102 protein-coding genes and 1 pseudogene (2 of these 103 cut by a window edge) are annotated in these 113597 nt (G+C 61.8%); 46 read left to right on the top strand and 57 right to left on the bottom strand.

Annotation, left to right across the window (positions count from 1 at the left end):
- Together ACIQUF_RS02525 and ACIQUF_RS02520 are read left to right on the top strand one after the other, a co-directional pair.
- Positions 1–156, top strand: the 3' end of a protein-coding gene (locus ACIQUF_RS02525) for a hemerythrin domain-containing protein (protein WP_403127970.1). The gene continues 309 nt to the left of window position 1, outside the view; only the last 156 of its 465 coding nucleotides appear in the window; its start codon lies beyond the left edge, outside the window; its stop codon occupies positions 154–156.
- A gap of 77 nt (positions 157–233) precedes the next feature.
- The gene (locus ACIQUF_RS02520) at positions 234–479 is read left to right on the top strand and encodes a hypothetical protein (RefSeq protein ID WP_400801676.1); all 246 of its coding nucleotides are present in this window, start codon (positions 234–236) and stop codon (positions 477–479) included.
- Between the two features lie 13 nt (positions 480–492).
- Here ACIQUF_RS02520 and ACIQUF_RS02515 read toward each other — a convergent pair whose 3' ends face one another.
- Both ACIQUF_RS02515 and ACIQUF_RS02510 read right to left on the bottom strand, forming a co-directional pair.
- Entirely contained in the window at positions 493–867 is a 375-nt protein-coding gene (locus ACIQUF_RS02515) for a termination factor Rho (RefSeq protein WP_403127967.1), read from the bottom strand.
- Positions 868–902: 35 nt separating this feature from the next.
- Positions 903–1097 carry a metallothionein gene (locus tag ACIQUF_RS02510; RefSeq protein ID WP_403127965.1) on the bottom strand — a complete coding sequence of 65 codons (195 nt, stop codon included), beginning with the start codon at positions 1095–1097 and terminating at the stop codon, positions 903–905.
- A 253-nt stretch (positions 1098–1350) separates the two neighbouring features.
- Between ACIQUF_RS02510 and ACIQUF_RS02505 the strand changes: the two genes are divergently transcribed.
- The 3 genes from ACIQUF_RS02505 (at position 1351) to ACIQUF_RS02495 (ending at position 5951) form a co-directional block, all read left to right on the top strand.
- Complete coding sequence (locus ACIQUF_RS02505) at positions 1351–2577, top strand: MFS transporter (protein ID WP_403127962.1); 1227 nt, start codon at positions 1351–1353, stop codon at positions 2575–2577.
- Positions 2578–2689: 112 nt separating this feature from the next.
- Entirely contained in the window at positions 2690–4018 is a 1329-nt protein-coding gene (locus ACIQUF_RS02500) for a UDP-glucose dehydrogenase family protein (RefSeq protein WP_403127959.1), read from the top strand.
- Between the two features lie 79 nt (positions 4019–4097).
- On the top strand, positions 4098–5951 hold the full coding sequence (locus ACIQUF_RS02495; protein ID WP_403127956.1) for an ABC transporter ATP-binding protein: 1854 nt from the start codon (positions 4098–4100) through the stop codon (positions 5949–5951).
- Positions 5952–5957: 6 nt separating this feature from the next.
- On the opposite strand, the pseudogene ACIQUF_RS02490 reads toward ACIQUF_RS02495, so the two are convergent.
- The 6 genes and pseudogenes from ACIQUF_RS02490 to ACIQUF_RS02465 form a co-directional block, all read right to left on the bottom strand.
- Positions 5958–6080: pseudogene (locus tag ACIQUF_RS02490) on the bottom strand (DUF6021 family protein); the annotation flags it as partial.
- A gap of 229 nt (positions 6081–6309) precedes the next feature.
- Positions 6310–7005 (bottom strand): GntR family transcriptional regulator, encoded by a 696-nt coding sequence (locus ACIQUF_RS02485; RefSeq protein WP_403127952.1) that lies wholly within the window; start codon positions 7003–7005, stop codon positions 6310–6312.
- A 100-nt stretch (positions 7006–7105) separates the two neighbouring features.
- Complete coding sequence (locus ACIQUF_RS02480) at positions 7106–9130, bottom strand: alkyl/aryl-sulfatase (protein WP_403127947.1); 2025 nt, start codon at positions 9128–9130, stop codon at positions 7106–7108.
- A gap of 201 nt (positions 9131–9331) precedes the next feature.
- Complete coding sequence (locus tag ACIQUF_RS02475) at positions 9332–10555, bottom strand: amidohydrolase family protein (RefSeq protein ID WP_403127943.1); 1224 nt, start codon at positions 10553–10555, stop codon at positions 9332–9334.
- A gap of 57 nt (positions 10556–10612) precedes the next feature.
- The gene (cynS, locus tag ACIQUF_RS02470; protein WP_400801661.1) at positions 10613–11083 is read right to left on the bottom strand and encodes a cyanase; all 471 of its coding nucleotides are present in this window, start codon (positions 11081–11083) and stop codon (positions 10613–10615) included.
- A 30-nt stretch (positions 11084–11113) separates the two neighbouring features.
- Positions 11114–11773 (bottom strand): carbonic anhydrase, encoded by a 660-nt coding sequence (locus tag ACIQUF_RS02465; RefSeq protein WP_403127939.1) that lies wholly within the window; start codon positions 11771–11773, stop codon positions 11114–11116.
- A gap of 110 nt (positions 11774–11883) precedes the next feature.
- Here ACIQUF_RS02465 and cynR point away from each other — a divergent pair, with 110 nt between their 5' ends.
- Both cynR and ACIQUF_RS02455 read left to right on the top strand, forming a co-directional pair.
- Positions 11884–12771, top strand: a complete 888-nt coding sequence (gene cynR, locus ACIQUF_RS02460) for a transcriptional regulator CynR (RefSeq protein ID WP_403127936.1) — start codon at positions 11884–11886, stop codon at positions 12769–12771.
- A 166-nt stretch (positions 12772–12937) separates the two neighbouring features.
- Entirely contained in the window at positions 12938–13222 is a 285-nt protein-coding gene (locus ACIQUF_RS02455) for a hypothetical protein (protein ID WP_403127933.1), read from the top strand.
- A 101-nt stretch (positions 13223–13323) separates the two neighbouring features.
- On the opposite strand, the gene ACIQUF_RS02450 is transcribed toward ACIQUF_RS02455, so the two are convergent.
- The 12 genes from ACIQUF_RS02450 to ACIQUF_RS02395 form a co-directional block, all read right to left on the bottom strand.
- The gene (locus ACIQUF_RS02450) at positions 13324–13893 is read right to left on the bottom strand and encodes a cysteine hydrolase family protein (protein ID WP_403127930.1); all 570 of its coding nucleotides are present in this window, start codon (positions 13891–13893) and stop codon (positions 13324–13326) included.
- Between the two features lie 58 nt (positions 13894–13951).
- Positions 13952–15640 (bottom strand): aspartate-alanine antiporter, encoded by a 1689-nt coding sequence (aspT, locus tag ACIQUF_RS02445; RefSeq protein ID WP_403127927.1) that lies wholly within the window; start codon positions 15638–15640, stop codon positions 13952–13954.
- Complete coding sequence (locus ACIQUF_RS02440; protein WP_403127924.1) at positions 15637–18165, bottom strand: fused MFS/spermidine synthase; 2529 nt, start codon at positions 18163–18165, stop codon at positions 15637–15639. The genes aspT and ACIQUF_RS02440 overlap by 4 nt, the downstream gene beginning before the upstream one ends.
- Before the next feature lie 81 nt (positions 18166–18246).
- Positions 18247–19815, bottom strand: a complete 1569-nt coding sequence (locus ACIQUF_RS02435) for an arylsulfatase (RefSeq protein WP_400801635.1) — start codon at positions 19813–19815, stop codon at positions 18247–18249.
- A 100-nt stretch (positions 19816–19915) separates the two neighbouring features.
- Positions 19916–20917, bottom strand: coding sequence for an HAD family hydrolase (locus ACIQUF_RS02430; RefSeq protein ID WP_403127920.1), 1002 nt, complete (start codon positions 20915–20917; stop codon positions 19916–19918).
- A 42-nt stretch (positions 20918–20959) separates the two neighbouring features.
- A complete protein-coding gene (locus ACIQUF_RS02425) occupies positions 20960–22255 on the bottom strand; it encodes a hypothetical protein (protein WP_403127917.1) in 1296 nt (431 codons plus the stop codon).
- Entirely contained in the window at positions 22252–23850 is a 1599-nt protein-coding gene (locus ACIQUF_RS02420; protein ID WP_403127914.1) for a VWA domain-containing protein, read from the bottom strand. Before ACIQUF_RS02420 ends, ACIQUF_RS02425 begins: the two co-directional genes overlap by 4 nt.
- A gap of 1 nt (position 23851) precedes the next feature.
- On the bottom strand, positions 23852–24844 hold the full coding sequence (locus ACIQUF_RS02415; protein ID WP_403127912.1) for a vWA domain-containing protein: 993 nt from the start codon (positions 24842–24844) through the stop codon (positions 23852–23854).
- Positions 24831–25340, bottom strand: a complete 510-nt coding sequence (locus ACIQUF_RS02410) for a DUF4381 domain-containing protein (protein ID WP_403127910.1) — start codon at positions 25338–25340, stop codon at positions 24831–24833. The genes ACIQUF_RS02415 and ACIQUF_RS02410 overlap by 14 nt, the downstream gene beginning before the upstream one ends.
- Positions 25337–26278, bottom strand: a complete 942-nt coding sequence (locus ACIQUF_RS02405) for a DUF58 domain-containing protein (RefSeq protein ID WP_403127907.1) — start codon at positions 26276–26278, stop codon at positions 25337–25339. The genes ACIQUF_RS02410 and ACIQUF_RS02405 overlap by 4 nt, the downstream gene beginning before the upstream one ends.
- A gap of 13 nt (positions 26279–26291) precedes the next feature.
- A complete protein-coding gene (locus ACIQUF_RS02400) occupies positions 26292–27266 on the bottom strand; it encodes an AAA family ATPase (RefSeq protein ID WP_403127904.1) in 975 nt (324 codons plus the stop codon).
- 104 nt (positions 27267–27370) lie between these two features.
- Entirely contained in the window at positions 27371–29698 is a 2328-nt protein-coding gene (locus tag ACIQUF_RS02395; RefSeq protein WP_403127901.1) for a tetratricopeptide repeat protein, read from the bottom strand.
- 189 nt (positions 29699–29887) lie between these two features.
- On the opposite strand from ACIQUF_RS02395, the gene ACIQUF_RS02390 reads away from it, so the two are divergent.
- The gene (locus tag ACIQUF_RS02390) at positions 29888–30691 is read left to right on the top strand and encodes a transporter (RefSeq protein WP_403127898.1); all 804 of its coding nucleotides are present in this window, start codon (positions 29888–29890) and stop codon (positions 30689–30691) included.
- Positions 30692–30869: 178 nt separating this feature from the next.
- Here the strand turns inward: ACIQUF_RS02390 and ACIQUF_RS02385 are convergent, their stop codons facing one another.
- On the bottom strand, positions 30870–31763 hold the full coding sequence (locus tag ACIQUF_RS02385; protein WP_403127895.1) for a LysR family transcriptional regulator: 894 nt from the start codon (positions 31761–31763) through the stop codon (positions 30870–30872).
- Positions 31764–31927: 164 nt separating this feature from the next.
- Between ACIQUF_RS02385 and ACIQUF_RS02380 the strand changes: the two genes are divergently transcribed.
- On the top strand, positions 31928–33139 hold the full coding sequence (locus tag ACIQUF_RS02380; protein WP_403127892.1) for an MFS transporter: 1212 nt from the start codon (positions 31928–31930) through the stop codon (positions 33137–33139).
- 293 nt (positions 33140–33432) lie between these two features.
- Here ACIQUF_RS02380 and ACIQUF_RS02375 read toward each other — a convergent pair whose 3' ends face one another.
- The gene (locus tag ACIQUF_RS02375) at positions 33433–34455 is read right to left on the bottom strand and encodes an alpha/beta hydrolase (RefSeq protein WP_403128868.1); all 1023 of its coding nucleotides are present in this window, start codon (positions 34453–34455) and stop codon (positions 33433–33435) included.
- A gap of 403 nt (positions 34456–34858) precedes the next feature.
- Between ACIQUF_RS02375 and ACIQUF_RS02370 the strand changes: the two genes are divergently transcribed.
- Positions 34859–35152 carry a hypothetical protein gene (locus tag ACIQUF_RS02370; RefSeq protein ID WP_403127891.1) on the top strand — a complete coding sequence of 98 codons (294 nt, stop codon included), beginning with the start codon at positions 34859–34861 and terminating at the stop codon, positions 35150–35152.
- Positions 35149–35430, top strand: a complete 282-nt coding sequence (locus tag ACIQUF_RS02365; RefSeq protein WP_403127888.1) for a hypothetical protein — start codon at positions 35149–35151, stop codon at positions 35428–35430. The genes ACIQUF_RS02370 and ACIQUF_RS02365 overlap by 4 nt, the downstream gene beginning before the upstream one ends.
- A gap of 550 nt (positions 35431–35980) precedes the next feature.
- Here the strand turns inward: ACIQUF_RS02365 and ACIQUF_RS02360 are convergent.
- The 3 genes from ACIQUF_RS02360 to ACIQUF_RS02350 form a co-directional block, all read right to left on the bottom strand.
- On the bottom strand, positions 35981–36877 hold the full coding sequence (locus ACIQUF_RS02360; RefSeq protein ID WP_403127885.1) for an alpha/beta fold hydrolase: 897 nt from the start codon (positions 36875–36877) through the stop codon (positions 35981–35983).
- Between the two features lie 216 nt (positions 36878–37093).
- Positions 37094–37264: a hypothetical protein gene (locus tag ACIQUF_RS02355; RefSeq protein ID WP_403127882.1), complete on the bottom strand. Its 171-nt coding sequence runs from the start codon at positions 37262–37264 to the stop codon at positions 37094–37096.
- Between the two features lie 174 nt (positions 37265–37438).
- Positions 37439–38176, bottom strand: coding sequence for a tellurite resistance TerB family protein (locus tag ACIQUF_RS02350; RefSeq protein WP_403127879.1), 738 nt, complete (start codon positions 38174–38176; stop codon positions 37439–37441).
- 200 nt (positions 38177–38376) lie between these two features.
- Between ACIQUF_RS02350 and ACIQUF_RS02345 the strand changes: the two genes are divergently transcribed.
- The gene (locus tag ACIQUF_RS02345) at positions 38377–38886 is read left to right on the top strand and encodes a ProQ/FinO family protein (RefSeq protein ID WP_403127876.1); all 510 of its coding nucleotides are present in this window, start codon (positions 38377–38379) and stop codon (positions 38884–38886) included.
- Between the two features lie 158 nt (positions 38887–39044).
- On the opposite strand, the gene ACIQUF_RS02340 is transcribed toward ACIQUF_RS02345, so the two are convergent.
- The 4 genes from ACIQUF_RS02340 to ACIQUF_RS02325 all read right to left on the bottom strand — a co-directional run bounded on the left by ACIQUF_RS02340 (position 39045) and on the right by ACIQUF_RS02325 (position 44950).
- Complete coding sequence (locus ACIQUF_RS02340) at positions 39045–40946, bottom strand: potassium transporter Kup (protein ID WP_403127872.1); 1902 nt, start codon at positions 40944–40946, stop codon at positions 39045–39047.
- A 147-nt stretch (positions 40947–41093) separates the two neighbouring features.
- On the bottom strand, positions 41094–42413 hold the full coding sequence (locus tag ACIQUF_RS02335) for a c-type cytochrome (RefSeq protein WP_403127869.1): 1320 nt from the start codon (positions 42411–42413) through the stop codon (positions 41094–41096).
- 11 nt (positions 42414–42424) lie between these two features.
- Positions 42425–44194 carry a GMC family oxidoreductase gene (locus tag ACIQUF_RS02330; RefSeq protein ID WP_403127866.1) on the bottom strand — a complete coding sequence of 590 codons (1770 nt, stop codon included), beginning with the start codon at positions 44192–44194 and terminating at the stop codon, positions 42425–42427.
- A gap of 36 nt (positions 44195–44230) precedes the next feature.
- Positions 44231–44950 carry a gluconate 2-dehydrogenase subunit 3 family protein gene (locus ACIQUF_RS02325; protein WP_403127863.1) on the bottom strand — a complete coding sequence of 240 codons (720 nt, stop codon included), beginning with the start codon at positions 44948–44950 and terminating at the stop codon, positions 44231–44233.
- A 379-nt stretch (positions 44951–45329) separates the two neighbouring features.
- On the opposite strand from ACIQUF_RS02325, the gene nikA reads away from it, so the two are divergent.
- From nikA to nikE, 5 genes are read left to right on the top strand one after another with little or no spacing between them, the layout of a single operon-like run.
- Positions 45330–46892: a nickel ABC transporter substrate-binding protein gene (gene nikA / locus ACIQUF_RS02320; RefSeq protein ID WP_403127860.1), complete on the top strand. Its 1563-nt coding sequence runs from the start codon at positions 45330–45332 to the stop codon at positions 46890–46892.
- A gap of 1 nt (position 46893) precedes the next feature.
- On the top strand, positions 46894–47835 hold the full coding sequence (gene nikB, locus ACIQUF_RS02315) for a nickel ABC transporter permease subunit NikB (RefSeq protein WP_403127857.1): 942 nt from the start codon (positions 46894–46896) through the stop codon (positions 47833–47835).
- The gene (gene nikC, locus ACIQUF_RS02310; protein ID WP_403127854.1) at positions 47832–48677 is read left to right on the top strand and encodes a nickel ABC transporter permease subunit NikC; all 846 of its coding nucleotides are present in this window, start codon (positions 47832–47834) and stop codon (positions 48675–48677) included. Before nikB ends, nikC begins: the two co-directional genes overlap by 4 nt.
- Positions 48678–49448, top strand: coding sequence for a nickel import ATP-binding protein NikD (gene nikD / locus ACIQUF_RS02305; RefSeq protein ID WP_403127851.1), 771 nt, complete (start codon positions 48678–48680; stop codon positions 49446–49448).
- Positions 49445–50248 carry a nickel import ATP-binding protein NikE gene (gene nikE / locus ACIQUF_RS02300; RefSeq protein WP_403127848.1) on the top strand — a complete coding sequence of 268 codons (804 nt, stop codon included), beginning with the start codon at positions 49445–49447 and terminating at the stop codon, positions 50246–50248. Before nikD ends, nikE begins: the two co-directional genes overlap by 4 nt.
- 411 nt (positions 50249–50659) lie before the next feature.
- Here the strand turns inward: nikE and ACIQUF_RS02295 are convergent, their stop codons facing one another.
- The 3 genes from ACIQUF_RS02295 to ACIQUF_RS02285 are packed head-to-tail and all read right to left on the bottom strand — an operon-like array spanning position 50660 to position 53056.
- Positions 50660–51436 carry an MFS transporter gene (locus ACIQUF_RS02295; RefSeq protein ID WP_403127845.1) on the bottom strand — a complete coding sequence of 259 codons (777 nt, stop codon included), beginning with the start codon at positions 51434–51436 and terminating at the stop codon, positions 50660–50662.
- A complete protein-coding gene (locus ACIQUF_RS02290; protein WP_403127843.1) occupies positions 51433–52365 on the bottom strand; it encodes a diiron oxygenase in 933 nt (310 codons plus the stop codon). Before ACIQUF_RS02290 ends, ACIQUF_RS02295 begins: the two co-directional genes overlap by 4 nt.
- A gap of 25 nt (positions 52366–52390) precedes the next feature.
- Positions 52391–53056, bottom strand: coding sequence for a SagB family peptide dehydrogenase (locus ACIQUF_RS02285; protein ID WP_403127840.1), 666 nt, complete (start codon positions 53054–53056; stop codon positions 52391–52393).
- A 437-nt stretch (positions 53057–53493) separates the two neighbouring features.
- Between ACIQUF_RS02285 and ACIQUF_RS02280 the strand changes: the two genes are divergently transcribed.
- The 4 genes from ACIQUF_RS02280 (at position 53494) to ACIQUF_RS02265 (ending at position 57850) form a co-directional block, all read left to right on the top strand.
- The gene (locus tag ACIQUF_RS02280) at positions 53494–54903 is read left to right on the top strand and encodes an amino acid permease (RefSeq protein WP_403127837.1); all 1410 of its coding nucleotides are present in this window, start codon (positions 53494–53496) and stop codon (positions 54901–54903) included.
- A gap of 122 nt (positions 54904–55025) precedes the next feature.
- On the top strand, positions 55026–55562 hold the full coding sequence (locus ACIQUF_RS02275; RefSeq protein ID WP_403127835.1) for a 2,4'-dihydroxyacetophenone dioxygenase family protein: 537 nt from the start codon (positions 55026–55028) through the stop codon (positions 55560–55562).
- Positions 55563–55640: 78 nt separating this feature from the next.
- On the top strand, positions 55641–56546 hold the full coding sequence (locus ACIQUF_RS02270) for a LysR family transcriptional regulator (protein WP_403127832.1): 906 nt from the start codon (positions 55641–55643) through the stop codon (positions 56544–56546).
- Positions 56547–56578: 32 nt separating this feature from the next.
- Complete coding sequence (locus ACIQUF_RS02265; protein WP_403127830.1) at positions 56579–57850, top strand: aspartate aminotransferase family protein; 1272 nt, start codon at positions 56579–56581, stop codon at positions 57848–57850.
- Here ACIQUF_RS02265 and ACIQUF_RS02260 read toward each other — a convergent pair.
- The 3 genes from ACIQUF_RS02260 to ACIQUF_RS02250 all read right to left on the bottom strand — a co-directional run bounded on the left by ACIQUF_RS02260 (position 57829) and on the right by ACIQUF_RS02250 (position 59984).
- Positions 57829–58347 carry a hypothetical protein gene (locus ACIQUF_RS02260; RefSeq protein ID WP_403127827.1) on the bottom strand — a complete coding sequence of 173 codons (519 nt, stop codon included), beginning with the start codon at positions 58345–58347 and terminating at the stop codon, positions 57829–57831. The two genes, ACIQUF_RS02265 and ACIQUF_RS02260, sit on opposite strands and share 22 nt — an antisense overlap.
- A 375-nt stretch (positions 58348–58722) precedes the next feature.
- Entirely contained in the window at positions 58723–59424 is a 702-nt protein-coding gene (locus tag ACIQUF_RS02255) for an MOSC domain-containing protein (RefSeq protein ID WP_403127824.1), read from the bottom strand.
- Entirely contained in the window at positions 59421–59984 is a 564-nt protein-coding gene (locus ACIQUF_RS02250; RefSeq protein ID WP_403127821.1) for a MarR family winged helix-turn-helix transcriptional regulator, read from the bottom strand. The genes ACIQUF_RS02255 and ACIQUF_RS02250 overlap by 4 nt, the downstream gene beginning before the upstream one ends.
- Before the next feature lie 113 nt (positions 59985–60097).
- On the opposite strand from ACIQUF_RS02250, the gene ACIQUF_RS02245 reads away from it, so the two are divergent.
- From ACIQUF_RS02245 to ACIQUF_RS02235, 3 genes are read left to right on the top strand one after another with little or no spacing between them, the layout of a single operon-like run.
- A complete protein-coding gene (locus ACIQUF_RS02245) occupies positions 60098–60328 on the top strand; it encodes a thioredoxin family protein (protein WP_403127818.1) in 231 nt (76 codons plus the stop codon).
- A 10-nt stretch (positions 60329–60338) separates the two neighbouring features.
- Positions 60339–60593: a DUF2024 family protein gene (locus ACIQUF_RS02240; RefSeq protein ID WP_403127815.1), complete on the top strand. Its 255-nt coding sequence runs from the start codon at positions 60339–60341 to the stop codon at positions 60591–60593.
- Between the two features lie 11 nt (positions 60594–60604).
- Positions 60605–60871: a Rho-binding antiterminator gene (locus ACIQUF_RS02235; RefSeq protein WP_403127812.1), complete on the top strand. Its 267-nt coding sequence runs from the start codon at positions 60605–60607 to the stop codon at positions 60869–60871.
- 176 nt (positions 60872–61047) lie between these two features.
- Here ACIQUF_RS02235 and ACIQUF_RS02230 read toward each other — a convergent pair whose 3' ends face one another.
- The 4 genes from ACIQUF_RS02230 to ACIQUF_RS02215 all read right to left on the bottom strand — a co-directional run bounded on the left by ACIQUF_RS02230 (position 61048) and on the right by ACIQUF_RS02215 (position 64430).
- A complete protein-coding gene (locus ACIQUF_RS02230; protein ID WP_403127808.1) occupies positions 61048–62286 on the bottom strand; it encodes a hypothetical protein in 1239 nt (412 codons plus the stop codon).
- A gap of 658 nt (positions 62287–62944) precedes the next feature.
- Positions 62945–63262: a MafI family immunity protein gene (locus tag ACIQUF_RS02225; protein WP_403127805.1), complete on the bottom strand. Its 318-nt coding sequence runs from the start codon at positions 63260–63262 to the stop codon at positions 62945–62947.
- 116 nt (positions 63263–63378) lie between these two features.
- Positions 63379–63861 (bottom strand): hypothetical protein, encoded by a 483-nt coding sequence (locus ACIQUF_RS02220; RefSeq protein ID WP_403127802.1) that lies wholly within the window; start codon positions 63859–63861, stop codon positions 63379–63381.
- A gap of 101 nt (positions 63862–63962) precedes the next feature.
- On the bottom strand, positions 63963–64430 hold the full coding sequence (locus tag ACIQUF_RS02215; RefSeq protein WP_403127799.1) for a hypothetical protein: 468 nt from the start codon (positions 64428–64430) through the stop codon (positions 63963–63965).
- A 167-nt stretch (positions 64431–64597) separates the two neighbouring features.
- Between ACIQUF_RS02215 and ACIQUF_RS02210 the strand changes: the two genes are divergently transcribed.
- On the top strand, positions 64598–65218 hold the full coding sequence (locus ACIQUF_RS02210; protein ID WP_403127796.1) for a tyrosine-type recombinase/integrase: 621 nt from the start codon (positions 64598–64600) through the stop codon (positions 65216–65218).
- Positions 65219–65662: 444 nt separating this feature from the next.
- Here ACIQUF_RS02210 and ACIQUF_RS02205 read toward each other — a convergent pair whose 3' ends face one another.
- The 4 genes from ACIQUF_RS02205 to ACIQUF_RS02190 all read right to left on the bottom strand — a co-directional run bounded on the left by ACIQUF_RS02205 (position 65663) and on the right by ACIQUF_RS02190 (position 69630).
- Positions 65663–66223 carry a hypothetical protein gene (locus ACIQUF_RS02205; RefSeq protein ID WP_403127793.1) on the bottom strand — a complete coding sequence of 187 codons (561 nt, stop codon included), beginning with the start codon at positions 66221–66223 and terminating at the stop codon, positions 65663–65665.
- Between the two features lie 250 nt (positions 66224–66473).
- Positions 66474–67607, bottom strand: coding sequence for an aminotransferase class V-fold PLP-dependent enzyme (locus ACIQUF_RS02200; RefSeq protein ID WP_403127790.1), 1134 nt, complete (start codon positions 67605–67607; stop codon positions 66474–66476).
- A gap of 107 nt (positions 67608–67714) precedes the next feature.
- A complete protein-coding gene (locus ACIQUF_RS02195; RefSeq protein ID WP_403127781.1) occupies positions 67715–68665 on the bottom strand; it encodes a LysR family transcriptional regulator in 951 nt (316 codons plus the stop codon).
- An 83-nt stretch (positions 68666–68748) separates the two neighbouring features.
- On the bottom strand, positions 68749–69630 hold the full coding sequence (locus tag ACIQUF_RS02190; protein ID WP_403127778.1) for a dihydrodipicolinate synthase family protein: 882 nt from the start codon (positions 69628–69630) through the stop codon (positions 68749–68751).
- 216 nt (positions 69631–69846) lie between these two features.
- On the opposite strand from ACIQUF_RS02190, the gene ACIQUF_RS02185 reads away from it, so the two are divergent.
- From ACIQUF_RS02185 to ACIQUF_RS02160, 6 genes are read left to right on the top strand one after another with little or no spacing between them, the layout of a single operon-like run.
- Complete coding sequence (locus ACIQUF_RS02185; protein WP_403127767.1) at positions 69847–70269, top strand: nuclear transport factor 2 family protein; 423 nt, start codon at positions 69847–69849, stop codon at positions 70267–70269.
- Entirely contained in the window at positions 70266–71018 is a 753-nt protein-coding gene (locus ACIQUF_RS02180) for an SDR family NAD(P)-dependent oxidoreductase (RefSeq protein ID WP_403127764.1), read from the top strand. Before ACIQUF_RS02185 ends, ACIQUF_RS02180 begins: the two co-directional genes overlap by 4 nt.
- A 6-nt stretch (positions 71019–71024) precedes the next feature.
- Positions 71025–72272, top strand: coding sequence for an NAD(P)/FAD-dependent oxidoreductase (locus ACIQUF_RS02175; RefSeq protein ID WP_403127761.1), 1248 nt, complete (start codon positions 71025–71027; stop codon positions 72270–72272).
- Positions 72269–73081 carry a DUF1365 domain-containing protein gene (locus ACIQUF_RS02170; protein WP_403127758.1) on the top strand — a complete coding sequence of 271 codons (813 nt, stop codon included), beginning with the start codon at positions 72269–72271 and terminating at the stop codon, positions 73079–73081. The genes ACIQUF_RS02175 and ACIQUF_RS02170 overlap by 4 nt, the downstream gene beginning before the upstream one ends.
- Complete coding sequence (locus tag ACIQUF_RS02165; protein WP_403127754.1) at positions 73056–74315, top strand: class I SAM-dependent methyltransferase; 1260 nt, start codon at positions 73056–73058, stop codon at positions 74313–74315. Before ACIQUF_RS02170 ends, ACIQUF_RS02165 begins: the two co-directional genes overlap by 26 nt.
- A gap of 3 nt (positions 74316–74318) precedes the next feature.
- On the top strand, positions 74319–74807 hold the full coding sequence (locus tag ACIQUF_RS02160; protein ID WP_403127751.1) for a DUF2878 domain-containing protein: 489 nt from the start codon (positions 74319–74321) through the stop codon (positions 74805–74807).
- A 22-nt stretch (positions 74808–74829) separates the two neighbouring features.
- Here ACIQUF_RS02160 and ACIQUF_RS02155 read toward each other — a convergent pair whose 3' ends face one another.
- Together ACIQUF_RS02155 and ACIQUF_RS02150 are read right to left on the bottom strand one after the other, a co-directional pair.
- On the bottom strand, positions 74830–75426 hold the full coding sequence (locus ACIQUF_RS02155) for a DUF3833 domain-containing protein (protein WP_403127749.1): 597 nt from the start codon (positions 75424–75426) through the stop codon (positions 74830–74832).
- Positions 75427–75428: 2 nt separating this feature from the next.
- On the bottom strand, positions 75429–75950 hold the full coding sequence (locus tag ACIQUF_RS02150; protein WP_403127746.1) for a chalcone isomerase family protein: 522 nt from the start codon (positions 75948–75950) through the stop codon (positions 75429–75431).
- Between the two features lie 284 nt (positions 75951–76234).
- Here ACIQUF_RS02150 and ACIQUF_RS02145 point away from each other — a divergent pair, with 284 nt between their 5' ends.
- From ACIQUF_RS02145 to ACIQUF_RS02135, 3 genes are all read left to right on the top strand, one after another.
- On the top strand, positions 76235–77533 hold the full coding sequence (locus ACIQUF_RS02145) for an MFS transporter (RefSeq protein ID WP_403127743.1): 1299 nt from the start codon (positions 76235–76237) through the stop codon (positions 77531–77533).
- 317 nt (positions 77534–77850) lie between these two features.
- On the top strand, positions 77851–79209 hold the full coding sequence (locus ACIQUF_RS02140; RefSeq protein WP_403127741.1) for an 8-oxoguanine deaminase: 1359 nt from the start codon (positions 77851–77853) through the stop codon (positions 79207–79209).
- A gap of 118 nt (positions 79210–79327) precedes the next feature.
- Positions 79328–80842: a nucleobase:cation symporter-2 family protein gene (locus ACIQUF_RS02135; protein WP_403127738.1), complete on the top strand. Its 1515-nt coding sequence runs from the start codon at positions 79328–79330 to the stop codon at positions 80840–80842.
- Between the two features lie 29 nt (positions 80843–80871).
- On the opposite strand, the gene ACIQUF_RS02130 is transcribed toward ACIQUF_RS02135, so the two are convergent.
- From ACIQUF_RS02130 to ACIQUF_RS02105, 6 genes are all read right to left on the bottom strand, one after another.
- The gene (locus tag ACIQUF_RS02130) at positions 80872–81570 is read right to left on the bottom strand and encodes an anti-sigma factor domain-containing protein (protein WP_403127736.1); all 699 of its coding nucleotides are present in this window, start codon (positions 81568–81570) and stop codon (positions 80872–80874) included.
- The gene (locus ACIQUF_RS02125) at positions 81567–82100 is read right to left on the bottom strand and encodes a sigma-70 family RNA polymerase sigma factor (RefSeq protein ID WP_403127733.1); all 534 of its coding nucleotides are present in this window, start codon (positions 82098–82100) and stop codon (positions 81567–81569) included. Before ACIQUF_RS02125 ends, ACIQUF_RS02130 begins: the two co-directional genes overlap by 4 nt.
- Before the next feature lie 90 nt (positions 82101–82190).
- Positions 82191–82700 (bottom strand): DUF3455 domain-containing protein, encoded by a 510-nt coding sequence (locus ACIQUF_RS02120; protein WP_403128866.1) that lies wholly within the window; start codon positions 82698–82700, stop codon positions 82191–82193.
- Positions 82701–82844: 144 nt separating this feature from the next.
- The gene (gene nhaA / locus ACIQUF_RS02115; protein WP_403127729.1) at positions 82845–84203 is read right to left on the bottom strand and encodes a Na+/H+ antiporter NhaA; all 1359 of its coding nucleotides are present in this window, start codon (positions 84201–84203) and stop codon (positions 82845–82847) included.
- 123 nt (positions 84204–84326) lie between these two features.
- Positions 84327–84968 (bottom strand): DUF1109 domain-containing protein, encoded by a 642-nt coding sequence (locus tag ACIQUF_RS02110; protein ID WP_403127726.1) that lies wholly within the window; start codon positions 84966–84968, stop codon positions 84327–84329.
- Positions 84955–85542, bottom strand: coding sequence for a sigma-70 family RNA polymerase sigma factor (locus ACIQUF_RS02105; RefSeq protein ID WP_403127723.1), 588 nt, complete (start codon positions 85540–85542; stop codon positions 84955–84957). Before ACIQUF_RS02105 ends, ACIQUF_RS02110 begins: the two co-directional genes overlap by 14 nt.
- Positions 85543–85708: 166 nt before the next feature.
- On the opposite strand from ACIQUF_RS02105, the gene ACIQUF_RS02100 reads away from it, so the two are divergent.
- From ACIQUF_RS02100 to ACIQUF_RS02085, 4 genes are read left to right on the top strand one after another with little or no spacing between them, the layout of a single operon-like run.
- Entirely contained in the window at positions 85709–85987 is a 279-nt protein-coding gene (locus ACIQUF_RS02100) for a DUF2282 domain-containing protein (protein ID WP_403127720.1), read from the top strand.
- 16 nt (positions 85988–86003) lie between these two features.
- Positions 86004–86837: a DUF692 domain-containing protein gene (locus tag ACIQUF_RS02095; RefSeq protein ID WP_403127717.1), complete on the top strand. Its 834-nt coding sequence runs from the start codon at positions 86004–86006 to the stop codon at positions 86835–86837.
- Positions 86834–87589, top strand: a complete 756-nt coding sequence (locus tag ACIQUF_RS02090; protein WP_403127715.1) for a DNA-binding domain-containing protein — start codon at positions 86834–86836, stop codon at positions 87587–87589. The genes ACIQUF_RS02095 and ACIQUF_RS02090 overlap by 4 nt, the downstream gene beginning before the upstream one ends.
- A gap of 10 nt (positions 87590–87599) precedes the next feature.
- Positions 87600–88067 carry a DoxX family protein gene (locus ACIQUF_RS02085; RefSeq protein ID WP_403127712.1) on the top strand — a complete coding sequence of 156 codons (468 nt, stop codon included), beginning with the start codon at positions 87600–87602 and terminating at the stop codon, positions 88065–88067.
- 10 nt (positions 88068–88077) lie between these two features.
- Here ACIQUF_RS02085 and ACIQUF_RS02080 read toward each other — a convergent pair whose 3' ends face one another.
- The 4 genes from ACIQUF_RS02080 to ACIQUF_RS02065 are packed head-to-tail and all read right to left on the bottom strand — an operon-like array spanning position 88078 to position 91494.
- Positions 88078–88608 (bottom strand): membrane integrity-associated transporter subunit PqiC, encoded by a 531-nt coding sequence (locus tag ACIQUF_RS02080; RefSeq protein WP_403127709.1) that lies wholly within the window; start codon positions 88606–88608, stop codon positions 88078–88080.
- A 24-nt stretch (positions 88609–88632) separates the two neighbouring features.
- Positions 88633–90273: an intermembrane transport protein PqiB gene (locus tag ACIQUF_RS02075; protein ID WP_403127706.1), complete on the bottom strand. Its 1641-nt coding sequence runs from the start codon at positions 90271–90273 to the stop codon at positions 88633–88635.
- Entirely contained in the window at positions 90257–90901 is a 645-nt protein-coding gene (locus ACIQUF_RS02070) for a paraquat-inducible protein A (RefSeq protein WP_403127703.1), read from the bottom strand. The genes ACIQUF_RS02075 and ACIQUF_RS02070 overlap by 17 nt, the downstream gene beginning before the upstream one ends.
- Positions 90898–91494 (bottom strand): paraquat-inducible protein A, encoded by a 597-nt coding sequence (locus tag ACIQUF_RS02065; RefSeq protein WP_403127700.1) that lies wholly within the window; start codon positions 91492–91494, stop codon positions 90898–90900. The genes ACIQUF_RS02070 and ACIQUF_RS02065 overlap by 4 nt, the downstream gene beginning before the upstream one ends.
- A gap of 185 nt (positions 91495–91679) precedes the next feature.
- Between ACIQUF_RS02065 and ACIQUF_RS02060 the strand changes: the two genes are divergently transcribed.
- Positions 91680–92975, top strand: a complete 1296-nt coding sequence (locus tag ACIQUF_RS02060) for an OmpP1/FadL family transporter (RefSeq protein ID WP_403127698.1) — start codon at positions 91680–91682, stop codon at positions 92973–92975.
- Between the two features lie 44 nt (positions 92976–93019).
- The gene (locus ACIQUF_RS02055; protein ID WP_400794914.1) at positions 93020–93688 is read left to right on the top strand and encodes a DUF3313 domain-containing protein; all 669 of its coding nucleotides are present in this window, start codon (positions 93020–93022) and stop codon (positions 93686–93688) included.
- A 39-nt stretch (positions 93689–93727) separates the two neighbouring features.
- Here ACIQUF_RS02055 and ACIQUF_RS02050 read toward each other — a convergent pair whose 3' ends face one another.
- Together ACIQUF_RS02050 and ACIQUF_RS02045 are read right to left on the bottom strand one after the other, a co-directional pair.
- Positions 93728–95344 (bottom strand): mechanosensitive ion channel family protein, encoded by a 1617-nt coding sequence (locus ACIQUF_RS02050; RefSeq protein ID WP_403127693.1) that lies wholly within the window; start codon positions 95342–95344, stop codon positions 93728–93730.
- Between the two features lie 2 nt (positions 95345–95346).
- The gene (locus tag ACIQUF_RS02045) at positions 95347–96447 is read right to left on the bottom strand and encodes an AI-2E family transporter (RefSeq protein WP_403127688.1); all 1101 of its coding nucleotides are present in this window, start codon (positions 96445–96447) and stop codon (positions 95347–95349) included.
- A gap of 146 nt (positions 96448–96593) precedes the next feature.
- On the opposite strand from ACIQUF_RS02045, the gene ACIQUF_RS02040 reads away from it, so the two are divergent.
- From ACIQUF_RS02040 to mrdA, 6 genes are all read left to right on the top strand, one after another.
- The gene (locus tag ACIQUF_RS02040; protein WP_403127682.1) at positions 96594–97355 is read left to right on the top strand and encodes an efflux RND transporter periplasmic adaptor subunit; all 762 of its coding nucleotides are present in this window, start codon (positions 96594–96596) and stop codon (positions 97353–97355) included.
- On the top strand, positions 97342–98688 hold the full coding sequence (locus ACIQUF_RS02035; RefSeq protein WP_403127680.1) for an efflux RND transporter periplasmic adaptor subunit: 1347 nt from the start codon (positions 97342–97344) through the stop codon (positions 98686–98688). Before ACIQUF_RS02040 ends, ACIQUF_RS02035 begins: the two co-directional genes overlap by 14 nt.
- Positions 98688–100778 (top strand): HlyD family efflux transporter periplasmic adaptor subunit, encoded by a 2091-nt coding sequence (locus ACIQUF_RS02030; protein WP_403127677.1) that lies wholly within the window; start codon positions 98688–98690, stop codon positions 100776–100778. The genes ACIQUF_RS02035 and ACIQUF_RS02030 overlap by 1 nt, the downstream gene beginning before the upstream one ends.
- 98 nt (positions 100779–100876) lie before the next feature.
- The gene (locus ACIQUF_RS02025) at positions 100877–111418 is read left to right on the top strand and encodes a VCBS domain-containing protein (RefSeq protein WP_403127674.1); all 10542 of its coding nucleotides are present in this window, start codon (positions 100877–100879) and stop codon (positions 111416–111418) included.
- Positions 111419–111453: 35 nt separating this feature from the next.
- Entirely contained in the window at positions 111454–112962 is a 1509-nt protein-coding gene (locus ACIQUF_RS02020) for a TolC family protein (RefSeq protein ID WP_403127672.1), read from the top strand.
- 297 nt (positions 112963–113259) lie between these two features.
- On the top strand, positions 113260–113597 hold the start of the coding sequence (gene mrdA / locus ACIQUF_RS02015) for a penicillin-binding protein 2 (protein WP_403127670.1). The gene runs 1555 nt beyond the window's last position; the window shows 338 of its 1893 coding nt (coding positions 1–338); it begins with the start codon at positions 113260–113262; its stop codon lies beyond the right edge, outside the window.

Below are 113597 nucleotides of genomic sequence, written 5' to 3'. Positions count from 1 at the left end.
GTGATGAAGGAGCTGCTGGAGCATCACATCGAGGAAGAAGAAAGCGAACTGTTCCCGACTGCAAGGAAGCTCTTGGGTAAACAGGAACTCGAAGAGATGGGGATGGCCATGGAAGCACAGAAAAAGCTGCTCAAAGGCGAACAGCACGCCGCCTGAAAAAAAACCTGCGCGCCCACGCAGGCGCGCAGGCATAGGTTCATTTAGCAATCAGAACGCGGTAAAGGAACAGAGTAATGGAATTCTGGATCGACCTCCTTGATTGGCCCGCCATGGTGCTGACCGTGCTTGCAGCCTGGTTCATAGGGTCAAAACGTGCGGGCCGACGCAAAGTGGGCTTCTGCTGCTTTATGGCCAGCAATCTGCTGTGGGCCGTCTGGGGCTGGCACGCACAGGCCTGGGCGCTGATCATCCTGCAGCTGTGCCTGTGCACCATGAACGTTCGCGGCTGGAAGAAGAATACGGCAATGCAGGCAGGCTGAATGACACCCTGCCCTATTTACGTAATGCTTCAATCAACTGTGCTTTGCTCATGCTGGAACGCCCCTTGATATCGCGGCTGCGTGCCTCTTTCATCAAGCTTTCCTTGGTTTGAGTTTCCAGCGAAGAAGTGGATGTTCGTGAATGGCCTTGACGCGTTTTCGCAGCGCGTTTGGCCGAATCCGAGCGCGCTGACTTCTTCAGGCTCGATGACGTCTTCTTGCCAGACCCACCCGACTTTTCCCCGCCGCCTGACTGCTTGTTGACGGTGGCCCAAGCGCGCGATTCTGCCTCGGACTTGGAAACCCCCTTCTGCTCGTAGCTCTCTTCGATGTGCTCGGCCTTGCGTTTTTGTTTTTCCGTATACTTGTCTTTCTCTCCACGGGGCATGGTGTGCACTCCTCTAGATCAACGCAATGACCAGGCTACACAGGCTGCGCCTTGTTACTGGGTACAGAATCTGCCGCCTCGCCGCACTTACACCCGGCCATGCGGCAGGGCTCACCGTGGGGGTGTCCTGACGCACAGGCTTCACAGCAATAGGCTTCACCACCTTGCACATGGGCATTTGCATCCACGGTGCATGAACATTCTTTGCAGGCACAACGTTGCTCGCTCATCTTCCTATCTCCCGTTTCGATTGAGGGCAGGTCTTGCTCAATCGACCCGGCAATGGGAGGAATGATTCAGAGATTCTTGCCAAACGGCGGATGAGGGGGCGCAAGCGCTCTGCGTCATGGGTTTCATCGACCAGGTTGATGATTACTATCAAGACGCCTGTTTGTCCGCTGGCCGAATCCGACTTTTATAATCGCCTTCAATTTTCTCGCTTTCGTCTGTTTCAGGCGATCCTCTCCTTTGGAATCCCCCCGCATGTCAATGACAAGCCAGGCCTCACCCGGCCTTCCCGAACACGATCAACAGAGCGTCAAGCAACAGTGGCTGGCCATTCTCTCAGTTGCTGTGGGCGCCTTCGCCCTGGTCACCAGTGAGTTCCTGCCCGTGGGCGTGCTCAACGACGTCGCCAGCGACCTGGGCATCAGCGCCGGCCAGGCCGGCCTGATGGTGACCCTGCCCGGCATCATGGCCGCCCTCGCCGCCCCGCTGCTGCCGGTGGGGATCGGCGCCCTGGACCGACGCTACCTGCTGATCGGCCTCACGCTGATCATGATCATCGCCAACGCGGTCGTGGCCTATGCCAGTGACTTCAACCTGCTGCTGTTCGGCCGTGTACTGCTCGGCGTCAGTATCGGTGGCTTCTGGGCGACCGCCATCGCCCTCAGCGGACGCTTGGCGCCCAAGGGCGTCGGGGTCGCCCAGGCCACTTCGATCATCATGGTCGGTGTAACTCTGGCCACTGTGTTCGGCGTGCCTGTGGGCACCTGGCTGAGTGGCCTGATGGGCTGGCGCATGACTTTTCTGATCACCGCGCTGGTAGGTGTGCCGGTGCTGCTGGCACAGGTTCTGTTGCTGCCACGGCTCAATCCCGATAAAGCCATTCGCATCAGCGATCTGCCGGCCCTGTTCATCAATCCGCAAGCGCGGGTTGGCTTGATAGCGGTATTGCTGATTGGTCTGGCGCATTTTGCCGCCTACACCTATGTCGCCCCATTCTTTAAACAAAGTGCCGGTTTCGATGGCCCGACCATTGGTTCGCTGTTGCTGCTGTATGGCGTGGCCGGGGTCATGGGCAATATCTTCGCCGGCTTCGCCGCCAACCGCAGCGTGCGTCACACCTTGCTGCTGGTGGCGCTGATGATCGCCGTCAGCACCGCGCTGTTCCCGCACTTCGCCACCGGCATGACCGGCGCCGCCATGCTGATCGCGCTGTGGGGCTTCGCTTTCGGCGCCTTCCCGGCCTGCGCGAGCATCTGGATGTTCGTCGTGGCGCCCAAGGATGTCGAACGCGGCATGCCGCTGTTCGTTGCCATGTTCCAGGTGATCATCGCGCTGGGCTCGTTCTTCGGCGGGCGGATCGTCGACCAGCTGGGCAGCTCGGTACTGCTGAGCCTGGCCACGGCGCTGGTCGGCTGCGGGTTCGTCACCGTCCTGGTGCTGGGGCGCAACGTCAGTAACAGCCTGGCGGCGCAGCCTTCCTGAGCTGTGATTCGAGGCCTTAACCAAACTTAAACACAAACGTGACATTTGTCTTTTCAGCCTGTTCGCAAGGATCGGTGCACCGCCGGCCCGGATTCGACAAGGGAGCTGCAAGATGAAGGTCACGGTTTTCGGTACAGGGTATGTAGGCCTCACCCAAGCGATCTGCCTGGCTCAGGTCGGGCATTCGGTGCTATGCATGGATGTCGATGTAGCTCGGATAGCCGCCTTGCAAGAAGGGCACTGTCCGCTTTTCGAACCGGGCATGGCGCCGCTGTTGAGCAAGAACCTGGCCTGTGGCCGCCTGCGGTTCACCACCGACCCGAAGCAGGCGATCGAGCACGCCAGGTTGCTGTTCATCGCCGTCGGCACCCCGCCGCAGAACGATGGAAGCGCAGACCTGAGCCAGGTCTTCGCAGTGGTCGGCAGCATCCTGGAGCATGCCGACGGCCCCAAAGTGATCGTCAACAAATCCACCTCACCGGTCGGCACGGTCGATCGCATCACGGCATTGATCGATGCCAACGCCGACGCCCAGAAGTTCAGGGTCGTCAGCAATCCAGAGTTTCTCAAGGAAGGCTCGGCCATCGACGACTGCATGCGCCCGGATCGCATCATCATTGGTGGTGCCGGCCCAGCAGAAGTGGAGCTGCTGCGCGAGCTGTATCTGCCCTTCAACCGCAACCGGGAAAAGTTCATGGTCATGGACGCGCGCAGCGCCGAGATGACCAAATACGCCGCCAACTGCATGCTGGCGACGAAAATCTCCTTCATCAACGAGATGGCCAACCTCGCCGAGCACCTGGGCGCCGATATCGAAATGGTGCGCCGGGGCATCGGCTCCGACCCGCGCATCGGTTACGACTTCATCTACGCCGGCTGTGGTTTTGGCGGCTCGTGCTTCCCCAAGGACCTCCAGGCCCTGCGCAGAAGCGCCGAAGCCGAAGGCTTCGAGCCGCAGTTGCTGCAGGCGGTGGAGGCCATCAACCAGCGGCAGAAAAGCCGGCTGTTCAGCAAGATCCAGCGACATTATCCCGAAGGTCTGGGTGGCAAGGTCTTTGCGTTCTGGGGGTTGTCGTTCAAACCCAACACCAACGACATTCGCGAAGCGTGCAGCCGCGTGCTGCTTGAAGCATTGTGGGCCGCCGGCGCGCGGGTGCAGGCGCACGACCCGCAGGCCATGGAGGAAATCCAGCGCCATTACGGCACACGCCCCGACCTGACCCTGGTGCCGTGCAAGGATGACGCGCTCGAAGGCGCCGATGCCCTGGTGATCGTCACCGAATGGCACGACTACCGGGTGCTGAACCTGGACCAGGTGCCGCGTCAGCTGGCCGACCGCGTGGTGTTCGACGGCCGTAACCTGTTCGAGCCCGAGCACATGGCCGCCGCCGGCCTGACCTACTACGGCATTGGCCGCGGCCAGGTTCCACCGCCCGCATAAGTTGGAATGCCTGGGAACGGCGGGTACCCTGCTGTGGCCTAAGATGAGGCTTGCGATCCTTTGCCTTGCGGAGACCACCATGCTGGGTGCTTTTGAACGACGGCTCGACCCCTTCCCGCCTGATGAGGCGCCACCGCCTCCCATCGGCCTGCTGCGCTTTCTGTGGGCCTGTACGCGGGGTGCCCGCGGCTACATCCTGGCGCTGGCGTTGTTCAGCGCCAGCGTGTCGATCTACGAGGCCTGGTTGTTTTCCTTTCTCGGGCAGGTCGTGGACTTGCTGCCGACCTGGCAAGCTGGCGGCGCCGCAGGCGAGCAGGAACGCTCCATCTTGTGGGGCATCGGCATCGTCCTGCTGACCAGCATCGGGCTGGTGGCCATGCGCACGATGCTGCAGCACCAGGTGCTGGCGATCAACCTGCCGCTACGCCTGCGCTGGGACTTCCACCGGCTGATGCTGCGGCAAAGCCTGTCGTTCTTTTCCGACGAGTTCTCCGGACGCGTTACCACCAAGGTGATGCAGACCGCGCTGGCCGTGCGTGAAGTGCTGTTCACCCTGATCGAGATCATTCCCGGTATCGGCGTGTACTTCATCGCGATCATCGCCCTCGCCGGTGGGTTCGACCTGAAGCTGATGCTGCCCTTCATTGCCTGGGTCGCGCTGTTCGGCCTGGCCATGCTGTACTTCGTGCCGCGCCTGGGCAAGGTTGGTCAGGAGCAGGCGCACGCGCGCTCGTCGATGACCGGCCGGGTTTCGGATGCTTACACCAATATCACCACGGTGAAGCTGTTCTCGCACTCCAAGCGTGAGGCGCACTTTGCCCGCGCGGCGATGGAAGACTTCAAGCAGACCGGCTTTCGCCAGATGCGCCTGGTCAGCCAGTTCGAGATCGTCAACCAGGCGCTGGTGGTCGGGCTGATTTTCGGCGCTGGCGGCTATGCCCTGTGGCTGTGGCACCAGGGTCAGGTCGGCACCGGTGCGGTGGCGGCGATTACCGCCATGGCCTTGCGGGTCAACGGCATGTCGCACTGGATCATGTGGCAGATGACCTCGCTGTTCGAGAACATCGGCACCGTGCAGGATGGCATGGCCACCTTGACCCGTGGCCCCAAAGTGCAAGATGCACCGGATGCCGGCGTGCTGACCACCTCTGGCGGCGCGGTGGCCTTCGACAATGTCAGCTTCAACTACAACGGTGAACGTCAGGTGCTCGATGGCCTGAGCCTGAACATCCGCCCGGGCGAAAAGGTAGGCCTGGTGGGCCGCTCCGGCGCGGGCAAATCGACCCTGATCAATCTGCTGCTGCGCTTCTATGACGTCGACAGTGGCGAGATTCGTATCGATGGCCAGAACATCGCCAAGGTCACCCAGGACAGCCTGCGCAGTGCCATCGGCATGGTCACTCAGGACACGTCCCTGCTGCACCGCTCGATCCGCGACAACATCGCCTACGGCCGCCCCGACGCCACCGAGGCGCAGATTCGCCGCGCAGCCGCCAACGCCCAGGCCGACGGTTTCATCAGCCAATTGAGCGACCGCCAGGGCCACAGCGGCTATGACACCCTGGTGGGCGAGCGTGGCATCAAGCTCTCAGGTGGCCAACGTCAGCGCATCGCCATCGCCCGGGTGATGCTGAAGAACGCCCCTATCCTGTTGCTCGACGAGGCCACCAGCGCGCTGGACTCGGAAGTCGAAGTCGCCATCCAGGAAAGCCTCAATGAAATGATGCAGGGTAAAACCGTCATCGCCATCGCCCACCGGCTATCGACCATCGCGGCCATGGACCGGCTGATCGTCATGGACGAGGGGCGCATCATCGAGCAAGGCACTCACAGCGAGCTGCTCGCTCGCAACGGCACCTATGCCAGGCTGTGGCAACACCAGAGCGGCGGGTTCCTGGGAGAGGACCAGGGTGTTGCCGAGGCCGTCGAGTAACCTTTGCTAGTCCTTTGGCGGTTTGGCCGGCCCCTGGGGATCTACCTGGGGGTCGTCCAGGTCCGGGGAATCAGGGTCGAAGCCAAGGTCATCCTTGCGCGTCGCGTGCTCGGACGAGTGCGGCCCCTTCCCTCGGGCCGTTCGCTGCGCGGTTGAATCATGCGCGGTGCCGGTCGAGCCGTCCGGGCGATGGGCATCGTTGTCGCGCTCTTGCTCGCCTTGGGTGGCAGACCCTTTGGGTTGATTAGTCATCACGCCTCCTGTCTGTTGTGCGTCAACCAGGCATCGGTTGGCATAACAGAGGAAGCCCCAAGTGAGGATAAAGTTCAGCGTAGCTTCGCGAGCCTGGATGGATGGCTCACAGACCTGACAACGCCTGGCGCAGGTTGACCTCCGGTGGCGCCACATCGTCGAGTGTCAACTGGCCTTCGAGTTCATCCAGGTGCGCAATCATGTGGTTCACGGCAGCCTGGTTATCACCCTCGCGCAACGCGTCGATGATTGCCTGATGCTCGCAAGAGGCACAGGGCGGGCTGTCGCCACGCTGGTACAGCGCGACGATCAATGAACTGCGCACCATCAGATTACCCAGAATCTCGGCCAGCACCCGGTTGCCACACACCTCCCCCAGCAATAGGTGAAACTCGCAGAGCACGCGAACGATGAGCCGGCGATCGGTGCCGGCTGTTACTGTGCATTCGTCGCGCATGTGCTGGTCGATACGCTTGCGATGCTCCGCGACATGTGCAGAGGAAATTCCTTCGACGATCGCCCGCTCCACTGCCCGGCGTGCGGCGAAGATCTCCCGCGCCTCGCGCGCACTGGGCTGGGCTACGGTGGCGCCACGATTGCGCTCGATGTCGACGATACGATCCATGGCCAGGCGCTGCAGCGCCGCCTGCACGTGGTTGCGGTTGGCCTGCAAGGCTTCGACGATATGCGCTTCGACCAGGCGCACGCCAGGGCGCAGGCGATGCTGGGCGATAGCCGTGGACAGCACATCGGCGATACGCTGGACTTCCTGCTGCTTGCTGCTGACCACCTTGCTCTTCATCACCACCTCAAGACCCTCAAAGCATAGGGCTGGCATTATCCGCCGGCCCTATGCAGTGGGGCAATCGGTGCGCTGCTCGAAGCCCAGTATCAAACCGCCATCAGGGCGTAACGATCTGGAACCAGAAGTCGAAGTTGTCCATGTAACTCAACAGCTCTTCGAGCTTGGCTTCCGCGCCCTCCACCTTGATCGCCCCCGAAGAGACAGCGTCCTTGAGGGTGGTTTCCTTGAGCATCAGCTTGTTCAACGTATCGCGGGTCAGTGTCAGCTTGGCATCGGCGTCCTTCGCCTGCATGCCTTCGGTATGGTTGAGCACACCGTTCACCATCTCCAACGCGTACTGTTCCTTCAGGTCGGTAAAGTCGAAATTCAAGGTGATGTGCTTGTCTTCGGCCTCTGGCCCTTTCAAACGCATGGCCAGGTAATCGAAGAACAGGTCGAGGTCCATTGCCTTGACCGTATCGGGGCTGGCGGTATCGGGGGTTGGCAACTGCTTGACACCTTCGCGCAGCTCCTTGGCACCAGTCAGGTAAAAGTTGCGCCACGGGCCGCTTTCAGCCTGGTAGCCGAGTTGTTCCAGAGCATCGGCTTGCATGTTTTTCGCAGCCTGGTTGGTCGGGTCGGCGAAGACCACCTTGTTGACCACCTCTGCTACCCAGCGGAAATCGCCCTTGTCGTAATACTCCTTGGCCTTCTTCAGTACCGCATCGGCCCCGCCCATCATGTCGACGTAGCGCTTGGCCTGTTCCTCGGGCGGCAGTTCCCACAGGGTCGCCGGGTTGCCAATGAACCAGCCCAGGTACAGCACATAAGTGGCCTTCACGTTGTGATTGAGCGAGCCGTAGTAACCCCGGTTGGAAAAGCGCTGGGCGATCGCCTTGGGCAGTTTCACCTGCTCGGCAATCTCGGTCATGGTGAAACCCTTGTTGGCCAGGCGCAGGGTTTCGTCATTGATATACCGGTACATGTCGCGCTGCGACGAAAGCTGGTCGCGCACTTCCTGGTTACCCCAGACCGGCCAATGGTGCATCGCATACATGACCTGGACGTCATCGCCCCACATCTTCAGCGCTTGATTGAGGTATTTGGACCACGGCAGTGGCTCGCGAATTTTCGCGCCGCGCAGCGAATAAGTGTTATGCAGCGTGTGGGTGGAGTCTTCTGCGGTATTGAGCGCTTTCTTTTCGTGGATGTAATAAAGCATCTCCGCCGGTGCTTCGCTGCCGGGGGCGTAGAGGAACTCGTAGGTCAGGCCATCGATGGTGCGCTTCTCGCCGGTTTTCTCGATGATGTCGGTGGGCGGTATCAAGGTGACGGTCCCTGCGGACGTCGTGGTCCCAAGCCCCGCCCCCAGTTGGCCGGTTTCACTCGGCGGCAACAGGTTGCCGTACATGTAACTGGCCCGGCGGCTCATGGCGGTACCGGCCATCACGTTTTCGGCCACGGCGTGTTCGAGGAAACCTTTGGGCGCATAGACTTTGACCTTGCCCGCCTTCACGTCCTCCTCGTTGATCACCCCGCGTACACCGCCGTAGTGGTCAACGTGACTGTGAGTGTAGATCACAGCCACCACCGGTTTTTTCGGCCGGTGTTTGTAATAGAGGTCGAGGGCTGCCTTGGCCGTTTCGCTGGAAATCAGCGGGTCGAAGATGGTGATACCTTCCTTGCCTTCAACGATCGTCATGTTCGACAGGTCGTAGTTGCGCACCTGATAGATGCCGTCGGTCACTTCGAACAGGCCGGAGATATTGATCAACTGCGACTGACGCCACAGGCTGGGGTTGGTGGAAGCCGGGGCGGCCTCGCCCTCTTTGATGAACCCGTACTTGTTCGGGTCCCAGATCATGTTACCGCTGGGGCCTTTGATCGGCTCGGAAGGCAGCGGCGCAATGAACCCTTTGTGCGCCAGCTCGAAAGAGGTTTTGTCGTTGAAGGGCAGTTCCTTGAGCAGTGCGTCGTTGGCGGCCTTGGTGGCATCCGTGGCAGGTTTAGGCGCTTCTTCAGCCCATACGTGAGTAGAAAGTGCGATGGCACTCGCCAACAACAACGATGAGCCTGTTTTCCAGCGCGCCATGGGCGCTTTGATGGCCTTGTTGCCTCGGCCAGGTTTCGCAAACAATCTCATGACAATCTCCCTTTGAACTGATTCGCTGTACCTGAGCGGCAATCGCCAGCGGAAGAAAGGACTCGCGATATTGAGTACTCACGCCCCAGTGATCACGCGGAAAAACTCAATCCGGTCATGAGAGAAACGCAATACGACTCAATAGACCTTACACACTAGGTGAGCTTTGGCTGCTTTCAAGTCAACCGACCGAAATACAGGTCAAAAAGCTACTGAACGGCATTGCTCGGCTGTTGCCACGATCCTTCCGCGCTTGAGCACCATCAGCCGCGCTGGCAAATCGAGAATGACATCACTGACTGCACGGGTGTCCAGCAGCACCAAGTCCGCGTCGTTGCCCACTGCCAAGCCGTAATTGTTCAAGCCCAGGGCTTTGGCCGGGTTGGTAGTGAGCATCGCGAGGACTGTGGCCTGGTCATCCGCCCCGCCCAAGTGGCAGGTCGGCAGCGCCAGTTGCGCGATGTTAAGCAGATCGCCCGTGCCATAAGGGGTGAACGCATTGCGGATGTTGTTGGTAGCCAGGCAGGTGTTGACACCGCCATCGCGCAGCGCCCGCACGGGGGTCAAGGTGCGCCGCACGTTATGGCTGTCGCCGCGGGCGCCCAGGTGCAGGTCGGTGGCAGGCAGGCACATCACACTGATATCCGCCTCGCGCAGCAACTCGATGATCGGCGCCTGCCGTTCGGGTGCGACAGCCGCCAAACTGGTGAGGTGACCGACGCAGACGCGCCCTTGATAACCCTCGGCGATGGCCTTGCGAGCCACATGTTCGATGGTCATGTGTTCGGCGTCATCGGCGAAGTCCTGGTGCAAATCGATGGGCTTGCCATAGCGCTTGGCCAGGTCGAAGACGAAGTCGATGTGCTCGATGGGGCAACTGTCGTTGTAGGGGATGCCGCCAACGACATCGGCCCCCTTCTCCATGGCTTCGACCATCATGGCCTTCATCCCAGGCAGTTTCAGGATCCCTTCCTGCGGAAAGGCGACCACCTGGATATCAATGAACTCACGGAATTTTTCGCGCAGTTCCAGCACCACATCCAGGCCGGTGAACCCCTGCGATGGATCGAACTCGGCGTGAGCACGCACATGGGTGCTGCCCGCCTGCACCAGCGCGCGCAAGACCTGGGTAGAACGCGCCAGGATATCTTCTCGGGTCAGCGTCGGTTTGAGTGCCGCCGTCACCGCGATGGCTTCTTTCAAGGTGCCCGAGCGATTGGCCCGACGCTGCATGACGTTGGCTTTTTCCAGATGCAGATGACCTTCGACGAAACCGGGAATCAGTACATTCCCGTTGCCCTGGACCTCCTGCTCTGCGCGTGCAGCTATTGTGGGGCCAACCGCTACGATTTTGCCCCCCTGCACGCCGACATCCAGCAATGGTTGCGCATCATCGATGCGTACGTTTCGAAAGATCATATCCATGCGCTTCATTCCTCCGGCGGCCGGGCGCTGTCAGGCGCCGGGCCGCTTGCATCGGGATTAGAAAGGTTTGGTCGGCAGGTACTTGCCATCCAGGGTGATCACCGCACGCGAACCGCCTTCCGGATCTTCGACCTTCTTGATGTCCAGCTTGAAGTTGATGGCGCTGATGATGCCGTCACCGAACTTCTCGTGAACCAGGGCCTTGAGGGTGGTGCCGTAGACCTGCAGCATCTCGTAGAAACGATAGATCGTAGGGTCGGTCGGCACACCGTTCTCCATGCAGCCGCGCACCGGTACGGTTTGCAGCAGAGCAATGCCATCGACGTCGAGGCCGAGCTTTTCGCCGACGACCTGGGCGGCGCTGGCAGGCAGCGGGTGCTGGCCCAACAGAGCGGCGGTCACGAAAGCTTCAGACAGGCCGGTACCGTCGGTGATCTGGGCATACGACAGGTCTTTGCGGGCCTTGGCCATGAGGATGACTTCGGTCAGTGCCTGACGAACGCTCTGGGTGGCTTGGGACTGGATCATGGGGTTATCTCCTTGGGTGAAAAGTTGGGTTCAAGCAGCGTGCTTGGGTTGATGGGAAACAGCGTGCACCTGTGGATTGTCCGCAAGGCTCACGAAGGTGCCAGTGCTGCCGTCGAAGGCGTCGATACGGCCGCTCTCGATGTCGTAGATCCAGCCGTGCAGGGTGACCCGGCCCTCTTCAAGGGCGAGGCGTACCGACGGGTGGGTCTGGATATTGGCCAATTGGGCAATCACGTTCTCACGCACCATCGCCTCGACCTTGCTGTGCCGGTCCTGATGCTGACGGGCTTCGTTCACCACCCGGGCGGAGTCGGCGTAGCGCAGCCAACCGGCCACGGCGGGCATGTGGTCCAGGCATTTGCAGGTGGCGATGGCGGTCATGGCGCCGCAGTCGGAGTGACCGCAGATCACGATATCCGCGACTTGCAGCGCGGCGACCGCGTATTCGACCGAGGCCGATACGCCCCCAGGCTCAGGGCCGTAGGACGGCACGATGTTGCCGGCATTGCGGATGACGAACAGGTCGCCCGGCTCGCGTTGGGTCACCAGCTCCGGCACCAGACGGCTGTCGGAGCAGGAGATGAACAGCGCCCTCGGGCTCTGCTGAGTGGCGAGTTCCTTGAACAGCTTGACGCGCTCGGGGAAGGCGTCTTTCTGGAACTTCAGGAAACCATCGATGATGTCTTTCATGGCTGTTACCTCTGTCTGGCCGTTGTTGAAGCAAAGGTTACGGACCAGATGACATAAGGTAAAAGTCTCATTTATTATTCACTGCATCAGATTATCTTATGTGAATAATCATGCTTGCCCGACACATCCAGTACTTCCTCGCGGTTGCGGAGCATCACAGTTTCACCCGGGCCGCCGCAGCCATGCATGTCTCCCAGCCCGCGCTGTCGCAGCAGGTCAAGCAACTGGAAGAAAGCCTCGGCGCTCAGTTGTTCGATCGATCAGGCCGCACGACCCGCCTGACCGATGCGGGTGAGGTTTATCTTCAATACGCGCGGCGAGCCTCCCAGGAGCTTCAAGAGGCCAAGCGCGCCATTCATGATGTGAGCGACCTCAGCCGAGGGTCGCTGCGGGTGGCGGTGACACCCACCTTCACCAGTTACTTGATCGGCCCATTGGTCGAGGCGTTCCACAGCCGATATCCAGGCATCATTCTGAACGTGCGGGAAATCTCCCAGGAGCGCATGGAAACACTTTTGCTGGCCGATGAGCTGGATATGGGTATCGCGTTCGAGCAGGCGCATGCTCAGGACATCGAGGCGGTTCCGCTGCTGGTGGAAACCCTTGCCTTGGTGGTCAGCCGTACACACCCCTTGGCACAGAAACAGTCCGTCGGGCTGCAAACCCTCAGCGCAGAGTCACTGGTGCTGCTCAGCGGGGAGTTTGCTACCCGTGAACAGATCGACCGCTATTGCCGTCAGCACGACATTCATCCCCAGGTTCGGATGGAAGCCAACACCATCAGTGCCGTGCTCGAAATCGTGCGCAGGGTGAAACTGTCGACGTTGTTGCCCGCTGCAGTCGCCCTGGCTCATGACGACCTGATTGCCATCACGCTCGATCCGGCTCGCCTACAGCGCACCGCGGTGCTGATGCGGCGCAAGGGTGCTTATCAGAGCGCCGCGTTACGCGTTTTCATCGAGCAGGCCCTGGAAGTGGCTGCGCGGCTGGAGAAGTAAAAACAAGCTTGTTCAGCAAGCCAGGAAGCCAGTCGAGTCGTTCTGACCTCGCGCTTCCATTTGTATTGAGCGCGCGATAGCGGGGCTTCTGGTTTGCGGTGGGCTGTATACTGACACCAGCAGGCAGTGATGCCCCAAGCCCGGCCAGAGAAGGACTTCCCACGCAATGATGCCCGACGATGCTCTACGACTCACCCGCACGGTTGCCGGCCTTTCGATTACGACCGTGATCCTGGGCCCGATCCTGGCGCTCTATGTGATGCAATTGCCAACCACTTCCCCCGTCAAGATCTCTGGCGTCCTTGCGTTCGCCGTCCTTGGCCTCACCAACCTGATTTCAATGGTGTTGAACGCGGTTTACTGGTTTATCCGGCGAGAGCCGAAATGGCTTTCGGTAATGCTCTTGGTTCAAGCGGGTGTGGCAGTTGCCACATTGATTCCATTCTTCTGACCGGTCATTTCTTCGACTAAGCAGTTTCAACACAAAGCGAGCCTGTAGCGTCGCACTGATTATCAAGGCTTTTCATACAGAGCCAAACGCCAGGGTGCGCCTCATTCGGCACTCGCCGGGTGTTGGCTGAGGTACTCGGCAGTGGACATCACAGGCGCATAACCGAACTTCAGCGCCGCCATAAAGGCCGCATGTACATGGGCCGCCGGCACCTTCACGCCATCGAATTCCAGGTCCAGCGTCGCGCAGGCGTCATGCAGCACGGTGGTCTGATAGCCTAAATCGACCGAGGCACGGGTGATGCCATCCACGCACATGTGGCTCATGTTGCCGACCACCACCACCTCGCTCACGCCGGCCTTGTCGAGGATCGGCTTCAGCTCGGTCTCGCGGAACGAGTTGATGTAATGCTTGAGTACCACCGGCTCGCCTGGCTGGTTGATCACGCTCTGGTGCAGCTGCGCGCCCTCGCTGTTCGGCCGGAAGAACGGGGCGTCCTGGCTGGTGAACTCGTGGCGGATATGCACCACCAGGTCGCCGCTGTTGCGAAACGCCGCGATCACCTGGGCCGCCTTGGCCGCCGCAGCCTCGACGTTGCTCAGGGTCCACAGCCCACCGGGGAAGTAGTCATTCTGGATATCTACCACGATCAATGCTTTCTTGCCGCTCATCTCGTCTCTCCTTTCGCTATGGCCTTGGGAAATCCATATGAACCCACAAAAATCAGACTCAGGGACCGCTCAGCGCAATGATCACTGGCCCACACACCGCCAGCAGCACATTGGAAATCGCATAGCACACGGTAAAGCCGATAACCGGTATATTGCTGCCTGACTGCTCGATGATCTTGTTCATCGACGCCGCTTCGGTCTGCGCCCCGGCCAGGGCACCGAACAGGATGATCGGGTGCAGGCGCAACACGTAATAGCCAAAGTACAAGGTCACGACTGGCGGGATCAGGGTGACGGCGGCACCTGAGATCAACAGCGCCAGCCCTTGCGTCTCGATTGCCGCCAGCGCGGCGGGGCCTGCCAGCAGACCGACGACTGCACCGAATGCCGTGAGGCCGAACTCGGAAAATGCCCATTGCGCGGCAGGTGGCAGCGCACCGAAATCAGGATGGCGCGAGTTGTACCAGCCGATCAGCAACCCCACCAGCAACACGCCCCCGCCTACGCCCAACTCGACCGGAATGATGCCGATGTGGGTGGACAGCATGCCCAGTAGAGACCCTGCCACCAACCCCAGCGCATGGATCGCGATGTCGCTCTTGTACTGGCGCTGGCGCACCCGCCCTACCTGCTCGGCCAGCGCTTCTACGCTGCTGGTGCGCCCAGTCAGGGTAATCACATCGCCACGGCGCAATACCGTATCGGGCAGCAGCGGCAGCTCCAGGCCCTGGCGACTGACGCCCACGATGTAGCAGCCCATGCGCGTGGCGCCAACCAGCTCATGCTTGATCCGCCTCAGGGTTTTGCCCGCGAGCTTGCGCGCGGTGAGCACGACGTTCGCGGTGCGCGTGGCGAACGACATCGACAGCGGGTCGTCCACCTCCGGGCCGATCCACTGGCTGAGCTCGGCAACGGCTTCGCGCAACGCATACACGCCCAGCACATCGCCACGTTGCAGAAGCAGTTGCGTGTCGCGCTCAAGCACCTGCCCGTCACGGATAATGCGCTCCACACTGAGGTTGCCGTGCAGTGCCTCGATATCGGCAATGCTCATGCCCTCGGCTGCCGGCACAGCCAAGCGATGGGCACGGACCACAATGCGGGTGTAAGGAACGCTCAGGGCCTCGTCCTCTTGCTCGATACCCAGCGAGCGCTCCAGTTCCCGCGCGGCACTGGCCAGGTCCACACGCAGCAGCCGCGGCGCGATGCTGCCCACGAACACCACCAGGCCGATGGTGCCGAACACATAAGTGATGGCGTACGCCACTGCCATATGGCTGTTGAGCTGCGCTTTGGCCGCCTCGTCCAGCGAGAGCTGGGCGATGGCACTGCTGGCCGTGCCCATGATGGCCGTGTCGGTCAAGGCACCGGCGCCAAGCCCAGCGGTGAACCCGGCATCGAAGCCATGCCAGCGGCTCATCAGGAGAATCGTCGCCAGCGCCGTACCGCACAAGACCACCGACAGCAGCACCAGCTTCAGCGTGCCTCGGTTCAAGCTGCCGAAGAACTCCGGTCCGCTCTTGAAGCCGACGGCATAGATGAACAAGGCGAAGAAGACCGACTTGAGCTCATGCGGCACCTCCAACCCGATCTGCCCGATGAGCAAACCCATGAGCAGCGCCCCGGCGACCGAGCCGAGGTGGAAGCTGCCGAGCTGAATCCGACCGATCAGAACGCCCGAGGCAATGGCCAGGAACACGGCAATCTCTGGATTCCCACGCAAGGCGTGCAGCACGAACTCGATCATTGCCGTACGCCTGTGAACCAACGCATATAAGGATTCTGCGCCATGATCGGCGCCAAGGCCCGCATCTCGCGCTGCCAAGCCTGGCGATTGCCGCTGTATGCCTGCAACGACAGGCCATAGAACCGCCGCAGCACTTGCCACTCCTCCTCCACCGCAGCGCGCACCGAAGGGCTGGCATTCTCCAGTACGGGCGCTACGCGCAGGGCCAGCAATGCCGGCAGTACACGGGTGATTTCACGCGGCCGCACCCAGGCGGCGTATTCGATACGCGGGCGATCATCGGTCACCGGTTGCGCATCGGCAGCATAACGTTCCAGCCCTTCCCTGTCGGTAACGAAGGTCGCCAGCAAGGCGTTGACCGAATCGACACCGACCTCTGCCAGCGCAGCGGATACCTGGGGTTGCTCGAAGCGTTGGCGGATGCGCGAAACGTCCAGCACCATGGGCGTGGCCGAACCGATCAGCAACATCTCGTGGAACTCGGTGGTCCACAACAACGCATGCGGGAACACATCCAGGAAGCTGCGCACCAGTGAGCGGCTGTCCTCATCGTTCTGGGTTGGCAGCGGCAGCCATTGGGCGACCAGCCCATGGGCCTGCAGCCGTGACGCGGCCAACTGGTAGAAGTCGCGCGAGTACAAGTTGACCACCCCTGCCGCGGACGGTGGTGGCGGCTCCAGGGTGATCACATCGTAGCGTTGCTCGCTGCTTAGCAGCTCGCGGCGCCCATCACGCAGGCGGATGTCCAGGCGCGGATCATGCACAGCGTCGTAGGTACCCGAAAACAAGGGCGCCGCCGCCAGCACTTGCGGTAACAGCTCGGCGACCACCGGGTGCTCCAGCCCCGGATAGCGCAGCATCGCCCCGGCAGTGATACCTGTGCCGAAGCCGATCACCAGTGCCGAACGCGGTTCGCCACGGTGGATCAGCAGCGGCAGCAACGCCTGCAGGCGCATGTAGCGCAGCGACGGCATGGCGTCACCGGTGTTGGACACGCCTTGAATATACAGGCGGTTGAACGCTTGCCCTTGGCGCTGCTGGTTGACCACCGCCACCGTGCCACCGCGGCCCTCCTGGTAGAACACCAGTTCGCCACTGCGGGCGCCGGGCAGCAGTTGCGCAAGCCGCTGGGGCGACGTGAACACACCGGTGATCAAGGTCGCGGCGCCTACCATCAGCACCATCACCTGCATGCCCCTGCGCACCGCCTGGCCACGCCACGCAGCCACCATACCGATAACCGCCGCCACGGCGGCGAGCACGAACAGCGTGCGTACCAGCCCAAATTGCGGGACCAGGACGAACCCGGTGAGCATCACACCGATGATGCCGCCCAACGTATTGAGGGCGACCACCAGGCCAACATCACGGCCCACGTGACCATTGCCCACTGCCAGACGCAACGCCAACGGGAATGCCGCACCGAGCAGCGTGGTAGGCAGAAATACCACGCACACCGCCGCCGCAAAGAAGCGCGCACACATGCCTGCCAGCTGGCTGCCGGTCAGTTGCAGCACCTGGCTTTCCAGCAGGGTCTGCAGGGCCACCAACCAACGCCCGAGCCCAGCAACCTGCAGCAAGGCCAGCAGACCAGCTGCCGCGATCAGCAGGCCGAACAACCCCCAAGGGTCGCGAATACGGTCGGCGCGGCGGGCGTACACGGCACTGCCCAGCACCAGCCCAGCCAAGTAAGTGGCCAGGACCACGGAAAAGGCATAGGCACGGGTGCTCATGAACTGCACGATCGACTGCGTCCACACCACCTCGTACCCGAGCGCCACGCCCCCGGCCAGGCAATACAAGGCGATGGCCAAGCGCGCCTGCGGTGTCCGCGGCAGCGGCGTGGCCGCAGGCTCAGGCAGTGCCTGCTCACCCTTGGCGCGACCAACCCAGGCGCCAAGCGCGGCAAGCAGATTCAACAGTGCGGCCACGCAAGCAGCCCCGGTCACACCGAACTGGGGCAGCAGGACGAACGCCGCCAACAAGGTGCCGCCTATTGCGCCAGCGGTATTGGCGGCGTACAGCCGACCACCCGCCTCGCCCATCTGCCCGTCGACTGGGGTCAAGGCCCGCACCAACACCGGCAAGGTTCCGCCCATCAAGAACGCCGGCAGCCCGACCAGGGTGGAGGGCAGCAGCCATGCCAGCATCCCGACATCCGCCTCCAGGCGGGCGAACGGTGCCGCACACTGCGCCAACGCCAAGGTCGCCGCCACGCCGAGCAAGGCCACCGCCACCTCAAGGCCTGCATAGAGTCTGACCGGGCGGCGCAAGCGATCAGCCCAACGACCGAACACCAGGCCGCCCAGCGCCAACCCGGCAAAAAATGCACTGATGCCAGCGGTGATGGCATACACCTCCACACCGACCACCAGTGACAGCTGCTTGACCCACAGGACCTGGTAAATCAACGCAGCGCCGCCGGAGATGAACAGCAGCGCTGCTGGCAGCAGCCATTGCAACGGCGCCAGCCTTTCGTTGGTTTCAGGCGTGTCGGCGCGGGTGAGGTTCACAACTGCGGGCATCACTAAACCTTAGCGGACTCACGGTCATGTCCGCGCAAGTAATGAAAGAATGCGCCCGCCGATGGCGGGCGCGGCACATCGCTATTGTTTGTTCATCTTTTCTTCGATCTTTTTGTCCACGTCGGACTGAATCTGATCGATGCTGAAGCTCGCCGGACGTTGGCTCGGAGGGTAATCAACAAAGGTCTGCAGGAACTGCGCGGCCCTCTGGGTACCCTGGAAGAACAGATAGTCGTTCTTGGTCAGCCAGTCGTAGTATTGGTCGGAAACGATATCCGCGCGTTCGTAAGGGTCCATTCGCAGGTTGAATAGCTTGGGTGCGCGCAAGCAGGTGAAAGGCTCGCTCCAAACAGCAAACCCACCCGGCGCCCGCTGCTCGCAATAGACGATTTTCCAGTCCTTGAATCGCATCCCTACCAATTCACCGTCATCGTTGAAGTAGTAGAACTCTGTGCGAGCACTCTTGTCGGTCTTGCCGGTGAGGAAGTCCAGCTGGTTGTAGCCGTCCAAGTGCACCTTGAAGTTCTTGCCGCCAACGTCCGCGCCCTTGAGCAGGCGATCCTTGATGTCGGTGTCACCCGCGATGGCCAGCAAGGTAGGGAACCAATCCAGCCCGGAGAACATCTGGGTGCTGATCGAATCGGCCTTGATCTTGCCAGGCCAGCGTACTATCGCCGGTACGCGATAGGCTCCTTCCCAGTTGGAGTTCTTTTCGTTTCGGAACGGCGTGGTGGCGGCGTCTGGCCACGACCATTGGTTCGGGCCGTTGTCAGTGGTGTAGACAACGATGGTGTTGTCGGCGATCTTCAGATCGTCCAGCGCTTTGAGCAACTTGCCGACATCACCGTCATGCTCGAGCATGCCATCGGCATACTCGTTGCCGACCATGCCGCTCTGCCCTTTCATGGACTCACGCACATGGGTGAACGCGTGCATGCGCGTGGTGTTCATCCACACGAAGAACGGCTTGTCGGCCTTGGCCTGCTTGTCGATAAAGTTGATCGCCGCCTGGGTGGTTTCGTCATCGATGGTTTCCATGCGTTTGCGGGTCAATGCACCGGTGTCCTCGATCTTGCCGTCGGCGCTGGACTTGATCACGCCGCGCGGCGTGGTGGCCTTGAGGAACTCGGGGTCATCTTTAGGCCAGTAAGGGCGCTCTGGCTCCTCTTCGGCGTTAAGGTGGTACAGGTTGCCGAAGAATTCGTCGAAACCGTGGTTGGTCGGCAGATACTCATCGCGGTCACCCAGATGGTTCTTGCCGAATTGACCTGTGGCATAGCCGTGGGCCTTCAAAGCCTGGGCAATGGTCACGTCACGTGCCTGCAGGCCGACCGGCACACCTGGCATACCGACCTTGGACAGCCCCGTGCGCTTGGCAACCTGGCCTGTGATGAACGTCGACCGCCCTGCCGTGCAACTATTTTCGGCATAGTAATCGGTGAACATCATGCCTTCTTTGGCAAGGCGATCGATGTTCGGCGTCTGATAGCCCACCACACCCTGGCCATAGGCACTGATATTGGTCTGGCCGATGTCATCGCCGAATATCACCAGGATATTGGGCTTCTCCGCAGCATTGGCCGAGCACACGCCCATCGCCGCCGAAGCGGCGAGCGCGAGTGTCGGTATCCATCTTCTACTGAACTTCATGAGCCGATCTCTCCGTTTCACGTTTACTGGCATGTGCCACGACTACGTGCACCGGTGACCTACTACGCGGCTGGTTCCCTGTGCGCCTGCGGTGTCTCCTTCATTGAGGCGGGTTGCTGTCAAAGGGGTAGATGCGCTGCCATTCCTGGGCCATGTCGACCACGGTCCAGTTTGCGCTTCTGGCCGCGTCCAAGGCCTTGTCCAGGCGCCCGACCTGGCTGTCGCGGTCGTAGGCCCATTCGCGCGCAGCATCGGTGTGGTGGACCAGGCCGGCAAAGCGCTTGCCGCTGCCGGCCATGGTCCATTGGAGCATTTGCAGGTCGCCGTCGGAGTTGCCGAAGGCGAAGATCGGCCGCCGGCCGATGCGGGCATCGATGCTGACCGGTTTACCCGGTCCGTCATCGTTGTGCAGTAACTTGGGCAGCCGCTCGATCGACAGCTTGCCGTTGTCATCGATGAAACGCGCATCCAGGGTCGTGCCGATCACCTGCTCCGGTGGCACCCCATAGACCTCCTGCGCGAAGGCGCGCATGAACGCCACTTCGCCGCCAGACACGATGTACGTCCTGAACCCGTTGGCGCGCAGGTATTGCAAGAGTTCGAGCATGGGCTGGAAGACCATCTCGGTATACGGTTTGTGGCTGCGTGGGTGCTTGGCGGTGGCCAGCCAACGCTGGGTGTTGGCGATGAACGCCTCGGTGCTGACCCCGGCGTGGGTCGCGGCCACGATCTTGAGGATGCCGTCCATGCCGCTGTCGCTGAGGGCCTTCTGGTCCCCTTCCAGCACGGCCTTGAACGGTTGCTGGCTGGCCCACTCGGGGTGCTGGGGGGCTAGCCGCTTCACCTCGTCGAGGGCAAACAGCACTTCGAAATACAGCGGTTGTTCACTCCACAAGGTGCCGTCATTGTCGAAGACGGCCACCCGCTCGGCCTCTGGCACGTAATCCTTGCCGCCCTGGGTGGTCACAGCGGCGACAAAGGCCTCTATGGCTTGGCGCGACGGCCCATCGCGCCATGACGGCAAAGGGTCTGCAGCCTGCACCAGCAAGGGCAGGAAGAGCAACAGCGTCAGCCACCAGCGTGTGCGTTGAAGGTGGAGCATCAAGCATCCCTCCTCTGTGCTACCTACCCTGCTCGACTCTGTTCATGGATTGAGTGGTTTCAAGCCCTTGCGCTTACCGATGCGTCGCTCCGGCGCTGCCGCTCGCCGAACCTGATTCAGCATCGGGCTCGACGGCGCAATTACCCCTGTGGCCTTGCCGTAGCAGGTCTGGAGCGAGTCTAGTAGACGAACGCCCAGTGAGGGGGGCAAATCCTGGGAAAATTCAAACAGCGTGTAGTGCCCGGTACGGCGACGGATCCACAGATACAGGCCGCCCAGCTCAGGAGGACTTTGCGCCAGTTGCTTGCGGGCCAACGTCCAGGCGTAGTCCGCAGACTGCAAGCGCGCCGTGCGCCGCGCCGCTTGCCAGACTCTGAATCGGTGCCATCCCGCCTGCAGCCAAGGCCTGGCGAGGTAAATCAGCCCCCCGCCGAGCACCAGCAGCCCGATCAACCATAGCCACTGCGCCGGCAAGCGCAATTGGGCCTGGCGGCCTATCGCACGCAGGTCTTCGTCAATGGAGAACGGCGCCTTATAAGTCCCTTCGATGACGTCCATCTCGACGGGTGGTAGCGTTGCCTGTCTGGCCTGGCCAGTGGCGGCATCCCACCACTGCAGCTCGATGGCCGGCAGCTGGTAGTGTCCTGCGGCCGATACCACGTAGGTCACGCTGTCTTCCCGCTGCCCACCGTTCGCACCGCCTCGCCCGTCACTCAGAGGCGCTACTTTGGGCGTTTGTACATAACGTTTGAGGCCGGCGACTTCGCTCAGCGGCGGCGGCGGTAGCAACATCGCCTGGGTGCCCTCGGCGCGGGTGACTACACGCCGGGTAATGCTGTCGCCCGCACGCAGCGGCGAATGCGACAACTGCGTCTGTTGCGTGAGGCTGACGTTGCTTGCCACCAGGCGATGCCCCACAGCATCACCGGCCAAAGGCTTGGCAACGAACGTCAACGGTTCGCTGGCAAGCGTGATAGGCGTATCCGATTGCCCAGGGAATACCTGAAAGGATTGCGCCGCAAGCGTGAAGGTCTGGGCCGCCTGCGGGGTAATCTGATAGGTGTAGCGCAGGCCGAAGAAGGTCTTGCCGTCATGCTGTTCGTTCAGATGCTGGGCCTCGCCGCTGGGTGCACTCACCGTGGCGCCCGGTAGATTGATGACCGGCAGCACCGGTGGCTGGGTGAACCAGGTGTCGACCAGCAAATCGACCTGCAATTCGACGGTGGCGCCTACCACCGTGTCGCCGGCAGGCGTCAGGCGCGTTTGCATCCGGGCCTCAGGCGCCGCCAGGGCAAACAGCGGCAAGTAAAGCCCCAACAGGAGTAGCAAACGCTTCATCGATTGCCCTCCGCCGTTCCTCGCGACGCATCCTGGAGCAAGAACTTGCGCTGAAGAAACTGTGCTGGTGAGGTCGTCAGGTTATTCAGCCAGACCTGATCGGACGCCGCCTGGGGCGTTACCTGTTGCTTTTGCTTGGCACCTTGGGAGGGCGTCTGGTCCTCGACCACCTTGTCGGCCTTCTCATCCGGTGTACCGGCCTGCTGCTGGTCTTCGTAGTCCTTCAGCAACGCCTGGGCCAGCGCGAGATTGGCGGTGGCTTCAGGAAAGACCGCCTGCTGCTTCAATGCCTGCTGATAAGCCGTGATCGCCTGGGCAAACTTGAATTGGCGCACATAGATGTTGCCCCGGTAGAAATTGGCCTGGGCACTATCGAGCCTGCCCAAGCTGGCGAGGGCGAGGTCGTAATCGGCGGCGTTGTAGGCTGCCAGACCTTTCCAGAATGGGTCGGTGAAATGCTCGGCGGCCTGAGGATAATGGCCATGCTCGAAGGCCCAGCGCCCCTGCTGGTCGGGTGTGAAAAACGCATCGGCAACAGGCCCGGCGCGGGCGCTCTGTGGTTGTGCGCCCAGCACCACTGCCAGCCCCGCAACGGCCAGCCAGTGCACCTTCCAACCGCGACGCAGGCACAACAGCGCAATCAGCGCCAGCGGCCAGCACAGCCAATAACCGGCGTCCTTCCACTGCACCTGCTGCGGGTCGCCTTGAGCCGCCTGAAAGTGCCGCTGCGCATGCAGTTCGATCCAATCGAGGTCATCGTCGTTCAAGGTCAGGCTGCCCAAGGGGCCATTGCTGGCGCTGGCCAGCTTGCGCAACGCGTCTTCGTCGAAATCCGCCTGCACTGGCCGGCCATCGCTGGCGATTCGCGCACGGCCCTGGGCATCACGCAGGACGCCAGCGTTGCCACTACCCACCGCTAACACCATCACCTGCAAGTCGCTGCCTTTCAGCGCAGCCGGGATCGCCGCGAACTGGCTGGCATCGGCGCCATCGGTGAGCAACACCAGGGTGCCGGGCACTTGCTCGGCTGCCAGCAGCCGCTTGGCCACCTCGATCACCCCCAGCACGTCCTTGCCGGTTTGTGCGATCAGGTTGGTGGACAAGGCCTGCAGGAAGGTGTCGAGCAGTTGCGGATCTTGGGTGGCAGGCAAGACCAGGTGCGCGCTACCGGCGTAGGCAATCAGTGCGGTCCGCGCCCCTGCCCTGCGCATGACCAGGTCGTGCAGGGTGTGTTTGGCGGCCTGCAAACGCGAGGGAGGCACGTCGTCGGCATCCATAGAGGGCGAAAGGTCCAGCGCCAGTATCAGCGGCGCGCGATTGTCGACGAACGCCGGAATGTCTCGCTGCCAGGTCGGCCCGGCAGCGGCCAGGGCGCCGATGCTGAGCAAGGCTGCCAGCAGGTAGACCGGCCGCAGTCGCGGCTGCTCTTGGGGCGTGATGATCAGATGCTCGACCAGGTGCGGCGCGATCGTACCCTGCAATTGCCGCTTCAAGTCATTGCGCCTCCGCCACGCCCAAGGCAACGCCGCCGCCGGGATCCACAGCAACAGCCAGTAAGGGCGAAGGAGATGCAGCGCACTGAGGTCGATGTCCATCTCAAGGCCTCGCCTGCGCAGGTTTTGACCGCAACGGTGATGCCATCGCAGCAAGGGAGTGACCCACTGCCAGCAACAGCAAGGCCGCAGCCAATGGCCACCAGAACAGGTCGCGCTTGGGCTGGTGGCTGAACGTCTTGACCTTGTGTGGGGTTATCTGGTCGAGCGTGGCATAGACCTGAGCCAGGGCACCGCGATCATCGGCGCGGAAGAAGCGCCCGCCTGTGGTGTGGGCGATATCTTCCAGCGCCTGCAGGTCGACCTTGTCCTCGCCGCTGGCCTGGGGGTCACCGATACCAATGGTATGTACTACGATATCGCGCGCATTGGCGAGCGCAGCCGCGTGCCCAGGTGTGATCGCGCTGCCGGTGTCATTGCCGTCGCTGAGCAGTATCAGCACCTTCTCCTGCTCCTTGGCCGAATCCAGCAGCTTGATGGCCAGGCCAATTGCATCACCGATCGCGGTGTTCGGGCCGGCCATGCCAACGCCTACCTCATCGAGCAAGAGCAGCAGGCTGGCGTGGTCCAGGGTCAAGGGTGCCTGTGGGTAGGCGCCGGTTCCAAAGACGATCAGGCCAATGCGGTCCTGCTTGCGCTGGGCGATGAAGTCGCGCACCACGCCTTTGACGGCGCTCAAACGGTCTGTCTGCTGGCCGTTGGCATCCGTGAAATCCTTGGCCTGCATGGATTGGGAAATATCGATCGCCAGCAGCATGTCGCGAATCGGCTGGTCGTGCTCGATGGCCTTTTCCACCAGCACTGGACGCGCACAGGCTGCCAACAGCAGTCCCCACACCAGCACGTTGATGATCACCTGCCAGCGACCGCCCGTACTTTGCGAGGTACTCGGCAGCTGATTGACTGCCCGGCTCATGGCGAAGAAAAACGGCACCCGCAACGCACTGTGCGGTTCCTGATATGGGCGCAGGAAACGATAGGCAAGCCAGGGCAACGGCAGCAGCAAGAACACCCAGAGGTAGTCAAACTGCCACATGATGAGCCTCGATCCAGCGCCGACTGGTTCGCAGCAGCGTGCTGAGTTCTTCTGCGCCGATTGCCTGCACCTGCGCATCCGGGGCATAGGCCAGGGTCTGCAGGCGCTCGGCAAACTGTTCGGGCAAGGCAAAGCGTGCCCGCTGCTGCAAAAACGCCTGCCATTGTGAGCCTGACAAGCTCTGTACGGGCGGTGAATCAGGCATAGACAGCGCCACACGCTTGAGCAGTTCGGGTAGTTCGCGCAGGGCCGACAGACGCTGGTCAGGGATGGCCAGCGACGCATCAAGTTGGTTGAGGCATTGCAGCGCCTCGCGCCGATACCGCTCACGCTGCCAGCGCCGCCAGGCAAACACGCCGTAGCCCAATCCCGCCGCCAGGACAATCGCCAACACCACCCACCAGCCCCAGGTCTGCGGGGTATAGCTGAACGGCGGAACCGGCAACGGCAACTCCTTGAGCTGGTCGATCGCCGCGGCGGGTGGCCGGGTACTCACCGGGTACCGCCCGAAAGTCGGCCCAGCTCACGCCGCACTTGATCCAACACTTCATCACCGGTGCTGATCATCATCAGCGGGATCTGGCTGCGCCGCAGCAGTTGGGCTACTTCCTGCAAACGCCCGGAGAAATACTCGCTCAACGGCCGCTGCACCTGTCGGCGACCGACTTCAAGGTCGATCTGCAGCTCGCCCTGGGTCACGGTCAGCCGCCCCTTGTCCGGCACTTCCAAAGCGATGGGGTCATACACCTGCATGGCGATCACATCGTTGTGCGCACTGAGCTGGCGCAGCAGTTTCAAGGTCTGCTCGGTCACCCCGGCAAAGTCGCTGATGATGCACACCAGGGCATCATGCCCGGCGATGCCGATGGCCGTGCGCAGCATGTTGTCGAGCTGCACTTGTTGCTCGCTGTCCGGGCCTGCCGCGGTGAGTGCGTTGTTGCTGCGCACCACCGCAGCGCACAGCGCCTGGACCCGGGCGCGACTGCGCAGCGGCTTGATGTGCGTCACCTGCTGGTCGTCGAACACCAAGCCACCGACGCGGTCGCCGGCATGCAATGCGATCCACGCCGACAAGGCGGCAAGCTCGGCGGCGGTGACCGATTTGAAGCTGCGCTGCGAACCGAAGTACATGTTCATGCGTTGATCCACCAGCAGCAGCGTCGGCCGGTCACGTTCCTCGGTGAAGGTGCGCACGAAGGGCTTGCCGAAGCGCAACGACGCTCGCCAGTCGAGGTGGCGCAGATCGTCACCGGGGATGTACCGGCGCAGCTCGTCGAAGCTCAGGCCCCTGCCCCGCAGGCGCGAAGCATGGCTGCCGGCCAGGATGCTGGCCAGCGGCTGACGCGCCAGAAAGCTCAAGCCGCGCACGCGGTGCTCGAAGGCCATGAGCTGGCCAAGCGAGGCGTAAACGAAACCATCCTGAGTCGGTTGCATGGGCTCGCTCCGCTCAGGCCGGGATCGCCACTTTGTCCAGCAAACGGTCGATCACCTGGTCAGCGCCGATGCCATCGGCGATCGCGTCGTAAGAGAGCTGCAGGCGATGGCGCAACACCGGGTGGACCACCGCGCGCACATCGTCTGGGGTGACGAAGTCCTGCCCAGCAAGCCAGGCATGGGCGCGCGCTACCCGATCCAGGCTGATGCCGCCACGCGGGCTGGCGCCGATCTTGATCCAGCGCGCAAGGTCAGGGTCATGCGCTGCCGGATGGCGAGTCGCATTGATCAGGTCGATCACGTAGCGATCGAGCGCCGCTGAAACCGCGACGCCCGCAATGGCGCTGCGCGCCGCGAACAGCACTTCCTGGGCCAGACGCTCAGGCGCCTGATGCGGATGGCTGGCCTGCTGTTCCTCAGTGCGCACCAGGCGCAACACCTGGCTTTCATCCTCGACCTGCGGATAGTCCAGCTGCAGCTTCATCAGAAAGCGGTCCATCTGCGCCTCGGGCAGCGGGTAGGTGCCCTCTTGTTCGATGGGGTTCTGGGTGGCCAGCACCATGAACAACCCGGACATCGGGTAGCTTTGGCCGGCCACGGTGATCTGGCGCTCTTCCATGGCCTCCAGCAGCGCCGCCTGGACCTTGGCCGGGGCACGGTTGATTTCGTCGGCGAGAATCACGTTGCCGAACAGCGGACCGGGTTGGAATTTGATCTCGTTGCCTTGGGCGGTCTGCTGGAGGATTTCGCCGCCGGTGATGTCCGAAGGCAACAAGTCCGGGGTGAATTGAATGCGCCGCATGCTGGCTTCCAGGTGCGTCGCCAGGGCCTTGACCGTACGGGTCTTGGCCAGCCCCGGAAAGCTCTCGAGTAGTACATGGCCGTTGGCCAGCAAGCCGAGAATCACATGGCGGATGGTATGCGCCTGGCCCAGTACACTTTGCGCCACACTGGCTTCAAGCGCGGCAATCTGCTCGCGTATGTCCACGGGTCCACTCCTGTACAGCAGGGCATGGGCGGGATGGCCCACGACGGTTCGCAACTGCTGAAGGCGACTTGGTAAATCTAGACGCTCATGTCACCAGCGCCAGCTCAACGGGTACTTTCGTATCGTTGCCAATAAGGCTCGATACCCTGCAGCCGCGGATCGTCCGGCGCTGCTTTGCGCATACGCTGAACGTACGCATAGGCCTCGCTCTGCTCACCGGCCAAGGCATGCAGGTAGATCAGCGAGTAGAGCAAGTCGGGGTTTTCCGGCGCCTGCTGCAAGCCGCTTTCAAGGGCCACCAGGGCCTCATCGCGGCGGTTCATGCGCGACAGCAGCAGGCCTTGGTTGTAGCGAATGCGCGTATTGCCCGGCAGCGCCACTGCTGCGGTCTCCATCCAGTTCAGCGCCTCTTGCGGCTGGCGCTTTTCCACCAATAGCAGCGCCAGCATGTAGGCCAGGTTGCCATGGTCAGTGGCCGGCATCTTGGCCAGTGCCAGGCCGGCGCGCAGCACCCCTTCCGCTTCATCCAGTTGATGTTCGGCCGTCGCCAGATTGGCCAGGTTGACCCGTGCAGGGACGAAGTACGGGTCCAATTTCAATGCCTGGCGATACTGCTCCATGGCTTCGGCCTGGCGACCCTGTCGGCTCAGCAGCACCGCCAGGTTCAAGCGCCCGCCCGGCAGGTCGGCATTGCCGCGCAGGCGCGTTTCGTAGTCCGCCAGCGCAGTGCTGAACGCGTCCAGCGATTGCGCAGGCAACTGCGCCTTGGGCACATCGGCGAGCGCCCGCACAGCCTCGTCGCGAACCGCAAGGGCGGGATCTTCGAGCAAAGGCAGCAGTGTCTTGAGACGTTGCTGCGGTGGCACGCTTGAAAAGCCCGACGCGGCATAGGCGCGCACCAAGGGGCTCGGGTCCTTGAGCGCCCAACCCAGGCTGATCGACGCCTGTTGTCCCAAGTCGGCCATCTGTTCGGCGGCAGTAGCCCGTACGATAGTCGGCTTGGTCTTGTCTGCCAGCACTGCACTCAACAGGCTCATTGGAATGCCTTCGCCGTTGCGCACCGCCTGGAAATTCTCACCGAACAGCGCGGGCCGCTTCGGTGTGCCAAACCACTGCTCGATCGCCTTGGCCGCCCAGGCCGGTTGCTGGTCCTTGTGGCAGGCGGTGCAGGCATCGGGGCTGTCTATCTTGCTGGCGAGGTCGGGCCGCGGGATGCGCAAGCTGTGGTCACGACGCGGGTCGACCACCATGTAGCTCTTGGTTGGCATGTGGCAGCTCACGCACTGGGCGCCGGGGCTGCCTGGGGCATGATGATGGTGGGCGGGCGTGTCGTAGTCCTTGGCCTGCAATGTCGCGAAGCGAGCCACCGGCGGGTTGCCGTTGTGGCATTGCAGGCACAGGCCGTTACCTTCGACCTTCACTTTGCTGGTGTGCGGATTGTGGCAATCGGTGCAGCCGACACCGGCGTTGTACATTTTGCTTTGGGTGAACGAACCGTACTCGTAGACCTCCCCGTCGATCTGGCCATCGGCGTGATAAAGGCCGCTGCGCAACGTCGCCGGCAGGCTCTGGTCGAGCTGCGGATGGCCGGGGAGCTGGCCGACGCCAAGGGTCTGGCGGCGGCTGTGGCAGAAGGCGCACTGTTCGACCTGGCCCTGGCTGCCTAGCGCTTTGTAATCCACAGTGAGGCCAATGTCCTTGGCCGAGGCGTACGTTTGTTTGGCTGGCGCGGCTTTATTCGCCCAATCAACATGCGCTTGGCCCGGGCCATGGCAGCTCTGACAGCCGACATTCTGCTCTTTCCAGGTGGTTGCGAAGCTGTCCTGACGGTCGTCGTAATGCTTCATCAAACGGGTGGAATGGCAATCCGCGCACATGCCGTTCCAGTTCTGGTATCGGCCTGTCCAGTGCAGCGCGTCTTCAGGGGCGAAGCGTTGGCCTGGGTAGAGCGAGAACCAGCGTTGCCCGCCCTCCTGCCTGGTTCTGCTGTCCCAGGCAATGGTCAGCGCCTGCAGGCGGCCCCTTGGCAAGGCGACCAGATACTGTTGCAGCGGATAGTGGCCGAACGTGTACAGAATTTGAAAGTCTGCGGGTTTACCGTCTTCACCCTCGGTATTGACGAAAAAGCTGCCTTGCTTGCGGAAGAAGAGCGCCGTCACGCCGGCCTCGTCGAACCGAGCATTCTTGAAATTGCCCAGGACATTGGCTTCGTTGGCATCGCGCATTGCCCAGCCGTGATCGGAATCTTTCCAGGCGTTGGCCTGCGTGACATGGCACCCCAGGCAAGTAGCCGTCGGCACGTAACCTTCGCCTGAGTCCTGGGCGGCCCATGCCATGCCTCCCGGGCCAAGCAACAAGGTGATCAATACAGCCCGCCGCCACCAAGCCTTGAGCGACGAACCCAAACCCTTTCCTTCGTTGCGATGCCCCATCCCTTAGCTCCACGGTCAACGCGAACAAACGGCCCTTCGGGCTCTTCTGGCACGCTACGTCTGGGTGATCAGGCTAGCGCAAGGCTCGAACATTGACAGGCCAGGCCGCGGAAAAAACCTCAGCTATGCTTTGCTTCTGCTTGCAGATCGCGGTCGCGCAACGTGGCAACTCATCTGACGAGGCACTCTATGTTGAAAGGGAACCACCACCCGTTCTATCTGCTTGCCTTGCTGGTGCCCACCGGGGTTGGACACGCGGAAGACTCGGCAGAACTCGCCAAGAAAGCGCTGAACCCGGTGGCCGCCATGTACAGCCTGCCCGTGCAGTACAACTGGGACCAGAAAATGGGCCCCAGCGGAGATGGCAAGCGCAGCCTGACCAATATCCAGCCGGTGCTGCCCTTCAGCCTGAATGACGACTGGAACCTGATCTCGCGCACGATTCTCCCGGTGATCGACCAGCATGGTTTGGGCGCTGGAGCGGACAAATCCGGTGTGGGCGACATCACCCAGAGTTTCTTCTTCTCCCCGAAACAACCGACTGCCAGCGGCTGGATACTCGGCGCCGGGCCGGCAGTGCTGATCCCGACTGGCAGCGACGACGTTCTCAGTAATGAGCAATGGGGGCTCGGCCCCACCGCAGTTGCCTTGAAACAGGCCAACGGCTGGACTCATGGAATACTGGCCAACCATATCTGGGGGCTGGAGGGCAGCCCAGCCGATGGCAAGGACAAGGTCAACCAGACGTTCCTGCAGCCCTTTCTTTCATTCACCAACAGTTCTCTGACCACCTTTGGCATCAACAGTGAGGCGAACTACGACTGGCAATCCAGAGAATGGTCGATCCCGCTCAACCTCACCGTGACTCAGTTGCTGAAGGTCGATGGGCACCCGCTCACCCTGCAGGCCGGCCCGCGCTATTGGCTGGATTCGGATCGTCTGGCCTATGAGATCGAGCGCCGCCCGCGCGGCGCTCGATCTCATAGGCGCTGAACATTTCAAGGCGAACACATCCGAACACCGCACTGACCCCAAGGCATGCACCGTCCGCAATGGGCCGGAAGCAGGCGGTCGCGACTGACCGCTACCGACCCAAAACGGACGGTGGCGTAAGGGAGCATTCGGCCAATAGCTGCCTGTCACCACTGATCAGAACCGACCTTACCCACCCTCATGCCTTGTAGCGGAGTGTCTCAATCAGTGCGGTAAAGGCCGGGGATGCCTGCCGCCGATTCGCGTAATACAAGTGATAGCCCTGGAACGTCGGGCACCATTCTGGGAGCACCTCTTGAAGCTTGCCCTCGGCCAGATAGGGCGCTACCAGTTCTTCCGGCACATAACCGATGCCAATGCCGTCCAGAGCGGCATTGAGCACATGAACAATGCTGTTGAAAACCAGCGGCCCTTCACCTTTCACAGTAAAGGGTTTGCCGTCGCGTTCGAATTCCCAAGCGTAGATGGAGCCAGATGGTCGGTGACGGATGTTGATGCAGGTGTGCTTCATCAAATCGTGGGGTGTTTCGGGTGGAGGGTGCTGTTCGAAGTAGCTGGGTGAGGCCACCAGGGAAAGCCGCCAGTCCGCCCCGATCCTTACGGCAATCATGTCTTTGCTGATCGCTTCGCCCAGACGGATGCCTGCATCGAAACGTTCTTCCACAACATTGGTGAAACCGTAGTCGACGAACAACTCCAGAACGATTTCCGGGTACTGCTCAACGAACTGCTTCAGCTTCGGCCTGACGCACAGCTCAATCGAGTCATCCGTGCAGGTAATGCGGATTGTTCCTCGCGGCTTGTCGCGCAGATCATTTAGCGCCTCGACTTCGGCAGCGATCTGCTCGAACAGTGGCGCGATGGAGCGCATCAGTTTAGCGCCCGCATCAGTGGTAGAAACGTTGCGTGTGGTGCGCGACAGCAGCCTGATGCCCAGCCGCTCTTCAAGCCCTCGGACGGTGTGGCTTAGGGCCGAAGGGGTTACCCCAAGCTTGAGCGCCGCTTTGGTAAAGCTTTGATCGCGAGCTACGGCGACGAAAGCTTGCAGGTCATTTACTTTGGGCTGCGCCATTGCTGAGGTTTTCTCACTAACTCATAAAAACTATGCCTACTAATCACGCCAATACTAATCCGTCAAGATGCTTTCACTCGATCAGCAATAGCTTTCGCCGTTAGCTGAACGCTTTTTTGCGGGGTGGGTTACGCCCCTTCAACGACGTTGTGTGAGTGAAACCTATGAATAGTCCTACCACTGATGCTGCCCGGCAGGGCACCGCAATTACAGACGAGCAGCCGCATTGGAGCGGCGTGTTTGCCATGACCTTGTGCGTATTCGCGCTGATCGCGTCGGAATTCATGCCTGTAAGCCTGCTGAGTCCAATCGCCAACGATCTGGGGATAAGCGAAGGTCTGGCGGGTTATGGCATCGCTATTTCCGGTGCCTTTGCCGTGCTGACCAGCTTGTCCATTTCCAGGGTTGCCGGTGCGATGAATCGCAAGACACTGTTGCTGCTGATGACTGCGTTGATGTGCGTGTCGGGATTGGTCGTAGGCCTGGCGAGCAATTACTTCATCTACATGGTTGGACGCGCATTTATCGGCGTCGTGATTGGTGGTTTCTGGTCGATGTCCGCTGCGGTCGCTATCCGTTTGGTGCCCACAGTAAGTGTGCCCAAAGCCCTGGCCATCTTTAACGGCGGTAATGCTCTGGCAACCGTGGTCGCCGCGCCATTGGGCAGCTACCTGGGCGGTGTTATCGGCTGGCGCGGTGCGTTTCTCTGCCTGGTTCCAATCGGGCTGGTTGCCTTGGCCTGGCAATGGATCAGCCTGCCGTCGATGCACGCACAGAAAAGGGAGGCCGGCTCATCCAGCGTTTTCAAGCTGCTGGGTAATCCGTTGGTTGCACTCGGCATGCTCGCGGTCGGCCTGTTCTTCATGGGCCAGTTCGAGTTGTTTACCTACATTCGCCCGTTTCTTGAGACCGTGACTCAAGTCGATGTTCCTACCTTGTCGACCATGCTGCTGGCACTGGGTATTGCAGGCTTTCTGGGCACCCTGTTTATCGGTTCATTTCTCAAGAAGGGGCTGTATCCCACCTTGATCATCATTCCATTGCTGATGGCAGCACTTGGGATTGCTCTCGTAATATTTGGTGGCTCGGTCGCCGTGGTTTTTGTACTGCTGTCCTTGTGGGGGCTTGTGGCTACAGCTGCGCCCGTAGGCTGGTGGTCATGGCTGGCGCTGTCGGTGCCGGAAGATGCCGAGGCCGGAGGTGGGTTGATGGTAGCGGTGATTCAGCTTTCCATCGCGCTGGGTTCGACGCTGGGTGGCGTGCTGTTCGATAGCCAGGGTTATCAGGCTACGTTCGTAGCAGCGGCAGCACTGCTGGTTGCATCTGCTGGCGTGTCGTTGCTGACTGCTCGGACTAAACAGGCTGTGATGACCTGATGCCTGCCGTGAGCAACGCAGCGGCAGCAGTCACAAAGTCGATGCTGGGCGGCAGGTGAACAAGGAAACGTGCGGGAACTGAATGAATGGTGAGGTGAGCACGGGATGGAACGGCGTGCTCTGGCGTAGGAGACAGGTGCAGGGGAGCAGCAGAGAACTCCCCATTCAGGGCGCAGTGGCCCAGACCTGTATTGAGAGTCGAGATCAGGCAGAGGCAAGGAATTACTCATTGCCGTCCGACGTTGTGACGTCGCGGGGAAAGATGGCGTGCCCCGAGTAGGGCACCCAACACGTTACTTGAGGTTCTTTAGGAAGAAACCGGTCAGCTTTTCCCACGGAATCAGGTCGGCACGGTCGTAGAGGTCGACGTGCCCAGCGCCTTTCACGTAGTACAGTTCTTTTGGCTCGCCAGCACGCTTGTAGGCGTCTTCGCTGAATTCTTTGGAGTGCGCCTGGTCGCCGGTGATGAACAGCAGCGGGCGCGGAGAAATGGTTTCAATATCATTAAATGGGTAGAAGTTCACAAAACGAACTTCGCTGGTCAGCATACGGTTCTGGGTCTGCTCCAGCGTCATGCCTTCGGGAATCGCTATGCCGCGTGGAGTGCGGTAGAAGTCCCAGAATTCGCGCGTGACCGGGTCGGTTTCCGCTGTGGGAGTGGCCGGCAGGTAGCTGAGGAAAATGCCTTCGCCGGTGGTGTACTCGGTATAGCGTTGCTCTGCTGCTTTAGCGAGCATCGCCTTGCGTTGTTCCAGTGTCACCGAATGGTTGAGGCCATTGCGGGTGACCGCGCCCATGTCGTACATGCTCACGGTGGCGATCGCTTTCAAGCGCGGATCCAGTTTGGCAGCGCTGATGGAGAAGCCACCGCTGCCGCAAATGCCCAATACGCCGATACGGTCGCGGTCGATAAAGTCGCTCGTACCCAGATAGTCGACTGCTGCGCTGAAGGCCTCGGTGTATAGCTCCGGTGCTACCAGGTTGCGTGGCTTGCCTTCGCTTTCGCCCCAGAATGGCAAGTCGATGGCCAAGGTCACAAAACCCTGCTCAGCCAACTTTTGCGCGTAGAGCATCGAGCTTTGTTCTTTCACAGCGCCCATCGGATGGCCGACGATGATGGCAGGTGCCTTGCTTTTGCGATCCAGGTTTTTGGGTGTGACGAGATTTCCCGTTACCTGCATGCCGTACTGGTTTTTGAAGGTCACCTTCTGCACGGTCACGCTGTCGCTTTTGTAGAAGTTGTCAGCGCCGGCGGGAATGCTTGCAGCCTTAGCCGAGCCGGCAGCGAAGGCTGAGCCCGTTGGCACGGAAACCATCGCCAATGAGGCGAGAAAAACACCTAGCGCGGCAAGCCGCATGGGTGGCTTGCCGGCTTTTGATTGGCTGCTGGGCATACCGTGGCTATTCACGAACGAGTTACTCATCGTCGATGCACCTTTCTGAGGGGAGGTTGAAGATCGTTTCGGTGCGCGCCATGGACTCGGCGGCATGATCGACCCGGGTGTAGCTATGTTGCCCCTCGCACCCCACGATGATTAGTAGGAGTAATTTTCATGTGTTTGTGAAATTTGATCAGCAATGGCAATGCGCCTAAACACGCTGCGGCGACCGGAATACTGTTGAGTGAAATTCACAAGCTCATCAAGAAATAGCCATCTAGTTTCAGGTATCTGCGCTGCCTAACATTCCTGTCATGATCAACAGGTGTTAGGAACTCGGATGAGAAAGTTTTGGCGTCGTGGGCTGGTCGTATTGGCTTTGCTGACCGTTGCAGGCGTTGCAGCCGTGATGATTTACCTGCGCCAACCTGTGTTTGGTCAATTGCCCGAAGGGGAACGGCTTGCGCATGTTCAAGCCTCGCCCAACTATCGTAGCGACGCTTTTCAAAACCTCACCGATACGCCGTTTCTAACCAAAGGCGCTACCCAGTGGTCAATTCGCAAAGAAAACTTTCTTGCTGTTAAAGACACTTTGCAGATATCGGCAACCGCTACGGTCCGTTTGATTGGGTGACGCTCGACAGCGGTCAATACGACCCACGCTGGGCCAACCTGCACATGAACCCCGAAGAGGCGGCGCGTGCAACCGAAGACATCGGCGCCCGTGCGCTCCCACCCTCGCACGTTGGCCGTTTCACGCTTGCTTCCCATGACTGGAACGATCCCTTCAAGCGCTTGGTGCTTGCCAGTGCGGGGCGCCCGTACGCCCTCTGGACACCCGTGATCGGTCAGCCAGTTTTGTTCGATGGGCGCGCTCAGTCATTTGAGCCTTGGTGGAACAACGTCGACTGATTGTTTCATCGCAACCTTCAACAGGAGGATCTACCGATGAGACCTAAGATTATTTGCCACATGGTGAGTTCGGTTGACGGTCGACTACTTGTCGAGTGATGGACACCGCCGGTCGCAGGCGTGAGCAGGAACATTATTGGTGACGTGTATGAAAACGTCGCAAGCCGTCTCAACGCACAAGGCTGGATAATTGGCGTAAGAGCATGGAGCCCATGACCAAGGGCCAGTCTCGGTTTCATCTGTTGCTGATAGCAGCAGAATGACCTACCTCGGTGCAAGGCCTGGCCGAACCATCGCTGTCGCGATAGACCCGCACGCCAAGCTTCATTGAGGCCAGAGCGATGATGAAGATGGGCACTTCGTTGCAGTGCTCAGCCAGCGAGTGACAAACGAGGAGCCGACCTCGACCAACGGCAGCTTTGGGTCGGTAGCGGTCAGTCGTGAGCGGCTGCAATCGACCCTTTTCGGACGTTTGCCATGGGTCGAAAGCGGTCACTCATGAACCGCACCGTCGACCCATAGGCGCCTCTGGCATTGAGGCAGTGGCCGTTCACTTATCGAGAAATTCCATAACGATACTGGCGAACCGTTCCGGCTGATCAAGCATGACAAAGTGGAAACTACCGTCGACACGCGTGAAATGGATGTCAGGTGTCGTGGCGTAGGCCTGACGGTACATCGCATCGACAGTGGATGCAGGCACGCCGTACAGGTCGTCATAGGCATACACGACCTCGACCGGCACCCTGATGCGACTGAGCTCAGGACGCAGGTCGGTGACCATCAATTCATACACGGCATCCGACACGGTCTTGCGATCTGAGCTGATTCCCGCTGCGGCCAAGTCTTTCCTGACTGCTTCGGTTTTGACGAGACGGGCAATGGCGGCATGCTGCATGGCCGCGGCCTGTTCCGGCGAAGCCGTCAACAGCGAATCACGCATTGCAGCTGCGTGCGATGCAGCGGTTTCGCTGGTCGCCGAAGGGTTCATCAGCAATGTATAGAAGGGCAATGCATCGACGACCATCAACGGCCCCACCTGGTCGGGATGGCGAGCACCCAACATCAATGCAACCTCTCCTCCCAGAGAATGACCGATGATCGCGGGCGCCTCGATGCGCTGAGTGCGGATGTATTCAGCTACAGCTTCGGCCGCCGGAGCGGCCACTTTCCCCTCTTCATCAAGCACGGCAGGCGCGCCGGCGAAGCCTGCAATCTGTACCAGGTGCAGGCGGTGGCTCTGCCGTAACTTGAGGGCCAAATCAGCCCATACATTTCGGGACGACGCCAGTCCCGGAATGAGTATGATGTCCGGGCCAGAGCCCTCCACCTGGACTGAAATACGCTGCAGGCTTGATTTAGGACGCTGGGCGGTAACCGCCAGCAGTGGCGCTGACATCAACGACAATGTCGCCGCGACCGCCATAAAGATCATTGCAGTACGCATTGGATATTCCTTTTTCTGCAATGCCCTATGTCATCAAGGGTACATTCAACAATCAAATTGGTGTGAATCACATTGTGAGGACTTTTCTTTCACTCAATTTTCACGCCATCACAGGGATACTCAAGCTATCCCTACGTGATAGACCTTGCCCGCCTAGCAGCGGGCTTTCTTTTGCCCGCCAATCGGCCGCCTTGGCTACCTCCCTTCCGAAAATCATCAGCGCGTCATGGCAGGCGATCGTCCTTCGGTGTCGCTCAGCTTCAGCGCGGTAGCCCTCATTACCGATTCCAGACCCTGCTCGAGTGCTTCAGCGTCCGTGTGCGAGGCGCGTGTGTAGACCTCATAGCTGATCTGGTTTTTTTGATTGAGCCAGCGCAGGTGAGTCATGCGTATCTTTTCCCGGGTAACCGTCCTTCTCTTAATCAATGGATGGTGCGGGTCACCGTGGTTGGCGAAGTCATCGTCAAACACCCGGACCCGCTGAGTAAGTGCAGCCGCGTAGTCATATTCATAAGTGACAACATGGGCTGCGCCACAGGCCCGTTCGTACGTCGCTGTTTTTCAGGTACGACCCGAAGCTGCGCCTTTGGCCTGCTGCTCCAGTTGCACCTGCAAGGCTGGATCAAGTTGCAGCGCGCCGGACAGTTCGTCAAGGTAGGCCCGTTCTGCATCCTGCTGGTCGTCCACCAGCATTACGCTGGCCAGGTACATTTCCGCGGCCATCGCCGGGTCCCGAGCCGACTGCGCCACCTCTGCAGCATCGAGTGGCTTGCTGACTTCTTCATCCAGCCATTGCTGCAATTGCGGATCGCTGGTTTGACGTTTGATTTCGGCGTAGATCAACTGCTCTTCCTGCTCGTCGATGCGACCGTCAGCCTTGGCGGCGGCAATCAGCGCGCGCAGGATGGCATGGCTGTGATCCTCGGCTTCGGGGCCGGACAATTGATCGACGGTACGCACCGCCTGTTGCGGGGCTGCCGCCTGGCTGCGCTGCCAGCTTTGATAGGCCTGGAAGGCCATCATGCCCAGCGATGCCAAAGCTGCGTAGTTGGTGCCACCCTTGGAGCGCCCTTGGCTATAGCCGCCCGCACTGCCACCACCCGCGCCACCCAACATGCCACCCAGCAAACCGCCTAGCCCGCTACCGCCAGCCGTTGAACTGCCGCCACCCAGCAGCCCACCAAGCAGGCCACCCAAACCGCCCAGGCTGTCTTGCGATGACAGGCCGCCGCGCCCTTGTTGCGCTTGCGAGCCTTGCCCGGCTCGCAGTAACTGTTCGAGCAGATCACTGGTGTTCATTGGCGCCGCCCTCGGTTGGTAGTCGTTGCCCAGACAAGCAACGATAGCCTTGTCACGATGATCCGACACGACCGTCTGGCCGACGGAAGCCAGCCGGCGTTTCCACGAAAATTAGCGGCGATTCGTCCTTTTTTCTGCTGCCGAACGCTATATGGCTTATCCTTGCCCACGCGAACAACTTCATAGCAGTGAAATGAACGATGGGTTTTGAACAACTAGCTGAACTACGTGACCGCCTGCGGGCTGAAAAACAGCAGACCAAGGCCGAGAGCGCACCGTCTCGCAAGCGCAAGCCCTCTGCGCCTGCGAAGCCTCGCGAGGTGGATCCGGCGGTGGCGGCGATCTGGCCATTGCAGAAGCATTTTCCGTTGGCCTTCCCGGTCAACCCCGCGCCCAAGGTTCCGCTCAAAGAAGGCATTTTCAAGGATGCCGAGCAACACCTCGAACTGCTCGGCATCACCCGCGAACAGCTCAAGCTGGGCATCTCCACCTGGTGCCGCGGAAACCGATACTGGGCAAGCATGGTGGAAGATGCGCCACGCCTGGACTTGAACGGTCAACCGGCTGGCACGGTGACCGCCGCCCAGGCGCTGCATGCCAAGCAGCAGGCTTCGCGGCAACGCAGCCAGGACCGACGCAATCGTGCGAAGTCGAAAGCGCCTGCCCCGGCTCCCGTCGCCGATGCGGCTGTTGAGCAGACTGCGGACTGAATTGCAGCAGGCTGATGGCCATTTGAATGGCCATCAGCCTTGGGCATTCGTAGCGCCTACGGAATCGAGCGCCGCTTGCGCGGCGCATCGCGGATGAATCCGCTCCTACATTGGTTGCTGTAGGAGCGGATTCATCCGCGATGGCTTAATGACAGCCCTCACATTTCCACTTGCGTGCCCAGCTCGATCACCCGGTTGAGCGGGAGCTTGAAGTACTTCAGGTTGCTGTTGGCATTCTTGAGCAAGAACGCGAACAGATGCTCGCGCCACTTCGCCATGCCGATACGCGTGGTGGGCACCACGGTTTCCCGGCTCAAGAAGTAGGTGGTGCGCATCGGGCTGAAGTCCAGGTCGGCGCGCTGGCACTGGGCCAGGGCCAACGGTACGTCCGGCTCTTCGATAAAGCCGAAATGCAGGCTGACGCGGAAGAACCCGTGGCCAAAGGCTTCGACATCGATGCGTTGCCCGGCACTGACGCGCGGCGCATCCTCGGACACCACCGTCAGCAGTACCACCTGTTCATGCAGGACCTGGTTGTGCAGCAGGTTGTGCAGCAACGCATGGGGCACGGCGTCGGTGCGCGCGGTGAGGAACACCGCCGTGCCTTGAACCCGGTGCGGCGGCTGTGCCTGAACACTGCTGATGAACAATGGTAACGGCAGCGCGGTTTCGTCCAGGCGCTCGACGATGATTTTTCGCCCGCGCTTCCATGTGGTCATGGTGATGAACAGCAACACCCCGGCAATCACCGGGAACGCGCCGCCCTCGATGATTTTTGGCGCATTGGCCGCGAAGTACAGGCTGTCCACCAGCAGGAAGCCAAGGAGCATGGGGATGGCCAGCCAGCGCGGAGTTTTCCATGCCAGCAGCACCACCGCCGAGGACAGCAAGGTGGTGATCAGCATGGTGCCGGTGACCGCCACGCCATAGGCGGCGGCCAGCGCGCTGGAGGACTCGAAACCGATCACCAGCAACACCACACCAACCATCAGCGCCCAGTTCACCGTGCCGACGTAGATCTGCCCCTGCTCCTCGCTGGAGGTGTGCTGGATGAACATGCGCGGCACATAGCCCAACTGAATGGCCTGGCGAGTCAGCGAAAAGGCACCGGAAATCACCGCCTGCGAGGCGATGATGGTGGCCAGGGTCGACAACGCGACCATCGGCAGCAAGGCCCAGCTCGGCGCCAGCAGGTAGAACGGGTTGCGTACCGCCTCGGGGTTGCCGAGGATCAACGCACCCTGGCCAAAGTAGTTCAGCACCAGCCCGGGCAACACCAGCATGAACCAGGCGCGGGCAATCGGTTTGCGGCCGAAATGGCCCATATCAGCGTACAGCGCTTCCGCACCGGTCAGGGCCAGCACCACGGCCCCGAGGATGGCCACGCCGATGCCCGGATGGACGATGAAGAACTGCACCGCCCAGGCCGGGTTGAGTGCCTGTAGCACTTCAGGGCGCTGCACGATGCCATGGATGCCCAGCGCCCCGAGGACCACGAACCACACCACCATCACCGGCCCGAACAAGATGCCGATACGCGCCGTGCCGTGCTTCTGAATCAGGAACAACCCGACCAGCACGACCACCGCCACGGGCACCACCCAGTGGTCGATCCCGTCGAATGCCAGTTGCAGGCCCTCGACGGCCGACAGCACCGAAATCGCCGGGGTGATCATGCTGTCGCCGTAGAACAGCGCAGCGCCGAACAGCCCCAGCAGCACCAGCACCCGGCTCATCCGCGGAAACGGCGCCGCCGCCCGACGCGCCAGCGCGGTCAACGCCATGATCCCGCCCTCGCCCTGGTTGTCGGCGCGCAGCACGAACAGCACGTACTTGATGGACACCACCCAAATCAGCGACCAGAAGACCAGGGACAGGATGCCCAGCACACCATCGTGGCTGGGCTGCACACCGTAGTGGCCAGAGAATACTTCTTTCAGGGTGTACAGGGGGCTGGTGCCGATGTCCCCATAGACCACGCCCACTGCGGCGATGAGCAGACCGATACCTGAGCCGGTGGCGGGGTTGGATTGATTCGCGGCGGTTGCTGTTGCACTCACTGATGACTTCTCTGCACGGTTGACGCTGCCCGACGGTGGGAAAAAGTACCGCCAGTATCATTTCGAGAAACGCGATACGCCGTAAAAAGTCCGTAAAAAATCGAAAAGAAAAGGCGCCTGAGCGCCTTTCCATTTACGTATTGAGGCTCAATGAGCCAGCGATGTACGCACCGCTCTGACCTGTTCGGCCGTCACCGCACCCGCATGGTTCGACCAGCCCTGGCGCAAGAAGGTAGCCAACTCGGCAACCTCGGCATCGTCCATGCGCTCGGCAAAACCAGGCATCGGCAACACCGACGGCGCACGCTCGGTCGAAGGCGTCTGAGCGCCGGCCAGGATCACATGGATCAACGCCGTCGCATTGTTCGCATTGACCACCGAGGCACCATTGAGCCGAGGGAACACCTGCGCCGCACCTTCGCCAGAGACGAAGTGGCAGGCGCCGCAGTTGTCCACGTACAGCCGCTCACCCAAGGTAAGGTTTTTCGCTGAGGTCAACTTGGCGGTAGTGCTTTCGCTGGGCTGCGGCTTCTGCGAATCGACAGCTGCCTTGGCCCCGTCCAGTGACTTGAGGTAAGCCGCCATGGCCAACAGGTCGGCGTCGCTCATGTGCGACGTGCTGTTGGCAATCACATCCTTCATCTCGCCGGCCACCGAGGCCACGCTGTTACGGCCGCTGCCCAGGTAGTCGACGATCTGCTCTTCGGTCCAATGCGGCATGCCGCGCAGGGCCGGTACGTTCCAACCGTTCAGCTCGGTACCGGAGAGGTAGCCGGCAGCAGACTCATCCAGGCCTTTCTCCTGCAATGTCAACGCGCGTGGGGTGTGGCACGAGCCACAGTGGCCCAAGCCCTGCACCAGATAGGCACCCCGCTGTAGCTGGGTTGGCGAGGACGCAGCCACGCCAGCGGCTTCTGGCAGCGGCGAGAACAACGCGCGCCAGTAGGCCAGCGGCATGCGGATCGACAGCGGCCAGGGAATATCGTTGGCCTTGTTCGCCTGCTCGACCGGCGCCACGCCCTGCATGAAATACGCGTACAGCGCCTGCGTATCTTCATTGCTGACTTTGGCATAGGACGGGAATGGCATCGCCGGGTACAACGCGCTGCCGTCGTGGCCGATGCCACGGCGCACGGCACGTTCGAACTCGCCGTAAGTCCAGTTGCCGATACCGGTTTTCTTGTCCGGGGTGATGTTGGTCGAGTAGATGGTGCCGATCGGCGAGGCGATACCTAGCCCGCCGGCGAATGGCTTGCCGCCCTCATGGCCGGTGTGGCAGGCGACACAGTCACCAGCGCGCGCCAGGTAGGCACCCTTCTCGATCAGCGCCGGGGTCACGGCCTGGGTCAGCTTGGCCTCGGCATCGCCGGAGCGGTTGAGCACGCTGGCGACGAACCACGCCAAAACGGCAGCAACCACGGCAACGGCGACCAGGATCAGCGCGACGGAACGAGATTTGGATTTCATCTTCGCGCTCCTCATGCCTGCACCAGCGGGCCAGGGTTCTTCAGGTACTGATCCTTGATGGCTTGGGCCGAGAACAGGGTCAATGCGCCGATCAGCGCTGTCGGGTTGGCCTGGAAGTTCTGCGGGAATGCATTACCCCCTGGGACAAACACGTTGTGCACGTCCCAACTTTGCAGGTAGCGGTTGAGCGCGCTGGTTTCCGGCGAGTCGCCCATGATTGCGCCGCCGACGTTATGGGTGGACACGTACTTGGTGATGTCCCAGTGCGAATCCATGCCGAGGAAGCTTTCGGTGTAGCTGTCGGGGCCAAGTTCCTTGGTGATGTCCAGGACGATCTTGCGCAGGTGTTGCTGCAGGCGCAGTTCGTTCTGTTTCCAATCGAACGTGATGCGCAGCAGCGGCTGGCCCCATGGGTCTTTGTAGGTTGGGTCGAGGTCGACATAGTGGTCGCGGTACGACATGCAGCCGGTGGATATGCTGATTTTCATCGAATGGCCATACCAGTCCTGCATCCCCTCCTTCCAGCCTTGGCCCCACTCCGGCGTACCACCCGGCAGCGCAGTGCCAATCGGCGTACCGGTGGCCTGCGAGCTGTGGATCTTGGCGCCACCGATGAAGCCCAGTGCCGGGCCATCAACATTGCCGGGGGAGACGTCGTTGAACATCTGCCCGGTGGCACCAGCGGTCGCGAATGGGTTGAAATGCTTGTCCTTGAAGAACAGCGTGGCACCGCCGTTGCTTAGGAACGCGTAATTGCGCCCGACGGTGCCCTTGCCGCTGAGCGGATCATAGGGCTTGCCGATGCCCGACAGCAGCATCAGCCGCACGTTGACGAACTGGAACGCTGCGAGCACGACGATCTTGGCCGGCTGAAACACTTCATTGCCTTGGGCGTCGGCATAAGTGATGCCTTTGGCGGTCTTGCCGTCGGGGTGCAGTTCGACGCGCAGCACGTTGGCATTGACCCGGTAATCGAAGTTGTCCATGCGCTTGAGCGCGTCCATCACCGCAGTTTGCGGCGAGGCTTTGGAATAGTTCAGGCAAGGGTATTTGCTGCAGTAGCCGCAGTAGTTGCACGGCGCAATCTGGTTACCGTAGGGGTTCTTCCAGGCCCGCGAAACGTTGGCCGACGGGTTGGGGAACGGGTGGTAGCCAAGCTTGCGCGCGGCGTCGGCGAACATTTTATTGTTCAGCGTGTCTTCCAGCGCCGGCAGCGGGAACGGGTTGGAACGCGGGCCTTCGAACGGGTCGCCACCGACCAGGATCTGGCCATTGAGGTTGCCGGTGTTTCCCGACAGGCCGCAGATCTTGTCGAACTTGTCCAGGTACGGCTCGATTTCGTCCCAGGTGAACGGGTAATCCTGGATCTGCATGTCGCTTTGCAGGATTCCCGGCGCGTAGGCCTGGTCGGCGTAGGTCTTGAGCTTGATGTCGGTGGGCGTCGGGCGAATCAGTACGCCCGTCCAGTGCAAGCCCGAGCCACCGACACCGGTGCCCGGCACGAACGCGCCCCACTGGCGGGTCGGCAAGGCAGTGCTGTTGAGGTTGTGCCGCACACTGAGTGCGCCGTCCTTGGGCGTCACCATGATCTTGTTGCGCACCCCGTAGGCGTACTGGTCAGCGGGCTTGGGGTAGGCGAAATCGGCGTTGTTGCGGTCCTCACCGCGCTCGAAGGCGCGCACCTTGAGGCCCGCCTGGGCCAGTTCGATGCTCATCAACGAGCCGGCCCAACCCAGGCCGACGACGGCGACGTCGACTTCGTCATTGGTAATCTGTGCCATATAAAACCTTGAATGCTGTATCGCGAAGCGAAGGGATCAACCGCGCTGGCCGGTCAGGCTGACCGGGCCGAGCGGGTAAGGGACATTGTGCTGAGCTACCCATTCCAGGTAACTGGCGCGGGCGCCGGGGAAGCCGATGGCAATCCACGCCTTCATGCCCTTGTTGCCGCCATAGATGGGGTCGGCCAGCCAGCCCTGGCGGGTGTGGTTGAGCAATTCGCCAAAGAACAGCTTGGCCTTGAGCACGTCCTCGCCGTGGGCGGCGAAGTCGACCTGGCCGGCTTGCACCTGCTTCAACACCTCATCGCGTTGCTTTAGCTCCAACAGTGCGAAGTGCTGGCCTTGAGTGGCCTTGCACCAGTTTTCCAACGCTGCGATGCCTTTGCGGTAAACCTGCTGCGGGGTGTACGGCAGCTGGTAACCCATGGTCGCCGGTGCCTGCAGGTCGAACGGCCCTTCCAGATAAATCTCGCTGCCCAGATCACCGGCCAGTTGCTGGTCGATGAAGATCGGCACGTTGGTTTCCAGCGCGCCAGGGCCACGGCCGTCGGCGGGAATCAGGCGATCGCAGGCGGCCAGGATGAAGGTCCATTCGGTCGGGGTGAAAAAGCACGGGGTATAGCTTTCAAGGCTGGGTGCCGCCATCTCGGCGGCCATCGCGGCGCTGAGGCCGTTGACGGCAATGCCCATGGCGGGCAAGGCGATCAGCGAAGAAAGCAGGAATTTCCTTCGCGACGTTTGCTTGGCTAACAACATTCAGGTCCACCTATGACTAATCACTAAGACCCGTGAGCTGGCCACTTCCGCACGCGTTGATTGCGAGCGTCGAAGGTGCCTGATCGTTGATTTTCTGAGGTCGCGTCAGCTCGACGGGAATCAACTGATCATTTACATGAATGACATCGTACATCACGGGCGAAAAATGATAGCAGGCTACCTAATGCGTTACAAAATATTATTGCGCGGTTTGTCAATGTCACCATTGTCGCAGACTGTATCTGCCCAGCCGCCTCCTCAAACGCGCGCAGTAGACGATTCGCGTGTCGCATTTTGTAACTTCCGGCAAGATGATTTTACATAGACATCACCCCCACCAATCTCTAGCCTACGGCCTCCGTGAGATGGAGGACCCTGTGTGAGGCAGCAACCCGGTAAACGAAAACTCGCCCTGTCGGGGCTCTTGCTGTTGGCTGCAAGCGGCTTTGTACACGCCGAGACTGCCCCCACGCTGGTGTACTCATGGCCTGTCAATGCCGGCCCCCTCGACCCTCGCGGCTACGCGCCTAACCAGATGTATGCCCAGGCGATGGTGTATGAGCCGCTGGTGCGCTACGGCGCATCCGGCACTGTCGAGCCCTGGTTGGCCACGGCCTGGCAGGTATCCGACGATGGCAAGGCCTACACCTTCACCCTGCGCGATGGGGTACGTTTCAGTGACGGCACGCCGTTCGACGCTGCGTCGGCCAAAGCCAACCTGGATGCGGTCCTGGCCAACAGCCAACGCCACCGCTGGATGGAACTGGTCAGCACCCTCGACCATGTCGAAGCCCCGGATCGGCTGACCCTGCGCCTGGTGCTCAAACACCCCTACTACCCGACCCTCATGGAGCTGGCCCAGGTGCGCCCGCTACGCTTCGCCTCGCCGCAGGCCAAACCGGGTGAGCCTGCCGGTACCGGGCCGTGGATGCGCGTCGACTCACGCCTGGGCGAATTCGACCGCTTTGCCCGAAACCCTTTTTACTGGGGTTCCAAGCCAGCCTATGGCGGAGTGTTGGTCAAAGTCATCCCGGACCCTAACAGTCGTGCCCTGGCCCTGCAGGCCGGTGAACTGGAACTGATCCAGGGCGCAGCGGGCGAGATCACCGCCGGCACCTTCGTGCGCCTGCGCGACCAAGGCTTCGCTACCGCCCTCTCGGCGCCGCTGGCCACCCGCACCCTGGCCATGAACACCGGCCGCGGCGCCACCCGCGACCTCGCGGTGCGCCAGGCTATCAACCAGGCGGTGAACAAACAGGCGATCATCGACAAGATCCTCTACGGCCTTGAGCCCCGCGCCGACACATTGTTCGCCCCGAACATGCCGTATGCCGATCTGGGCCTGAAACCTTACGCCTACGACCCTGCCCTCGCCGCCCGCGAGTTGGACGCCGCCGGCTGGCGCCTGGCCCCGGGCACGACGGTGCGCACCAAGAACGGCGAGCCGCTGACGATCGAGCTGGTGTTCCTTGGCACCAGCGCCCTGCAGAAGAGCCTGGCCGAAGTCCTCCAAGGCGAGCTGGCCAAAGTCGGCATGCACATCGATCTGCGCGCCGTGGAAGAAGGCGCCCTGGTGCGCCGCCAGCGCGACGGCGACTTCGGCATGATCTTCGCCGACACCTGGGGCGCACCCTACGACCCGCATTCGTTCGTCAGTTCCATGCGCTACGCCGGGCACGCCGACTACATGGCCCAGCGTGGCCTGGCGATCAAGGATGAACTCGACCAGCGCATCGGCCAGGTGCTGGCCAGCACCGACTCGCAACAACGTGCAGACCAATACCGGTTCATTCTCACCACGTTGCATGAGCAGGCGGTCTACTTGCCCATCTCCTACCTCACCGCCATCAGCGTGCGCCGTGATTCGGTGGCCCACGTACAGTTCGGCAGCACGCTGTTCGACGTGCCGTTCGAACGCATGACACCGAAACAGGAACCCTGACATGCTGCGCTACATCCTCTTGCGGCTGGCGCTGCTGGCGCCGGTGATGCTCGGTGTTTCGCTGCTGGTGTTCGTGCTGCTGCACCTGGGCAGCACCGACCCGGCGCTGGACTACCTGCGCCTGTCGCACATTCCACCGACCGACGCGGCCATCGCTGAAGTGCGTCATGCCCTTGGCCTTGACCGCCCGCTGTATGCGCAGTACCTGAGCTGGCTGTGGAAGGCGCTGCAGCTGGACTTCGGCACCTCTTACCTGACCGGCCGCCCGGTACTCGACGACCTGCTCTACTACCTGCCCGCTACCTTGCAACTGGGTGGGCTAGCCCTGGCCTGCACCTTGCTGCTGTCGATCCCGCTGGGGCTGGTGGCGGCGCGCTGGCAAGGGCGCTGGCCTGATCACGCGGTGCGCGCGGTGACCTTCCTCGGGGTGTCCATGCCCAATTTCTGGCTGGCATTTCTGCTGATCGCGCTGTTCTCGCTGTGGCTGGGCTGGCTGCCACCGCTGGGGCGTGGAGGCGCCGCGCACCTGGTGATGCCGGTGCTGGCGATTGCGCTGATGTCGATGTCGATCAATGCCCGCCTGCTACGCGCCAGCTTGCTGGATGCCAGCGGCCAGCGCCATGTCACCTATGCCCGCGCGCGCGGTTTGCCGGAGCGCCGCGTCTGGAGCAGCCACGTGCTGCGCAATGCCTGGCTGCCCTTCGTTACCGCCACCGGCATGCACATCGGCGAGTTGATCGGCGGCGCACTGGTGATCGAGACCATCTTTGCCTGGCCCGGCGTTGGGCGCTTCGCCGTCTCGGCGGTGCTCAACCGCGACTTCCCGGTGATGCAGTGCTTCACCCTGCTGCTGACTGGCTTGCTAATGGTCTGCAACCTGGTGGTGGACGTATGCTATGCCTGGCTCGACCCGCGCAGCCGCCTTGAGGGGGCCAGCGCATGAGCGTACTGACCTTGCTGCGCCGCCCTGCCCTGGCTGGCCGCACCAACCTGGTGGTCGGTCTGGTGCTGGTCAGCCTGCTGGCCGTGCTGGCCCTGTTCGGCCAATGGCTTGCCCCGCATGACCCGGACCTGGTCGACCTTGGCCAGCGCCTGCTACCGCCCGACAGCAGCCACTGGCTGGGCACCGACCACCTCGGCCGCGACCTGCTGTCTCGGTTGATAGTCGGCACAAGGCTGTCGCTGGGCAGCGTGATGCTGACCCTGGCCCTGGTGCTGTGCCTCGGTCTGCTGGTGGGTGGGGTGTCCGGCTTCGTCGGCGGCAAGGTCGATATGCTGCTGATGCGCCTGTGCGACATGTTCATGACCTTCCCCACCCTGGTGCTGGCGTTCTTCTTCGTCACGCTGCTGGGCACCGGCCTGAGCAATGTGATCATCGCCATCGCCCTGTCGCACTGGGCCTGGTACGCGCGCATGGTGCGCGGCATGGTCATCGCCCAGCGCGGCCGCGAGTACGTGTTGGCCGCACGCCTGGCCGGTGCCTCACGCTGGGCGCGCCTGCGCCAGCACGTGCTGCCGAACATTGCCGGCCCCTTGCTGGTGCTGGCGACCATGGACATCGGGCACATGATGCTGCATGTCTCCGGGTTGTCGTTCCTCGGCCTCGGCGTTACCCCGCCCACTGCCGAATGGGGGGTGATGATCAACGATGCCAAGGAGTTCATCTGGACCCACCCGCAACTGCTGCTGTTGCCCGGGTTGATGATCTTTTTCTCGGTGATGGCCTTCAACCTGCTGGGCGATGCGCTGCGCGACCGCCTGGACCCCGCCCAGGAGGTACGCTGAGTGAAACATTCGACGCTGGAGCTTCAGGGTTTGCGGATCGAAGGGCACGCCGGCGTACTGGTCGATGACGTCGACCTGCAGCTGCGCCGCGGCGAAGTCTGTGCCCTGGTCGGCAGTAGCGGATCGGGGAAATCGCTGAGTTGCCTGGGCCTGCTCGACCTGCTGCCAGCAGGCCTGGCCCGGACGCAGGGCCGGTTGCTGCTGGACGGCCAGCCGCTACCCGCCGCCCACGTTCGAGGCCGCGTGGCCAGCCTGGTGCTGCAAAACCCGCGCAGCGCATTCAACCCGGTGCGCAACATGGCCAGCCACGCGCAGGAAACCCTGAAACTGCGCGGCATCGTCGGCGCCGCTGCCCGCGAGCGCATGGCGCAATGCCTGGAGGCCGTTGGACTGGGTGATCGCGAACGAGTGCTGCAGGCCTTCGCGTTCCAGCTGAGCGGCGGCATGCTCCAGCGCATGATGATCGCCCTGGCGCTGATGGCCGAGACCCCATTCCTGCTGGCAGACGAGCCCACCAGCGACCTCGACGCCTTGAGCCAGGCGCGCTTTCTCGACCTGCTGATGGACCTGGTTCAACAGCATGGGCTAGGCGTGTTGCTGGTCACCCACGACATGGGCGTGGTTGCCCGCTGCGCGGAGCACGTGGTGGTGATGGACGCAGGCCGCATCGTCGAACGGCAGACGGTTCATGGGCTGTTCGCCCGGCCAGTCAGTGTTACCGCCCGCACCTTGCTTGAAGCCCATCAGATCCTCACCGGGAGCCAACCATGAGCCTGCTGCACGTCGATCAACTTGGCCATGGCTACCGCACGGGCGGATTGCTTGGCAGACGCGGCTGGTTGCAGGTGCTCGATGGCATCCAACTTGAGCTGCAGGCCGGCGAATCCGTCGGGTTGCTGGGCAGCAGCGGCAGCGGCAAAAGCACGCTTGCCCGATTGCTGCTGGGGCTGGAAAAGCCCACGCACGGCCAGGTGACCTTTTCCGGCCAGGATGTCAGCCGCCTGCGCGGCGCCCAGGCTCAGGACTTTCAGCGCACCGTGCAGCTGGTTTTTCAGGATGCGCCAGGGGCGTTCAATCCGCAGCGCAGCATTGGCTGGAGCATTGCCGAGCCGCTGCGCCACCTGAGTGATCTCGACAGCACCGCACGAGAGCAACGTGTGCTCACGCTGCTGCAACAGCTGGGTCTGCGTGAAGAGCATGCCGAGCGCCTGCCCCACCAGCTCAGTGGCGGGCAGTTGCAACGCGCCAATATCGCCCGAGCGCTGGCGATTTCGCCCAAGCTCGTGGTGCTCGATGAAGCGCTGTCGAACCTTGACCGGGTGTTGCAGTTGCAGCTTTTGCAGCGGTTGGAAGCGCTTCGTCAGCAAAGCGGTACCGCGTTCGTGCTGATCAGCCACGACCTGAGCCTGGTGCGATATTTCTGCCAGCGGGTGGTGTTGCTGGACGCTGGACGTATCGTCGAAGATCGCCCGGTGGACGGTAGCTTGTGGTTCGATCAGGGCGTTGGCAGGCAGTTGCAATCAGCGGTTCTGCCTCGCACACCTCGGGCCGCTGAAGCGTCTATCTATTAATCGCACACGCTACGCGTACCGGTTTCCTCAAATAAAAAAGCAGCCCACCGCCCACCACGCTGACACCAATGAATAGCGATGCCAAGACCATTGGCAATCCACTTTCAATCGACGCAATCAACGTGCTGACCATGCCTCCCAAAGTAAAAAGCAGAGTATTGTTGACTGACACCGCTGCACCTGCACGCTCTGAATGATTACTCAATGCACAGGTGGTAGCAGAGGGACGGATTATCGTTACTCCGATTGTACTGATCGTCACCGGCACCATCAGACTTAAGACAGACAAGTCCTCAACGGAACACCACAGGAGCATTGTCAGTCCCGCAAGGCCAAGCAAAGCCAGCCCGTAGCCAATCTGAGAGCGGGGATGCAGCATGGTGTTCAACTTTCCCGCGATCAGCCCACCGACTACATACGCCACCCCATAGCCGACAAATACAACTGCAAAAGGTATTCACTCAAGCCCAACCTGCCGCTCAACAGCAAAGGCGAAAAGACCACAAATGCGAAGTGGCAAGTAAAAGCCAACGCTGAAAGTGTGCAATACGCCAAGAAATCCCGATCAACTGCCAGTGCCTTGAAGTTTTTAACTATGGCACCCCACTGATAATGCACAGGCTTCTCAGTCAATAACAAAAACGACACGACTAATACTATCAGCGCCAAGAGACTGAACACGTAAAAACTGCCTTCCCAGCCTAGATAATACTGCAACACACTGCCTACCAAAGGTGATAGCGAAATGAGCAGCCCACTGGTGGTAAGCAATAATATTCGCAATGCATTCTGTTGTTTCTCAGGATAGATATCCTGTACCAATGCCTGACTGAGCACAAAGCTGCCACACCCAATAGCTTGTATCAGGCGAAAGATCATGAACCCTTCATAGCGCTGAGAAGCCACGCAACCCAGTGAGCCTATGATTGAAATTACAAGTCCTCCCAGCAATAGCCGCTTCCGACCTATCACATCGGATAGCGGCCCTATGACTGCTTGCGAAACAGCCACACCAATTGCAAAAATACTGACCGAAAAAGCAATCTGCTTGAGTCCGACACTGAAATGACCTGCAAGCGCCGGAAAGGAAGGCAATATCACATCCAGAGGAAAGACGCCTAGCGCACTCATCAGCATCAAAAGCGACACGACAGAGGTTCGCTTCGCAGAAGCCATTAGGCTAGTCATGACAATAGCCCTGCCGCTTGGAATTTTCGAAGATAGACCTCGCGATCTAACAGGTCGGTACGCCTCAGCGCTTTTATCGTTAGCGCTAAAACTCGATGCACTCCTGATTTCCAAGTGCTTTTCAAATCAGCCACAACCAATCGCCCTAAAGCGGGATCAAAGCTCAATGCGGACAAGAGAAACCGAGTGTCGGGACGACCGAACACGCTGATAACCTTGACCAAAAGATCAACCACGAAATTTTTCTCAGTGGGCAGCAACTGCGGCCATAGCCGTACCCAGCACTCGGAGAAAAATACTGCATGTTTTGCTTCATCATGCAAATGATCCTTGAACATGTTAAAGACAGGTGGCACCAGATCACTGCGTGCGAGGCAGGACAACTCCTCAACGATGACTGTCTCTGAAACAAAGGCAATCACAAACGCTGCAAGATGTTTGAATTCCGCGGGTGACGCAGAAACTATTCTATCAAACTGCCTTATTCGGCCAGATTTCTTGCGACGTAGACTGAAGCGTCGAGCCAACTGTTCTGCCATCTCATTGGAGAACAAAGCATGATAACCTTCATCCGTGTAAAGCTTTAGCGCCACGCATCTCTCACCCTCTGAAAAATAATAAAACAAGGCGCCGTGAATCATGGCACTCACAGCACGATTCACATGAGCAACTTCAAGCTTGGTGGTGTAGTCCAGAAAATGCAGCAAATGCTGAATATGTATATCGACAAGCCGCTCCTTTACCAGCTCACCCACCTTAGGGTGTTTCAGCAGTGGCATCAGTGCCTCAGGGAACCACAATCCCGGCTCGCGAGTCAGGTAGTTCTGATCTGAGAACTTATACATATACGGTCGAGCACGGACGGTACTCGCGAAACTCCATGATTCAAACACTTTTTCAGCACGACTTGCTGAGGAACCTTTACCCATCGAAATCACCTTCTCTAGACATTCATCAAACGAGCGATGCCAGTTCGCCGGACGTGATGACGCCATCCCCATAACCACACCCCACAAAGAAGAGAACTTGCTCATTAGGATTAGTTAGCTTTAATAGCGGCTCTATTCTCTTCTCTGATAGTGCGCCTGTAGGCCAAGTCCCTAACCCAAGCGCTGTAGCTATCAATTGAAAGGTTTGCGCCACGTGACCCACCTCCAACAATGCCATACGATATGCGCGAGAGTGCTCGTACTTCCACCACGACTTATCGAATCGCGAAGTCAAAAACAGTCCAATTGGAATACCGTTCGCAAAATGCTGCCCAGAAAGCAGGCTACCCACATCGGGGAGTTCAGTAGACTTGACATGAAGCATGTGCGAATGAGGATCATAATAATAAACTCCAGGCGCCACACCTTCGACATTCTTAATTAGCACATACCCTTCAGTGGCATTTAATCCACCTCCAGAGGGGCTGCTACGTCGCTTACGCATACCTTCAGGAAGTCCCGAAGCTTCAGGAACCTCTCGCTCATCAATAAATCCGAGTGTATATTTCAAGATTTTTGAAACCAACACCAAGGGAACCGGCTTATCAGTGAACGCCCTCACCGTTGTCCGTTCTCTTAAAATCGATTCAAGCGGTCCGACGCTCTGCAGAGGTTGTAGAACGATGTTCAAGGGGAGAAGGAAATGATCAGTGATGATTGTTTTTTATAGTGGCTGGTCCATACGCATTCACAATGGATTTTGATTCCCCTGAAATAAGTCGCTTGATTGCGACACTTTTCACCCTAGATCAATTGACAAGAGGCACAAGCAAAATGATCGAAGGAAACAGCAACTAGAGAATGTAGGAATATTCGTCAACTAGTAATCATTCGAAGATTTGGCCTACAGATCCAACAGCTTCGACTAACGCTAATAACTAAATCGCCAAAGCTGATTGGCCACCTCTGCTCAAGGCTGAATACTCCACCCACCTATGAACTGCCATCACACCCACTATGCCGCCCCAACCGCTAATCCCCCGTCAGCACACCCCGTAAGCTACCCCAGCAAGGCCGCACCACAAGCGGCCCATGACAACAACAAGCGTGCAACCGAGGTGCAAGCCGATGCGTGGCGATCAAGACAAGACAAACAACAAGCTGGGGACTGGCTTGAAAGGCAGGCAGGTCACGATGATCTCGATCGGCGGCGTCATTGGCGCCGGGCTGTTCGTGGGGTCCAGCAACGCCATCGCGGCTGCGGGGCCGGCGGTACTGGTGGCCTACGTGATCGCGGCAGCGATCGTGGTGCTGGTGATGCAAATGCTCGGCGAAATGGCCACGGCGCGGCCGGACACGGGCTCGTTCTCTTCGTACGCCGACCAGGCCATCGGGCGCTGGGCGGGGTTTTCTATCGGCTGGCTGTACTGGTGGTTCTATGTGCTGGTGATCGCCATCGAGGCCATCGTCGCCGGCAACATCCTCGGTGACTGGCTGGGCTTGCCGCATTGGCTCACTGCCTTCGCCATGACGCTGGTGCTGATCGCCTGCAACAGCCTCAGTGTCGGCTCGTTTGGCACGCTGGAGTACTGGCTGTCGTTGTTCAAGGTGTTGTCGATCGTCAGCTTCATCGGGCTTGGGGTGCTGGCGATCTTTGGGCTGATGCCCGGCTCGTCCACCAGCGGAATTGCCAACCTGTACGCCAACGGCGGCTTCGCACCCAACGGCAACGTGGCTATCGTCGCCGCGCTGCTGACGGCGATGTTCAGCTTCCAGGGCAGCGAGGTGGTGACCATCGCTGCCGCCGAATCGCGTGACCCGAAAGCCAACATCAAAAAGGCTATCCGCGCCGTGGTGTGGCGCCTGGGCCTGTTCTACCTCGGCTCGATGTTCGTGGTGGTGTGCCTTATCCCGTGGAATGCGCCGGGGCTGGCGCAAGGTTCTTATCAGGCGGTACTGAGCGCGATGAACATCCCCTGGGCGCCGGGCATCATGAGCATCGTGGTGCTGGTGGCGGTCACCAGCTGCCTGAATTCGGCCATCTACACCGCCTCACGCATGGCCTATTCGCTGGCACGTCGGGGCGATGCGCCCGAGGCGGTGTCACGCACGACTGCTCAAGGCGTGCCGTTGCTGGCTGTGGCCCTCACTTCGGCCGCCGCGCTCGCGGCACTGGCCGCCAACTATCTATTGCCGGCCCAGGTGTTCCAGTTCCTGCTGGCCACCAGCGGCGCGCTCGCCCTGTTGATGTACCTGGTGATCGCCATTACCCAGCTGTGCATGCGCCGCAAGCTGTTAGCGCTGGGCAAGCAGCTGGAGGTGCGCATGTGGCTGTTCCCGTGGCTGACACTGTTCACCATCGCCCTGATCGTCAGCGTGTTCGCGATCATGGCGGCGTTCCCCGGGCAGCGGGCCGAGCTGCTCAGCACCCTGGGACTGACAGCGGTGCTGGTAGCCATTGGTACTTACCTGCAGAAAAGCCAACCGGCGCTGTCGGCCCAGCGCAGCGCGCTGCAGTTCGAAGCCGGCACGCCGTGACCAGCCGTCACAGCGACTGTGCCAAACGACCTCTTTTTCACCCTGCAACGCAGCCCTAACCTGACTGTAACCCCGGCCTCGTGCAGGCCGGGCACTCCAAGAAAACAACTGTGGAAACCCTCATGAGCATCGCCCCAAAACCTGACGAACTGGCCATCCCCTACCAACTGCCGCAAGTGCCGTTCATGTCCCCCGACATGGTCCACCCCGGTGTCCTCGGCAAGTGGCTCGATGACGACCAGCTGTGGGTGCCGGTCACCGCTTCGGTGTCATTCAAGCCGCTGCTGCTGAGCGTTTCCGGCGGTTACTACATCAACCTGTTGCGGGTGCGCCAAAGCGGTGTGCTGTCGCGTCATCGCCATACCGGCGGTGTGCATGCGCTGGTGCTCAAGGGCCGCTGGTATTACCTGGAACATGACTGGATCGCCGAGGAAGGTTCGTTCGCCTTCGAGCCGCCAGGCGAAACCCACACCCTGTTCGTGCCCGAAGACGTCGAAGAGATGATCACCTGGTTCCACGTGCAGGGTGGCTATACCTATGTCGACCCGCAAGGCGTTGCCGTGGGTTACGAGGATGTGTTCACAAAACTTGAGACTGCCCGCGCCCACTACAAATCGCTGGGTTTGCCCGACGACTACATCGAGCAGTTCATTCGCTGATCTACCGACCTACACCCATCCCGGGTTGCCACCCCCACGCGGCGCTGCCAGCATTCTGCTGATTACCGGAGGCAGAACATGGATAACTACTCACAACTGCTGGCCTTCCTGGGCGCCGCCGAACACGGCAACTTTTCCGCTGCGGCGCGTGCCTGCGGAATGACGCCGTCAGCCATCAGCAAGCTGATTTCGCGCCTGGAGGACCGCCTGCAGGTTCGCCTGTTCCAGCGCGGCACACGTAGCCTGACGCTGACCGAGGAAGGCGCCGCCTACCTGGTCAGCGCCCGCGCGGTGAGCAACGCCATGGCCGAAGCCGACTCGTTGGCCGAGGCCTTCCCCACCCGCGTCAGCGGCACCCTGCGGGTGCACACCATGACCACCTTCGCCAAGCACCAGATCATCCCCTGGCTGCCGGAATTCCTCAGCGCCTACCCGGGCCTGACCGTGGATATCCAGGTCGGCGCGCAATTCAGCGACCAGTTCGACCAGGGCCTGGACGTGGCCATCCACAGTGGCGTGCTGCCCGACTCCTCGCGCATTGCCCGCAAGATCGGCCAGAGCCGCTGGGTCATCTGCGCGTCGCCAGCCTATCTGGCCGCGTACGGAACGCCTGAACACCCCGGGCAACTATTGCAGCACAGCTGCTTTTCCTTCGGCTTCAGCAGCGCGTGGAATACCTGGGGCTTCGTGGTCGATGGCCAGGCGGTGACCGTACCTGTAGTCCCCAAGGCCACCTTCGCCCAGGGCGATCTGCTGCGCGACCTGGCGCTGGACGGCGCCGGCATCGTGCGCCTGGCCGAGTTCCATATCGGCCAGGACATCCAGGAAGGCCGCCTGGTGCCCCTGCTGCAAACCTATGCGCAGGACAGCGTCGAACCGATCTACATGATCTACACCAACCGCAAACACCTCAGCCCCCGCATCCGTGTGTTCCGCGACTTCCTCGAACAGAAGCTCGCCAGCAGTCCATGGAACACTCGCTGAGGCCAGCTCCGCACAACAAGACAGAGGTACACATGCGCAATCTCATTGGCGATGTTTCCAGCGCCGCCCGCATCCTCCCGGCACTCGACGGCGAGGCCCTGTTCATCCGCAACGGCAAAGGCCCCTACCTGTGGGACGACCAGGGCCGCCGCTACATCGACACCGCACTGGGCTTCGGCGCCGTGCTGCTCGGCCATGCCAATGCCGACGTCAATGCGCAGGTGGCCGAGGCCCTGGCCGACTCCGCCTCGCCGTCCTGGGCCCACGTGCGCGAGCATGCCGCCGCCAGTGCGCTAGCGACCCATACCGGCGCGCTCAGCCGGGTGATCTTCACCAACTCCGGCAGCGAGGCCGTGCACCTGGCCTGTCGCGCTGCGCGCGCCTATACCGGGCGCGGGCGCATCGCCAAGATGGCGGCCGGTTTCGATGGCTGGTTCGACGATGTCAGCTTCGGCAACGTCGGCTCGCCCGAAGCCGTGTTCGCCAATGGCGAGCGCCCCGCCACCGCCCGCACCACGCTGCTGCGCTTCAACGACTTCGACGACGTCGAGCGCTTGTTCGAAGAAGACCCGGACATCGCCGCCGTGATCCTCGAGCCGATGCTGGCCAATGCCGGCTGCATCATGCCCGCGCCAGGCTACCTGCAGCACGTGCAGGCCGTGGCTCACAGCCATGGCGCATTGGTCATCAGCGACGAAGTGCTGATTGGGTTTCGCCTGCATGCCGGGCTGGCCAGCCTGCGGGCCGGCCTGGACCCGGACATCGCCAGCGTCGGCAAAGCCATCGGCAACGGCGTGCCGGTGTCGGCCATCGTCGGCAAACCGCACATCCTGGAAGGTTTCGAGCAAGGCAAAGTACTGCGCGGCGGCACCTTCAGCGGCAACCCACTGGCCTGCGCAGCGGTGCTCGGTACGCTGGAGCAACTGGACCAGGCCGACTACCCCCAGCTGATGGAACGCGGCGAACAACTGCGCCATGCCGTGCAGGCGATCTTCAAGGCGCAAGGCATCACCGTCAGCACCAGCGGCTACGGCAACGTGTTCGCCATCTGGCCTGCCGAGCGTGCGCCGTCCACTTATGAAGAAGCCGCGACGTTTGGCGATGCCGCCTTCAGCCAGGCGTTGCACCTCGCGCTGCGTGCAGAGGGGATGCTGGTGATGCCGTCGCCGTATGGGCGGATCTATCTGTCGTTCGAGCACAGTGATGAGATTGTCGAACAGATGACGCAGGCGTTCGAAGCGGCGGCGGTTCGGCTAGCTCCACGTTTTGCCTTACCCGGGAATCAGCCCCAAAAAAGCATATAGATCTTGCCCATGACGATAAGCGCGGCCAGTACCAGCATCGACGTGCTGAACCAGGCTTTTTTCGGCGGGGGGCCGTCTGGGAATTCGTCCATACGCGTCGGCGGGAGTGTGCCGGCGCGTTGCAAGCGCAGCTCGATCAGGCGCTGCCGCATGGCGCGGTGACGTTTGCTGTTCAGCACCAGCAAGCCCAGCAAGGACAGGGTGAGGATCGCCATCTGCATTGCGCCGGCATGGCGGGTGCCGAACAAGCTGATCGCCGTGAGTGCGGGGAGTACCAGACTCGGTAACAGTAGCCATAGCCCCCAGCGAAAGCCTCGAATCATCGCAAGCTGGCCAGCGGAGAACAGCAATATCAATGTCACTGCGCCCATTACCATGTAAGCCAAGCCATCCGGCAAATTACGCAGGTAAGTGCCGCCCCACAAAGCGACCCCGCTCCCCGCTGCCACCATGCACAGCAAGGTACTCGCAGCGAATGCGGGGCCATAACGGGTCATGAATGCTTCATGCTGATCGGGTGAAAGTCGTCCAGGGTGTTGCAATTCAACGTTCCTTGTCAGTCGTTCGTATACAAAGGCGCAAGTCATTCCGGCAGGTGACGATCGGAGTGGTACCACAATCGCCAACCCGCTTTTTTGCCGCTCATCTCGTCTCTCCTTCGCTATGGCCCGCAAGAAATCCATGTATCGCCCCGTTACGCCTTACAGCGTCTATTCGAATTCGTCGAAATCAGGACAGATAAGTCCGCTCATAGAGACTCCCAGAGGGCTGATCAGGTAAAACACTACTGGCAAAGAATTTGAGTGTGGAAAGCCGGTGTCCGCTCACCATACGACTTTGGTGGCCCACGCCCCCATTTGCCGCGTTCATCACTATAAGTAGCTGCTCTTACCTTGCAGGCGCGGTACCCAATCCTCAATCTCATGATTCTCCAGGCGCCGCAACAGGGTACGTTGCCACGAGGGCGTCAGCGGCAACGTCAGGCATTCGCGCAGCACCCCCCGCTCGACCTGCTTGTCGAACAGTACGCTGGCCAAGCGAGCCAATGACCAGTCGGCGTGGCGCCGCTCGACCAGCTGCAGGTTGTCGCCCGCGCAGATTACCCCCTCCTCCAACACCCGGTAGTACCAGCCGGTACGCCCGGACTGCTGTACGCGCCGGGCAAGATCCTTAATGTCGAAGCGGTCGCTAAGTTTCCAGCAGGGCATGCGCCCCTGGGAAATCTCAAGCAGTGCCGTGCCGGCACGGATGCGATCGCCGAGGCAGACGTGTTCCTCGCACCAGCCGAGGGTGCTGAAGTTTTCACCGAACGCGCCCGGCTGGGCGAGCAAGGGATGCTCGCCCAATTCCTCGCGCCAGGCCGCATAGTGGTCACGTGGATAATGGTGGATAGCCTTGTCGACACCACCATGCACCCTCAGATCACCCTGCTCGTCACCGCCCAGGCCGAGCGTGGTGACAGACAAGGACACTGCCTGGGACGACTTGCTGATGGCGCTGCGCGAACCGGGGCGGGTAAAGGGCAGTGCGCGCCCGACGAGCAAGGCATCAAGTCGCAACGTGCTCGAACTCATGCAACCTCCAGCGGGCTGTGTTCACGACAGATCAATTGGGCATCGCGCGACTGCAACGGCTGCTCAGTCAGGCCACAGAATGGTAGGCCGTTGCGCTGCTGGTGGAAGCGGCAGCTCTGGCACAGGCCGAAGCCTGGAACATCCTCGGCGCGCTGGATTTCTCGCAGCAGCTCGCCGAACAGTTGCTCCAGCAACTGCGCGCGCTCGCCCATCCGCGACAGCGCCGCGGCGAGAAACTGCGGTGGCGCCACCGCCTCCAGCAGCTCGCGAGCCACCGCGGTCAGTTCCAAGTGCACACTGCGCCGGTCGTGCAGAGCCTGCCGCTTTTCAATCAGACCCCGGGCCTCCAGCGCCTTCAGCGATTGCGACACCGTGCCCTTGGTAAGCCCCAGGTATTCGGTGACCCCCAGCGGCGTGTTCGAGTAGCGATTACAGCGCGACAGGTAAATCAGCGCGCTGACTTGAATCGGTTGCAGCTCCGCCAGCAATGGGTGCTGGCGGTTCCAGATACGCATCAGGCTGCTCAGGCGTTCGAGCAGGTCGAAGAAGGTGCTAGTCATGTCATCACTCCTGTCGATGCATAGTATCGACTAAAAACTATATTGACAAACGGCAAGGCCAGGGTAGTCTTCACGTCAGTATCGATTCGATACCAATACCAGGAGATTCGAAAATGACTATTGCACGCTTCTATCACGCCGGCTGTCCCGTCTGCGTTTCGGCCGAACAGACCCTGCTCAACCTGCTCGCCCCCGAGGTCAAGGTCGAGGTCGTGCACCTCGGCAATCAGGCCCAGCGCATCGCCGAGGCCGAGCAGGCCGGCGTCAAGTCGGTGCCTGCGCTGGTGGTCGAAGGTCAGGTGCTGCACCTGAACTTCGGCGCCTCCATAGACGATCTGAAATAAGGAGCCCGCGGTGAACGTCCAGGTCTTCGATACCCACGTACGCACGTCCGAAGGTGGCTACCTGCACTTCGACGTGCTCATCGAAGGCAACGACCAGGCGCTCGCCGCCCGTCATGCCCGCGACTGGCTCGCCAGCCGCGGCGTGACGCAAGCGGAGGTGGCGCAGAGTCGTTGCCAGTTCTGCCACAGCGAGCCGGCCCAACCTGAGGTGGCAGCCACCATCGCCAGGCAGGGCTACTTCATCATTCCACTGCAAGGTTTCTAGGAGAGATCCCGATGAAACCGTATCAGCCCCTGAACTGCGATCTGCATGATTTCCTCGAGATCGCGTGCATGCGCGGCTACTGCCTACAGGTCGAGTTGCTCGATGGTCCGAGTTTCGTGGCCAGGGCGCTGAATACCCGCACGGCACCGAGCAAGGAGGAGTTTTTTGTGCTGGAAACTGCCAGCGGGAGGAAGGAGGAACGCCTTGACCGCCTGCTGGCCATTACCCCTTTGGACGCTGGCGCGAGCTTTGGCCGCATCGAACTGGCCGGCAGCTAATGCTCGGCCAGTGGCTGCTATCGACCCAAAGCGGACGCTGGCAACGGGCAAAAAGCGGCAAGACGCAGTATGGTCGTGTCCGGTCATTCACCCCCAACCGAACACTAGTTTTTACAATGTATGGCCTGCACGAGCTTTACACAAGGACGCTCGAAGATGGATTGCGCCACGTTTCATCAATTCTTGATTGACGATGTCTGCGAGGTCGGACCATCTACGTGTAGCGGGATGTGCACGGGTGCAATATCTGGCACGTCAATTGACAGAATATAGTCTCCAGATGATAAGGGAATGGATACGGGAGACTTCGAATTAATATGCGTAATTATCCCCGACGCCCCCAGGACTTGCACCGATCCGATGGAATTGCGATTAATTCCACGAAGGGAGCCACCATCGGGTTGAAGATACCAGTCAACAACGAGCTGGGTTCCAAGCAATTTCGCTTTTCCGTTTTCTAAAAGTGGACTTGCTACGGAAATCTTGTAGTCGGGCCAAACCGACTTCTTCAGTGAAATTAGACCTGCAGTAGATGCGGCAGTTATGAATGCCATAAGTACCGGGATCCCATGTTTTAACCACGGATTCTCATTGACAGATGGCACAGAACCACTGATGTACGCACCAGTGTCAACTGCTTTTATCTGATCTAGCTTGAGCTCAGATGGCCAAGCTTCAATGAGACTATCGACTTCTTCTGGAGGCAGCGATGTACGGATACGAAGTTTCTTGTGATCTGAGGAAACTCCAATTCCCACCGTGACACTTCTTGAGCGCATTTGGATTACCATTTCCCCAAATACGTTGGCGCGCCTATCGATATGCTCACAGAAGCTTTGTCTGTCATGGAACGGCGTGAGTTCTTCTATATCCCCCTTAAATGACTTGACGAATGCTTCCTGGACATGTGGGTTGGGGCCGATGAGGTCGGCTATCTTATTGACACCTACGGCGAATTCCTTTGGGTCCCACTGTCCGACCTTGAACTCCATTGAGCTGCGCCGGTATTTGTAAGCATAAGGGTGACTGTCACGAAGTGAGAGTCGGCCCTGAAGCGAACTAAACTTTTCGTTAGCTTCGGCAGCTTCATATCCTTCTAATCGCAATCTGACGTAGCAATGCCTTGTATTTAGAAGTGCGAACTGGATTGCGCTGCCATATTGAAAGATTACAACTTCTTCAACATCACTCCAGTTGTTGCATACGAACTCAAGCCAAGCGGAGCGATTTCTAAAATTCACACGGCGATCCTTGCACTGAGGCATCATCCATACCTCACAGCGCACGTCATCAGGAGTTTCGCAGTACTCGGCTAGCTCGTCAGCATACGAACGGAACCATATCTGATCTACTTTTGCAGTGACATCGAACCATCGTTCGAACTCTGAATCAACGTAATCTTTGTTGTCTATCATGGTGTTCATTAGTCAATATAGCTCAAATTGGAGCGCCTCTAATAGGGGCTCATAATCGAGTTTAGCCCCGACGGCCGGGGAGCAAAACGACGAGGACGAGGTCGACTGGAAGCAACTGCTGATGTGCACGCAAACCATTCCACAGCCCAAGAACATGCCAAACTCACCATGGTTTTGGATTTGGGTTCTAACATACACCATCCGAAGTGCAGCAACCAGAACCATACTGCTGACGAAACCGTTAATTCAATCCAACGCGATGGATTCGCTGACCTAGGCCATGAAAAGCCCCATGCGCATGGGCGGATTGGTAAGAATGCTGGAGACAGGGTTGAGAGTCGAAAACCCGGAGCAACGATCCGCAACATTGCGGGAGCGGGAACGAGAAATGCTGCTTGCATTGAACCCAAGTATCCGAGCACAGCTAGTGCCCCTTACGCCGACTGGTGATCTTTTAGCAACAGCCCCATGCTAGTGGAGGCGCCGACGGTGCCTTCATCCAGCTACTTGAAAACAAAGATCAGTTGCAGTGATTGTTCTTGGATAGGCTTAGTAACTGTGGAGGTCTGCTTATGGCCGATTTCTGCCCGTTGCTACCGTCCACTATGGGTCGATATCAGTCGTTCGCGACTGGCGTCTTTCGACCAATAGCTGACTTTCAAGTGGGTGAGTTTTTGCACCTCGTGTATGGCATTTCCAAGGACTTTGCGATCCGGTCTAGAATTGCCATGCACTTTTCAGAAACAACGAGCGATGGTTCGTCAATCATGTAAAGCAGGTGCTCGAACGCTAAACCAGCCTCGTGGTGATCGACATAGTCAAGAACGATTTCAATCCCATTGTGCAAACCTGCTTGAGCTAATGCATGGTCTTCCGGTACTTGGCCGAGCTGTTCGTATGCCATGGACATCAGCGTTGAGACCTCCTCAAGTGCCTCAACGAAATCGACCCTCAAGTCGTTGCCAAGCTGGCTCATAACAAATTTCCTTCGATCAAGGTGGGCTGTGGTCCGTCGTACGTGGTCGATTGTTGCCCAACGTCTGGTCTTTGCGTACGCGCTTGGAACGCTACGTTCGACTGACGGCTATTGGGTCACGCTCTACCCATCTCCTCGTATGCAGCATCGACGAACGTGATGTGCTCATCCCAAGCAGCCTCAGCCAGATCCCGGATAATTTCAGCGAGCGTTTCGACGTTCACCCCCTGAGCTTCGATGCAGGCCGAGCGTCCAGGTGACCAGTCGATGACAGAACACTGTGGATATTGCTCCAGGAGTGCGGACAGCACCGTCTGAGGCGGCGCTTTGTGGGTATACATGAAGTCAAAGTATGGGGCACTGGTATTCTGAAGCGGGTACATCAAAGCCCAAGCGTTTGATGGCCCGGGAAAGCACAGGTGGACGTAACGACGCGCCCACTCCGGCCCACTGTATTTGATGTGGCGAAGTACCCCGATGATCGAATGACAGTCGGCCATGCGGGCCATTCGATCAGGGTCAAAAGTCCAAGCAGGCCCAGGCTGGCTTGCTGCGTTACTCGCCAGAAGTGCAGCAACCATTCTTGCTTTTTTCTTCATCGCATTACCTTGGGTCGAACGTCTGCCCCTGGCCAGTTTCAACCGGTCATCACCGATCGCTTTGGGTCGAGCGTGGTCGCTTGGATGAACCGCTCCCGGCTCTAATCCCAGTCCATTTTGATGTTCTGTTGTTTCCTGAACGCGTCCAGCACACTCTCGAAACAGGAGCGTTCGAAAGTCAGGTTCGGTATTGAGTCATACCAACCAACGGCGGGGGATTGCGAAGTGATTAAATCCTTCAGCAAACCAAATCGCCGCCACTGAACGTGGTGCTCATCGGCGCGCTGCTCAGCGACAATGACGGTACATGTCAGGTCCAAGTCATCAGGGCAAACAAGCAGAGGGACCAAGGTCTCCCAGCCCGGGGCCGTGGAATAGATCCGGTCCCATACCAAATCGGTGTCGTCATCGTCGTTCAAGCCTGAATGAGCTGAGACAAGGTGTAACTCAGCTTCCCGGTTGTGCTGAGGTAGCCATACCTCCAGAGGTACTCCGTCAACGGCAAACGTCGAGTAGTAGCCCAGGCTGTGCTTGGATTTATGGCTTGTAATGGATAGCAGGTTACTCATTCCAGCTCTTGACCCCCCCGGAAGTCTGAAGAGGTTACTTTTTCCAGGTGCGGATGTCTTCCTTTGGCAGATCGCGACGCTCCGCGTGACGGGCTGCTTTGGGTCGGTTAGCGACCGTCCACCGGATCGAGTTCACCCTTGTTCTCCCCTAACGCGGAGGACAACCCATGAAAACCGCTGCTATCTACACCCATCGCCCATGGAACAAGGGAAAGCTAGTCGGGCAGAAAGCCCCGCTCCGACTCAGAGATATCTGGGCCATCCGGGTAAGGCTCCAGATCGCGGAGAAATCTCGGGATCTTGCGTTGTTCAACTTGGCAATCGACAGCAAGCTGCGAGCCTGCGACTTAACCAAGCTTCGCGTACGCGACGTTGCTCATGGGGAGCACGTGTCATCGCGAGCGATCGTGATGCAGCAGAAAACTCAACATCCAGTGCAATTTGAGATCACCGAGCAAACCCGGATGGCTTTGGAAGCCTGGATGCATAAGGCTCACCTACGAAGCGAGGACTGTCTGTTTCCGAGTCGGCTACACGGTTCAGATCATCTCTCCACCAGGCAGTACGCTCGAATAGTGAAAGCCTGGGTGACAGCCATTGGCCTTGATCCAGCGCTGTACGGCATCCACACGCTGCGGCGAACGAAGGCCTCATTGATCTATCGTAGAACCAAGAATCTGAGGGCAGTCCAACTCTTGCTTGGCCATACGAAGCTTGAAAGCACCGTCAGATATCTGGGGATTGAGGTCGACGATGCCTTGGAGATGGCAGAGCAGACGGAGGTATAAGCATCTAAAGCGACGGTCGAGGGCAGACCGTCGCTAACCGACCCACTACGGCCCTTCGTGTACTTCCCTCACAGCCTAGAGAGGCCATAAGGCCAGGAATATAACCGCCGTCCCCTGCATCAGAAAAGCAGGCGACGGCCTTTGAGCTGCTTGCAGCAGTCTCAGTAGCGGGCCAAGCCTTGCTGGACTATCGATCTAGGTGCCTTGAATGCTGCAGCGCAAGCGCTCCAGCTGAGCACAAGCCATTATAATTTTGTTAACCCGAGCTTTTCTTAATCTGGGTCAATGAAATGCCTGAGCTGATTGCAAATCATTTACACCACTTCATTGATGCGGTGCCAGGAGAATTCGCCGGACGCTTACAATTTGCCCTCACTACGTCCGGCAAGTCCGGCACCCACAGATAATTGTCGGCTAACGGCCAATGGCTTTTGCGGTTGCGTGCTACGACTTCAGTGAAACGGCGATGTCGATTACCGACAAGGGAAGGTAGATCAATGTAAGCGGCGCATAATGGCGACGTGATCGCGCGAAGAAAACTGCCAACGGAACTGTGAACATGATGATGTCCAACGCTGCCCATAGCTGGAATGGGGAAGCGTTGAAAAACAGGATATTGGTCGCACTACCCAACGCAAGGTACGTACAGATGGCCAATAAAGCGAACCTGCCGTCCTGCTCGAAATAAACCTGGAGGCCACCTACCTCGTCCTCACTGCGACTGGGCAGTATCAGCGCTGCGGCGCTGAACAGAGCTAAAGCGAGGCAGACCAAAAGCAGGAACTCGACGAACGAAAAGTCATCCTTCAACTTGGGAAGGTCGTTGAGTGCCCACCAGAATTGCAGCTGGAATAGGAAAAGCGTGATTGCCCAGGTAAGGGCCACCCAGTCTGGCTGTGCCGTGCGACGAATGCGAAAAACAGTCATTACGCCCAACAAAATCCTGGTTATGGACAAACCCAGTATCATTGAAAGCACGGTTAGCAAAATTGGGAAGTTGCCCACAACTGGCTCCTCGAATGTATTCTTGCTCCCGCAAAGCGTAGTACCGTTGCTGCCTGTTCATCACGCCGCAGCCTCCTAGGCTTTCAGGCAATAACCTAGTAATAGACGATGTTAACCGCGCCACCATGCGACATATTGTCTGTCCCCACGTAGCTGGGGCCGAAGCAATTTGGTCAAAGTGCGGCTTTGGGTCGGTAGCGGTCGGTCGCGTCCGGCTGCTTTCGACCCATTGCAGCGCGTCGAGAGGCATTCAGTTTCCCATCACCTCGTCCAGTGCGTGCTCCAGGGTGCTGACCGTACGCTCGATATTCTGCAGCTTCTCCAGCCCGAACAGTCCAATGCGGAAGCTCTTGAAGTCGGCCGGTTCGTCGCATTGCAATGGCACGCCGGCAGCGATCTGCAGGCCGTGATTGGCAAACTTCTTGCCGTTTTTGATATCGGCATCATCGGTGTAGCTCACCACGACGCCAGGCGCCTGATAGCCGACCGCGGCCACGCTCTTGATGCCTTTGCCAGTCAACATTGCGCGTACCCGATCGCCCAGCGCCTGCTGCTCGTTGCGCACTTTTTCGAAACCGTAGGCTTGCGTCTCCTTCATCACTTCATTGAAACGCGCGAGCGAGTCGCAGGGCATCGTCGCGTGGTAGGCATGCCCGCCCTGTTCGTAGGCCTGCATGACCTGCAGCCACTTTTTCAGGTCGCAGGCGAAGCTGCTGCTCTGCGTTTGCTCGATGCGCTCGAGGGCCAAGGAGCTGAACATCACCAGGGCGCAGCAAGGGGAGGCACTCCAGCCTTTTTGCGGTGCGCTGATAAGTACATCGACGGCGCATTTTTCCATATCAACCCACAGCGTGCCTGAGGCGATACAGTCCAGCACGAACAGGCCACCCACCGCATGCACGGCGTCACCGACAGCCCGCAGGTACTCGTCAGGCAGGATAATCCCAGACGAGGTTTCAACATGGGGGGCGAAGACAATTTGCGGCTTCTGCGCCTCAATGGCTGCCAACACTTCGTTCAGAGGGGGTGGGGCGTAGGCAGCCTGGCGACCCGTGTCGACCGGTCGCGCTTTCAGTACTGTGGTGGCCGCTGGAATATTGCCCATCTCAAGGATCTGGCTCCAGCGATAACTGAACCAACCGTTGCGTATCACCAGGCATTGCTGGCCGGTGGCGAACTGTCGCGCTACCGCTTCCATGCCGAATGTGCCGCTGCCTGGGACCACCGCAACCGCCTGGGCGTTGTAGACCTGTTTCAGCGTGCTGGAAATGTTCTTCATCACGCCTTGGAATGACTGCGACATATGGTTGAGCGAGCGGTCGGTGTAGACCACTGAGTACTCGACCAGCCCCTCGGGATCGATACTGGGATAGAGCTTTGACATCGGGTGACTCCTTTCGCAGAGATCTCAGTAGGATTGACCCTGCCTAACGCCTTGGCAAATGACAAGATGGCGCGCGCTGTCGGCAGCCTTGGAACATTGGGCCATGTCTAGAACTTCGACAATATCCAGTCCCGCAAGCGGCAACAGGCATCGTCGTCTTTCTTCTGCTCGTTGAATGTCAAAAAGTGCTGGCTGTCCTTGTGCACCAGTTCGTGCGCCACCGGGCGCACCAACTTCCCCTCCTCTATCAGCGGGTTCACCAGGTAATGCCAGCCCAAGGCGACGCCCTGCCCCTGGACCGCCAACTGAACCAGCGAGCCATAATCGTTGGAATGCAGCAACTGCGCCCCGGCAGCCACGCGCGCGCCCAGGTCGACATTGTGGTACTCGAACCAGACATGCCAATCCACGTGTTCGGCGATCTGCGAGCGGCCGTAAGGGCTCAAGTTCAGCAATGCGCTCTGGCTGATGCCGTCGAGGGTCACAACTTCTGGATGCTGCGCCAGATAGCTGGGGCTACAGACCGGATAAATGACGTCATACGCCAGCGGATGGCTGCTGTACCCTTCGCGAATCTTCGACAGCTTGTTGACGAAGATGTCCGGCTGCACGCCAGGCTCAAGCGTCACGAAATTCTGCGTGACCACCAGGTTCAGGTCGATGTCAGGGTTGCCCGCCAGGAACTCCGGCAGGCGAGGCGTCAGCCAAAGCCCGGAAAATGCAGGCGTGCAGCACAGCGTAACGACCCGCTTACCCTTGTTCTGCCTGCGGATACGCGCCGACACCTGGGAAATGTTGCTCAGGGACAACTGCACGGCATCGAAGAAAATCGCACCTTCCGGTGTCAGTTGCACGGTACGCCCGTGGCGGATGAACAGCTCGGCGCCCATGAAACTTTCCAGCTCGCGAATCTGCTTGCTGATCGCCGCCTGGGTGACGCACAACGCTTCCGCCGCGCGGGTGAAATTGAGGTATTTCGCCGCCGCGACGAACGCCTTGACCGCACGCAACGAAGGCATCTGGATCAGCGACTGATCGGGCTCTGTGTGCTTCACCATCGGCCTTCGACTCGACTTCACGATTGGCAGGCCATCATACAAAAAAAGGCCTCGATTGAGGCCTCTTCAACTTCAAGCGCGGGCTAGGCCTCTTCGTTCAACGGCGCCAGAGCTTCGCGCAAGGCAGCCAGCTTGCCTTCTGCCAGGCGCGCCAGCGGCCGGCGTGGGTTACCTGCGCCATAGCCCATGAGCTCGGCGCCGGCATACACCGATTGCACGTAGTTGCCTTGCCAGATCAGCGACATGACCGGAGCCAGGGATTTCCAGAGGTGTTGCACGTCCTCCCACTTGCCCTGCTGGGCGGCGTTGGCCAGGGCCACGCAGGTTTTCGGTGCCAGGTTCGCACCGCCCCAGATCAGCCCTGCGGCGCCCGCGAACAATGCGTATGGCACCAATGGGTCGGCGCCATTGAGGGTCGGCAAGCCGGTACGAACCAGGGACGCCTGGGCGGCCAGGTCGCCGCTGCTGTCCTTGACCGAGACGAAGTTGGGGATTGCGCTCAATTGCCTGAACAGCGCTGGCGTTACTTCAACGCCCACCGCCTGAGGCACGTTGTAACCGATGATCGGCAGGCCTGCTTCAGACACCGCCGAGTAGAAGTCGATGATGCCTTGATCGTCTGTCGGGCCTTCGAAAAATGGCGGCAATACCATCACCCCGTCCGCACCACAGTCCTTGGCGTGGCGGGTGCGTTCAAGGACTTCCTCGACCAGCAATGCGGACGTCTGGGCGATGACTCGGGCTCGGCCATTGATCACCCTGGCGCCGAACGCCACGAGCTCCTTCGATTCGTCCTTGCTCAGGTAAACGTGCATGCCGGTTCCGGAGCTGAGCACAAAACCGTGCACACCCGCGGCCAGATAGCGCTCGATCAGGCATTCGAAGCGAGCGAAGTCAATTTTGCCCTGCGCATCGAATGGGGTGGTGATGGCCAGGTTCACACCGGAAAAGGTGAATGCAGACATTGAACGGATCCTTATTGTTCTTGGCGGTAGTAGCCAAAAGGTTACGGTGCCGTTCGGCGTGCAGACAGCGACATTTCCAGGGGCCATCTGATGAGTAAAAGTTATGCGAATTGAACAGCGGCAACGCAAAGCTATACAAAAAATGTTCTCTGTATAGCTTTATGCTCGGAGCTGAACTATACCTGTACAAGAAAACATTTCTGTACAGGATCGCGCATGTCCAGCTACCTGCAAACCTTCGCCGAACGCTTTGCCCAGCTGGATGCGCACACCCTCGACCAGCTAGGTGACTTGTACAGCGACGACATCGCCTTCCGCGATCCTCTGCATCACATCAACGGCCTCCAAGCCCTGCGCAGCTATTTCGCCGAGCTTTACGGCAACATCCAGGAAGTACGCTACGCCTTTGAAGGCACCGACGAAGTGCAACCGGGCCACGGCTATATTCGCTGGACTTTGCACTTTCGTCACCCACGCCTGAACGGCGGGCATCTGGTCAGCCTGCAAGGTTGCAGCCACCTGCGCTGGCACGAGCGGGTGTACTTTCATCAGGACTACTTCGACGCCGGAGCATTGCTTTACGAACATGTTCCGGTGCTGGGTGGCGCCGTTCGTTGGCTCAAGGGCAGGCTGGCATGAGCCGCTGCTGGCTGACGGGTGCCAGCAGCGGTATTGGCGCCGCGCTGGCGGAACAGCTGCTGGAACAGGGCCATCAGGTTGCACTGGGCGGCCGGCGGGCCGAGAGCCTGGCCGCGCTTTCCTCACGATTCGGCCAGCAGACCTTGTTGGCCATCGGTGATATTGATGAACCACGGCAAGTCGCAGCGATCGCCGGACAGATCGAGCAACATTGGGGTGCACTGGACCTGGTCATTCTCAACGCCGGAACCTGCGAATACCTGGAACCGGGCCAGTTCGATCCACATCTGGTCGAGCGCGTGCTGCGCACCAACGTACTCGGCCTCAGCCACTGCCTGCACGCCGCCCTGCCCTTGCTGCGGCGCGGCCAACGCCCACACCTGGTCGTGATGGGCAGCTCGGTGTCGTGGCTGGCATTGCCCCGTGCCGGGGCTTACGGCGCTTCAAAAGCTGCCGTGCGTTATCTGATCGAGTCGCTGCGCATTGACCTGATAAACGAGGGCATCGACGTCACCCTGGTCAGTCCCGGCTTCGTCGACACACCCTTGACCCGTCGCAACGACTTCCCCATGCCGCAGCTGTGGAGTGCCGAGCGCGCCGCCCAGCACATCGCCGCGCGGTTGCCGCGGCGCCCACTGGAAATCAACTTCCCCGGTGTTTTCACCCAGGTGCTGCGCCTGCTCGGCGCGCTGCCGGTGCGCTGGCGACTGAAGCTAGGCCAACGCCTGGCACGCAAGCAACAGGAATAGGCCAGCATGCGCATCGCAATCATCGGCAGCGGCATCGCCGGCCTCACCTGTGCCTACCTGCTGTCGCGCCGGCACGAAGTCACCGTGTTCGAGGCCGCTGACTGGATCGGCGGCCACACCCACACCGTCGATGTGCACTGGGGCGGCCAGCAGTATGCGATAGACACTGGTTTCATCGTCTTCAACGACTGGACCTACCCGCATTTCATCCGTCTGCTCGATCAGCTGAAGGTCGCCTCCAGGCCCACTGAGATGAGCTTTTCGGTGCACGACCCTCGTTGCGATTTCGAGTACAACGGCCATGACCTGAACACACTGTTCGCCCAGCGCAGCAACCTGTTATCCCCCGGTTTCTGGGGCATGCTGCGCGACATCATCCGCTTCAACCGCAAGGCGATCGCCGACCTCGACAGCAAGCGCATCGACGAAGCCACCACCTTGGGCGGCTATCTGCAGATGCAGGGCTATGGGCAGCGCTTCATCGATCATTACATCGTGCCGATGGGCTCGGCCATCTGGTCGATGTCGCGCGCCGACATGCTCGGCTTTCCGCTGCAGTTCTTCGTGCGTTTCTGCCGCAACCACGGCTTGCTGTCGGTGAGCAATCGCCCGCAGTGGCGGGTGATCGAAGGCGGCTCACGCAGCTACCTGGCGCCGCTTTGCCAGCCCTTCGCCGAGCGTATTCGCCTCAACTGCGCGGTCAGGCGGGTCAGCCGTGACCCAGATGGCGTGACCGTGCACAGCGCAGCGGGCAGCGAGCACTTCGACAGCGTGGTGTTCGCCTGCCATAGCGATCAGGCCCTGGCTCTGCTGGAAGCACCCAGCGCCGACGAGCGCGCGGTGCTGGGGGCGATCACCTACGCCAGCAACGACGTGGTGCTGCACACCGACACCCGCCTGCTGCCCCGCCGACATAAGGCCTGGGCCAGCTGGAACTACCGCCTCGGCGGCCCCCAGCAGGCCCCCGCGGCACTGACCTACGCGATGAACATCCTGCAGGGCATCGAAGCGCCCGTGACCTTCTGCGTGAGCCTGAACCAGACCGCACACATAGACCCCACGCAAATCCTCGCCCGCTTCGACTATGCCCACCCGCAATACAGCCTGGTCGCCCTCGCCGCCCAGGCCCGCCAGGACCAGTTGCAGGGCCGGCAACACACCTACTACTGCGGCGCCTACTGGGGCAACGGCTTCCACGAGGATGGCGTGGTCAGTGCGCTGAAAGTGGCGGATTTTTTTGGAGAAGGCTTGTGAACAGCAGTTTGTGTCACGGCTGGGTCAGCCACCGGCGCCTGACCCCGCGACCGCACAGGTTCCGCTACCGGATCGGCATGTTCTATCTGGACCTGGACGAACAATTGCGCCTGCTCGGCCTCAGCCGCTGGCTCGGCCACTCGCGGCTGTCGCCGTTGTGCTGGCGCGAAAGCGATTACCTGCCAGCGCTCACCCGAAATGGCCAGCCCTTGGCTCAGGCCGCGCGGCAGCTGGTCGGCCAGGCCACCGGGCAAACGCCCGAGGGCGCTGTGCACCTGCTCACCCAGCCGCGCTGCTGGGGGCTGTCGTTCAACCCGGTCAGCGTCTATTTCTGCCACGACCGCGAGGGCCTGCTGGCAGCAATCCTGCTGGAGGTGCGCAACACACCCTGGCGCGAGCGCTTTCACTATGTGTTGCCGGTGCAGGACGGCCTGGATACCGGATTTGCCGTGGCCAAGGCATTCCATGTCTCGCCCTTCATGCCGCTGGACATGGAGTACCGCCTGCGCTTTTTACGCGATGCCCGGCGCGTGCACGTGCACATGGAAAACTGGCGCAAGGGTCACAAGGTGTTCGAAGCCGACCTGGCCCTGCAACGTGGGCCGCTTAACCGCGCCACATTGCATCGACACATCCTCACCTTCCCCTGGATGAGCCTGCGCACCGTGTCGGCTATCTACTGGCAGGCCTTGCAGTTGCTGTTCAAGCGCACACCGATCCACGACCACAGTGCCAGCCAGGGCAACCTGGGCCTTGGCCACGCCATCTGTAAGGAGCACGATCATGACCGATCCCAGCCTGAGCGTTAGCAAGTCGGCAGGCCGCACGCCGATCTGCGCCAGCCTGGCCAGGATGGCCGTGCTGGCCCAATTGCGCCGTCTGGCCCGCGGCAGCCTGCGGGTGATCTGCCAGGACCGGCAATGGAGTTTCGGCGAGGCCGGCAGCCCCCTGTACGCTGAAGTCGAAATCATCGATGAGGCCGCCTGGAGCCTGGTGGCCAGTAATGGCTCGATCGGTGCCGGGGAAGGTTATATCCACGGTTATTGGCGCACGCCGGACCTGGCGGCAGTCACCCGTGTGTTCGTCGCCAACCTGGATGTGCTCGACGCCATGGAGGGCGGCCTGGCACGCCTGGCGCGCCCGACCCTGCAACTGCTGCACCGGCTCAACCGCAACAATCGGCGTGGCGCACGGCGCAATATCCTCGCCCACTACGACCTGGGCAATGACCTGTTCGAGCGCCTGCTCGACCCGACCATGATGTATTCGGCAGCGCAGTTCGATAACGCCGAGCAAAGCCTGGAAGAGGCACAACTGAACAAGCTCGAACGCATCTGTCAGAAACTCGAACTCACGCCCGACGACCACCTGCTGGAAATCGGCAGCGGCTGGGGCAGTTTGGCCATCCACGCCGCCACGCATCATGGCTGCCGCGTCACCACCACGACACTGTCCGATGCGCAGTACGCCCACACCTTGCAGCGTGTGCAAGCGCTGGGCTTGACCCAGCGCATCCGCGTGCTGCGCGAAGACTACCGCGACCTGCGTGGGCGCTTCGACAAGCTGGTGTCGATCGAGATGATCGAGGCGGTCGGCCACCGCTACCTGCCCACGTATTTCCGCCAATGCGCCGCACTGCTCAAGGACGATGGCCTGATGCTGCTGCAGGCCATCACCATTCGCGACCAGCGCTACGCCCAGGCACGGCGCTCGGTGGACTTCATCCAGCGCTACATCTTCCCCGGCGGCGCACTGCCCTCGCTGAGCGTCCTGCTCGACACCGCCAGCCGCCAGACCGCACTGAACCTGGTGCACCTGGAAGACTTCGGCCAGGACTACGCTCGTACCTTGCGCCATTGGCGCGACAACCTGCGCCAGGCGCGCGCAGCGCTCAAGGAGTTGGGCTACGACGAAACCTTCCAGCGTTTGTGGGAGTTCTACCTGTGCTACTGCCAGGGCGGTTTCGAAGAGCGCGCCATTGGTGTGGCGCAATTGTTGTGGGCAGCGCCCCAGGCGCGCCGAGCGCCGTTGCCGGGCGCCTGAAGCGTGTCGCGTCGGTGGCTGATCGGCAACGCCTTGTGGTTGCAGGCGGGTTGGTGGGTGTGCGTGCTTGGGGCTCACGAGCCATCGCTGTTGGTGATCGTGCCGATTGGCTTGGCGCTGCACCTGGGCTGTTGCCAGGATCGCAAGGGTGAAGTGCGTGCTTTGGTGCTCGTGTCGATTATGGGGTGTCTGCTGGACAGCCTTCTGGGTGTGCTGGGCGTGTTCAACTTCGCGCAATGGCCATTGCCGCTTTGGCTGGCCCTGATGTGGCTGGTGCTGGCCAGTGGGCTACGCCACAGCCTGGCGTGGGCGGCGCGTCCGATCTGGCTTGGCGGGCTGCTGGGTATGGTCGCTGGGCCGCTGGCTTACCTGGCAGGGGCGCGCTTGGCGGGCGTCGAGCTGCCCATGGGGTCGTCAACGACCGCTTTTCTACTAGCGCCGCTATGGGCGGTATTTTTCCCACTCACCCTGCATGTCGCGCTGAGAAGATAACGCCGGTGCCGTGGGAGCGGCTTCAGCCGCGAACACCGGCGAAGCCGGTGCCATCCACTGCGGCGCCGGCTTCGCGGCTAAAGCCGCTTCCACTGGCCGGCAGCCGGCGGAAGAACAGGGTAACCTGCCCCACCTCCACACCCAGCTTGCGCATGCTCGAACGGTTGATCAAGGTGTCGTCATCCATCAGATACATCCAGTCGTCGATGTCCAGCTCCCAGTGCCTGCCATCAACCGGTACATCCAGCCGGTACCGCCAGCGCAGCGCATTCCCGGCCACCTCGCCCCGCGCCTCGCCAATCACATCACCGGCCCGCCCAATCCAGCGCCCAGGCCCATCCGGGGTGATCGTCCAGGTGCGCTGTTGCCGCGTGCCATCGCTATACAGAAAATGCTCGTCTAGAAACAGCTTTTCACCCTCACGGCGGCTGTCGATACGCACATGAAATCGCTTGGTCACTTCGCCCGAGCGCGTCTGCACCATGCCCCAGGCCTGCACCGGCACAGAGAAGAACGCGACCAGGTCAAATGTCGGCTTCTCGCCGGCATAGTGATCGACCTCAACATTGCCGCAACTGCCCAGCAGCAGGCAGCCGACCAACAGCAGCACTCTAGTCATGTTCACTCTCCTCGATCATCCCCGGCCAGGCCGAGCAGGCGCTGGCGCAATTGTGGGTCGCGGGCTCGCGGGTCGAGCCAGATAGCGAAGAACGCGCGGGCGAAGGCCGGGTCGCTGACCTCGTGGCGCAATTGGCCATTGACGTAGAACCGGCAGCCCTGCCCTGGCAGATACAAGCCTGTGATGCGCGTACCCGGCTGCACGTCCACGAATGCCTCTTGCATGGCTTGGGTCCAACGCTCCAGGGTGGCCTGGGGCAATGGGCGGTCACTCAGACGGCGCATTTCGTCGATGCTCGCCTGCACCAGCGTGTCGCGTGACAACGCCCGGTGGTAGATCAACTCCAAGGCAAACGGCACTTGCCAGCCCTGCGGCGAATCTGCTCCCCACAACCGCGCGGTGTACACACTGAAGCCAAACCAAGTGAATTCACCGCTGCCCAACTGACGTGACGCCGGCAGCGCGGAGCGCCAGTCTGCCGAGGCTGCAGATATCACCATCAACAGAGCTGTCAGGACCAACATTGCCGGGATGCCGCGTCTAGTGGCCATTGGCTGAAATCACTCGAAATATTGTACAAGTTTAGTTTCCTGTACAGCTTTCAGTAGAGATACCCGCCAGCGCGTATAAGTTCACGCGATCGGCATTCGTTCGGTTATCGAACGCAAGCGCCATACTTGGCATTGACGCTCCCGCTTTGACTGCGCACCATGCCCCGGCCTCGCGAGTGCCCTCTGCCTAGGGCCAAAGCCGCGAACCAGAAGCATCCCGCAGCTCATTACAATTTCAAGAAACAGGTACATCCGCCATGCCTCCGATTCCCCATGCTTCCATGGGCAGCAAGATTCGCGGCGCCTTTGCCGTCGGCAAGACGCGTTGGGGCATGCTCGCCCTGGTGTTCTTCGCCACCACCCTGAACTACATCGACCGTGCCGCCCTCGGCATCATGCAGCCCATGCTGGCCAAGGACATGAGCTGGACGGCGATGGACTATGCCAACATCAACTTCTGGTTCCAGGTGGGTTACGCCATCGGCTTCCTGCTGCAAGGCCGGCTGATCGACAAGGTCGGGGTAAAGCGCGCCTTCTTCGTCGCGGTGCTGCTCTGGAGTCTGGCCACCGGCGCCCACGGCCTGGCCACTTCAGCCGCTGGTTTCATGATCTGCCGCTTCATCCTCGGGCTGACCGAAGCCGCCAACTACCCTGCCTGCGTGAAAACCACGCGCCTGTGGTTCCCTGCCGGCGAACGGGCCATCGCCACCGGGCTGTTCAACGCCGGCACCAACGTCGGCGCCATGATCACCCCGGCGCTGCTGCCGTTGATCCTCGCCGCCTGGGGCTGGCAGGCCGCGTTCATCGCCATGGGCTGCCTGGGCCTGGTCTGGGTGATTTTCTGGGGCCTCAAGTACTTCAATCCCGAAGATCACCCCCGCGTGCGTCAGAGCGAGCTGGACTACATCCAGCAAGAGGCTGAACCCGAAGCGGTGCGCGTGCCCTTCAGCCGTATTTTGCGCATGCGCGGCACCTGGGCCTTCGCCGTGGCATTCGCGATCACCGCGCCGGTGTTCTGGTTCTACCTCTATTGGCTGCCGCCGTTTCTCAACCAGCAGTACAACCTGGGCATCAGCGTCACCCAGATGGGCATCCCGCTGATTCTGATCTGGCTTACGGCCGACTTCGGCAGCATCGGCAGCGGCATCCTGTCTTCGTGGCTGATCGGCCGCGGCGTGCGCGCCACGCGGGCACGCCTGATCTCGATGCTGATCTTCGCCTGCACCATCGTCAGCGTGACCTTCGCCGCCCACGCCAGCGACCTGTGGATCGCGGTGCTGGCCATTGCCGTGGCGGTCGGCGCGCACCAGGCCTGGACGGCGAACATCTGGAGCCTGCTGATGGACTACACGCCCAAGCACCTGGTGAGCACGGTGTTCGGCTTCGGCAGCATGTGCGCGGCCATTGGTGGGATGTTCATGACGCAGATCGTCGGCAGCGTGCTGACCATCACCCACAACAACTATGCCGTGCTGTTCACCATGATCCCGACGATGTATTTCATCGCGTTGGTATGGCTGTATTTCATGGCGCCGCGCAAGGTTGAAGCGGTGTAAGCGCGCCTGCGATTTTTCCTCGAAGGGGCCTGCGGGCCTCTTTTTTTGCTTTTGACGGTCTGAATTTTTCGTATACAAAAACAAACATTCCTGGTTACATTACCTGACGCCTACGACACCGGTCATCGCCGCTGCGTATTGCGACAGGCTAAAGCCATGCAACTCCCACCGCTGTTTACCCTCTCCCGCCTCTGCGCGACTGTCGTCCAATCGGCCGGCAAACCCTCTTCGTTTCAGTCTTCTACACCCGGTGCCTGAACCCAGGCTGCCTGCGAAAGAACTTTGATTACAACGCCCCAAGCGGGAGTGGAATACCTATGCCCAAGACTTTGCTGATAAAAAACGCCGAACTGCTGGTCACGATGGACGGCGAGCGCCGCGAGATCCGCCGTGGCGGCCTGTACATCGAAGACAACCTGATCAAACAGGTCGGCCCCAGCGACGAACTGCCCCAGCACGCTGACGAAATCCTCGACATGACCGGCAAGGTGGTCATCCCGGGGCTGGTCAACACCCACCACCACATGTACCAGAGCCTCACCCGCGTGGTGCCGGCGGCCCAGGACGGCGAGCTGTTCAACTGGCTGACCAACCTGTACCCGATCTGGGCGCGGCTGACGCCGGAGATGATCGCGGTATCGACCCAGACGGCAATGGCCGAGCTGATCCTCTCCGGCTGCACCACCTCCAGCGACCACCTGTACATCTACCCCAACGGCTGCAAGCTCGACGACAGCATCCACGCTGCCGGTGAAATCGGCATGCGCTTCCACGCAGCGCGCGGCAGCATGAGCGTGGGCCGTAGCCAGGGCGGGCTGCCGCCGGATTCGGTGGTGGAAAAGGAAGCTGACATCCTCAAGGAATCGCAGCGCCTGATCGAGGACTACCACGACGCCAGCCACGGCTCGATGCTGCGCGTGGTGGTGGCGCCCTGCTCGCCGTTCTCGGTCAGCCGCGACCTGATGCGCGAAGCTGCTGCATTGGCGCGCAACTACGGGGTGTCGCTGCACACCCACCTGGCCGAAAACGTCAACGACATCGCTTACAGCCGCGAAAAGTTCGGCATGACCCCGGCCGAATACGCCGAAGACCTTGGCTGGGTCGGCCACGATGTCTGGCACGCCCACTGCGTGCAACTCGACCAGCACGGCATCGAACTGTTCGCCCGCACCGGCACCGGTGTAGCCCACTGCCCATGCTCGAACATGCGTTTGGCCTCGGGTATCGCGCCGATCCGCAAGATGCGCGACCACGGCGTACCGGTGGGCCTGGGCGTCGACGGTTCGGCGTCCAACGACGGTGCCAGCATGATCGGCGAAGTGCGCCAGGCACTGCTGCTGCAGCGAGTCGGCTTCGGCCCCGACGCGATGACCGCGCGCGAGGCGCTGGAAATCGCCACGCTCGGCGGCGCCAAGGTGCTCAACCGCAATGACATCGGGGCCCTGGCGCCGGGCATGGTCGCCGACCTGGTCGCCTTCGACCTCGGCCACGTGTCCTATGCCGGCGCGCACCACGACCCACTGGCGGCACTGGTGTTCTGCACCCCAACCCAGGTCGACACCAGCGTCATCAACGGCCGGGTGGTGGTCAAGGACGGCCGCATCACCACCGTCGACCTGCCGCGCGTGCTGGAGCGCCACAACCAATTGGCCCGCCAACTGGTTATCGGCGAGTAATGCAACCTGGCCGTTGCGCACGCCACTGCGCAGCGGCCTGCCCTCGATGAATGTTCACCCACCGCGACTGAAACCGTGCTGTTAGACGCATTACAAAAACAAAAGCGAGCTACTCACCATGACTTCACCCGCTACACCTCGTCCGGAAGACGAGAACCTCGGCGTCGGCGCCAACCTGGCCTATGGCCTGCAACATGTGCTGACGATGTATGGGGGTATCGTTGCCGTACCGTTGATCATCGGCCAGGCGGCCGGCCTGGCCCCGGCAGACGTTGGCCTGTTGATCGCCGCCTCGCTGTTTGCCGGTGGTCTGGCGACCTTGCTGCAAACCCTGGGCATCCCCTTCTTCGGCTGCCAGTTGCCGTTGGTGCAAGGCGTGTCCTTCGCCGGCGTGGCGACCATGATCGCGATCATCGGCAGTGACGGCCGTCTCGGCCTGTCGGTGGTGTTCGGCGCGGTGATCGCGGCCTCCTTGATCGGGCTGCTGATCACGCCCTTGTTCTCGCGCATCACCAAATACTTTCCGCCATTGGTGACGGGCATCGTCATCACCACCATCGGCCTGACCCTGATGCCGGTCACGGCGCGCTGGGCCATGGGCGGCAACAGCCAGGCGGCGGATTTTGGCAGCATGTCCAACATCGCCCTGGCGGCGTTCACCCTGGCTACGGTGCTGCTGCTCAGCAAGTTGGGCAGTGCCAGCATTTCGCGCCTGTCGATCCTGCTGGCGATGGTGATCGGCACCCTGGTGGCGGTCGCATTCGGCATGGCCGATTTCTCGCAGGTGATGAACGGCACGCTGGTCGCGCTGCCACAAGCCTTGCCGCTTGGCGCGCCTGAGTTCCAGGTTGCGGCGATTCTCTCGATGCTGATCGTGATCGTGGTGACCATGGTCGAGACCTCCGCAGACATTCTGGCCGTCGGCGAAATCATCGACACCAAGGTCGATTCGAAGCGGCTCGGTAACGGCCTGCGCGCCGACATGATCTCCAGCGCCCTGGCGCCGCTGTTCGGCTCCTTCACCCAGAGTGCCTTCGCACAGAACGTCGGCCTGGTTGCCGTGACCGGCGTGAAGAGCCGCTACGTGGTCGCCACCACCGGCCTGATTCTGGTGACCCTCGGTCTGCTGCCGGTGATGGGCCGGCTGATCGCCGCAGTCCCTACCGCCGTGCTCGGTGGCGCCGGGGTGGTGCTGTTCGGTACCGTCGCGGCCAGCGGCATCCGCACCCTGGCGCAGGTGGACTACCGCAACAACATGAACCTGATCATCGTTGCCACCTCGATCGGCTTCGGCATGATCCCAATCGCGGCGCCAGGCTTCTATCACCACTTCCCGGCCTGGTTCGAGACGATTTTCCACTCCGGCATCAGCTCGGCGGCGATCATGGCGATTCTGCTGAACCTGCTGTTCAACCACTTGCGCGCAGGCAACTCCGACCAGCAGTCGGTGTTCGTCGCCGCCAGCGAGCGTACCTTGCGTTACCGCGACATTGCCGGGCTCAACGATGGTGATTTCTTCCGCGATGGCAAGTTGTTCGACTGTGACGGCAACGAGGTGCCGATCATCGCAGCGGACGAGGACCATGGAGACGCTCCGGCGTCACGCCAGAAGCGCCCAGAGCACGCGCATTGACCTCGGGCGGCGCGCAAGCGCCGCCCCCTTCAAAGCACCTTCACCGCACGGCCGATGAATTGCACAGGCCCCGTAGGCCGACCGGTTGGCGAGCCTCCTGCTTTTTCCAGGGTCAACTCGAACAACTGGTTGGCTTCCAACGGCGGCAAGTCGTCCGAGGATACGCGGTACTGCTCGCCCGGCTTGACCAGGCCAAGCGACACCGGCGCCTTCCACTGCTCGCCTTTGGTCCAGAACTGCAGCACCTTGTCGCTCGGTACTGGGAACTGCCCCAGCGGAATCAGCTGAATGTCGCGCCTGTCGCTCGCCTGCACCACCCAACCTGCGGCACTGTCAGCCGGCGCCGCCAGTACCACCAGATAAGAAGGTGCCGGCGCTTTGGCGGTCAGCAGGGTGAACGCCAGCAGCAGGCTGGCAAGCACACCGGCACCGGCCATACCCTGCCACAGGGCCAAGCGCTGCCACCAGCGCAATGGCTGTGGAGGTTGTTGAGCATCGAGGCTGCGGTTGATCCGGCTCCATAACCGCGCACTGGGGGTTACCGGTTCGGCCAGTGCATTGAGTGCCAGTAACCGCTGTTCCCAGGCATCCACAGCGCTGCGCAGCTCACCATCCTCGTCCAGGCGCTGACGCACGGCCTCATGTTCTTCAGTTGACAGTGTTCCGAGCACGTATTCACCGGCCAGCTGGTCGAGCGCTTCGGCAGTTTCGCCCTGCGGCTTCTTCATCCCATGCACTCCCGCAACGCCTTAAGGCCGCGTTTGATCCAGGCCTTGATGGTGCCCAGCGGCGTGTTCAGCAAGCCGGCAATCTCGGCATGGCTGCAACCGTCGACGTAGGCATGCAGAATGCACAGCTTGCGTGACGGCTCCAGTTGTTCGAGGCAGCGGTGAACCTTGGCAGAATCCGCCTGAATATCGATCGTCTCAAAAGGCAAAATTGAAAAAACCGCATCATCCAGTTCAACTTCGCGCCGCGTATCGCGAATGAAATTCAGCGCCAGGTGCCGGGTGACGCTATAGACCCAGCCACGTGCAGAGCCACGCGCGGGGTCGAAACTGGCTGCGCGGGTCCAGATGCGCAGGAACGCGTCGTGCAGGATATCTTCGGCCGTGGCGTCATCGCGGGCGATGCGCCGGGCCACGCCAAGCAAGCGCGCGCCTTCTTCTTCATAAAGCGCGTGCAAGGCACGCCGGTCACCCTGTGCGCAGGCCTCAAGGCAACGTTGGAAATCGAACGGTGGCAGAGGTGAATTCAATGCTTTGTCCTTGCATGGCACCCCAGCCAGATGGCTGGGGTTGTCGATGAGCGTAGACGCCAGTGGCTCACCTGCCCGCTGGGTTGGGCATCATTTTGCTGCCCAGAAGATGTAGTCGGCCTGGTAATCGACGATTTTCTTCTCGCCCTTGTTCTGCACCGAGCAGGCACTCGCCGGTGCCACGCCGCCGCGGGTAGCCAGGCGCTGGATGTAGCTAACGCCATTCATGGCGCCTTTACCCTCGGCCGGGTTGGCCTGCACCAGCTGGTAAGGCAGGTCGCCCTTGGCGGCGGGTGCGATGGCCAGCTGGGTGCCGGTGACCTTGGAGCCGTCTTTTGCCTGCCAGGTGGCGGGCGGCCCGAAGTAGTCGCCGACCTGCTTGCCAGCCCTGTCGTTGAGCACGGCCTTGGGCCCGACGAAGGTCCATTCGGTCTGGCCCGGCGCGTTGGCTTTGTCGCGGCATTCGTAAGTGATCTGGCCGACGCCCACGGTTTCGAGCATGACGCTATGGCCATCGGGCACTTTGACCGCATCGGGTATGGCAGATTGAGCGTGGGCAGCCTGGGTGGCCAGAATCAGGACAATGCCGCCGGTGATCATCAGCGTGGCAACTGGGCTATTCATGGTGCGAGTCTCCTGGCGAGTGATCGACAGCGCGAATTCGCGCTGCCTGTAATACCCGCCAGGGAGGCGATTGGATGCACGCGAGGAAAAATATTTCCTGATGCGTGCCCCCTCGTTAGATCAACTCGCTTCTGCCGGCACTGCAGGGGCCGCTTTACGCATGCCAATGACACCCCAGGTCACGCCGATTACCGCAGCGATGACGGAGCCGGACAGCACGCCAAGCTTGGCCGCACCCAGGGCGCCTGGGTCAGCGAAGGCCAGGTTGGCAATGAAGATCGACATGGTGAAACCAATACCCGCCAACAGCCCGATCAGGGTGATGCCGCGCCAGGTCACGCCAGCTGGCAATGCACACCAGCCCAGGCGCACCATCAGCCAGCTGACGCTGACGACACCCAAGGGTTTACCGGCGACCAGTGCCACGGCCACCGCGACCATCACCCAGAATGGCCCGTCGGCAGTCAGGTCGACACCCGACAAGCCAACACCGGCGTTGGCCAGGGCAAACAGCGGCATGATCGCATAGGCCACCCACGGGTGCAGATTGCCTTGTACACGGGTTACCGGTGGTACCAGCTCACGCTGGGCCAGGCGCAGGTTTTTCAGCGGGCTCATGAGCTGGCTGGCATCGCGCTCGGGCGCTTTGGCGCGGCCCAGCAGGTCATCGGTAAAGCGGCTGACGGCCTCCAGCGGGCGCTCGCCCAACGGCATGGCCTTGACCGGGGTCATCAGGCCGAGCGCCACGCCCGCCAGGGTCGGGTGGGCACCGGTCATCAGCACACCCAGCCAGGTGATGAAGCCGGGAATGATGTAGGCATAGGCCGAGCCGACACCGATCTTCTGCAGGCCGACCACCAGCAGCAGGCCCACTGCGGCCACGCCAAGACCGCTGTAATCGAGGCCACCGGAGTAGAAGAAGGCGATGATCAGCACGGCGATGATGTCGTCGATGATCGCCAGCGCCAGCAGGAACACCCGCACATTCGAAGGGATCGATTTGCCCAGCAGCGCCAGCACGCCCACCGCGAAGGCGATGTCGGTGGCGGTGGGCACTGCCCAGCCCTGATGGTCGGCGGGGCCATGGTTGAAGGCCAGGTAGATCAGCGCAGGTACCGCAACGCCACCGATTGCCGCCGCCATCGGCAGCGTGGCCTGGCGCAGGCTGGACAACGCGCCTTCATGGATCTCGCGGCGGATTTCCATGCCGACCACCAGGAAGAAGATGGTCATCAAGCCATCGTTGATCCAGAAATGCAGGGATTGCGAATACACCAACGAGCCGATCCCGAAGGAAATAGGCGTGTGCCAGAGGGCATCATAACTGTCGGCAGCAGGGGAATTGGCCCAGATTAGGGCCGCTACGGCAGCGATCAGCAGCACGATGCCGCTGACGGCTTCGATGTGCAGAAAGCGCTCGAAATTGGCAAATGCGCGCTGGGCGATTTGCTGCGCGCGAGGCAAGACATGTTTTTGCATGGGTGCGACGACTCCCGCAGGCGGCCCGACCTGCGTAGTTATTTAACCTGCATCACTGCTTTGCGCAGCTTAGCACCCGGCCGGCATTCTAGCGGAAAGCGGCCTTTCGTGCACCCCACGCACTCACCAACGCAACAAGCGCGGGCCCAAGGCGGCGCCGAACAGCGTCGGCAACGCCATGCCCAGCACGTACCAGGCGCCCCAGAACGGCACCTGCATTTCCGGGCAATGCAGGCAGTAGGCCAAGGTGGCGGTGGAGCCCGCGAGCAGGCCGCCCGCGCTACCCGCCTGGCGCAAGCGGGTTGGCGCCAGGCCACGCAATGCCCAGGTCACGGCGATGAACACGGGTACGCACAACAGTGCGATGTTCAACGCACAGGTGCGCCAGGTGCGGCCGAAAATCAGCTCGGCGCGGGCCTCAACGGGGGCGCCGGACAGGGTGATCGCTGCGCCCAGCCACACCACCAGCAACGGCAGCCCCAACAGCCCCCAGGCCGCCCCACCCCTGACGCCTGGCCTGGCCAGGCGTTGCGTCAACCACAGCGCCAGCAGCGCCAGGCTGCCGGGCAAAGCCAGCTTGGCCCAGAACAACGGCGTGCGCGCCACCTCGGCAAGGTCGCTGCGCACCCCGTAAAGAGCGATTGTCATCAACAATGCGGCCAGCACGCCGGCCAGCAACGCCCAGGTCATGCGCCGCGCCAGGGCATACCGGTCCACCGGCCCTTCGCCAGTCGCCAGCAGGGAAATCAGTTCATCGGTCTTCATCGCGTTCATTGCCTCCAATCAACCTGGCCAGGGCCTTCAGCCCACGGTGGATGCCTACCTTGACGGCCGAGCTGGACAGCCCGGTGAGCTTCGCGGTTTCTTCCACCGACAGGCCCTCAAGCTTTACATGGACGATTGGCAAACGCTGGCGCTCGGGCAACCGGCCCAGCAGTTTACCCAGGTCACGGCTGGCATGGGCGGGTATCTCATCGCTGGCGGCGAACAGCTCGCTGTCGTCTTCGAGCAGGTCGTGCAGTGCCTCGTGATGGGCGTAGCGGCGCAGGTAGTCAGCCAGCTTGTAGCGGGCAATCGCCTGCACCCATGCTGTCAGCGGCTGGTGCGGCTGATAGGTATGCCGGGCGTTGTGCACGGCCAGCAACACCTCCTGCAACAGATCTTCGACCTCTGCCGGGCGCTGTTGCAAGCGCCGCCGCAAGAAACCCCGCACGTGCAATGCCAATGCCGCGAGAAACTCGCGGTAAGCCTGCGCATCACCCGCCAGCCCGCGCAGCAGCATGCCTTGCAACTGCGACTCGCGGGCGACCAGCAAGTCCTGTGAGTTAGTTCGTTGCATTGGGCGCCAGGGTTACACCGCGTGAAGGTTTCTTTTATCGAACCATAGATGAGCCTCAGTCACTGGAAAAAAATTTCGCAGACCTGTAACCGAGGAAGCCATTCCCCCGAACTACTCCATGAGCCACCGGTATATCACCAAGGCCCTACCCTCTGGAGACATCACCATGAAAACCCTCGCCCTCGCTACTGCCGCTCTGGCCCTCGCTTCCATGGCCAGTGTCGCAATGGCTGCCGATACCAGCAGCAGCGGTGCCGCCATGGAAAAATGCTACGGCGTCGCCATGGCCGGCAAGAACGACTGCAAGGCCGGCGCCGGTACCACCTGCGCCGGCAGTGCGAAAAAGGACTACGACGGCATGCACTGGAAGAACGTACCGGCCGGCACCTGCACGTCGATCAAGACCCCCAACGGCATGGGGTCGCTGACCCCGATCAAGTCCTGAGTGCAAGGGGCCGACCATGAACCGGATCGACTCCCTCGGCGCCGGGCTCGGGCTCAAGGCCGAGCACTATGCCCAGGCGCTGGCGTGCAACGCCGATGGCCTGTGGTACGAAGTGCATCCGGAAAACTACATGGTCGGTGGCACACGCCTGGCCTGGCTGCAGCGCATGGCCGAGCGCCATACGCTGTCGCTGCACGGCGTTGCGCTGTCGCTGGCAGCGGACGCCGAGCCGGACGCAACCCACTTGCGCCGCCTGCGTAACCTCATCGACCTGATAAACCCGGCGCTGGTTTCCGAGCACCTGGCCTGGTCCACCTGGCGCGGCCAGTACCATCCCGACCTGCTGCCCTTCCCCCGCAGCAGTGAAGCGCTGGCGCGCATCAGCGACAATATCCTGCGCACCCAGGATGCCCTGGGGCGCAGCATCGCCCTGGAAAACCCCAGCCACTACTTGCAGTTGCAAGGGCATGACTGGGACGAGATCGGCTTTCTTGGCGAACTGGTGCGCCGCACCGGGTGTACGTTGCTGCTGGACGTCAACAATGTGCACGTCAGTGCGCACAACCTGGGCTTCAACGCCGAGGATTATCTCGACTGCTTCCCTGCCCAGGCCATCAGCGAAATCCACTTGGCCGGACACAGCCACGACGCGCAGGGCGCGCTGCTGATCGACTCCCACGATGCCGCCATTGCCGAGCCGGTTTGGGCCTTGTACCGGCACCTGATCGCCCGTATCGGCCCACGCCCGACGCTGATTGAGCGCGACGGCAACCTGCCGGCATTCGATGAGCTGCTGGCCGAACGCGCCATCGCCCAAGCGACCCTCGACCACCCGGGAGCCTTGCCATGAACCTGCCCCTTGGCCAGTTTCAGGACGCCTTCATCGACGCCCTCTACCGGCGCCCTGCCCCGCAGCTGCAAGACCTGACCGGGCAAGCGGCTTTCGCGGTGTATCGCAATACCGTGCTGGCCGGCTGCGTCGACGCACTGCGGGCCAACTTCCCCAGCATCGAGATCCTGGTAGGCCCTGACTGGATGCAGGAGGTCGCGACCGCATACGCAAACCACTCACCGCCCGACGATCCCCGGCTGATCCGTTACGGCGCTGGCTTTGCAGAGTTTCTGCAGCAATTGCAGGCCCATCACGGGCTGCCCTACCTGGCCGACGTCGCACGCCTGGACTTCTTCTGGTGCGAGGTGTTCAGCGCCGACCAGGACTCTTGCCTTGACCTCGCCGAGCTGGCCGGCATGACCGCCAGCGACCTGATGCACAGCCACCTCACCCCGCGCCAAAGCGTGCGCTGGCAATGGTTCGAAACACACCCCGCGCTCAGCCTGTGGCGCTGCAGCCGTGAAGGCCAACCTTGGTCCGAGGCGCAACCCTGGGTAGCCGAAGGCGCGCTGCTTAGCGGCAACCGCGACGGGGTCAGCCATCAGCCATTGGAAATCGGCGGCTGCGCCTTCCTCGACGCCTGCGCGGCAGGCCACTCGCTGGAAACCGCGTCGCAACTCGCCCAGCAATGCCAACCCGACCTGGACTTCAACGACCTGCTCGGTCGCCTGCTGCAAGCCCAAGTCTTTCGCCCACTTTCATTCACATGAAGGAATGGCCATGGACACCCTGCGCCCCACTGCCCCGGCAATCACTTTGCGCCAACGCTGGAACGGCGTGGCTGAACGCCTGCAACTGCTGCTCAACGACACGGTGTTATGCCTGGTCGCACGCCTGGGCATCGCCTCGGTGTTCTTCATGTCAGGCCGCACCAAGGTCGAAGGTATTCTGAGCATTACCCCCAGCACCTATGAGTTGTTCCAGAGCGAATACGCGCTGCCATTGCTGTCACCGTGGCTCGCCGCCCACCTGGCGACCTACGCCGAACACCTGTTCCCGCTGCTGCTGGTGCTTGGCTTGTTCACCCGTCTGTCGGCACTGGCCCTGCTGGGCATGACCACGGTGATCGAGGTGTTCGTCTACCCTGACGCCTGGCCGACCCACCTGTCCTGGGCGGGCCTGCTGCTGTTGCTGCTGGCCAAGGGTGGCGGTGCGCTGTCGCTGGATCACCTGTTAAGGCTGCGCTGAGCGCCAGTGTTCAAGACCTTGGGCAACCTGAGGCACTGCCCCGCACAGCGCTGGCCAGCTTCTGCAAGTTGACCTGTTGAGCGCCGACCAGGCTGCCGACGCTGTTCTGCGCCGGTGTCTGCACCGACGTTCGGCAGGTCATCTCGTTTTGCCCGGGGCGCTGCAAGCGCCATACCGCTTCCAACAGCGCGTACTGCCCAGGCACCGAATCGAAGCGCTGCACATCCACCCGCAACACGGCGCGCGGCGTACCACCAACCGGCCCGCCAAGCTGGTCCTGCAAGGCGCTGCGGAATTCATCGACCAGGTTGGCCCCCCACCATTCGGTTTCGAGGATCACCAGACCGCTGGAACCCTGGCGTATCACCAATTGCGGCCGATCCACCTGCGGCGGCAGGCTGACCCGCTCGACCAGGATCGTTTCACCCGCGCCACGGGTCGGCTGCGCCGCCACCAAGGTGTGGTAATTGTTCGGCGCACTGCGGCAGCCGGCTGTCAACACCACCAGTGTGGTCAGCAACAGGGTAGGCAGCGTGCGCATCGGCTCTCACTCCTTGGGGCGTGGTCAGGGTTGCACGTCGTCCGCGCCTGCGGCTTTCGGCCGCCCGCGAATCAGCGATTCGGGATGCCGGCCCAGGTAGTCCGCCAGGTCGCGCAGCGAGCGGGACATGCGCTCCAGTTCCTGCAACGTGTCACCCAGTTTTTCCCGTTGCGGCGAGTTTTCATCGATCGCCGAATTGGCCGTGCGCAGGGTCTTCTGCAGTTCGCTCAGCGTGTTGGTGACCCCCGGCAGCGTCTGCCCATCGACGCGCTTGAGCGTGGCGCGCAACTCACGCAGCGTACCGTCGAGGTTGCCGGCGATACTTTCCAGCGGCAGCTTGCCGATACGCGCCACCACACCCTGCAACTGCTCCTGAAGTTTTTCCAGGCTGCCGGGCACGGTGGGGATGACGATGGGGTCGGCAGTCATGTCGAAGGCGACCTTGGGCGCGTCCGGGTAGAAGTCCAGAGAAATGAACATCTGCCCGGTAATCAGGTTGCCGCTGCGGGCCTGGGCGCGCAGGCCATGTTCGACGAACGAGCCGATCAGCTGCCGGGCCCCGGCGGCGTCACCCTCGGTATGGTTGAACACCTTGAGCATTTTCTGGTGCACCGGGCCCAGGCGCTTGGGGTAGATGGCCGCATCGACCACTACCGGGAAAATCTGTTTTTTCGGGTCGTAATCAAGCGTCACCGAGGTCACCCTGCCGAACTCCACACCCTTGAATTCGACCGGTGCGCCTACCGCCAGTCCGCGCATCGACTGGTCGAAGCGCAGGCGCAGGTATTGCGGGGTGCCGGTAGGCGGTGCCAAGGCAGAATCGCGGTCGGCGAACAGTTCAAAAGCCTGTTGATCAGCCGCAGGTTCGGCCACGGCAGCGTATTCGGGCGTACCAAAGGCCAGCCCCCCCATGAGGATCGACGACAACGATTGAGTCTCCACCTTCAACCCGTTGGCGCCAATCTGCATGTCGATGCCGCTGGCATTCCAGAACCGTGTATCCAACGTGACGAATGCGTCGTAGGGCGACTGCACGAAGATATCGATGTCCACCCCGCGGCCATCGGGCTTGATGGCGTAGGACACCACCTCGCCCACCGGGATCCTGCGGAAATAGATCGATGAGCCGATATCCAGCGAGCCCAGGTCATTGGCGCTGAGCACAAAGCGCTTGCCCTTCTCGCCATAGGTGATCGGCGGTGGCGACTCTAATCCGACAAAGGTTTTTTCGGGCTTTTTCGACTCCCCGGCATCGGCACCGATAAAGCTGCCCGAGAGCAAAGTATCGACCCCGGAGATCCCGCCAGCACCGATACGCGGGCGCACCACCCAGAAGCGCGCGCCTTCGGTGGCAAACGACTCCGCCTCTTTCGACAGTTCGACCTTGGCATCCACGCTCTTGCGGTCAGCGGCCAGTTCCACCGACGTCACCTCGCCAATCACCACACTGCGGTAACGCACCTGGGTCTTATGGGCCACCAGGCCCTCGCCACTGCGAAACGATATAGTGATCACCGGCCCCTGCTCCATCCAGTTGCGCACCACCAGCGAAGCGCCGACCAGCAGCGCCAGGATCGGCACTACCCACACCAGCGAGACATTCAAGCGCCGTGTGCGTACATGGGCCTGGCCGGGGCCAGCGCGGTTGTCAGTTTCCAGCGCCATCGCCGTGCTCCCCTTGGTGTGGTTGGTCGTCCCAGATCAGGCGTGGGTCGAAGCTCATGGCCGAGAACATGGTCAGCACCACTACCATGCCGAAAAACAGAATGCCCGGTCGTGGCTCGATGGTGCCCAGCCCATGCAGCTGGACCAGCGCCGCCACCAATGCCACCACCATGACGTCGAGCATCGACCAGTAGCCAATCAACTCGACGCAGCGATAAAGCTGCGAGCGCTGACGGCGCGCCCATTGGCTGCGGCGCTGGGCGGTGTACAGCAGCAATCCAAGAGACACGAACTTGATCGCCGGCACGCCGATACTGGCAATGAAGATGATCAACGCGATGTCCCAGGCGCCCGCCTCCCAGAATTCCAGCACCCCGCCAACGATGGTGCTGTCGCTGCCCTGGCCGAGCATTTCGGTGTTCATCACCGGCAATGCGTTGGCCGGGATATAGAAGATCAACGCGGCAAACAGAAAGGCCCAGCCACGGGTGATGGCGTTGGATTTGCGCCGGTGCAAGGGCGCGCCACAGCGGTCGCAGTGGTGCTGGCCAGGACGCAGGGCGCAGGCCTGGCCACAGCCGTGGCACAGGCGAAGGTTCAGCTGGTCGGCCAATGCCGGCGTGCTCATACCTGCGCCCACAAATCGCGGATATCGCGACCCGCGATGAAGATCAGCAACACGCTCAGCGCCGCCAGCGCGATCAGGCCAATACCCGGGATCACATCGAGCAGGCCGGCCAACTTGATCACCGCGACCATGGCGCCGAGCAGGCATACCTCCAGCATGCTCCACGGCCGCAGGCCTTCCAACGCGCGCATGCAACTGGCAAAGCCTGGAGCGCGGCGCCCGCCCACCGCGAAGCCCAACACCCAGCACAACAGGGTAATTTGCAGCACCGGGGCGAAGATGATCGCCAGTGCCAGCACCAGGGCGATGAAGGTGATGCTGCCGTGGCTGAGGATCAGTACCGAGTCCCACAACGTTGCCGAATTGCTGATGCCGCCCATGCTGATGGTCATCACCGGATAGGCGTTGGCGAACGCCAGCAGCACGCCACCGGTCACGCACAGGGCCAGGCGCTGTTGCACGTTCAAAGGGTTGTGGCGATACAGGACGCTACCGCAGCGCAGGCACAGTGCACTTTGGCGGCGCTGCAGCGGCGCACGCTGATAAACAGCGTCGCAGTATTCGCAAATGACCACATCATTCGCCTGGGCCATGCCTATCCCCACCGGAAATGGCGCTTACTTGGCAGGCAATACTAGTCAACGGTCAGGCAACCTGCTCTTTTTCGTTGCTCAGACTCAGGTGTTGATTGCCTGGACCGGTCAAACTTGCGCGACAAGGTGCGTCGTCTAAAGTATCAATTCTGATAAACAGCGGCCGCTGTTCAGGAGCGTGTGAAATGAGCTACCGCCCGCGTGAGCTTGGCAAATACGCACTTGCACTGGCGTGTGCGGCGCTGCTGGACGGCAATGAGGCGTGGGCTGGCGGCATCCTCATTTACGAAGCCGGCCAGGAAGGCAATGGCCTGGCCAATGCGGGCTCTGCGGCGCTGGCCACCGATCCCAGCGTGTTGATGAGCAACCCGGCCGGCATCACTCGGCTCAAGGGCACCCAAGTCAGTGCCAACGCTCAGGTGATCCTCGGCGACCTGCGTTTTTCGCGCGACGGCAATAACCAGTTCGACGGCAACGAGGGCGGCAATTCGCTGCAGTACCTGCCCGGCGCCAGCCTATTCATCAGCCATCAGATCGATGAACGCTCCGCCATCGGCTTTGGCATGTACGGCAACTTCGGCCTGGCATTGGATTATGACGATGACTGGGCGGGTCGCTATTTCACCCAGGAAGCGGCAGTCATTGGCATGTCACTGCAGCCGACCTGGGCCTACAAGTTCACCGACGACCTGTCGATTGGCATCGGCCCGCGCATCATGCTCGGTTACTACCGCACCGAAATGGCCATCAACAACAACCTGCTGGGCCTTGCCGACCGGCCTGACGGCCAACTCGAATACAAGGACACCGATGTCGGGGTTGGCGTCAACCTCGGCCTGCTCTATCAGCTCGATGCCCGCACCCGCGTCGGCCTGGCCTACACCAGCAAGGTCAAGCTGGAGTTCGAGGACAAGCCGCACCTGAGCGACATCAGCAACCCCCTCATCAACGTCGCCCTGCGGCGCCTGGATGTCGATGAACTGGAGCTGGACCTCAACGTGCCGCAGACCGTCACCTTCAGCATTGCCCATGAACTGGACGATCAATGGACCTTGCTCGGCAGCCTCAACTGGCAGGACTGGAGCGAATTCGGCGACGTCGGCGTCGAGGTCGACAGCAACGCCGGTGGCACCAGCCGCACTGTCGACCGCAAGTACAAGGACACCTGGCACGCCTCGCTGGGCGCGCAATACCAGGCAACCCCACAGTGGCGCTGGAGCATGGGGCTGGGCTACGACAGCTCGGCGGTCGATGACAAGGACCGCACGGTCGACAACCCCATGGGCGAAGCCTGGCGGTTGGCGGCGGGGGTCAATTATCAGGTCGACGAAGGTCTCGACCTGCACCTGGCCTACACCCTGGTCTGGCTCGGCGACATGGACGTCGAGCAGACCAAGGCGCGCTCTGGCAATTCGTTGTCCGGCAGTTATGACAACAGCGCCCTGCACATCGTCGGCGGCGGCGCGACCTGGCGTTTCTGAGGTGACCCCGCACGGCACCGATCATTGTGAGAAGGAGAAGCTGCATGAACACCAAGTCGTTGGCTGCATCGCTGTGCCTGGCAACGCTCATGCTGCAGGGCTGCGCTAGCAAGTATGTGGAGTCCGATCAGTACTCGGGCTTTCTCAAGGACTACAGCGTCCTGAAAGAAGACAAGTCGCCTTCGGGTGCACCGGTCATGCGCTGGATCAAATCAGGTGTGGACGCCAAGCGTTATCGCAGCGTCTACATCGAGCCCAGCCAGCTCTACCCCAAACCGCAACCGACCGAGAAAGTCCCGCAGTCGACCTTGCAGGGCATCACCGGCTACTACGACCAGACCCTCAAGAATCACTTCTCGCAAGTCCTGCCGCTGGCCACCAGCCCTGGCCCAGGGGTACTGGTGGTACGCCCGGCCATCACTGCCGTGAGCGCCAAGACCAAAAGCCTGCGGCCGTATGAAGTAATCCCGATTGCGTTGGTGGCTGCGGGCATAAGTACCGCCACCGGGATTCGCGATCAGGACACCAGCATCGCCACTGAGGCCGCTTTCCTGGACGGTGATACCAACGAGGTGGTGGCCGAGGTAGTGCGCAAAGGCGCCGGTACCGAACTGGAAAACTCATCACAAGTGATGCAGGCCAAGGACGCCAAGGCCGTGCTCGACGGCTGGGCCAAAGACATGGTCAGTTCGTTCCAGGCTTTGAGAAAATAACCCCCTACCACTGCAGGGTCGCCCCCCTGCAGTGGTTACTCAAGGCTCATCCGCGCTTTGCCCTTTCGCCGGTGCCGTGTACCACTTGTCCTGGGGCACCCATTTCTCCTGTGCCGGGTCACCCAGGTAATGCGGTGACATGATCTGCACGCCGTATTCGTTGAACACGTCCTGAATGTTGGCGTGCAGCAGGCTCAACAGCTCAGCGCGCGGCCGCGGCTCGCTGGGCACGGCCTGGGCCACCAGGCGGTATTCGGGGTAGAAGTCCGACAGCCCGGTCTGAAACACCTGAGGCTTGGGTGTGTCGAGAATGCCCTCGGTGCGCTGGGCGGCGGCCACCAACATCGCTTCCACCTGGCGCCAGGGCGTGTCATAGCCGATGGTCACCACGGTATCGACGATGTAGCCGCGGCCCTGCACCGCACGGGAATAGTTGCGCGTGACGGAGCCGGTGATCATCGAGTTGGGCAAGGTCAGCACCTCGCCCAAACCGGTGCGGATGGTGGTGTTGAACATCCCCACTTCGGTCACCGTGCCCTCGTTGTCGCCGACCCGCACGTACTCGCCGGTTTTCAAGGTGCGCGAATAGGTCAGAATCAACCCCGCCGCCGCCTGCCCGACCATGCTGGAGGCACCCAGCGAGATCATCAGGCCGAGCAAAACCGACAGGCCTTTGAAGGCATCCGTCCCCGAGCCCGGCAGGTACGGATAAGCCATCACCAGCGCGAACAGCCAGATGGCCAGTGACGTCAGGCGCACGGTCGGCTGCAGGGTTTCTTCGGTCAGCCAGTTGAGGGTGCCCGGCCGTGCCATGCGCTCCAGCACGCGCCTGCTGAAGCCACTGATGCCACGGGCGATGAAAAAGATCAGGATGGCGACGGCAATTCCCGGGATAGCCTGGAGAATACCATCGAGCAGATAGCGCAGCAGGTCGAGCAGGTGCACGTTGAGGCTCTCGCCCCACGGCCGGGTGTAGGGGAACTGCGAGAGCACGAAACTCAGCCACTGGTAACCCAGCAACAGCACCACCACCCAATAGAACAGGCTCAGCAGGCGGTCGATGATCCTGTAGACGAATTGCATGTCGAACAGCGGCATCTGCCCGACACGAATCTGTCGCGCCCGCTCGCGCATCAGCTGCGGCAAACGCCCGCGCAGCTTGCGCCGGGCCAGGTGGGCGCCCTTGATCAGCACCAGGAAGATCAGCGTGGCCAGGGCCGACAAGCCAAACGCCTTGAGCAGAAAGTGCAGGTTACGTGCCTCGCCAGACTCGTCGACCACCTGGCGCAGCACAGCTGCGGCCTGTTCGGCAGCAACGCGGGTATCGCCGCCGCTCACTTCCAGGTCCTGGGGCGAAACGATGAAAGCACGACGGTTGCCCAGCAGCACGAGGTAGCTGTTTTGCAGTGGGTCGATACTGACCTTCAGTTCATCCGTGCCCCGCAACGCCTCCTCGATCACCGCCGTGGCCCGCTGCGCCCGTGCAGCCGGCGTCTCTCCAAGAAACGTGGCATGAAAGGTGAAAATGCTGCGATTGGCGATGGTCAGTTCGGCTGGCGTGCTATCGGTATCAGCGATAGCCGCATTATTGCCCAGGCCGATCGTAGGCAGCAGGGCCAGCAGCATCAACAACAGGCGCAACACTGTTGGCGCCATGATCAATCGGGCTCGACAGTTGTCACGGGAGCGCTGGCCGGCCCATCATCGACCCATTGCCAGAACAGCATGTAGCCGACCGCCAGGATGACCGGCCCGATGAACAGGCCGATGATGCCGCCAGCGACCATGCCGCCCAGGGCACCGATCAGCACCACCGGCATCGGCACGTTCACCCCGCGCCCCAGCAGCAAGGGCTTCAGGACGTTGTCGGCCATGCCCGCCAGAATGCTGTACACGGCGAACACCACACTGGCGACGCTGACGCCTTCGGTGAAGAACACGAAGCACACCACCGGCAAGGTAATCAGCAGCACTGGCAGCTGCATGATCCCCAGCAGCAGCACCACCAGTGCCAGCAACCCGGCACCGGGGATGCCCATGACCACGAAACCGACGCCTACCAGCACCATCTGCACGAAGGCGATGCCGACCACACCCTGGGCAACCGCACGGATGGTCGCGGTGCACAGCGCGGCGATCTCTGGGCCGCGCTGCGGCCCGGAAATCCGCGTGCCGATTTGCACTGCACTGCGTTCGCCGTTGTCGCCATAGGCCATGACGATGCCCGAAAGGATCAGTGCACCGAGAAACAGCAGAAAGCCCGTGCCCACCCCGGCCAGCTTGCCCAGTACGACCATGCCGAAGCCTTTGAGGTGAGGTGCGACGCTCTGCGCCAGGCTGGTGGCATCGGTCGCCGCCTGCTGCCACAGGGCAAACAACTGAGGACCGATCAATGGCCAATCCTGCACTTCGGGATTGGCCGGTGGAATGTGCCAGGCGCCACTTTCGAAAAGCTCCAGGCCTGCACGTACAGATTCACCAATAGACACCGCCAGCAGGTAGATGGGCACCATTAGAATCAGCAACGTAACCACCACGATCAGGGTAGCGGCATGCCCGGGCTTGAGCCCCAGGCCATGGCGCAAGCGGCCGTGCAAGGGATAGAAGGTGATCGCCAGGATCACCGCCCAGAGCATCAGGCCAAGGAAGGGGTGAAAGACTTCATAACAGGTGACCACCAGGGCCGCGACCAGCCCTGCACGAATGAGCACGTCCAGCAGCGTCCGGGAAAAATCCCGTTTGACAGGCGTAGGCACCATCGTCGTCTCCGTGCAGTGCGGCGAACACTGCTTCACCCTAGTACAGCTCGTTCGCTTTTGCGCTATCGCCAATCCCTTCCTAGTATCAAACCGTTAAAACGTTTGCATCGCGACCGAAGGATGTCTCTGAGCGAGGAGAGTCGAGCATGCTGCCACCCGTTTTTGCACCGCGTTACCTCGCCCTGTTGCTGGCACTGGCCAGCGTATCCGCCTACGCCGAACAAGCAGCGACCGCCGATGATCCACAGCAGATCCGCGTGCTGCTGGCGGCCGAGCTGGAAACCACCCTGTCCAGCCAGATGAGCGGCACTCTGGGCGAGCTCAAGACCCGCTTCGGCGAGCACGTGGCCAAGGGCGCCACCCTGGCCCGTTTCAACTGCAACGAAGCCCAGGCGCGCGGCAAGGTCGCAGTGGCCGAACTGGCGATGGCCCGGCAGAACCTGGAGGCCAAAAAGCAACTGCGCAAGCTCGACGCGGTGGGCGATATCGAAGTGGCCGCCGCCAATACCGAGGTGCAGAAAGCCGATGGCGCGCGCGCAATGGGCGAAGCGCAGATGAGCTACTGCCAGGTGCTGGCGCCCTTCTCGGGCCATGTCGCCAAGGTGTACGTCAAGCCTTACCAGACCGTCAGCGCCGGCACGCCGCTGTTCGACCTGGTCAGTGACGGCGCATTGAAGGTGCGCCTCAATGTGCCGTCCAGCCAATTGAAAGACCTCAGCCCCGGCCTGCCCCTTCAAGTAAGCGTGCACGAAACAGGCAAGACCTACCCGGCCAAGGTCAGCGTGATCAACTCCCGGGTCGATGCCGTGGCGCAGACAGTTGAGCTCGAAGCGCGTTTCGATCAGCGCTACCCCGAGTTGATCGCCGGCATGAGCGGCACGGCGCGGTTCGATCATGACCGTGAATAGGCCGCTGCCGCACCCGCAGCTGTTGCTGCAGCTGGATGCTCTGCGCGACAAGGCCATGGCCGCTGAGACGCTGAACGCGCTGGCATTCAGCATGGCCAACGACTTTTATCCGCTGCTGCCTTTTCACCAGGCGTTGGTGTTCGAGCAAGGCAACAGTGGCCTGGAACTGCTGTGCGTGTCAGGCCTGGCGCGGCCCACCGAGGACTCGCCCTACCTGGTGTGGCTCCGCCGCGCCAGCCGCTGGCTGGGCGGGCATCTGGTCGATGCGCAGCCCGCCTGGTTGACCCAAGCCAATGGAGCGCCCCCTGAAGACATCGCCGAAGGCTGGGCCGAATGGTGGCCTTCAGGCTTGTGGTGCGTACCAGTACATGGGTCTGCCGGCCAACGCCTCGGGGTACTGGTCTTGCTGCTCGAAGAGCCCCCGCCCGCGGTACTGCACCAGCAACTCGAAGGTCTTATCCGAACCTGGGCATACTGCTGGAACGCGCTGACCCGGCGCCGACGGGTTAGCCGCTGGCGCCCCAGCCGCCGTCAACTGCTGATCACCTTGCTGGTGATCGCCGGACTGTTGCTGGTGCCGGTCAGACAGACGGCGCTGGCACCGGCGCAGATTGTTTCGCGCCAGGCACAGATCGTCAGCTCGCCAATCGATGGCGTGATCGCCCAGGTACTGGTGCGCCCCAACCAGCCCGTGGAAGCCGGTACGCCGCTGTTCACCCTCGACGAAACCACCTTGCGCAGTCGCGCAGAAGTGCTTGGCAAAGAGGTCGCGGTGGCCGATGCCGAGTTGCTGGCGGCCAGTCAGCGAGCGTTCGACAACCCGCAAAGCAAGAGTGAGCTGACCCTGCTGCAGGGCCGTGTTCAACAGCGCCGGGCCGAACTGGCGGCGGTACAAGCGCAGCTTCGGCGCACCCAGGTCGTGGCGCCACGGGCCGGGGTGGCGGTGTTCAGCGACCCCAACGACTGGCTCGGCAAACCGGTGTCCACCGGCGAGCGCATCATGCACGTGGCCGACCCGGCGCAACCGGCCATGCAGATCCAGTTGGCGGTGGCCGATGCCATCGCCCTGGAGCCGGGCGCCGAAGTCACCCTGTTCCTCACCGCTTACCCGCTCAGCCCACTCAAGGGCAAGATCCTCGAAACCAGCTACCAGGCCAAGCCCAGCGATGACGGGGTGGTGGCCTACCGCCTGCTGGCGAGTATCGACGAGCAGGCCGAGCATGCCCGCCTCGGTCTGCACGGCACGGCCAAGCTGTACGGCGGCCGGGTGATGCTCGGCTACTACCTGCTGCGCCGCCCACTGGCCACGCTGCGCGCCTGGAGCGGTTGGTAATGCTCGACCTTACCGACCTGCCGCTGCCGCCCCTGCGCGAGGACCTGCGCCTGTGCGAAGCCGCCGACAGCCGCGAAGGCGAACCGGCGTGGATGATCCACGACACGGTGCTCAACCGCTTCTACCGCATCGGCTGGCTGGAATTCGAATGCCTGCTGCGCTGGGGCCAGACACCGCGCCAGATCAGCGAGCAAATCTCACGCGACAGTGCGTTGAAACCGGATGTCGAGCAGGTGCTGGCGTTACGTGGTTTTCTCGAACATCACCACCTGCTGCGCCCCGGCGCCGAACAACTGGCCAAGCTGCAGGCGGCGAGCGAAGCGCGCACCTGGTCGAGCTGGCGTTGGTGGTTGCACCACTACCTGTTCTTCCGCGTCCCCCTGTTGCGCCCGCAAGCCGGCCTGCAGCGACTGGCGGCGGCCTTGGGGTGGCTGTTCCATCCGCTGACCGGGGTGCTGGTGCTTGGCTTGACGCTGCTGGGCATCATCCTGGTGATGCAGCAGTGGGACAGCTTCACCCATGCGGTCGTGGAATCGTTCTCCACCGAGGGCTTGCTCAGCTTTGCCCTGGCGCTGGTGGTCGCCAAAACCTTGCACGAGCTCGGCCATGCGCTGGTCGCCACGCGCCTGGGCCTGCGCGTCGGGCACATGGGCGTTGCGTTTTTGGTGCTGTGGCCGATGCTGTACACCGACACCGGCGAAAGCTGGAAGCTCAAACACGCCAGGCAGCGGCTGGCAATCGCTTCGGCGGGCATCGTTACTGAGTTGTCCCTGGCGGGCCTGGCGACGCTGGGTTGGGCCTTGTGTGACGATGGCGCACTGCGCAACGCACTGCTGTACCTGGCCACCACCAGCTGGGTGCTGTCGCTGGCGCTCAATGCCAGCCCGTTCATGCGCTTCGACGGCTACTTCATCCTCAGTGACCTGCTGGATTTTCCCAACCTGCACGAACGCGCCTCGGCACTGGCACGTACGGCCTTGCGGCGTAACCTGCTGGGGCTGAACGACCCGTGGCCCGAGCCGTTCCAGGTTGGGCAACGCCGGCTGCTGATCGCGTTTGCCTTCGCCACTTGGTTGTACCGTTTGGTGCTGTTCCTGGGCATCGCCGTGGCGGTCTACCTGTTCTTCTTCAAACTGCTGGGGATCGTGCTGTTCATGGTCGAATTGGCCTGGTTCATCGCGTTGCCGGTGAAGCGTGAGCTAAGCCACTGGTGGCAGCAGCGCGCGCGCATTCCGGGGCGACGCAAACAATTGATCTATGCCTGCGTGGGGCTGGCCGTAGTGGGCCTGGCGTTGCCTTGGCACAGCCAGGTCGATGCCGTGGGCGTGGCTCGCGCCGAGCACCAGTGGCGCGTCTACACCCCCTACCCTGCACGGCTGCAAAGCCTGCACCCGGCAGGGCCGATCAAGGCCGGCGAGGTGCTCGCCGTGCTCGACGAACCCGACCTGGATTCGCGCCTGCGCAGCAGCGAAGCCAGTGCCCGCAGCTATCAGGCGCGCTTGTCCGGCCTGCTCGCCGACCCTGCCGGGTTGGCCGAAGATGCCGCCACCCAACAGCGACTGAACGTGCAGAACGAGGAAGCCCGCGCCGCGCGCAGCGAAATCGCCCGGCTGAACCTGCAGGCACCGTTTGCGGGCGTCTGGTTGGACCTTGACCCGGACTGGCGTCCCGGCCAATGGCTGAACCGCCAGCAAGCACTGGGTATTCTCATCGACCCTGACCACTGGCAGGTCGATGCCTATGTCGCTCAGGACCAGGTCCATCACCTGGCCGTGGGCAATGCCGTGAAGTTCTACCCCGAAGGCCAGGCCACGGCACTGCGCGGCAAAGTGCTGGCCATCGGCAGCACCCGCGCCGGGCAGTTGGCCCACCGCATGCTTTCCTCGCATTTCGGCGGCCCGGTGCCCACCACCAGCGAGCCCCTTGTCCCTAACAACGCCTTGTTCCAGGTACTGATTGCCCTGGATGAGCCGCTGACCACGGTGCGCGAAACCCGCGGCAAGCTGAAGATCGAAGGGGAAAAACGCAGTGTGCTCGGCGAGATGGGCAAATGGTTGCTGGGCGTCGGGCTGCGTGAAAGCGGGTTCTGAACAGTGCCTTTCGGCGCCTGCTCTCCCACGCAAACTAATCCCGACTACGATTGCTTAAGCCTCGCAACTGGCGTCGAACTTCTGAGCAGGGTACAGAAATGGACATCAATAGCAGAGCCGGCTTTGCCACAGCTTCACGCCCACGATCTCAGACCCTGGCGCTGGAACAGCGGATTCTCTTTGACGGTGCCGCCGCAACCGCTGTCGACCAACAGCACCACAGTGACGCCAGCCCCGCTGAAACCCAGGACAGCAGCCATCCCGCACCAACCGCCAGCGAAGCGCAAACCGCTGCACCGGCGCCCGCGCCACGTAACCTGGTGGTGGTCGATGCCCGTGTGGAAAACCGCGATCAATTGGTCGCGAGCTTGCCCGCCGGCACCACCGCACTGGTGGTTGACCCTGGCCAGGATGCCATCGCCGCCATCAGCACGGCCCTGGCGCAGTTGGGTAAAGTCGACTCGATCCAGGTGTTCTCACATGGCGCCTCTGGCCAGTTCACGCTGGGTAACCAGGTGTTCACCAGCCAGACGGTCGAGCAGTTGGGTGATCGGCTGAGTGCTTGGCGCGGCGAGCTGAATACCGGCGCCGACATTCAGCTGTACGGTTGCGATGTTGGTGCCGGCAGCGCCGGCCAGGCATTGGTCAATGAACTGGCCCGCTGGACCGGTGCCGACGTCGGCGCCTCCAGCAATGCCACCGGCAGCCCGCTGGCGGGCGGCGACTGGCGCCTGGAGGTCAGCAGCGGCGATGTCGACAAGGCCATCGCCCTGGCCGCCACCACCCTCGACCGTTTCCAGGGCCTGCTGGCCGACGCCAGCCCCACCGCCAGCCTGGGCAGCGGCGGTGCCGAGGTGCAACTGGGCGAGCAGTTCACCTTTACCGTCAGCTTCAACAACCCCTCGACCCAGGAGGGCTACGCCCCGTTCATCGACGTGTTCATGCCGGCTACCGGCCGCGACGGCGATGATGGCGCCAGTTTCGTCTCGGCGACCTACCTGGGCCAGACGGTCAACAGCTTCGTGATCACATTCGATGCCAACGGCAACGCCACCCACCCGCTGGCCAAGGACGCCAGCGGCAACGCGCTCGTGATCAATGCCGCCAGCGTGGGCATGAAGCCCGGCGACCAGATGGTGGTGCTGCAGCTGCCCTACGCCAGCGTCACCAATGGCCAGCCCAGCATCGACATCCAGATCACCGCGCAGCTCAGCAACCTGGCCGATACCACCTACTCCGACGGCGCGCCCAACCTCACCATCAACACCCGCGCCGGCTTCGAATACGGTAACGATTCACTGAACAACCCGGCCCAGGACCCGAGCCTGGTGGAAAGCGCGCTGCACAGCTTCATCGTCACCCCGACCCTGCTGAAGGTCGAGCAAACGGTCAACATGCCCGAAGGCGAGACCGTCACCGGGCCGAACTTCACCCGCACTCAGACCGTCACCGTGACCCCTGCCCCGGGGCAGACCCTGAGCAATGTCACCGTGACCCAGACCGTGCCTGACCAGGTACACGTCAGCGCCATCACCCCAGGGCCGGGCGGCACCCTGACGTCGGTGACACTGCACGACGGTACGGTACTCACCGACCCGGCGCTGATCGCCCTGGCACTGGCCAATCCCAACGCCTTCGTCGCCAGCTACGACATCCATTACGACACCCTGAGCGCAGCCAGCACGACCCAGGTCAGTTTCTATGTGCCGGAAATCGACGCCAACGGCCGGCCCGTGATCGACCCTGCCACCGGCAACCCAACACAGATCAACTTTGGCACCGCCAGCGTCACCGGCGACTGGAACCCGCTGGACCCACGCGACCGCCCCACCGACCCGGAGGGCTACCCGTTCAGTGAGACCGGAAACGGCCAGGGCGTGACCTTCGTCGCCAAGTCGATCACCCTGCTCAAGCAGGTCAACCTGCAGACGGATGTCGGCACGACCGGCCTAACCCCCGGCGACACCCTGCGCTACACCATGAACGTGGCCATCTCCGACTTCTTCGCCTTTGGCGAGAACATCCTCGAGCAAGGCCAGTTCACCCTGACCGACCTGCTCAGCGATGGCCAGACCTTCGACCCGAGCAACCCGCCCACCCTGTTGATCCAGCAGCACGGCGTGGCGCAGAACATCGCCCTGATCTACACCCAGACGGTCAACGCCGATGGCAGCACCACGCTGGTCTTCGACATCGCCGAGTCGATCCGCCAAGCCATCGCCGGCCCCGGCATAGCGGCGCTGTTCGGTGACCTGTACGACGACACCGTGCAGGAAGGCGCCACGCGCCTGAGCATCGTCTACGACGCGACCATCGACGCCACCTACACCAGCGACCATCCGCCCCACGACCAGCTCAACGAAGGCGACAGCGTCGGCAACAACGCCACGGTCAATGCCACCGTGCTGCGCGACGCGGTCAACCTCGGCGGTACCCAGACCGACGGCTCCAGCACCACCAGCACCATCGACACCTCCACGGTCGACATCGAACTCACCCAGGTCAATGGCGGCAACCCGCCGGCCAACGGCGAACTGCGCCCAGGCGACGTGGTGACCTTCACCATCAGCTATGACCTGCTGGTGGCCGATTACGAAAACTTCAAGCTCATCGCCTACCTGCCACTGCCCCTGCTCGACGCCTCGGGCATCGCCTGGAGCTTCGGCACCGGGGTCGGGCAATGGACGTTCGGCCTAGGCAATACCACGCTGGATGTACCCGACAGCGTGACCACCGGCCCCGGCAACTCGATCATCTTCGACTTTGGCAACTATGTGTCTGGCGGGATCAACGGCGCCACCGTGCAGGTGCGGTTTACCATGGTGGTCGGCGACCAGCCCTATGCCGACCAGCGTGAGCTGGACGTGCTGGCGCAGTCGAGCCAGACCACCACGGTCGACAAGACCGTGCTTACCTCGTCGGATGTGGCGGTGATCGAATCGGTCGCCGAGCCGGTGCTGGACATCCGCCACGGCGTGGTTTCCAGCAGCAACGGCACGGTCAACGGCACCACCGGCAGCTGGTCCGCCCCTGGCAGCAGCGGCGTGCCGTTCAGCGGCAGCATCACCAGCCTGGCGGCGGTGGACGGCAATGTCAGCGGCATCGATGGCGCCGACACCCTGCGCCTGGCCACAGCCCTGAAAAACAGCGGTGGCGGCGGCGCGTTCGATGTCAGCACCAGCATCACCCTCCCCGCCGGGCTGTCGTTTGCCGGCGGCAGCCTGGCGGCCGCCAACCTGCAGATCTATCGAGGTGACGGCACCCTGCTGGTGCTGGGCACGGACTACAGCGTCAGCGGCAACACCATCACCTTCCTCGACGCCAATGGCCAGGCCAGCCTGCTGGCCGGTCGCGCCGGCACCGCCAGCGATCTGTCCGGTGCCAACGTGGTAGTGATCACCTATGACGTCAGCGTGGCCAACGCCATTCTCGCTTCCAGTACCCTGCAAAGCACGGCGGCCCTGACCTACTACGCCAGCGTCGACGGCGGCCAGGACTTCACACCGACCGACCTGGTGGAAGTCGCCAACCAGCAAGTTGCCGCGCCCACCATCAGCAAGACCTACAAGGACGGCAGCCTCAGCGAGGATGACTCCAGCGCCACCCACACCACCGGCAGCAACCTGGTGATCGGCGAAAGCATCACCTACGACATCGTCGTCACCCTGCCGGAAGGTGCCACCGGCAGCCTGCGTATCAATGACCTGATCCCGCCTGGCCTGCGCCTGGACCCACGGTTCAACGGTAACCTGGGTTATGAAATCATCACCACCACGGCGGGCAGCGGCGCCCTGTCAGCCAACTTCAATGGCATCCTCAACGTCAATCCGGTGACCCTGGATGGCAGCGACGGTGCCGACCTGATGCTGGCCTTCTCCAGCGCCGGGGCCACGGCCGACAACGTCATCGGCAACAACAGTTTCGTCATCCGCCTGGTCCTGGTGGCCAGCAACGTACCCGGCAACCAGCAAGGCACCACGCTGAACAATGGCGCGCAACTGGTCTACAGCGACCCCGACGGCGACACCCCCAACGGCACCGCCCCAGTTGACCGCAGCCTCGTCAGCCCTCAACAGCCTGGGGTAAGCATTGTCGAGCCCACCCTCAGCGTCACCCAGCAGGTGACCTCGACCCCCACCTTCGGCGGCTTCGACGAGGGCGATACCGTCACCTTCACCATCACCGTAGCCAACAATTCCGGCACCGACGCGTTCGATATCAGCTTGCTTGACATACTGCCGACCCAGATCGACAACCTGGTGATCAGCGGCACCATCCAGTACAACGGTGGCGCCAGCAACAACGGCGGCGTCGATTTCGTCATCCTCAACGGCCAGTTGGTGACCGCAACCGGCGCCAACATCGACATCGCCAACGGCGGCAGCATCGTCATCACTCTGAGCGGCGTGGTCAATGCGACCGCCGCAGGCCAGGCCGCGATTCCCAACAATGTCGACGTGCGCTGGAGCAGCCTGAACGGCACCAGCAACAGCACCGACACGGTCAATGGCGAACGCAGCGGCGACGATGGCCTGCTCAATTCGGGCGTGCTCAACGATTACCGGGTATTGAGCGCCCTGCTGATTCCGATCACCAACGGCATCCAGGTGTCGCGCGTCGGCGGTGTGTCCGATACCCCGCCCGCCACCAATGGCAGCGGCGCGACTGATACCAGTGGCCTGCAGGAAACCGTGGCGGTCGGCGAAATCGTCCGCTATAGGGTGGCCGTGCTGGTACCGACCGGCGACAACCCCAGCTACCAGATCCGCATCGAACTGGCCGCAGGCCTGGAATTCATACCTGCCGACCTCAACAACATCCTGATTGCCATGGTATCCAGCCAACTCGGCGGGCTGACCACCGACGCCACCAACCTGCTCAGCGGTGGCACGCTGTACATGACCGGCAACCAGAACAGTGACGTGGCCTTGCCCATCCACACCGACCTGGGTGGCGTGGCGCCCTCCGGCATATTCGATGGCAATAACGGCCGGCTGCAGATCATCACCAACGCTGACGGCAGCCAGACGATTACCTTCAGTCTCGGCAACCTGACCAACACCGAAGCCAACGACAGCGATATCGAAGGCGTGATCCTCGAGTTCAACGTGCGTGTCAGCAACGTGGCTGGCAACCAGGCCAACACGCAGCTGGGCATGACCGTGTTCGAGCACGTCGGCGACAACGGCGGCGTAGACCGTGGCAAGAGCGATACCATTTTCGAGCGGGTGGTGGAACCGAGCTTCACAGGCATGGACAAGTCGGTCATCGACGTGACCCCAGGCGCCGTAGCCGGCACCACCGACGCCACGGTGTCGGTGAGCTTCACCCAGAATGGCGGCGTGCCAGCCTACGAGACGCACTTGGCCGACCAGTTCCCCAATGGCAGCAACTACCAGGTGCAGAGCATCCTGCTCAACGGCGTGGCCCTGGACCTGGGCAACCTGCCTGCGGGCGTCAGCTTCACCGATGGCGCGGCCATTGCCGTGGACTTCGCCCGGCTGGCACCCAACGACACGGTTCAGGTGGTCTACACCGTCACCCTGCCCAACCAGACCATCGCCGACAACGCCGCCAGCGCTGCCGTGCTGACCTGGACCAGCCTGCCCAGCGACTTCGAAAGCACCGGCTGGGGCGGTTCGCTGCCCGCCACTGCCGGCGGAGCAACCGGTGAGCGCACGGGGCAAGATGGTGCGTCCGGCTTGAACAACTACATCCTCAGCGACGGTGCCGGCATGGGCGTGATTCAGGGCACGCTGTGGGACGACACCCGCAGCGCCACGGACAACGTAAGCCCTGACGGGCCTGGCCTGGACGGCATCGGCGTCAGCCTGACCTGGGCCGGCGACGATGGCCAGTTCGGCACCGCCGACGACCGCACCTTCACCACCGTCACCAGCAATGGCGGCCTCTACCAGTTCGCCCTGCTGCCCTCGGGCAGCTACCTGATCGCCGTGGCCCAGGACCACCAGGCCAGCGCCAACAACAACTTCCGGGTGCGTATCGATACCGACACCGGCGCGGCCTTGGGAGGCCTGGGCCGGGTCAATGTGGCCCTCGGAGAAGGCAGTACCGGCATCGCCGACGCCGGCTACGTGCACATCAACGAAGCGCCGATCAACACCGTGGCCGAGCAGCAGGGCCAGGAAGACACCGTGCTGCATATCGGCGGCCTGGCCATCAGTGACATCGATGTCAACGCCGGGAACACGGATGGCATCATGACCATCACCCTGACCGTGGTGCATGGGGTCATCTGGCAGACCGCCACCCCACCGGCTCCAACCGCCACACCACCCGCCGGGGCCGGCCGTAGCCTGGTGCTGACCGGCACCCTGAACGAGCTGAACGTGCTGCTGAGCCAGCTGTATTACAAAGGCGACCAGGACTTCAACACCTTCCGCGATGCGGAAACCCTGACGATGGTCACCAACGACCAGGGCAACTTCGGCGACGCGCCACTCAACGGCGATGGCATCCCCGGCCAGAACCCAGCCGACGCGCTGAGCGATACCGACGTGATGAACATCGTCATCGACCCGGTCAACGATGCGCCGGTCGCCCACGACGATCTGGCCATCGCCGTGGAAGCCGGAGGCTTGAACAATGCCGACCCGGGCGTCAACCCGACCGGCAACGTGCTGGCCAACGACACCGACGTCGATATCCAGACCAACAACGACGTGCTCACCGTGACCCGCATCGCCAGCAATATCGTGCCGGGCGGAGTGGCGGTGCCGGCCACTGGCGTCACGGCCATACAGGGCCGCTACGGCACGTTGCTGATCACCGCGGGTGGTGGCTTCCAGTACAACGTCGACAACGCCAACCCTGAGGTGCAGGCGCTGCGCACGGCGGGCAATTTCATCAGCGATTTCTTCGGCTACGACATCGTCGACAGCGGCGGCCTGACCAGCAGCGCGATACTGCAGGTGAATATCCACGGCGCCAACGATACCCCGGTGGCCATCAGTGACGCCGCCACCGCCATCGAGACCGGCGGCACCAATAACGCCACCCCTGGCCAGGACGCCACCGGCAATGTGCTGACCAACGACACCGACGTCGATTCGGTGGCCTTGGGTGAAACCAAGCAGGTCACCGCCGTACGTTACGACGGCCCCGGGGGCGGTCGGATCATCCCCGTTGCCAGCGGCCTGGCAACCAGCGTGCAGGTGAACTTCGGCACCCTGACCATCAATGCCGATGGCAGCTACCGCTACGTCATCGACAACAGCAACCCCGCAGTGCAGGCGCTCTCCCCTGGCCAGACGCTGACCGAGGTGTTCACCTACCAGATGGCCGACACCGGTGGCTTGAGCTCGGTGAACATCCTCGTCATCACCGTGCAGGGCGCCAACGATGCGCCGGTGGCCGTGGACGACGTTGGCAGCGCCAGTGCCGGGGCCAGCGATGGCAGCCCGGCGCCGGTCAATGCCAGCGGTAACGTGATTACCGGCAACGGCGGCGTGGGCACCGACACCGACGTCGACAACCTCGACCAGCCGACCGCCACCCAACTGAAGGTCGATGGCGTGCGTAGCGGCCTGGAGAGTACCAGTGGTGCGCTCAGCCCGGTGGCCAACGGCGCCCCTGCCGCCATTACCGGGACGGTAGCGCGGCTGGCCGACAGCAGCCTGATCAGTGGCAATTTCGGTCAACTGACCCTCAACGAAGACGGCACTTACACCTTCGCGGTCAACAGCGCCGACCCGGCGATCCGCGCGCTGAGCGCCGGGCAGAGTCTGCAGGTGATCTTCACCTACCAGATCCACGACAGCGGCGGCCTGACCGACCAGGCGCAGTTGGTGATCACGGTGACCGGGGTCAATGACCCGCCCGTGGTCAATCCAGTCAGCATCGATGCCATCGAGGCCGGTGGGCTGAACAACGCACAACCCGGCCTCGACCCTACTGGCAGCATACGCGCGGCCTACAGCGACCCGGATGGCGATACCCTGACCATCAGCGGCGTGGTCAGCCCGAACGGTATCAACGGCACACCGGGCCAAGCCCTCGCAGGCAACTACGGCAGCCTGGTCCTCGATGCCCAAGGCAATTTCAGTTATGTGGTGGACAACAGCAACAGCGCGGTGCAAGCCCTGCGCACCGATGCCGACCAGCTCACCGAGGTGTTCCAGTACAGCGTCAGCGATGGCAACGGCAAGGTCGTCACCGCCACCTTCACCGTGGTCATCCATGGCCGCAACGACACGCCTGTCGCCGCCGATGACAGCACCCTCGCCATCGAGGCCGGCGGGGTCAACAACGGCACGCCCGGCCAGCCAGGCAGCGGCAACGCGCTGGTCAACGACACTGACGTCGACGCCGGTGACAGCAAGACCCTCGACGGCATCTACCTCGGCACCCTCGCCGCTGGCGGCACCTTCATCCAGGTCAATGCCGGCGCGACCGTGGTGGCCGGCACCTACGGCACGCTGAGCATCGACGCCAACGGCAACTACGTTTACACCGTCAACGACAGCCTGGCCGCCGTGCAGGCGCTCAAGGCTGGCGAGCAGCTGCGCGAAACCTTCAGCTACCGCATGCACGACACCGACGGCGCCAGCTCCCAGGCGCAGATCAACATCACCATTGAAGGCCGCTACGACACCCCGGTGGCCGTTGATGACTTTGCCTACGCAGTGGCCGTGGATGACGACGGTACTGGCGGACGCAACCCCACCGGTAATGTGCTGAACAACGACACCGACGTCGATGCCAACGACACCAAGACCGTCACCGCCGTGGCCGTGGGTGCCGAGAGCAGTAACCCTGCCCTCGACCCGTTGACCGGCAGCGCGACCGTGACCACCAACTTCGGCACCCTCACGCTCAATGCCGACGGCAGCTACCAGTTCGTGGTCAATTCCAACGACCCCACCATCATTGCCCTCGGCCCGCTGGGCTTCGTCATCCAGCGCTACACCTACCAGGTCACCGACGGCGGCGGGTTGAACGACACCGCGACCCTGACCATTTTCATCCGCGGCGAAAACCAGCCTCCGGTTGCCGGCCCCGACCAGGGCCTGGCCGTCGAGGCCGGCGGCGTCGACAACGGCATCCCAGGCAGCAACCCCAGCGGCAACGTGATGGACAACGACAGCGACCCGGACACCATCAACATCCTGTTCCCGGAAACCCTGGAGGTGCTGGCGTTCTGGAGCGGTGACGGCCCGCTGCCGAACGACGCCAGCCTGGTCGGGCAGACCTTGCGCGGCCAGTACGGCGATCTGACCGTCAATGCCGACGGCAGCTGGAGCTACGTGCTGGACAACAGTTTGCAGGCCGTACAGCAGCTGCGCACCAGCGGCCAGACACTGGTCGACAACTTTACCTATCTGCTATCGGACATATGGGGAGGCACCGCCAACGGCCTGCTGACCATCACCATCGACGGGCGCAACGACTACCCCGTGGCCAATGACGACATCGCCAACGCCGTCGAAGCCGGCGGCGTGAACAATGGCACCCCCGGCGTGGACCCGCAGGGCAACGTGCTGGACAACGACACCGACGTCGACGGCGTGCAGTACGGCGAGAGCAAGACGGTGCTGCAATACACGGGCGAAAATGGCCAGACCGCCAGCGCCGGCCAGGTGCTGCAGGGCCTTTACGGGACGCTGCTGATCAGCGCCGACGGCCGCTACCAGTATGTCGTCGACAACAGCAACCCGACCGTGCAGGCCATGCGCAGCGCCGGCGAATCGCTGCGGGAAGTGTTCACTTACCGCATGCGCGATACCGCCGGTATCACCGCTGATGCCCGCCTCACCGTCACTATCCAGGGCGCCAACGACAACCCGGTGGCCCGCGACGACAGCAATACCGCCAGCGACCAGGTGCCGGCACCACACACCAGCGGCAACGTGCTGCCCAACGACAGCGATGTGGATGGCGGCGACGGGCTGACCGTGACCGGGATTCGCAGCGGCCAGGAAGCCGGCACCGGCAATGCGGGCGTCATCGGCCAGCCAATCGCCGGCCAATACGGCACCCTGGTGCTCAACGCCGACGGCAGCTACACCTACACCATCGATTTGAGCAACCCGGACGTGCTGGCAGCCGCAGGCCTTGGGCAGGTGCTCAAGGACTATTTCACCTACACCCTCAGCGACCTGGCCGGCGCCACGGATCAGGCCCAGCTGATCATCACCCTGGATATCTCCACCCCGTACATTCCACCCGGCCCGTATTTCGACCGCGATAGCCAGGGCCGGCTGATCAACCTGCCGCTGCCCGACGTGAGCCCGGCGATCTTCGTCGCGCCGGTGGTCGAGCGAATCAACCAGGCCCTGAGCCTCTCCGCCTGGGACGCCGATGGCAGCGATGTGCGCCTGTTCGCCACTCCCGAAATCGAAAGCCTGTCGCTGGGCAACGGGCTTGGCCTGGTCCCGGGCCAGTTCGTTGCCAGCGCGGTGGCCGAGAGCCGGCGCGCCAGCCTGGAAGACCAGTACTGGATCGACGGCCGCCACGGCGTCATCAGCCTGACCGCCGACGGCCTGCTGCCGGACCCTTCGCTGTGGGCGCCCGTGCCCACCGACATGGTCGCACCAGCGGAGCAACCACCACAGCCAGCGCGCGGCTTCCGCGCGCAATTGCGTGAAGCGGCCCAGCGCCGCGGCAGTAACGCCCCATGAAGCCGATACATTCGCCGACGGACCAAGGACTGCCTATGTCAGTATCGACCTTTAAGACCCTCAGCACCTTCACGGCTGTCAGCGTCCTGCTCAGCGCCTGCTCGGCCTTCCAGCCCAAGCCGTTTACCGAGGACGAAATGCGCCAGCGGGTGGTCGAAGACCAGGCGCGCATGTACAAGGAACAGGAGCCGGTCAACGGGCCGATCACCTTCTACGAAGCCTCGGCGCGTGCCCTCAAGTACAACCTCGACTACCGCCTGAAACTGCTGGAAAGTGCCCTGGCCTCGGACCTGCGCGATGTCTCCAGCCACGAAATGCTGCCGCGCCTGGTGGCTTCGGCCGGCTATGCCGGACGCAACAACGATTCCGGCGGCACCTCGATCGGCATCGAGGACCGCCAGGTCAGCTTGCGCCCGTCCACCTCCGAAGAGCGCTACCGCACCCTGTACAGCCTGGGGCTGTCGTGGAGCCTGCTGGACTTCGGGGTCGCCTACTTCCGCACGCAGCAGAAGAACGACCAGATGCTGATGGCCGAGGAGCGCCGGGAAAAGGTCGCGCAGAATGTCCTGCAAGACGTACGCAACGCCTACTGGCGCGCGCTTGGCGCCCAGCGCCTGCTGCCCGAAGTGGACGGCCTGCTGATGCGCACCCATCGCGCCCTGACCGCCGCCCGTGAAGCCGAAGGCAAAGGCCTGCTGCCGCGCCAGGACATCCTCGCCTACCAGCGCGCCCTGCTCGACTCGGTGTACATGCTCACCGTGCGCCGCCAGGACCTGGAGTTCGCCCGCGCCGAACTGGCCGCCCTGATGTCGCTGCCGCCCAATACCCGCATGGTGCTGGCCGACACCAGCGAACAGCCGCTGCCACTGTTGACCAGCAACGTCGAGCAACTTGAGCGCCTTTCACTGGAGCGGCGCCCGGAAATCATGGAAGAGTGGTACCGCAAACGCGTGAGCATGAACGACCTGAAAATCGCCAAGGCCCAGTTGTGGCCGAACGTGAGCTTCAACTACGGCTATGAGTACGACTCCAACAAGTACCTGTACAACAGCGACTGGAACCAGACCGGCATCAATGTCTCGATGAACTTGCTGCGCCTGTTGCAGTACCCGGACATCGCCGCAGCGGAAAAAAGCCAGGAAAAGACCGACGACATGCGCCGCACCGCGCTGTCGATGGCGATCCTTACCCAGGTCCGCGTCGGCCTGCTGCGCTACCAGCTGGCGCGCCAGGAGGTGGAGTTCGCCGACGAAAGCCTGCGCGTTGACCAGAGCCTGCTCAGCTACGCCCAGTCGTCGCGCAACGCAGCGCTGGGCAGCGAGCTGGAGCTGATTCGCGCCGAAGGCCGCCTGCTGCTGTCGCGGTACCAGCGCGAAGCCGCCTACTCCGACGCTCAGGCCGCCTGGGGCCGGCTCTACAATTCGATCGGCTTCCAGGTCATGCCCAAGGAGATCGGGCAGCATGATGTGAAGACACTGGCGCGGGAGATTCAGAACACAGTGGAGAAGCAGACCCAGGACAACTTGCTGGCGGCAGGCAAGTAGCGCATGAACAAATCTTCATGATGGCTGTGAACGCCGTGATGACGGGGGTAAACGGGCAAACACTGGCGTATGCCCTGCCGCGCTTGCCTTGAGGGTGCGCGCCAGCCCGCGTAGCATCGCCGCCCCGCATCCTTGTGGGAGATTACCCCCTACCCTGTGGGAGCGGCTTTAGCCGCGAAACAAGCGACGCGGTGGATGGCACCGGCTTCGCCGGTGTTCGCGGCTGAAGCCGCTCCCACAGTTTCAAGAGAACCGGCGTGCCGGTGATTCGAATCCTAAGCCGACACACCACTGCCCATGCCCCAACCGATCCCCCTCAAGGACCACGAAAAGGAAAAGACCCTGGTCAACCGCCGGCTGCTGGCCTGCGCTGCCCTGGTGTTCAGCCTAGTCGCCGTCCTGGTCGGCCGACTCTACGTGCTGCAGGTGCTGCAACACGACCAGCAGACGGCGGTGTCGGAAAACAACCGCGTGCACGTACTGCCCATCGCCCCCGAGCGCGGGCTGATCTACGACCGTAACGGCGTGGTGCTGGCCGACAACAAGCCCAGCTTCGACCTGACCATGACCCGCGAGCGCGCCGGAGACTCGGCCAAGGTGCTCGACACCCTGGCACAGGTGCTGAACCTGGGCGA

Origin of the sequence: Pseudomonas sp. NPDC090233 (assembly GCF_044772285.1) — a bacterium.
Lineage (GTDB): Bacteria > Pseudomonadota > Gammaproteobacteria > Pseudomonadales > Pseudomonadaceae > Aquipseudomonas.
The sequence above is the reverse complement of the archived record's forward strand: the minus strand, read 5'-3'. Positions and strand labels throughout refer to the sequence as shown.

Excerpts from the sequence above, each read along its gene's own strand:
- ACIQUF_RS02030 (WP_403127677.1), top strand. The coding sequence starts at position 98,688 with ATGCTCGACCTTACCGACCTGCCGCTGCCGCCCCTGCGCGAGGACCTG.
- ACIQUF_RS02175 (WP_403127761.1), top strand. The coding sequence starts at position 71,025 with ATGCGCATCGCAATCATCGGCAGCGGCATCGCCGGCCTCACCTGTGCC.
- ACIQUF_RS02060 (WP_403127698.1), top strand. The coding sequence starts at position 91,680 with ATGAGCTACCGCCCGCGTGAGCTTGGCAAATACGCACTTGCACTGGCG.
- ACIQUF_RS02040 (WP_403127682.1), top strand. The coding sequence starts at position 96,594 with ATGCTGCCACCCGTTTTTGCACCGCGTTACCTCGCCCTGTTGCTGGCA.
- ACIQUF_RS02120 (WP_403128866.1), bottom strand. The coding sequence starts at position 82,700 with ATGATCACCGGCGGCATTGTCCTGATTCTGGCCACCCAGGCTGCCCAC.
- ACIQUF_RS02430 (WP_403127920.1), bottom strand. The coding sequence starts at position 20,917 with ATGCTCCACCTTCAACGCACACGCTGGTGGCTGACGCTGTTGCTCTTC.
- ACIQUF_RS02250 (WP_403127821.1), bottom strand. The coding sequence starts at position 59,984 with ATGACTAGCACCTTCTTCGACCTGCTCGAACGCCTGAGCAGCCTGATG.
- ACIQUF_RS02145 (WP_403127743.1), top strand. The coding sequence starts at position 76,235 with ATGCCTCCGATTCCCCATGCTTCCATGGGCAGCAAGATTCGCGGCGCC.
- ACIQUF_RS02500 (WP_403127959.1), top strand. The coding sequence starts at position 2,690 with ATGAAGGTCACGGTTTTCGGTACAGGGTATGTAGGCCTCACCCAAGCG.
- nikE (WP_403127848.1), top strand. The coding sequence starts at position 49,445 with ATGAGCCTGCTGCACGTCGATCAACTTGGCCATGGCTACCGCACGGGC.
- ACIQUF_RS02020 (WP_403127672.1), top strand. The coding sequence starts at position 111,454 with ATGTCAGTATCGACCTTTAAGACCCTCAGCACCTTCACGGCTGTCAGC.
- ACIQUF_RS02335 (WP_403127869.1), bottom strand. The coding sequence starts at position 42,413 with ATGAAATCCAAATCTCGTTCCGTCGCGCTGATCCTGGTCGCCGTTGCC.
- ACIQUF_RS02150 (WP_403127746.1), bottom strand. The coding sequence starts at position 75,950 with ATGTTGGTCCTGACAGCTCTGTTGATGGTGATATCTGCAGCCTCGGCA.
- ACIQUF_RS02415 (WP_403127912.1), bottom strand. The coding sequence starts at position 24,844 with ATGTGGCAGTTTGACTACCTCTGGGTGTTCTTGCTGCTGCCGTTGCCC.
- ACIQUF_RS02110 (WP_403127726.1), bottom strand. The coding sequence starts at position 84,968 with ATGAAGACCGATGAACTGATTTCCCTGCTGGCGACTGGCGAAGGGCCG.
- ACIQUF_RS02065 (WP_403127700.1), bottom strand. The coding sequence starts at position 91,494 with ATGGCCCAGGCGAATGATGTGGTCATTTGCGAATACTGCGACGCTGTT.
- ACIQUF_RS02245 (WP_403127818.1), top strand. The coding sequence starts at position 60,098 with ATGACTATTGCACGCTTCTATCACGCCGGCTGTCCCGTCTGCGTTTCG.
- ACIQUF_RS02480 (WP_403127947.1), bottom strand. The coding sequence starts at position 9,130 with ATGAGATTGTTTGCGAAACCTGGCCGAGGCAACAAGGCCATCAAAGCG.
- ACIQUF_RS02105 (WP_403127723.1), bottom strand. The coding sequence starts at position 85,542 with ATGCAACGAACTAACTCACAGGACTTGCTGGTCGCCCGCGAGTCGCAG.
- ACIQUF_RS02330 (WP_403127866.1), bottom strand. The coding sequence starts at position 44,194 with ATGGCACAGATTACCAATGACGAAGTCGACGTCGCCGTCGTCGGCCTG.
- cynR (WP_403127936.1), top strand. The coding sequence starts at position 11,884 with ATGCTTGCCCGACACATCCAGTACTTCCTCGCGGTTGCGGAGCATCAC.
- ACIQUF_RS02440 (WP_403127924.1), bottom strand. The coding sequence starts at position 18,165 with ATGCCCGCAGTTGTGAACCTCACCCGCGCCGACACGCCTGAAACCAAC.
- ACIQUF_RS02215 (WP_403127799.1), bottom strand. The coding sequence starts at position 64,430 with ATGAGTAACCTGCTATCCATTACAAGCCATAAATCCAAGCACAGCCTG.
- ACIQUF_RS02075 (WP_403127706.1), bottom strand. The coding sequence starts at position 90,273 with ATGGCGCTGGAAACTGACAACCGCGCTGGCCCCGGCCAGGCCCATGTA.
- ACIQUF_RS02280 (WP_403127837.1), top strand. The coding sequence starts at position 53,494 with ATGCGTGGCGATCAAGACAAGACAAACAACAAGCTGGGGACTGGCTTG.
- ACIQUF_RS02180 (WP_403127764.1), top strand. The coding sequence starts at position 70,266 with ATGAGCCGCTGCTGGCTGACGGGTGCCAGCAGCGGTATTGGCGCCGCG.
- ACIQUF_RS02395 (WP_403127901.1), bottom strand. The coding sequence starts at position 29,698 with ATGGGGCATCGCAACGAAGGAAAGGGTTTGGGTTCGTCGCTCAAGGCT.
- ACIQUF_RS02450 (WP_403127930.1), bottom strand. The coding sequence starts at position 13,893 with ATGAGCGGCAAGAAAGCATTGATCGTGGTAGATATCCAGAATGACTAC.
- ACIQUF_RS02165 (WP_403127754.1), top strand. The coding sequence starts at position 73,056 with ATGACCGATCCCAGCCTGAGCGTTAGCAAGTCGGCAGGCCGCACGCCG.
- ACIQUF_RS02520 (WP_400801676.1), top strand. The coding sequence starts at position 234 with ATGGAATTCTGGATCGACCTCCTTGATTGGCCCGCCATGGTGCTGACC.
- ACIQUF_RS02270 (WP_403127832.1), top strand. The coding sequence starts at position 55,641 with ATGGATAACTACTCACAACTGCTGGCCTTCCTGGGCGCCGCCGAACAC.
- ACIQUF_RS02135 (WP_403127738.1), top strand. The coding sequence starts at position 79,328 with ATGACTTCACCCGCTACACCTCGTCCGGAAGACGAGAACCTCGGCGTC.
- ACIQUF_RS02360 (WP_403127885.1), bottom strand. The coding sequence starts at position 36,877 with ATGCGTACTGCAATGATCTTTATGGCGGTCGCGGCGACATTGTCGTTG.
- nhaA (WP_403127729.1), bottom strand. The coding sequence starts at position 84,203 with ATGCAAAAACATGTCTTGCCTCGCGCGCAGCAAATCGCCCAGCGCGCA.
- ACIQUF_RS02355 (WP_403127882.1), bottom strand. The coding sequence starts at position 37,264 with ATGACTCACCTGCGCTGGCTCAATCAAAAAAACCAGATCAGCTATGAG.
- ACIQUF_RS02070 (WP_403127703.1), bottom strand. The coding sequence starts at position 90,901 with ATGAGCACGCCGGCATTGGCCGACCAGCTGAACCTTCGCCTGTGCCAC.
- ACIQUF_RS02235 (WP_403127812.1), top strand. The coding sequence starts at position 60,605 with ATGAAACCGTATCAGCCCCTGAACTGCGATCTGCATGATTTCCTCGAG.
- ACIQUF_RS02190 (WP_403127778.1), bottom strand. The coding sequence starts at position 69,630 with ATGTCTGCATTCACCTTTTCCGGTGTGAACCTGGCCATCACCACCCCA.
- ACIQUF_RS02255 (WP_403127824.1), bottom strand. The coding sequence starts at position 59,424 with ATGAGTTCGAGCACGTTGCGACTTGATGCCTTGCTCGTCGGGCGCGCA.
- ACIQUF_RS02510 (WP_403127965.1), bottom strand. The coding sequence starts at position 1,097 with ATGAGCGAGCAACGTTGTGCCTGCAAAGAATGTTCATGCACCGTGGAT.
- ACIQUF_RS02435 (WP_400801635.1), bottom strand. The coding sequence starts at position 19,815 with ATGAAGTTCAGTAGAAGATGGATACCGACACTCGCGCTCGCCGCTTCG.
- nikC (WP_403127854.1), top strand. The coding sequence starts at position 47,832 with ATGAGCGTACTGACCTTGCTGCGCCGCCCTGCCCTGGCTGGCCGCACC.
- ACIQUF_RS02200 (WP_403127790.1), bottom strand. The coding sequence starts at position 67,607 with ATGTCAAAGCTCTATCCCAGTATCGATCCCGAGGGGCTGGTCGAGTAC.
- ACIQUF_RS02195 (WP_403127781.1), bottom strand. The coding sequence starts at position 68,665 with ATGGTGAAGCACACAGAGCCCGATCAGTCGCTGATCCAGATGCCTTCG.
- ACIQUF_RS02515 (WP_403127967.1), bottom strand. The coding sequence starts at position 867 with ATGCCCCGTGGAGAGAAAGACAAGTATACGGAAAAACAAAAACGCAAG.
- ACIQUF_RS02095 (WP_403127717.1), top strand. The coding sequence starts at position 86,004 with ATGAACCGGATCGACTCCCTCGGCGCCGGGCTCGGGCTCAAGGCCGAG.
- ACIQUF_RS02390 (WP_403127898.1), top strand. The coding sequence starts at position 29,888 with ATGTTGAAAGGGAACCACCACCCGTTCTATCTGCTTGCCTTGCTGGTG.
- ACIQUF_RS02055 (WP_400794914.1), top strand. The coding sequence starts at position 93,020 with ATGAACACCAAGTCGTTGGCTGCATCGCTGTGCCTGGCAACGCTCATG.
- nikB (WP_403127857.1), top strand. The coding sequence starts at position 46,894 with ATGCTGCGCTACATCCTCTTGCGGCTGGCGCTGCTGGCGCCGGTGATG.
- ACIQUF_RS02455 (WP_403127933.1), top strand. The coding sequence starts at position 12,938 with ATGATGCCCGACGATGCTCTACGACTCACCCGCACGGTTGCCGGCCTT.
- ACIQUF_RS02345 (WP_403127876.1), top strand. The coding sequence starts at position 38,377 with ATGGGTTTTGAACAACTAGCTGAACTACGTGACCGCCTGCGGGCTGAA.
- cynS (WP_400801661.1), bottom strand. The coding sequence starts at position 11,083 with ATGATCCAGTCCCAAGCCACCCAGAGCGTTCGTCAGGCACTGACCGAA.
- ACIQUF_RS02380 (WP_403127892.1), top strand. The coding sequence starts at position 31,928 with ATGAATAGTCCTACCACTGATGCTGCCCGGCAGGGCACCGCAATTACA.
- ACIQUF_RS02370 (WP_403127891.1), top strand. The coding sequence starts at position 34,859 with ATGAGAAAGTTTTGGCGTCGTGGGCTGGTCGTATTGGCTTTGCTGACC.
- ACIQUF_RS02100 (WP_403127720.1), top strand. The coding sequence starts at position 85,709 with ATGAAAACCCTCGCCCTCGCTACTGCCGCTCTGGCCCTCGCTTCCATG.
- ACIQUF_RS02385 (WP_403127895.1), bottom strand. The coding sequence starts at position 31,763 with ATGGCGCAGCCCAAAGTAAATGACCTGCAAGCTTTCGTCGCCGTAGCT.
- ACIQUF_RS02225 (WP_403127805.1), bottom strand. The coding sequence starts at position 63,262 with ATGAGCCAGCTTGGCAACGACTTGAGGGTCGATTTCGTTGAGGCACTT.
- ACIQUF_RS02275 (WP_403127835.1), top strand. The coding sequence starts at position 55,026 with ATGAGCATCGCCCCAAAACCTGACGAACTGGCCATCCCCTACCAACTG.
- ACIQUF_RS02230 (WP_403127808.1), bottom strand. The coding sequence starts at position 62,286 with ATGATAGACAACAAAGATTACGTTGATTCAGAGTTCGAACGATGGTTC.
- ACIQUF_RS02220 (WP_403127802.1), bottom strand. The coding sequence starts at position 63,861 with ATGAAGAAAAAAGCAAGAATGGTTGCTGCACTTCTGGCGAGTAACGCA.
- ACIQUF_RS02035 (WP_403127680.1), top strand. The coding sequence starts at position 97,342 with ATGACCGTGAATAGGCCGCTGCCGCACCCGCAGCTGTTGCTGCAGCTG.
- ACIQUF_RS02080 (WP_403127709.1), bottom strand. The coding sequence starts at position 88,608 with ATGCGCACGCTGCCTACCCTGTTGCTGACCACACTGGTGGTGTTGACA.
- ACIQUF_RS02465 (WP_403127939.1), bottom strand. The coding sequence starts at position 11,773 with ATGAAAGACATCATCGATGGTTTCCTGAAGTTCCAGAAAGACGCCTTC.
- ACIQUF_RS02045 (WP_403127688.1), bottom strand. The coding sequence starts at position 96,447 with ATGGTGCCTACGCCTGTCAAACGGGATTTTTCCCGGACGCTGCTGGAC.
- ACIQUF_RS02495 (WP_403127956.1), top strand. The coding sequence starts at position 4,098 with ATGCTGGGTGCTTTTGAACGACGGCTCGACCCCTTCCCGCCTGATGAG.
- ACIQUF_RS02260 (WP_403127827.1), bottom strand. The coding sequence starts at position 58,347 with ATGACCCGTTATGGCCCCGCATTCGCTGCGAGTACCTTGCTGTGCATG.
- ACIQUF_RS02375 (WP_403128868.1), bottom strand. The coding sequence starts at position 34,455 with ATGGTTTCCGTGCCAACGGGCTCAGCCTTCGCTGCCGGCTCGGCTAAG.
- ACIQUF_RS02130 (WP_403127736.1), bottom strand. The coding sequence starts at position 81,570 with ATGAAGAAGCCGCAGGGCGAAACTGCCGAAGCGCTCGACCAGCTGGCC.
- ACIQUF_RS02505 (WP_403127962.1), top strand. The coding sequence starts at position 1,351 with ATGTCAATGACAAGCCAGGCCTCACCCGGCCTTCCCGAACACGATCAA.
- ACIQUF_RS02425 (WP_403127917.1), bottom strand. The coding sequence starts at position 22,255 with ATGAAGCGTTTGCTACTCCTGTTGGGGCTTTACTTGCCGCTGTTTGCC.
- ACIQUF_RS02025 (WP_403127674.1), top strand. The coding sequence starts at position 100,877 with ATGGACATCAATAGCAGAGCCGGCTTTGCCACAGCTTCACGCCCACGA.
- ACIQUF_RS02405 (WP_403127907.1), bottom strand. The coding sequence starts at position 26,278 with ATGCAACCGACTCAGGATGGTTTCGTTTACGCCTCGCTTGGCCAGCTC.
- ACIQUF_RS02295 (WP_403127845.1), bottom strand. The coding sequence starts at position 51,436 with ATGACTAGCCTAATGGCTTCTGCGAAGCGAACCTCTGTCGTGTCGCTT.
- ACIQUF_RS02090 (WP_403127715.1), top strand. The coding sequence starts at position 86,834 with ATGAACCTGCCCCTTGGCCAGTTTCAGGACGCCTTCATCGACGCCCTC.
- ACIQUF_RS02265 (WP_403127830.1), top strand. The coding sequence starts at position 56,579 with ATGCGCAATCTCATTGGCGATGTTTCCAGCGCCGCCCGCATCCTCCCG.
- ACIQUF_RS02050 (WP_403127693.1), bottom strand. The coding sequence starts at position 95,344 with ATGGCGCCAACAGTGTTGCGCCTGTTGTTGATGCTGCTGGCCCTGCTG.
- ACIQUF_RS02185 (WP_403127767.1), top strand. The coding sequence starts at position 69,847 with ATGTCCAGCTACCTGCAAACCTTCGCCGAACGCTTTGCCCAGCTGGAT.
- ACIQUF_RS02085 (WP_403127712.1), top strand. The coding sequence starts at position 87,600 with ATGGACACCCTGCGCCCCACTGCCCCGGCAATCACTTTGCGCCAACGC.
- ACIQUF_RS02420 (WP_403127914.1), bottom strand. The coding sequence starts at position 23,850 with ATGGACATCGACCTCAGTGCGCTGCATCTCCTTCGCCCTTACTGGCTG.
- ACIQUF_RS02485 (WP_403127952.1), bottom strand. The coding sequence starts at position 7,005 with ATGAAGAGCAAGGTGGTCAGCAGCAAGCAGCAGGAAGTCCAGCGTATC.
- ACIQUF_RS02155 (WP_403127749.1), bottom strand. The coding sequence starts at position 75,426 with ATGACTAGAGTGCTGCTGTTGGTCGGCTGCCTGCTGCTGGGCAGTTGC.
- ACIQUF_RS02350 (WP_403127879.1), bottom strand. The coding sequence starts at position 38,176 with ATGAACACCAGTGATCTGCTCGAACAGTTACTGCGAGCCGGGCAAGGC.
- ACIQUF_RS02140 (WP_403127741.1), top strand. The coding sequence starts at position 77,851 with ATGCCCAAGACTTTGCTGATAAAAAACGCCGAACTGCTGGTCACGATG.
- ACIQUF_RS02210 (WP_403127796.1), top strand. The coding sequence starts at position 64,598 with ATGAAAACCGCTGCTATCTACACCCATCGCCCATGGAACAAGGGAAAG.
- ACIQUF_RS02325 (WP_403127863.1), bottom strand. The coding sequence starts at position 44,950 with ATGTTGTTAGCCAAGCAAACGTCGCGAAGGAAATTCCTGCTTTCTTCG.
- ACIQUF_RS02475 (WP_403127943.1), bottom strand. The coding sequence starts at position 10,555 with ATGGATATGATCTTTCGAAACGTACGCATCGATGATGCGCAACCATTG.
- ACIQUF_RS02290 (WP_403127843.1), bottom strand. The coding sequence starts at position 52,365 with ATGGGTAAAGGTTCCTCAGCAAGTCGTGCTGAAAAAGTGTTTGAATCA.
- aspT (WP_403127927.1), bottom strand. The coding sequence starts at position 15,640 with ATGATCGAGTTCGTGCTGCACGCCTTGCGTGGGAATCCAGAGATTGCC.